Raw genomic sequence first — 81,427 nt, forward strand, 5'->3', positions numbered from 1 at the left:
CTGTTCTTCTTTGTGACTTGCATCACTTCGGAAGAGGCGGTCATTTTAGCGAGATAAAGTTTAGTGTCAACCACTTTTTTCAATCTTTTTTCAAGCATTTCCGCTTGGCTAATTGACCTGCTCACCCGACTCTGTTTCTTTCGAAGCCTTGCCGTGTCAGCGAGGGGGCATTATAGAGATCGCCGTCACGTTGGCAAGCCCTTTTTCGCGTTTTTTTTGATTTTTTTATTGTTTGCGTATTTTCTATGCAAAACTCGTCATTTTCATCATTCTTCATAGTCAAAAATGCCATTCTTACCTCTATATAAGGAGAAATTATGAGTGCTTTGCGCAGCTACAAAGGAATTGCTCCCCAAATAGGCGCCCATGTTTACATCGACTCAAGCTCTGTGTTGGTCGGTGACATTACTATCGGCGACGACAGCAGTATCTGGCCGTTCGTTGCCGCCCGTGGTGACGTTAATCAGATCCGAATTGGCCAACGCACAAATGTTCAGGATGGCAGCGTCCTGCATGTCACGCATAAGAATAGTGAGAACCCAGACGGTTATCCTCTGATCATTGGCAATGATGTCACTATCGGCCATAAAGTTATGTTACACGGTTGTACCATTGCTGACCGGGTATTGGTCGGGATGGGCGCTATCATCCTGGACGGGGTAATAATAGAAGAGGACGTTATGGTCGGGGCCGGAAGTCTGGTGCCTCCGGGAAAGCGTCTGGAGAGTGGCTACCTGTATGTGGGCAGCCCGGTCAAACAAGCACGTCCACTCAGTGATAAGGAACGCGCCTTCTTACAGAAATCCGCCGATAACTATGTACAGAATAAAAATGACTATCTGACTCAAGTCACCGTCATCAACTGATGATCTCGATCTGGCCGAACGGATTGAACTCTTCATCTTCGATCAAAGCTTCGGCCAACTCTTCCAAATCAAAGCGCAGCCCGGTAAACGCGTCAACTGCCTGTTGTGCTCCACAGACAGGCTGACCGGATAACTTGGCCAACTCGCTAGCGGCCACAATGCACTCGATCAACGCGCCCGACTGCTGAGCCGGGAAGACAACCGCCTGGCGCTCTTCGTCCCAGCTCTGTACGTCCGGGAACAAGATTGACTGATTCATTACTGACCTTCCAGGTTCTTTCTTAATTCACGTAAAATTTGCCGGATGCCAGGACGCAAACCGCGCCACAACATAAAGCTTTCTGCTGCTTGCCCCACCAGCATCCCCAGACCATCATAAGCCGCCGCCGCCCCATTATCACTCGCCCATTGATTAAAGGTGGTTTTACCCGCGCCATACATCATATCGTACGCGTAAGTGCTGGGGGTAAAGATGGCCGCCGAAACGGCCGGCAGCTCACCGCTCAGGCTCGCGGAGGTCGAATTGATCACCACATCAAACCCCTGGTCTATCTCTTTCATGGCCACGGCCTTGATCGCACCATAGTGAGAAAACAGCGTGGCCAGCTGTTCGGCTTTGGCAAGGGTACGATTGGTGATGACGATCTCCGCCGGATGTTGGTCAAGCAAAGGCTTGAGCACACCACGTGCCGCACCGCCGGCCCCGATGAGCAAAATACGGGCCCCTTGCAGAGGCACCTGATACTGCAACAAGTCCTGAACCAAGCCTTCGCCATCGGTGTTGTCACCTAAAATGCCGCCATCATCAAGTTTCTTCAGCGTGTTCACGGCACCGGCCAGCTGCGCACGTTCAGTAAGACGAGTAGCAAACTGCACGGCGTCTTCTTTAAATGGCACAGTGACATTACACCCCTTGCCTCCGCTGGCAAAAAACTGACGCGCCGCATCCATAAAGCCATCCACTGGCACTAACTCAGCCGTGTAGGTTAATGGCTGGTTCGTCTGACGGGCAAACAGGGTATGAATAAACGGAGATTTACTGTGTCCGATCGGATTGCCAAATACGGCATAGCGGTCAACTGGTTGAATCATTGTGTTCCTGCCACAAAACGAAAAGGGTCATTGTTACCCAATGACCCTATCACTAACCCTATACAGAAGAAAGTCTTACCAGGCGCGTGGCTTGAGGTAATGCTCATAGAGTTCAGCTTCAGCGCTGCCAGGCTCAACCTGATAACGATATTCCCACCGCGCCAAAGGCGGCATTGACATCAGAATAGACTCGGTCCGGCCCCCACTTTGCAAGCCAAACAGGGTCCCCCGATCGTACACCAGGTTAAATTCCACGTAGCGGCCACGACGATAAAGCTGAAACTCGCGCTCACGTTCACCATATGGTGTGTCTTTGCGCCGCTGCACAATCGGGAGATACGCTTCGGCGTACCCTTCCCCGACAGCTTTGATGTACGCAAAACAGGTCTCAAACGGCCACTGATTCAAATCATCAAAAAACAGACCGCCAATTCCACGGGTCTCATCGCGGTGCGGCAGGAAGAAATAGTTGTCACACCAGGCTTTGTGCTTTGCGTACACCTCATCGCCAAACGGTGCGCACAGTGCTTTGGCCGTGTCGTGCCAGGAGTGGCAGTCTTGTTCGAAGGGATAGAATGGCGTTAAATCGAAGCCACCGCCAAACCACCAGATCGGATCTTCGCCTTCTTTTTCAGCAATAAAGAAACGTACGTTGGCGTGTGAGGTCGGTACATAGGGATTGTTGGGGTGCATCACCAACGACACGCCCATCGCTTCGAACCGGCGCCCCGCCAACTCCGGACGATGGGCGGTTGCCGAAGCCGGCATCTGCTGACCCGCAACGTGGGAAAAGTTAACGCCGCCTTGCTCAAACACCGCACCATTTTTCATCACCCGGGTACGACCACCACCGCCCAGTCGCTCTCCCGGCTCACGATGCCAGGCATCTTCGACAAACACAGCGTCGCCGTCTACCTGCTCTAATTGCTGACAAATCGAATCTTGCAGCTCGATCAGAAACTGCTTCACGGCCTGTTTATCTATGGCTGACATCTTTTTACCTTCCTTTACGACTGCGCAGGGTTAACCCTGTCTTAATATTTGCGATGTTTTTGCGTCACGAATCTCACTCGGTTTGTCACGGCCGCCCGTTTCTCCGTGCAGAATTGCCACCAGTTGCTCGCCCAGTTGTTGCTCAACTTCTTCTGTGGTCATGCACGGCGGCTGACCGCTCAGATTCGCGCTGGTAGAGGTTAACGGTTTTCCAAACGCATCACACATTTTTTGCACCAAAGGATGATCCGTCACACGCACTGCAATTGAATCAAACTGACCCGATACCCAATTCGACACTTTATCGCTGCATGGCATAATCCACGTCACAGGCCCGGGCCATGTGGCATGAACCTTGTCCAGTTGCTCCGCAGTGAGCTGGGATTCATCAATGTACGGCAGTAATTGGTCGTAACTGGCGGCGATCAAAATCAGGCCTTTTTCTACCGGGCGCTGCTTCAGTTTGAGCAATTTGGCAATCGCTTCCGGGTTATCCGGATCACACCCCACACCGAAAACCCCCTCGGTCGGGTAAGCAATCACTTCCCCCTGACGGAGTGCATTCAGTGCTTGTTCAAAGTTATCCACCTTAACTTCCTTTCTCTACTTGCGTTGATTTGCGCTAAGTGTACAAACAATCGCTGGCGCTGACTAAAGCAATTTATTTATAGAATGTATCAATCAGCCGAACCACCTCGGCGCAAACGTTTGCCTGAGAGAAAAATCCCCGTATAATGCGCACGCAACTCGTGGAAACCACGAGAGACATCACCTAGATTTGCAGCACGAAGGAGTTAGAGATGAAAGTCGGTATCATCATGGGGTCTCAGTCAGACTGGCCAACAATGAAACTTGCAGCAGAAATGCTCGATCAGTTCGGCGTGGCGTACGAAACCAAAGTGGTTTCCGCCCACCGCACCCCGCACCTGCTGGCCGACTATGCCACCAGCGCCAAACAACGTGGCCTGAAAGTGATCATCGCAGGGGCCGGTGGCGCAGCTCACCTGCCAGGCATGACGGCCGCCTTTACCAGTTTACCGGTTCTGGGTGTGCCGGTTCAGTCGCGTGCGCTGTCCGGTCTCGACTCCCTCTATTCGATTGTACAGATGCCCAAAGGCATCGCGGTCGGCACATTGGCGATTGGTGAAGCCGGTGCGGCGAACGCTGGCCTGCTAGCGGCCCAGATAATCGGTACCTTTGATGACGCTGTCATGGCCAAAGTGGAAGCGTTCCGCAGCGCGCAGACCGAAACGGTACTGGCGAACCCGAACCCGGCCGGAGAGTAACACCATGCACGTACTGGTACTGGGTGCCGGACAACTGGCACGTATGATGTCACTGGCCGGAGCGCCACTCAACATACAGATCACCGCCTTTGATGTGGTCAGCGAAAACATCGTCCATCCACTGACTCAAACCATACTGGGTCATGGCCTGGGCAACGCCATCGAACAAGCAGATGTGATCACCGCTGAGTTTGAACACATTCCCCATGCGGTGCTGGATGCGTGTGAGCGCAGCGGAAAGTTTCTGCCAACCACGCAAGCGATCAAAGCAGGCGGCGATCGACGCCTGGAAAAGGCGCTACTGGACACCGCTGGCGTACGCAATGCCAAATACGCCGTGATCACCCAACGCGCCGATTTTGATGCAGCGATTGCTGAAGTGGGTGTGCCGATGGTACTCAAAACCGCATTGGGCGGCTACGATGGCAAAGGTCAGTGGCGACTGAAAGATAGGCAGCACGCTGAGGCAGTCTGGGCGGAAATGGCGCAGGCTCTGGCCGCCTCAGACCAGCAAGCCATTGTTGCCGAAGAGTTTGTCGCCTTTGATCGCGAAGTTTCCTTAGTGGGCGCCCGCAGCAAAAATGGAGACATCGCGGTGTACCCGCTGGCGGAAAACGTGCATGTCGATGGCGTATTGAGCCTGTCCACCGCCATTGATGCCCCGGAGCTTCAGGCAGAGGCCAAGCAGATGTTCCGTGCCGTGGCCGACAGTCTAAACTACGTTGGGGTGCTGGCACTGGAGTTCTTTGATGTCGGGGGGGCACTGCTGGTGAATGAAATTGCGCCACGCGTACACAACTCCGGCCACTGGACCCAACAAGGTGCGGAAACCTGTCAGTTTGAAAACCATCTGCGTGCAGTGTGTGGCCTGCCACTTGGCAGCACCAAACTGATCCGCGAAACCGCCATGATTAACATTCTTGGTCAGGATCAGGTTCCAGATGCCCTGCTGGCCATGCCGGGTGTGCACGTACACTGGTACGGTAAAGTGCAACGCGCAGGACGCAAAATGGGCCACATTAATGTGTGTGGTGATTACAGTGGTGAGCTGCAACGCAGTCTGTGTGCGCTGGCGGATGTACTCGCTCCGGAGCACTATCCAGCGGTCCATGCGTTTGCCAACAAACGGCAGTAAAAAAACGGCGCTTTCGGCGCCGTTTTTTATGCTTCATGCTGTAGGTGCTGGCACTTCCGATTGGCACACTGTCGCCGCACACCACTGACCAGTTTCTTCTCAACCAGCAGCGGGTAATGACACACCTCGCAAACTCCCGCCAACGGCGGTTGGTTCACAGCAAATTTGCATTTCGGGTAATGGTCACAGGCGTAGAACAGCTTACCGAAACGAGTTTTGCGCTCCACCAGATGTCCCTTGCCACACTCTGGACAACCAAACTGCGCTGACTCCGCCTGCGGAGGTTTGTCTGGAGATTCAATATGGTGACATTGAGGGTAGGCACTGCAGCCAATGAACATCCCGTAACGTCCCTGCCGCAGAACCAGTTCACTGCCGCACTCAGGACACGGCACACCCAGTTCTTTAACAATGTGCCCATCATTCTGGTGCAACGGACGGAGGTAATCACAAGCCGGGTAATGCGAGCAGCCAAGAAAGGCGCCATGTTTTCCATGGCGCAATTGTAATTTTCCACCACAGACCGGGCACGGCTCGTGCTCCAGTGCATGTTCATGGGCGGAAAACAGTTTGTCGTCGATTTTGTTACTCATAGCCAGGCGAAGAACTCAGTGCAGAATACCCTGCTCTTTGGTGTACAACAGCTCTTCCATTAGCGTATAGGCATTTTCATTCCCCGGTACATTGAACAGCACCATCAGAATGATCCATTTGAGGTCATCCAGCTCAAACTCGTGGGTTTCCAATCCCATCACCCGGTCAATCACCATCTCGCGGGTTTCACTGGTCAACACTTTAATTTGCTCCAGGAACAGAAGAAAACCCCGGCACTCCAGATCCAGACGCTCCATCTCTTTCGGCGTATAAATACGCGACGATGTTGCGGCACTGGTGGCGATCGCAGAATGCGTATCGCTCTGTTGCAACGCGGCCAAATCCTCTAACCATTGGAGAGCCTTATAAATATCTTTCTGGTGAAACCCGGCACGAAGCAGTTCTTCTTCCAGTTCGTCCTGGTCCACCTGTAACTCTGCATCGCTATGGATGTAGGTTTCGAACAAATACATCAGTATGTCCATCATCATAGCTAGCCCCTCCCCTTACGAATATAGCCACCTGTAACTGCAACAACGTGCCCTGAGAGCTCTAGCTCCAGGAGCTGCATCATGACTTCATGCACAGGTATATTGGTCCTGTTTGCAAGAATATCAACTGGTGTCGCCTCATTCCCTACGTTAGCTAACAGCTCGGCAAATGGCAATTCTTCTCTGCTGTCATTTTGCGTAAACAGCGCCGGCTGTGGGTACGGGCTTTGAGACACAGACCAGTTTACCAAGTTCTCTATTTCATCTAAGACGTCTTTTGCACTTTGCACAAGGCAAGCACCGTTTTTTATCAGTTGGTTACCACCGCGACTGGTCGGGCTGTGAATCGATCCCGGCAAGGCAAACACATCCCGGCCCTGCTCGGCCGCATAGCGTGCCGTGATCAAAGAGCCACTTTTTTCTGCGGCTTCCACCACCAGCACCCCAACCGACAAACCGCTAATGATCCGGTTACGGCGCGGAAAATGCTCAGCGCGAGGTTTGGCATCCGGACGAAACTCCGACACCAGCGCACCTTGCTCACGGATACGCTCGGCCAGTTTTCGATGCCGGGCCGGATAAAGGTGTTGTAGACCACTGCCAAGCACCGCCACCGTCTCACCACCGCCCAATAAAGCACCATCGTGCGCATGCCCGTCGATGCCAAGCGCCAGCCCGCTGGTGACAACCAGTCCATGCCGGCTGAACTCCGTCGCAAAGGCTTTGGCGCATGCCAGCCCGTCCACACTGGCATTACGGCTTCCCACCATCGCCAATTGAGGCTCAACCAAACAGGCCAGCCTGCCCGACACAAACAGCTGGGGAGGCGGTGACGGAACCTGTTTCAGCAGCGCCGGATACGCCACGCACTGACTGGTCAAAATATGCCGGTCTGCACTTTGTGCTCGCCACTCCAGGCACGACAGTGCGATCGCCGGTGCCTGGTGGTGTAAAAAGCGGATTTGCTCCGGACTCAGCCCCAGCGCGGCCAGCTCTGCCGAGCAAAGGTTCACCAGTGCCTGCGGACTGGCTCTGGCCAGCAGATGACTCAGGCCACGGCTACCCAGTTTGGGCACCGCGGTCAGAGTCAGCCAAGCCAACAGCTCAGCATCACTCACGGTTACCATGCAACCACCCGTGTCGCCTGACTAACCGGCGCCACACTGTCGGTGATCAGCGCCAAAGCAAAGGGGGATTTGACCTGAGTGACCATCAACTGCCCGATGGCACGTTCGGGCAGCGTCCATGCCAGTTCATCCAATTGGGCCCCTGGTTGAGACAATCCTAGCCGCTGGCCGGCTTGTAAGGTCGTTCCCTCTTGTTGACGAAGTATCAGCCATTGCCCAGCGTCCAGATAACGCCGCCCGTCAAGGCTGCTGACGATCACCACGTCGGGGTTCACCTGCACACTTTGTCCTGGCTGCAAGCGCGATGCGGCACGAAAGGGCAGTGCAATGTCCCCCGCACGCACTTCCTGTTGCTGCCATCCAAGCTGCAGCACACTGAACGCGGTGTGCGACGCCGTCAGTCGCGCGTTGGCTACCTGACGCAGCGCCACGACCTCGGCCTCAGCGAACGCGACACGCTGCATCGGCCGCCAAATCGACCAGTGCAATTCGGTATGCTGCCCTGCCAGCACAATCATATGCGCACTGGTTAAGTAATCACGCGCCTCACTGCCGCCGACCACCAAAGGCGCCGCGGCAAACTGATCCGCACTCAGCAGCCGGGCCGTGCCCCACTCAGGCGGCGCATCGGTCAGTCCATCGCCACGGCTCGCCACCGGAAGCACTCGTACCTGAGGACGGACTGTGACTAGCTGAATAGTATCCGGTGGCGATAACGGCTCGTCCGCCATCACAGGCCAGGTGATACTGGTCAGCCCCAGCCAGATAAGGGAAAAGTAACGAAAAAGTCGCAACATGACCTGATTTCCTTGGTCTTGATAGGAATAGAGGAAGGATTAATCACGCCGGAATGCTGTCATTTGGGTGGTAAAATGTCTAGAATTGAGCCAACGAGGTTTAGCCTGATTCGGCACAGTTCAACAATTCGAGTGTATATGTCTGTATTACAAGTATTAACATTCCCGGATGATCGCCTGCGTACTGTCGCGAAGCCAGTAGAGCAAGTGACTCCTGAGATTCAAAAAATCGTCGATGACATGTTGGAAACCATGTACGACGAAGAAGGTATTGGTCTGGCGGCCACTCAGGTGGACATCCACCAGCGCATCGTCGTGATCGATATTTCAGAGACCCGCGATCAGCCAATGGTGTTGATCAACCCAGAAATTATGGAAAAACGCGGCGAAGACGGCATTGAAGAAGGCTGTCTGTCTGTCCCTGGCGCACGTGCTCTGGTTCCCCGCGCGGCAGAAGTAACGGTCCGAGCCCTGAACCGCGAGGGCGAAGAGTACACCTTTGAGGCGGACGATCTGCTGGCCATTTGTGTTCAGCACGAACTCGACCACCTGATGGGCAAGCTGTTTGTCGACTACCTGTCACCGCTGAAACGCAAACGCATTCAGGACAAGTTGGCCAAAATTAAACGCTTTAACGACAAGCAACAAAACGCTTAATCACACTGACAGGAGCCAGATCTTGAGCAAGCCATTACGAATTGTCTTCGCTGGTACTCCGGACTTCGCCGCCCGTCACTTGGCGGCGTTGTTGTCTTCGGAGCACGACGTCATCGCAGTGTACACCAACCCGGATCGCCCAGCAGGCCGTGGTAAAAAGCTGGCGGCGCCACCGGTCAAACAGCTGGCACTGGAACACAACCTGCCCGTTTACCAACCGGAAAGCCTCAAGTCCGAACAGGCCCAGCAGGAGCTGGCGGCGCTGAACGCGGACATCATGGTGGTGGTCGCCTATGGCATGCTGCTGCCACAAGTGGTGCTCGATACCCCCAAACTGGGCTGCATCAACGTCCACGGCTCCATTTTGCCCCGCTGGCGCGGCGCGGCGCCCATCCAGCGCTCGATCTGGGCCGGCGATGCCGAAACCGGCGTCACCATCATGCAGATGGACATCGGCCTGGACACCGGCGACATGCTGTTGACCGCCACGTTGCCGATCGAAAGTCACGACACCAGTGCTTCCATGTATGACAAGCTGGCCGTGCTCGGCCCGCAAGCACTGACGAACTGCCTGAGCGACATCGCAGCCGGTCGTGCGGTTGCCACCCAACAAGATGAAACGCTGGCCAACTACGCCAAAAAACTCAGCAAAGAAGAAGCGCGTATCAACTGGCATGACAGCGCTGAGCATATTGAACGCTGCGTGCGTGCTTTCAATCCTTGGCCGATGAGCCACTTTGAAGCCGAAGGCAACAGCATCAAAGTATGGCAAAGTCGCGTTGAGCCACAACACAGTGAGCAGCCAGCCGGGACGATTCTTCGCGCCGACAAACACGGCATTCAGGTTGCCACCGGCCAGGGCACACTGGTGCTGGAGCAGTTGCAAATTCCGGGTAAAAAAGCCCTGCCAGTGCAGGACATTCTCAATGCCCGGGCCAACTGGTTTGAAGTCGGCACACGCCTGAGCTCGCCAGAGCAAAACTAACTTTTTATTGATCAGAACTTTTTTGAGGGCAGAGATGCCCTCCTGTTTTTATGGTGACCCTATGAATGTTCGTGCTGCCGCTGCCAACGTCCTGTTTCAGGTAGTTGATAAAGGCCAGTCTCTGTCCACCGCCCTTCCCGCTGCCCAGCAGACCATCAAACCCCGTGACCACGCTTTATTGCAAGAGATCTGTTACGGCGCATTGCGTTACCTGCCTCGATTGGAATCGATCGCGGGTGAGCTGATGGATAAGCCGCTCAAAGGCAAACAACGAGTGTTTCATCACCTGATCCTGGTTGGCATTTACCAACTGAGCTTTATGCGTATCCCGGCACACGCCGCTGTTGGTGAAACCGTCGAAGGGACCAAAGCACTCAAAGGCCCACGCCTGCGTGGCCTGATCAACGCGGTTTTGCGTAACTATCAGCGCAATCAAGAGCAGTTGGATGCGTTGGCGATCAGCCATGATGCGGGCAAATACGGTCACCCGGGCTGGCTGCTTAAACTGTTGCAACACGCCTACCCGCAGCAATGGCAAAACATCGTCGACGCCAACAACAGCAAAGCTCCGATGTGGCTACGGGTCAACCGCCAGCATCACAACCGGGACGAATACCTGACATTGCTGGAGCAAGAACAGATCGAATACACCCTGCACCCACAAGCGCAGGATGCCATCAAACTGGCCGCTCCGCGCGACGTGTTCACTCTGCCTGGTTTTGAACAGGGCTGGGTGTCGGTGCAAGATGCGGCGGCGCAGTTATCGGTGAACTATCTCACCCCAGAGAACGGCGAGCTGATCCTCGACTGCTGTGCAGCTCCGGGCGGCAAAACGGCCCATATTCTCGAACACAGCCAGGCTCAAGTGGTGGCGATTGACTGCGATGACACCCGTCTTAAACGGGTGCACGAGAACCTCAAACGCCTCAAGCTTGAAGCACAGGTTATTTGCGGCGACGCACGAAATCCGCAACAGTGGTGGCAAGGTGAACAGTTTGATCGCATTCTACTCGATGCGCCGTGTTCCGCGACGGGCGTCATTCGTCGTCACCCGGACATCAAATGGTTGCGCCGCGCTGACGATATCGAGGCACTGGCCGCACTGCAAAGTGAGATCCTGGATGCGATGTGGCAGCAGTTGAAACCCGGTGGTACGCTGGTTTACGCCACCTGTTCGATCACTCCACAAGAGAACAGCCAACAGGTGAAAGCGTTTCTTGCCCGTACCGCAGACGCAACATTGCTGGGCTCAGATCCCGAACAGCCCGGACGTCAAATCCTGCCTGGCGAAGAGGACATGGACGGATTTTATTACGCCGTCCTGACCAAGGCGGCGTAACAACAGGACATATTCAGCGGCCCAATGTGGCCGCTATTCAGTGGTAAACAAGAGAAAACCATATGAAAATCATCATTCTTGGTGCAGGTCAGGTCGGTGGTACTCTGGCGGAAAACCTGGTCGGTGAAAACAACGACATCACCATCGTCGACCAAAACAGCGATCGCCTGCGCGAGTTGCAAGACAAATACGATTTACGGGTCGTGAACGGCCACGCCAGCCATCCGGATGTGTTGCGTGAAGCCGGCGCTCAGGATGCCGACATGCTGGTGGCCGTCACCAACACCGATGAGGCCAATATGGCCGCCTGTCAGGTGGCGTTTTCTCTGTTTAACACCCCTAACCGGGTCGCTCGCATCCGCTCCCCCGAATATCTGGCCGAAAAAGAGGCCTTGTTCCAGTCGGGGGCGGTACCGGTCGATCACCTGATTGCCCCTGAAGAGCTGGTGACCAGCTACATTGAACGACTGATCCAGTATCCGGGCGCGCTGCAGGTGGTCAGTTTTGCCGATCAGAAAGTCAGTCTGGTGGCGGTGAAAGCCTATTACGGTGGCCCGCTGGTGGGTAACGCCCTGTCTGCGCTGCGCGAACACATGCCACACATCGATACCCGGGTGGCGGCGATTTTTCGTCAGGGACGGCCTATCCGTCCGCAAGGCACCACCATCATCGAAGCCGATGACGAAGTGTTCTTTGTTGCGGCCAGTAACCACATCCGTTCGGTCATGAGTGAGCTGCAACGGCTGGAAAAACCGTATCGCCGCATCATGATCGTCGGCGGTGGTAACATCGGTGCCAGTTTGTCGCGCCGCCTTGAACAGACGTACAGCATCAAACTGATCGAGCGTAATTATCAGCGCGCGGAGCAGTTGTCTGAAGAGCTGGAGAACACCATTGTTTTTTGTGGCGATGCGGCCGATCAAGAATTACTGACCGAAGAAAACATCGATCAGGTGGATGTCTTTATCGCCCTGACCAACGAAGACGAGACTAACATCATGTCGGCCATGCTGGCCAAGCGCATGGGCGCCAAGAAAGTAATGGTGCTTATCCAGCGTGGTGCTTATGTCGATCTGGTGCAAGGTGGCGTGATTGACGTCGCGATTTCTCCCCAACAGGCGACCATTTCCGCCCTACTGACTCATGTTCGCCGCGCCGACATCGTCAACGTTTCCTCGCTGCGCCGCGGCGCGGCCGAAGCGATCGAAGCCATTGCCCACGGCGATGAAACCACCTCCAAAGTGGTTGGCCGGGCCATCGGCGACATCAAACTCCCTCCCGGCACCACCATCGGAGCAATTGTACGGGGCGATGAAGTGTTGATCGCCCACGACCGGACCGTGATTGAACAAGACGATCATGTGGTGATGTTCCTGGTCGACAAAAAATACGTTCCGGACGTGGAAGCCCTGTTCCAGCCAAGTCCCTTCTTCCTGTAGGTCGGTGGCATGGTCAACTTTCGTCCCGTTCTGTTTGTCATCGGGCTGGTGCTCTCGAAACTGGCCCTGTTTATGTATGTGCCGACACTGGTGGCATTTATCACAGGCACCGACGGTTTTATCGACTTTGGTCAGGCGGTGATCATCACCCACCTGGCGGCGTTTATCTGTCTGTCGGTTGGGCGCACGGCTCAGTTTAAGCTCAGCGTGCGCGACATGTTTCTGATCACCAGTCTGGTGTGGACCATTGCCAGTGCCTTTGCGGCGCTGCCGTTCGTCTTTATCAACCACATCAGCTTTACCGACGCCTATTTTGAAACCATGTCCGGCATCACCACCACCGGTTCGACAGTACTCAGTGGTCTGGACAATATGGCGCCGAGCATTCTGCTGTGGCGCTCGATTCTGCAATGGCTTGGTGGGGTCGGCTTTATCGTTATGGCAGTGGCGATCCTGCCAATGCTGAACGTCGGGGGGATGCGACTGTTCCAGACCGAATCGTCCGACTGGTCCGACAAAAGCAGTCCACGGGCCAAAACCGTGGCAAAAAATATCGTCGCGGTGTACCTGATCCTGACGCTGCTGTGCATGCTGGGGTATCTGCTGACCGGCATGACCCCGTTTGAAGCGATCAATCACGCCTTTACTACGCTCTCAACCGGCGGGTATTCGACCTCCGATGGCTCGATGAACCACTTCTCCAAAGGCGCACACTGGATTGGCACTCTGTTTATGTTCCTGGGAGGATTGCCGTTTCTGCTGTTTGTTGCTGCGCTGCGCAAACGCAAACCTCAGCTGTTGTTCAACGATGCCCAGGTGCGCGGTTTTGCCTATCTGTTTCTTACCGCCAGCCTGATCGTCGCCGCCTGGCTGTGTCTGCGCGATGGTTATACCGTGCTGGATGCGCTGCGCGTCGCCATGTTTAATATCGTATCGGTGCTGACCACCACAGGCTATGGCCTGGGCGACTTTACCGCCTGGGGCGCATTGCCGACCACCATGTTTGCGTTTCTGATGATGGTCGGCGCCTGCTCCGGCTCGACGTCCGGCGGGATCAAAATCTTCCGCTTTCAGATCGCCACCAGCATGCTGCACAAACAGATGATGAAACTGATCCACCCATCGGGCGTATTTGTACAGCGTTACAATCAGCGCCCGGTGAATGAAGATATTATCCGTTCAGTGGTGGCGTTCGGTCTGACGTATTTTATGACCATCATTGTGATTGCCGGCGGATTGAGTGCCATGGGCTTGGATCCGATCACCAGTATTTCCGGCTCGATCACTGCGGTGGCCAATGTCGGCCCGGGTATGGGGCCAGTGATTGGCCCGACTGGCAACTTTGCCCCGCTGCCGGATGCGGCGAAATGGCTACTCAGCCTCGGCATGTTAATGGGACGACTGGAGATTCTCACCTTGCTGGTGCTGTTTTTCCCGGCCTTCTGGAAACGTTAAGGAACCCAATCATGAAACACTGGATTGCTCTGACTGGCCTGATCGCCAGCACTTCAACCCTGGCGGCTCAGGTCGTCACACTCGAGGATGGCCGTCAGGTCCGACTCAACGATGATTTTACCTGGCAGTATATGGTCAAGGACACGGCGCCAACCGACGCCACACCAGTGGTCGCTGCCGTGATCGCCACCTCGGCCAGTGTCGCTGAGGCAACCCCAGCCGCCAACCTGGTGACGGCCAAAGCCATTCCGCTTGCCGACCGTCACGTCGGGACGCTGGTAACCCCTGGCGCAGACAAGCCGACACTGCAGTTGTCCGATTCCGGCGTGAGTGTGCTGCTGGGCGCCGCCCAGTATCAAGACGGGCAGCTGGTGATTCCGACGTCCATCACCAACCAGCAAATCTCGCAGTCGGTGATTTTAATCAATCTCGAGCTGGTGATCGCCGATGCCAACGGGCAGGTATTGACGACCGAGACCCTGCCGGTGTGGCAGTCAATCAAACGCATGGCAGACACCTACCTGCGTCCGAGACAATCGGCTGACGGTCGCCTCATCAAGCTCAAGGTGCCTCAGGCTGAGCAGTATCAAATCAGTGCGAAAATCGTGGAAGTGACGACCCGTTAAATCGGGACAACGTAGAAATAAATGGCCAAAAAGTGACAGGCGCAGCCCGCCAGCACAAACCCATGCCAGATGGCGTGGTTAAACGGGATGCGCTTGGCCACATAAAAAACCACCCCCAGCGAATAGATGATCCCGCCAGCGGCCAGCAAAGTCAGGCCACCCACATCCAGATTAAGCGCCAGTTGATAAATCACCACCAGGGATAACCACCCCATCAGCAGATAGGTAATCAGGGACAAACGTTTAAAGCGATAGACAAACGCCAGCTTCATCACGATCCCTACCAGAGCGATACTCCAGATCACGATCATCAGCCCAATCGCCAGCGGCGTGCGCAGACTGACTAACAGGAACGGGGTATAACTGCCGGCGATCAGCAGATAAATGGCACAGTGATCGAAGGTTTTCAGCGCCCGCTTGGCGCTTTGGTGCGGGATTGCATGATACAGAGTCGACGCCAGAAACAGCACGATCATGCTGCCGCCGTAAATGCTCATGCTGGTGATGGTCAGCGCGTCGGCGTCCATCTCCAGCGATTTAAGCAGCAGCAACACCAGACCGACGATGCCGAGAACCATGCCGATCCCGTGAGTGACGGCATTGGCAATCTCTTCTCGTAGGCTGTACGCCGTGTGGTTGGATGACATTTTAAGCCTTACTCTGGAGTCTAAAAAACATGCTCCAGAGTATGGCACATTAAGCGAACACCTGTAAGCTTAAAGTTTGAAATTACGGTTACGACGTCTGATCAAGAAACGCCAGAACCTGCTTACCCGCTTGATCGGGCTCGGTGCCAGCGGCAATACTCAACTGGCGTTTGAGCTGATTCGAGCCCAGCAAGGATGCCATCAGACCCCGTCCGCCGCTGCGGTTACGATCGATTTCAAACCACAGCTTCAGCTCGTCCTCCTCGCGATAAGCCACAATCTCCAATTCCCGCCAGCGGCCATGATACGGCCCGGTGGTCGGCACAAACTCAAACTCCTGCACAAACGGCAGCGCAAAACCTTTGGCGGCCTCACACTCCACCTGACGAATCCGCAGCCCTTGCGCTTCCAGCTCAGTAAAAATACCGTCGATCAGTGGATCCGGGCGCACGGTTAACATGTCTTTGTCACTCGGGTCGACCGCCATCGCAATATCGAGCCCGGTTTCCAGCCACACTTTGGCATCTCCGATGGTGACGGGTGTGTTCCACGGTACATCCAGCTCGACCTCAAAATCACGTGTCTCACCCGGATGAATGGTAAACGCGTACGGCAGGCTCCAGTGCGCCAATTGGTGCGTGCGTTTGACCCGCTGCATCTGACCGCCGCCGTTTTCCCGGTTGAGCGGCTCCTCGTCGATGTAACGGCAGCACAATTTGAGCTCAATGTTGTCGATCTCCTGTTGTGACGCACCACCATACACATGAATGGTGATGTTGACCGTCTGCCCCGGATACAACACTTCCTGGCGCAGCACCGAGTCGACTTTCGCTGAGCCGATACCAAAACTGGCGAGGGTTTTCTTGAAAAACGACATACACACCTCCTTGAATAAGGCCCATAGTAATCTGTCTTTTCCCTGAAACTCAAATCCGAAAGTGACAGGCTCCCGGATGAGATCACCAACATACACCCGGACGTCGCCCGGGTATATACACCAAATGGATTGATTAAATGTCGATCAATTCAACGGAAGCTGCTAATCTATTCGCGATATGCATGCATATCATTATTCCTGGCTGATTAATTGGATCGGCGAACGCCAGAAAGAGCCAAACTTCAACGTGTTTGAAGCCCAACTCATGGTCAGCCAGGCCATTCATTTGGCAATGGATATGCCTGACAGTTAGGTAAGTTAATGCGCCCAACAACCGTCAGGTTCTCGCAAACAAACCGCAGTGCAATGCGTCGTCGTAGTGGTTTCGCGGCTGCTCCGACTAGCAAAAAAACAGCGCCTGCGATGACTTTAGTTGAGCAGACTGCGCTTGCAGCCCCTGCGCCAAATAAAGTCGTTAAAGCGGCATAAGTCAAAAGCGCAGCTTCCACTGCGCTTTTTTATTGCCCGTCCGTCTCGCTCCTCCCCATAGTTGGTGTTCCTCGCCGGATCTGATACCTTACGACAAAGACCTATAAATTGTGTGGAGAACGTTATGCAATGCCATCGTATCGAAGAACTGGTTGAGCTGTTGCAACCCGAATGGCTCAAGGATCAGGAACTCAATTTGATGCAATTCATCGCCAAACTGGCCGCTGAAGCCGGTTATCAGGGCCCGCTTGAGGCACTGACCGATGACGTGCTCATCTATCACCTGAAAATGCGCAACAGCGGCAAAAACGAGATGATTCCAGGGCTGAAAAAAGACCAGGAAGACGATTTCAAAACCGCGATTTTGCGCGCTCGCGGGATCATCGATTGACCACGAAAACTGATTGACTGACAAGGCGACCTCGGGTCGCCTTGTTGCCATCTGATCGGAGATTTATTGCCAAAACTGTAGCGATCTTTGTTGTTAAAGGTTGATAGCGTTAAAGAAATGAAATTGTTATTGGTTGTATAATCGCCGTCCATAAGAATTTACTAAAATATTTAAAGCCCGGGCTGATTTTAGCGCCGCGGCACTGAAGCCATGTCACCGGAGCGGAATCGGCAGAAATTTCGCCCAGAGCTCAAGAAGGAAGCGTAATGAGTCAGGATAAAATCGACATCAAAGATGTGACGCCCAAAACCTTTAATCCCAAGACCCACAAAGGGAACCAAGACAGGTTTAATCCCGGCAACCGCATCTATGTCCGCGAGAGCAAAGGCACCTATCAGCAATTGCGCCGCTACGGTGGCTGGTTTTTGCTGGTGCTGTTTGCTGCCATTCCCTGGATTCCATACGGCGATCGCCAGGCGATTTTGCTGGATATCGGCAATCAGCAGTTCAACTTTTTCGGTACCACCCTTTACCCGCAGGATCTGACCCTGCTGGCGCTGCTGTTTATGATTGCCGCTTTCGGCCTGTTCTTTATCACCACTTTCCTCGGCCGGGTGTGGTGTGGCTATCTGTGCCCGCAGACGGTGTGGACCTTCATGTACATCTGGTTCGAGGAAAAGCTCGAAGGCAGTGCCAACAAACGCCGTAAACAGGACGCTGGCAAACTCACCGTCAATCTGGCGCTGCGCAAAACCGCCAAACACGCAGCCTGGCTGGGGATCGCTCTCGCCACCGGGTTCACCTTTGTCGGCTACTTCGTGCCAATGCGGGATTTGGTGATCAATTTCTTTACCCTCAGCGCCAGCTTCTGGCCGGTTTTCTGGATCCTGTTTTTTGCCGCTTGTACCTATGGGAACGCCGGCTGGATGCGCTCTATCATGTGCATCCACATGTGTCCTTACGCCCGTTTCCAGTCCGCCATGTTCGACAAAGACACCTTCATCGTCGGTTATGACAACCAACGCGGCGAGCAACGCGGCCCCCGTCCGCGCAAAGCCGATCCCAAAGCGCTCGGACTGGGCGACTGTATTGACTGCGATCTGTGTGTGCAGGTCTGCCCAACCGGGATCGATATCCGCGATGGACTGCAATACGAGTGCATCAACTGTGGTGCCTGTATTGATGCCTGTGACAACACCATGGAGCGGATGGGGTACGCCAAAGGGCTGATCAGCTACACCACCGAACATCGCCTGGGCGGTAAACACACCAAGGTCATGCGGCCAAAACTGCTTGGCTACGGCGCCGTCATGGTGCTGATGATCGGTCTGTTCTTTGCTCAAGTCGCCAGTGTCGATCCAGCGGGCCTGAGCGTACTGCGAGACCGCAACCAGTTGTTCCGCATGAACGGCGCCGGCGAAGTAGAAAACACCTACACGCTGAAAATCATCAATAAGACCCAGCAGTTGCAGGAGTATCAACTCAGCGTGAAAGGGTTAAGTGATGTCTCCTGGTATGGCAAACAAACCGTGCAAGTCCAGCCCGGTGAAGTGTACAACCTGCCAATGAGCCTCGGGGTCAACCCGGACAGCCTGAGCAAACCGATCGCCACCATTCAGTTTGTGCTGTCAGATGAACAGGACTTTACCACCGAAGTGGAAAGCCGCTTTATTAAGAAGCTCTAACCCGCTCGATTAAGGCTCAGCAATGAGCCTTTTTTATTGCCCACCGGAAAGCGGTCAACTCATGCTAGTATTAAGGGAGTTTTATCAATCAAGCATTTATATGACCGAACAAGCCTTTAATTTTGACGCCCTGACTCCGGATTTTATGTGGTATGCCCTCGAAAGCATCGGCATTCGCGCCGAGTCGGGATTTCTGCCGCTCAACAGCTACGAAAACCGCGTCTATCAGTTCAGTGATGAAGACCGGCGCCGTTTTGTGGTCAAGTTCTATCGCCCCGGGCGCTGGAGCCCTGAGCAAATTCAGGAAGAACACGACTTCACCCAGGAGCTGTTGGAAGCCGACATTCCAGTCGCCCCACCCGTACGCTTACACGGCGCCACGTTGCATCACTACCAGGGGTATCTGTTTGCGCTGTTTGCCAGCGTCGGCGGGCGTCAGTTTGAGGTCGACAATCTTGACCAGCTCGAAGGCGTTGGGCGCTTTCTCGGCCGGATCCACAAAGTCGGCAGCCGACAGCCATTCCAGCACCGCCCGACCCTCGGCCTGGACGAATACCTTTATCAGCCACGGGCTCTGCTGCAACAGTCGCCGTTTATTCCGCCGCATCTGCAAACGGCGTTTTTTAACGACCTCGATCTGTTGATCACTGAGCTGGAGCAACACTGGCGTCCGGATGCTCAGCTTATCCGGCTGCACGGTGACTGCCACCCGGGTAACATTCTGTGGCGCGACGGGCCGATGTTTGTCGATCTGGACGACAGCCGCAATGGCCCGGCCGTGCAGGATTTGTGGATGCTGCTCAGTGGCGAGCGCGGTGACAAACTGATGCAGTTGGATGTCATTCTGGACGCGTACCAGGAGTTTTGCGATTTCAATCCGGCCGAATTGAAACTTATCGAGCCATTGCGTGGTCTACGAATGGTGCATTACATGGCATGGCTAGCAAAACGCTGGCAGGATCCCGCATTTCCGATTGCTTTCCCCTGGTTTGATGATCCAAAGTATTGGGAAAGTCAGGTCCTGGCGTTTAAAGAGCAGATCGCCGCTTTAGGCGAAGCGCCGCTGTCTCTGATGCCACACTATTAGCCGTTAGACAAGAAATCATGGAGAACACAATGAAAAAGCTGTTTGCCTTTGCTGCAACACTGATGTTGAGCCTGAGCGCCCACGCGGCTCAGTTTAAAGAAGGCGTCAACTACACCCAGGTCGACAATCTTGAGCCCGCGGCCAAGCCGACCGTGAGCGAGTTTTTCTCGTTTTACTGTCCGCACTGTAACGAGTTTGAGCCTGTCATTCAGCAACTCAAACAGCGTCTGCCTGCGAACGCTACCTTGCAGAAAAATCACGTCTCGTTCATGGGTGGCAACATGGGCGAAACCATGAGCAAAGCCTACGCGACCATGGTGGTTCTCGGCGTGGAAGACAAAATGGTGCCGGTGATGTTCAACCGCATTCACAACCTGCGTAAGCCACCTAAAGACGCCGCAGAACTACGCCAGATCTTCATCGATGAAGGTGTGGATGGCAAGAAGTTCGATGCCGCATTCAACGGCTTTGCCGTCGACTCGATGGTGCGCCGCTCTGACAAACAGTTCCAGGACGCGGGTCTGCGCGGCGTACCGTCCGTGATTGTTAACAACAAGTACCTGGTTCAAACACAGGGACTGCAGTCACTTGACCAATACTTCGAACTGGTTAACTACCTGCTGACACTCAAGTAATTCGCAGACACAAAAAAACCAGCCGCTGTGGCTGGTTTTTTTCACAGCGACCGTTACGGCTGCTGCGTGCACCGCGCTTTCGACAGCAATTCGTCGGGCGCGCGGCGGTAAATCTGCGCCAGCCGGGCGTCTTTGTCCTGCCATAGCTGTCCCAGCCAGTGCTGAAACTGGCGCTTGTAAGGTTTGTCATTGAAATAGTCGCCCTGCACCTGCTCATCCACGGGCAGCACTTTGACATGCACCACCACTTTTCGCATCCGCCCCATGAGCGCATCGCGAAACGGTTTGTCGCGGTTGTCGGGGTACGCCAGCGTGACGTCGATGATCTTATCAAACTGCTCACCCATCGCCGCCAGGGTGTAGGCAATCCCACCGGATTTCGGCGCCAACAGATGCTGATAGCCAGCACGGCTGGCCGCCTGCTTCTCTGCGGTAAAACGGGTGCCCTCGACATAATTCACCACCGTGGTCGGGGTGTGGCGGAATTTGGCGCAGGAGCGACGGGTGGTGAGCAGGTCCTGGCCGCGCTTTTCCGGATGACGCAGCAGATATTCACGCGAATAGCGGCGCATAAACGGCATATCCAGAGCCCAGCAACCCATGCCGATAAAGGGCACATAGAGCAGTTGCTGTTTGAGAAAAAACTTCGGCATCGGCAAGCTATCTTTGAATACGCCACACAGCACGACGATGTCAGTCCAGCTGAGGTGGTTGCTGATCAGCAGATACCAGCCATCTTTTTTCAGCCCATCCAGTCCCTGAACGTCCCACTCAATCTGGTTGGTGAGATTCAGCACTGCATGATTCACGCTCGCCCACAACCACATCACCCGATTGGCCAACTGTGTCCCTTTGGCTTTCAGCGCCGGTGTGGGGAGCAGCAGCTTCAAAATTGCAATCAGACAGATCACCACAGAACACACCGCAGAGTTCAGTGCCACCAGGAAAACATTCAGGATCAGGATAAGATAAGCCAACATGATTGATTAACGCGCCAGAAATGTGAACAATAAAACAGCGTGTAATTATACAAGGCCCAATTCACATTGGAATCGCCAGACCAATGGTCTGATTAGTTTTATTGTGCTCGTGCCTGCACAAATGCAACAGACAGTTGCGACATTTATCATCAAAAACAAGGAGCTTAACGCATGATGCGTGCGATCCCCATCTTTTCACTGAGTGTGCTGGCCTTACCAGTTCACGCAGCGCTGGCCCCACAAGCAGGCCTGAGCGGCGAAATTGCATTCAACGTCGGTTACACCTCAAGCACCTCCAATTTTAATACCGACGGCGACAAAACCATCCGCTCACTCGATCACGAAGCCAGCTCTGAGAGTGGTTTCCTGCTGGCACCACTTGGCAGCGTCGCCTATACCTTCGGCAGCGCCCGCCAGCAACAGATCTACGCCGGTACCTCGCGTGAAGACATCGCGGTCGGGACACTGGCGTTTGAACTGGGGTACAAGTATCAAATGCCCGGTGGCACCATCGTCGACGTATCCGTGTTACCCACTATTCTCTCTGGTGAAGTATGGCGCAATCCGTACGCCACCGACGTGGCGCGTAAAGAGACCGATGTGGACGGCATCGCCTACCGTTTTAAACTCGACAACATCGGCGGCACGCCTCTGACGCTGGACTTTGCCTACGGCCAGAAAGACGTTGACCACGATGACGTCACCGACCGCGACCTGCGACGCGATGGCGACCTCTACTACGCCAAAGCTCAATATCGTCTACCGTTAAGCCGCAGCGTGTTCCTGATGCCGGCCGCGACCTACATCCACTTTGATGCCGACGGCCGCGCCAACAGTTATGACCAATACGGCGCGGAACTCAGCCTGTTCCAATCGTTCGGCGCGCACAATCTGGCTCTGACGGCTGGATACGCCACACGTGATTTTGAGCATGGCGCTGCCACCTTCAACGGCCGCGCGCGCGACGAAGATGAACTAAGCCTGTTTGCCGCTTACGAATATCAGCAACCGTTCGGCTGGCAGAACTGGTCACTGGTGGCCCTTGGCGGCTACAGCGAAACCAGTGCCAACCTCGACTTTTACGACGCGTCGGAATACTTGCTCTCGCTGGGTGTCAACTACACCTTCTGATCCTCACACCGCCTGCGCGGTGAGCTGTTTGAGCAGCCGATCCATTGCCCGGTATCCCAATGCTTCCGCCAAATGGGGCCGGGCAATCTGTTCGGTCCCTTCCAGATCCGCAATGGTGCGCGCCACTTTGATGATGCGGTGATAAGCTCGAATCGACAGCCCCAACCGGTGCAGCGCACTTTCAAGAAACTGCGCATCGGCTTTCGCCAGCGGGCAGTGGCGCTCAATTTCCCGACTGCCAAGCAAAGCATTGGCTTTCCCGCTGCGGCTGAGCATCTGCGTTCTGGCCTGCGCCACCCGACCGCGAACCACCTCCGTCGGCTCACCGCGATCGCCGCCTTCCGCCAACGTGCCCTGTGGCAGGGACGGAATTTCGATCGACATATCAAACCGATCCAGCAGCGGCCCGGACAGACGGCTCAGATAACGCAGGATGATTTGCGGGTTGACCCGTGCCTGATTGCCTTCGTAGTAGCCTGTCGGGCTGGGATTGAGCGCCCCAACCAACTGAAAACGGGCCGGAAAGCGGGTCTTCCCCTGAGCTCGTGAAATGATGATCTCCCCGGATTCCAGCGGCTCACGCAGCGAATCCAACACCTTGCGTTCGAACTCCGGCATCTCGTCGAGAAACAGCAGGCCATTGTGTGCCAGCGAAATTTCCCCCGGACGGGGCACCGAGCCGCCGCCCACCAACGCAGCCATCGAACTGGAATGGTGCGGCGCGCGAAACGGACGCAGTTTCCAGTTGTGCTGATTGATCTCCTGTTGGGTAAGGGAGGCGATCGAAGCTGTCTCCATCGCCTCTTCATCATTCATCTCCGGCAACAGATCGCACAATCGCGACGCCAACATGGTTTTACCGGTTCCGGGCGGACCCAGAAACAGCAGGTTGTGATTACCCGCCGCGGCGATTTCCAGCGCGCGTTTGCCCTGTTGCTGGCCGATAATGTCCTGTAAATCCCGTCCGGATGCACGGCGTTCACCCTGGTCAGGTGACCGATGCAACCCCAGCGCCTGCTGGCCACACAGATCCGCACACACCTCTAGCAGCGCCTGCGCCGATTTATGCGGTGCGGCCCCCACCAGCGCCGCCTGATCGCCATTGTCATGCGGCACGATCAGCGCGCGGCCAATATGCTTGGCCGCCAGGGCTGCTGGCAATACCCCTTTGACCGGCCGGAGCGCGCCGGATAACGCCAGCTCGCCGACAAACTCGCACTCGTTCAGACGAGTGCGCGGCAGCTGCTCTGAGGCGGCCAGTATTCCGAGCGCAATTGGCAAATCAAAACGGCCGCCCTCTTTGGGCAAATCCGCCGGCGCAAGATTGACCGTGATCCGTTTGGCCGGAAACTCGAAACGCGAGTTGATGATCGCGCTACGCACCCGATCTTTGGCTTCTTTGACGGTGGTTTCCGGCAACCCCACTAAGGTGAAACCCGGCATTCCGTTACTGATGTGTACTTCCACCGTCACCGGCGGCGCTTCCACCCCGACACTGGCACGGCTGTGGATAATGGCTAAGCCCATAAACCTTCCTTGTTACTGATTACAAACCATTCATCCCTGTTATCGGCACGAATACGATCGAGCAACCTTGTTATATAGCGCGTACAAATGCTGACGGAATGTGAAAAAAGAATGAGTTTTTGCTTGTCAATTAACAGAAAGGTGTGTTAACACTAGAGACGCAAACCGTTTCGTACCATATTTACGCAACACAACAAGACGAAAAAAATAATGACGATTAACGCCCGCTTCAACGCACTTATTACCCTGATTATCGTGGTCCTGATTGGTACCGCGCGGGGGATTGTGGGCGACAAATAACCACAAATTCAAAAAAACCCCCGCACTGAAAAGTCCGGGGGTTTTTTTACAGCTCAAGAAGCTGCAATGGACACATAACGACAAGTCGAGAATGACAGGAAGAACGGGAGCGCACATGCCGTGCAACACAACACAACAAGGCTACCAGGGTAGTCAGGGAGGCTTACGATGACAGGTGCTCAATTAGTCGTAGCCGCATTAAAACAACAAGGCATCCAAACCGTGTTTGGTTATCCGGGTGGCGCCATCATGCCAATCTACGATGCCTTGTACGACGGCGGGGTAGAACATATCCTCTGCCGTCACGAGCAAGGCGCGGCCATGGCCGCCATCGGAATGGCCCGGGCCACTCAGGATGTGGCAGTCTGTATGGCCACCTCCGGGCCGGGCGCCACCAATCTGGTGACAGGTCTGGCCGATGCTTTTCTCGACTCCATCCCCTTAGTCGCCATCACCGGCCAGGTCGCCAGCTCTCACATCGGGACCGATGCGTTTCAGGAAATGGATGTCATTGGCATGTCACTGGCGTGTACCAAGCACAGTTATTTGGTGACCGACATCGAGGAACTGGCGCCAACGCTGGCCGAAGCGTTCGAAGTGGCCAAAACAGGCCGACCCGGTCCGGTCATTGTCGATATCGCCAAAGATGTCCAGTTGGCCCAGACACCAGTTACGGTACTGCCTCCCTTTACTCCACCTCCCGCCCCCCGAGCCAGCGATGATGCTCTGGTCAAAGCTCAAACCCTGTTATCCCAAAGTACCCGTCCGGTGTTGTACGTCGGCGGCGGGGTCCAACTGGCCAAAGCCACACACGCGGTACGCGAGTTCCTGCGTCTCAATCCGATGCCCACCGTCAGCACGCTCAAGGGCCTTGGCACCATCGAACGCCACGATCCCCACTATCTCGGTATGCTGGGCATGCACGGCACCAAAGCCGCCAACCTGGTGGTACAGGAGTGTGATCTGCTGATTGCCGTCGGTGCACGTTTTGATGACCGGGTGACGGGCAAACTCGATACCTTTGCGCCACACGCCAAAGTCATCCATATCGACATCGACGCTGCCGAAATTCATAAGTTGCGCGAGGCACATGCGCCGCTGCGCGGGGAAATCGTCGATCTGCTGCCAAAACTGGAACTGACCCAGGATATCTCCCCTTGGGTTCACCACAGCGAAAGCCTGCGCAGCGGATTCAAATGGCGCTATGACCATCCGGGCGAACTGATCTATGCCCCACTGCTGCTGAAGCAGCTATCCGACATGATGCCGGACAGCGCCATCGTGTCGACCGATGTCGGCCAGCATCAGATGTGGGCCGCGCAGCACATTCAGCCACGCGAACCGCAGAATTTCATCACTTCTGCCGGTCTGGGCACCATGGGCTTCGGCCTGCCGGCCGCCATGGGCGCCGCGGTCGCAAGACCCGATGATCAGTCTATCCTTATTTCAGGAGACGGCTCATTTATGATGAACGTGCAGGAGCTCGGCACACTCAAACGCCGCCAGATCCCAGTCAAGATGGTATTGCTCAACAACCAGCGTCTCGGCATGGTGCGTCAGTGGCAGTCACTGTTCTTTGACGGTCGCCACAGTGAGACCATTCTCGATGACAACCCGGATTTCGTGATGCTGGCCAAGGCGTTTGATATTCCAGGAAAAACCATCACCCGTAAAGAGGATGTGCTGCCCGCCCTGGAAGAAATGCTGGCGAGTAAAACCGCCTACCTGCTGCACGTGCTGATCGATGAAGAAGAAAATGTCTGGCCGCTGGTTCCGCCGGGCGCTTCAAACAATGACATGCTGGAGAACACCTAACATGGAAAGATACCTGATAGACATCAAAGCGGATGATAAACCCGTGCTGCTGGAACGTGTACTGCGTGTCACCCGCCACCGGGGTTTTGTGATCAAACAGGTCGCCGCGACCCAGAATCACGCCAGCAAAATTGCCAGTGTGGAAATCATTGTCGACAGCGACCGCCCTATCTCATTCCTGACCAATCAGATAGAAAAGTTGTGGGATATTCGCAGCGTTGACGTTACTTTAATCAAGAGTAACGAACTCCCGAACAACAACTTACAACACAAAGTTTGCGCATAAGGAAGGCAATGATGGCAACAAAAACAGCAGAATACATTTGGTTTAACGGCAAGCTGGTCCCTTGGGCAGAAGCGAACGTCCACGTGCTGACCCATGCGATGCACTACGGCACCTCCGTGTTTGAAGGCGTCCGTTGTTACAACACGCCAAACGGACCGATTGTCTTCCGTCATCGTGAACATGCGCAGCGCCTCAAGGATTCCGCCAAGATATACCGCTTCCCGATCCCTTACTCGGTCGATGAACTGATGGAAGCGACCCGCGAAACCCTACGCGAAAACAAACTCGATAGCGCCTACATTCGTCCGCTGGCGTTTGTCGGCAACGTCGGCCTTGGCGTTTGCCCGCCTGCCGACACCGCAATGGACGTGATCATCGCTGCGTTCCCCTGGGGCGCGTATCTGGGGGAAGAAGCGCTGGAAAACGGCGTCGACGCCATGATTTCCAGTTGGAACCGCGCGGCACCCAACACCATTCCGACCTCCGCCAAAGCCGGCGGCAATTACCTGTCATCGCTGCTGGTCGGTGGTGAAGCGCGTCGTCACGGCTACGATGAGGGCATCGCGCTCAGCGTTGACGGTTACCTGTCAGAAGGGGCAGGCGAGAACATCTTCGTGATCAAAAACGGCGTGTTGACCACCCCACCAGCGACCGCCGCCATTCTGCCGGGCATCACCCGCGATTCGATCATGACCATCGCCCGCGACAAAGGCTACGAAGTGCGCGAAGCCAACATTTCGCGCGAAGCCCTTTACCTGGCGGACGAAGTGTTTATGACCGGTACCGCCGCAGAAATTGTGCCGGTGCGCAGCATTGACCGTATCGACATCGGCGCCGGCAAACGCGGCCCGATCACCCAAGATCTACAAGCAGCTTACTTCGGCCTGTTCAACGGCACCACCGAAGACAAGTGGGGCTGGTTAGATTACGTATACCCACAAGCGAAGTAACAAGGACAAGGAAATGCCAAAATACAGATCAGCCACCACCACCCATGGCCGCAACATGGCCGGCGCCCGCGCACTGTGGCGCGCCACCGGCGTCAAAGACGAAGACTTCGGTAAACCGATCATCGCGGTGGTGAACTCCTTCACCCAATTCGTACCGGGGCACGTACACCTCAAAGATCTTGGCCAGCTGGTGGCACGAGAAATCGAAGCCGCCGGCGGGATCGCCAAAGAATTCAACACCATCGCCGTCGACGACGGCATCGCCATGGGCCACGGCGGCATGCTCTACTCACTGCCTTCGCGCGAGCTGATTGCCGATTCTGTCGAATACATGGTCAATGCCCACTGTGCCGATGCCATGGTGTGTATCTCCAACTGTGACAAAATCACCCCAGGGATGCTGATGGCGTCAATGCGCCTGAACATTCCGGTGATCTTCGTCTCCGGCGGCCCCATGGAAGCGGGTAAGACCAAACTGTCAGATCAGATCATCAAACTCGATCTGGTTGATGCAATGATTCAGGGCGCCGACCCGAAAGTCTCTGACCAGCAAAGCGAACAGATTGAACGCTCAGCGTGCCCAACCTGTGGGTCGTGTTCAGGCATGTTTACCGCCAACTCCATGAACTGTCTGACGGAAGCGCTCGGTCTGTCACAGCCAGGTAACGGTTCACTGCTGGCCACCCATGCCGACCGCAAAGAGCTGTTCCTCAGCGCCGGTCGCCGCATCGTCGAGCTGACCCGCCGTTACTATGAACAAGACGACGCCACAGCCCTGCCACGCAACATCGCCACCAAAGCCGCGTTCGAGAACGCTATGGCACTCGATATTGCCATGGGCGGTTCCACCAATACCGTCCTACACCTGTTGGCGGCGGCACAAGAAGGCGACGTCGACTTTGATATGACCGACATCGACCGTATGTCCCGTCAGGTTCCGCACCTGTGTAAAGTGGCCCCGTCGACCCAGAAATACCACATGGAAGACGTGCACCGCGCCGGCGGCGTGATTGGCATTCTGGGTGAGCTGAACCGCGCCGGCCTGCTGCACAACCAGTCCAAAACCGTACTCGGCCTGACCTGGGAAGAACAACTGGCGCAATACGACATCATGCAGACCCAGTCGGAGCAGGTAAAATCCTTCTACCGCGCAGGTCCCGCCGGCATCCGCACCACTCAGGCCTTCTCCCAAGATTGTCGCTGGGACACACTGGATGACGACCGTGAACAGGGCTGTATCCGTACCCAAGAGCACGCGTTCAGTCAGGATGGCGGCTTGGCCGTACTGAAAGGCAATATCGCTCTGGATGGCTGTATCGTGAAAACCGCCGGGGTTGACGAAAGCATTCTGAAATTCACCGGCCCGGCCGTGGTGTTCGAAAGCCAGGAAGACGCCGTGGACGGCATTCTCGGTGGCAAAGTCAAAGCCGGCGATGTGGTGGTGATCCGCTACGAAGGTCCGAAAGGCGGCCCGGGCATGCAGGAAATGCTTTATCCGACCACCTACCTGAAATCAATGGGACTGGGCAAAGAGTGTGCGCTGCTGACCGATGGCCGTTTCTCCGGCGGCACCTCGGGCTTGTCAATTGGCCATGCCTCTCCGGAAGCGGCCAACGGCGGCGCCATTGGTCTGGTGCAAGATGGCGACCAGATTGCGATTGATATTCCAAACCGCACCATCGCTTTGCAAGTACCGGAGCAGGAACTGGCCGAACGTCGCAGCCGTCAGGATCAACTTGGCTGGAAACCGGTGTCGCGTCAGCGTGAGGTGTCTTTTGCACTCAAAGCATACGCCAGCATGGCCACCAGTGCCGACAAAGGTGCGGTCCGTGATAAGTCCAAACTTGAGGACTAGCGGATGACACGAACCCATCAAACTGGCGCAGACTATCTGCGCCAGATCCTGCGGGCACCGGTGTACGAAGTAGCCACGGTCACGCCGCTGCAGGCCATGCCGCGCTTGTCGGCCCGGATCCACAACAGCGTGCAAATCAAACGCGAAGACCGCCAGCCGGTGCATTCATTTAAGCTGCGCGGCGCCTACAACATGGTCGCCAGCCTGACAGACGCGCAGAAAGCCGCTGGCGTGATCGCCGCCTCGGCGGGCAACCACGCTCAGGGACTGGCCCTGTCCGGCACCCGGCTCGGGATCCGCACCACCATCGTCATGCCAAAAACCACACCGGATATCAAAGTGGATGCGGTACGCAGCTTCGGCGGTAACGTGGTACTGCACGGCAACAACTTTGATGAAGCGAAAGCCGAAGCCGAACGCCTGTCGGCCGAACACGGCTATACGTTTGTCCCACCATTTGATCATCCGCTGGTGATCGCCGGTCAGGGCACCATCGGGATGGAAATGCTGCAGCAAAACGGCCATTTGGATTATATTTTTGTCCCCGTTGGCGGCGGCGGTCTGGCCGCCGGAGTCGCGGTGCTGATCAAACAGCTGATGCCGGAAATCAAAGTGATTGCGGTGGAACCGGAAGATTCAGCCTGCCTTAAAGCAGCACTGGATGCCGGAGAGCCCGTGGTGCTGGATCAGGTCAGCATGTTTGCCGACGGCGTGGCCGTCAAACGCATCGGAGAGGAAACCTTTCGTTTGTGTCAGCAGTACATCGATGACCACATTACCGTGTCGAGCGATGAAATTTGTGCGGCGGTCAAGGACATCTTTGAAGATACCCGCGCGATCGCCGAACCTTCCGGGGCGCTGGCACTGGCCGGCCTGAAAAAGTTCACCGAAAAGCATCAGCTCCGGGGCAAACAACTGGGCACCGTGCTGTCGGGCGCCAACACCAACTTCCATGGTCTGCGCTACGTATCGGAACGCTGTGAACTGGGTGAAAAACGCGAAGGCTTGCTGGCCGTCACCATTCCTGAACGTCAGGGGGCCTTTTTTGAGTTCTGTAACCTGATCGGCGGCCGCGCCGTGACGGAGTTTAACTACCGTTACAATGACGACGAGCTGGCCAACATTTTTGTCGGTGTCCGTCTGCAAGGCGGGCAGGAAGAACTGGACCACATCATTCAGGATCTGCGCGACGGCGGCTATCCGGTGGTTGACTTGTCTGACGATGAGATGGCCAAGCTGCACGTGCGTTACATGATCGGTGGTAAACCGTCCAAGCCGCTCAAAGAACGCCTGTACAGTTTTGAGTTTCCCGAGTACCCGGGTGCGCTGCTGAAATTCCTCAGCACACTGGGCACACACTGGAACATCAGCCTGTTCAACTACCGCAATCACGGTGCCGATTACGGTCGCGTACTGTGTGGCTTTGAACTCGATGAGCACGATTTAGCCCGTTTTTCCGCCCATCTGCGTGAGCTGGGTTATCAGTGTAAAGACGAAAGCGACAACCCTGCCTACCGTTTCTTCCTCTCTTGATCCAAAGCCAGTCGCTGTGACTGGCTTTGTACTATTCTCTAGGGACGATTTCGGCCCACCTCTATGCGCTTTGCGCATAAATATAATGCTAAAGTTTCATTTTAGTCATACTCAATGAGCCGCTACACTAACCTCAGTATCAATATTGCTGCACAACTGTGGAGACCCTTATGTTTAATGCGCTGATTCTTAACCAAGAAGACAAACGTACTATCGCTGCCATCGAACAGATCGACGAGGCACAACTGCCTGAAGGCGACGTGCTGATCGACGTCGATTACTCGTCACTCAACTACAAAGATGGCCTGGCAATCACAGGGAAAGGCAAAATCATCCGTAATTTTCCGATGGTGCCGGGCATCGATCTGGCAGGACGTGTGATCAGCTCACAGGACAACCGTTACCAGCCCGGCGATCAGGTGGTCCTGACGGGGTGGGGGGTGGGTGAAAACCACTGGGGTGGCATGGCACAACGTGCATGTCTCAAAGCCGACTGGCTGGTGCCCCTGCCGCAGGGTATCGACAGTAAAAAAGCCATGATGGTGGGTACCGCGGGATTCACCGCCATGCTGTGTGTTCAAGCTCTGCTGGATGCCGGCATCAAACCTGAACACGGCGAAATTCTGGTCACTGGCGCCAGTGGCGGAGTTGGCTCGGTCGCCGTCACCTTGCTGGCGCAGCTGGGCTACCAAGTGGCTGCAGTCACTGGCCGTGTGGCGCAAAACGGCCCGTTGCTGGAGCAACTCGGCGCCAGTCGCATCATCGATCGCAGTGAATTTGACGCGCCGGCTCGTCCGCTGGAAAAACAGCTGTGGGCAGGCGCAGTCGACACTGTGGGCAGTACAATGCTGGCGAAAGTGTTGGCTCAGATGGACTACAACAGCGCCGTCGCTGCCTGTGGCCTGGCAGGCGGTTTCGATCTGCCGACCACCGTCATGCCATTTATCCTGCGCAACGTACGCCTGCAAGGGGTGGACTCCGTGATGTGTCCGATCGACAAGCGCGTCGCTGCGTGGGAAAAACTGGTCGCTCTGCTGCCAGACAGCTTCTTCGAGCAAGCGTGCACCGAAGTACCTCTGGAGCAGGCACCAAAATACGCCGAAGACATCACCAAGGGTCAGGTGACGGGTCGAGTCGTGATCAAACTGTAACGCCCCAGCCAAACAGCAACAGCCGGGCACGGAAATGCCCGGCTGTTGGCGTTTTAAAAGGCCTGTGAACCCAATAAATGCCGATCAACCGGGCTTGGCTTACCGTACCTATCGTTGTGCTGGTGGTACGCTTCGGCCGTTTGGCTGACACTGCCATCAAAACGCGGATCCTGCGGACGCTCTTGACTGTTGATGAACAGTGCCACATCCCAGGCCTGCTGATCAGACAAACTGTAACGCTCACCCAGCGGCATATTGGCTTTGATGAAGTTGGCAGCGATGTTGATCTGATGCATCCCCGCGCCCCAGTTGTAGCTGTCTTTACCCCACAACGGAGGGAAGACATAGCGATTATCGACCTGTTGGCCCTCTCCATTCTTACCATGACACACCGCGCACTCTGAGGCGTACACACGTTGACCGCGGACAAAATCCGGTTCAGCGGGCGCATGGCTCATTTTAGCGTAGCTACGACCCGGCAAATTGTTGTCAACCGTGGCGCCAAACGACAGCCAATAAGAATACGCCGTCAGGTCGAGAATCTCCTGACTGAGTACCCCCGGCGCCTTGCCTTTGCCCGCATTCATCGAATACATAAAACAGCCTTGCAGACGATCTTCAAACGTGTTTACTTTTTTATTCTTGGCGCGGTAGGCCGGATACGACACATACGCGGCCCACATCGGCGCCGCATTGGCCAGTTGTCCGGCACCAAGGTGGCAATTGATGCAATTGAGACCATTATTGACCTGGCCGCTGCGGTGTAATTGCTGCGAATTGGCGAACAGCGAGTAACCGCGCTTGATCGATTCACCGAACTCGCCGTCCGGTAACGCTTTCCAGTCTCGCGGGGTATGATGAACCTCACCCGCTTGCAGTGCCCGGGTTGGCCCGGTTTCAGCCAGATCGGGATAGGTAGACTCCGCCTGCGCCTGAACGAACAGCAGCAGCGCCGGGATCAGCATATATCGTTTCATTGCTTGTCCTCCCCGAGTTGAGCGAAGTATTGCGCTACCGCCTCGATCTCGTCGGCACTGAGCGCTTTGGCAATCGGTACCATGGTGCCAAGCACGCCTGGCGGGCGCTGGTCTTTTTGCCACGCCAGCAGCTGATTTTTCAGATAATCGGCATTTTGCCCGGCCAGACGTGGAAAAGACGGTTTAACTCCTACCCCGCTGGGGCCATGACACGCCACGCACGCAGGCACATCATTCTGCCATTTGCCGTTGTATGCCAGCTGTTCCCCCAACGACATGTCTCCCGGCCACTGTTCTCCGCGCCATTGCAACGTAAACGATTTAGCAGGCGGCAGCGAGGCATAATGGGCCACGGCCGCTTTGAGATCGGCATCACTCATTTCATGAACAATGGGTTGCATAAATGGGCTGGTGCGGGTCTGGCTGCGAAAAGCCTTAACCTGCTCAGCCAGGTACTGCTCCGACTGCCCCCACAGATTGGGAATGGTGTTGTCGCCGGCGGTCCCGTCCACCCGATGGCAATCCGAACAGACTTCGATCACCGACTGCTTAGCAGCAACCGACAGCGAAAATGCCATCGGCAGGCACGCCAAAATGAGACAGCGCCTGACTGACTGTGTACTCATGCTCACTTCCTGTGTTTTTTATAATCATGAGTTAACAGTAGAACAGCCGTACGATTAGGCAAGCCGTCCTGCAGGCTTTTTAGCTCAGTCCCATATCTTCGATTCGCTTTGCAATCAAGCGGCTACACTCTTCTTTGACGATAGAACGCAACCATTCCTGTGCCGGAGAATGCTCACATCTCGAATGCCAAATCATCGAATAATCGAACGGCATAAACTGAAAAGGCAGCGGTTTGACCACCAAATCAAAACGTTCCGCGACCAGGTAGGCCAAGTCGGCCGGTACGGTGATGATCAGCGGCAAGGTATCGATGATCGCCAGCGCCGCTTCCAGATGATAGGCGCGCAGCACCATACGACGCTCAGGCTGATCACTCAGTGCCTGATCAAGCAGCGCTTTCACGCCGTCACTGATGGCAATCATGGCGTGTGGATGAGTCAGGTAATCGTTCAGGGTCAGCGGCAACTCAGCCAAAGGATGATGGCGCGACAACAGGCACAATACACCGACCCGGCCCAGCACTTCGCTGCGCAGCGGATCCAAGGACCCGGTCGGACGACAGATGGCTAAGTCGGCGCCTGCGTGCATCAACTGATCGCTCAACCGATCATGCTGCAACGGCAGAAACTCAAACGATACTCGCGGCGCTTCCTGATAAATTCTGGGGAGCGCAAACGGCAGAATGGTCTGCATGGCGTAATCGGTAGTGGCGATGGTGAAGGTTTGTTCACAGCTGCGCGGTTCAAACTCAACCGGCGACAATAACTGGCGCAGCGATTCAAGCGGCTCACCGAGTGAACGATTAATTTCCAGCGCTTTTTCGGTTGGCACCAAATGCTGTCCCTGGCGAGAAAAGAGCGGGTCGCCGAGTAACTCACGTAAACGGCCGAGCACACGACTCATCGCTGACTGGCTCAGGCTGAGCCGGGCGGCCGCTTTACTGACGCTGCTCTCTTCAATCAATACTCGCAAGGCCACCAGCAAATTCAGATCACGGCGGTAAATGTCTTCCAGTTCCACTCTATTATACCCATGCAGTTATCAGGGACACCGTGGTGATTGTAACCGCAAGTGAGAAAAAATCCCCGCTTTCGATGCCACACGCCTAATCTAAAGAGAGGCTCTATCACTCGCAGTCGGAGGCAAATACATGGACGAACTGATAGCATCATCACTTAACGCCCTGATTAATGCCTATCGTGCGCTGTGTTTCCCTGGAGTGTTTTTCATCCTGGTTGCGCTGTTGATCCACCGTCAAAAGCTATTGACCAACTGGCGACCCGTACTGACGGAAAGCACCACCAATCTGATTCTGATCACCATCAATATCCTGCTCACTGCGCCCATCATTGCCTATCTCGACGTCACACTGCGCGGCATGAATTTGGCGTTGATTGCCGCATCAAGCTGGGAAGCCCTCCCTCCATGGCTGCTGATCGTGGTGGTGGTGTTCGTCGGTGACTTCGTCGGCTACTGGCGTCACCGCTTCGAGCATTCGCTGCTGCTGTGGCCGTCGCACAGCACCCATCACTCCGATACACACATGACCTGGCTGACACTGGAACGCTTTCACCCACTCAACCGGCTCTCCACCTTTTTCATCGACACCAGTTGCCTGCTGCTGCTTGGGTTCCCAGTTTGGGCGGTGCTGGTGAACAACATTGTCAGACACTACTATGGCTACTTTATTCATGCCGACATTCCAATCGATTATGGCCGACTTGCGCCCTGGTTTGTGTCTCCGATGATGCACCGCTGGCACCACGCCAATGACCGCAACGCCTATCAGGCAAACTTTGCCACGGTGTTTGCCCTGTTTGACCGCTGGTTCGGCACCTACTACGTTCCAGCCTATGCCCCGCCCCGGCTTGGTGTGCCGTCTCACAGTGGCGGTGGCAGCTATTTACAACAGCTGCGTTACCCGTTTTTACCCTCGTCTTACCGCAAGATCTGGCAGTGGAAACGGCACAACGGTCCGGGCAACGAGCCGGTCGATTTTCAGGCAAAAAAATCCCGCCTTTCAGCGGGGAAGCCCAAGAAAAATGGGGATAGTGTCGGAATGTAATTGAGCGTAGTACTACAAGTGCGTTAATTGTTTTGCTCTTCAGATGAACCTTGCCAGCGGCGCATCTCGAGCCAAATCCCTAACATGGTGGCACACATGCCGATCAGGGGCATGAATGACGTCTCTGCTGGCGAACGCAGGACAAGTGCGCAGAAAGAAATAAAACACAGAACCGAGTAGATGGTCAGTCTATCTAGGGCTGTTAACATAGGCGCTCCTTATCGTTTGTTACCAACTTGTTAATTAAGTTAAAACAAATTGATCTGTTTGCCAAGGGGTTATTGAATATTTTTTCTCCAGCAGTATTATTTAGCCTCTCCAGACGTATTTAAGAGATGACCATGACATTCAATGCAGAGCAGGCAACCCTAACGTTAGAGGCAGAAGGACTTCGCTGCCCGGAGCCGGTGATGATGGTCAGGAAGACAATTCGTAACATGCAGGACGGGGATGTGTTACTGGTGAAAGCGGACGACCCGTCAACAACCCGTGATATTCCCAGCTTCTGTCGTTTTATGGATCACCAGTTGATGGCCGCGCAAACCGACACCCTGCCCTATCAGTATTTGATCAAGAAAGGGCTCAACTGAGCGCGAGACCAATGTAAAAAAGGCTGCCTCTGGCAGCCTTTTTGTTATTCATCATAATCGATGCGATGTACCTCAGCCTGTAACTGTTGGAGTTGCTGTTTCATCGCTCGCATCTCTTTGTGCATCGGGATGATATGCGCGACCCGAATCCAGGCTTCGACAGTCAAACCGGTCAGGATGATCGCACCGGCCACCATGGGCAACCACATATCGGTTAACGCCATGCCCAACAGCGTTAACACCAGTCCAAAGGTAAACAAATAGCTCTGACTTTTCGGGGTCATCCCCATATAACGTGTCAGCATACTTCTGCCCTCCCGCCACCAAGTACATGATAAAAGTAGCATGACCTTGATGGCCCTGATAGCTCAGCGCTTATGCAAATCCGGCTTTTCTCTCAGAGTATGATCTGGCGCAAACATCGCTGATTTGCTGTGTTTTAACCCCATTTTCGCGTCAGTTAGGAAAAGAACGCCGCACCGATGGCCAGAATAACGAACAGGATCGCGGTGACTTTACGGATCAGATTTAACGGGAGCTTATCGGCCGACAATCTGCCAAGCAGTACCACTGGCACATTCGCCAGCAACATCCCCAACGTGGTGCCCACAATCACCCAGCCCAGAGCATCGGCGTACTGTGCGCCAAGAATCGACGTCGCAATCTGAGTTTTATCGCCGATTTCCGCCACAAAAAACGCGATAAAGCTGGCGATAAACGGTCCGCGACTGGATATCGACTCATCGTCATCGAGTTTATCCGGGATCAACACCCAACCGGCCATAACGAGGAAACTGATCACCAGAACCCACTTGAGGATTTCGGGGGACAGAAAATCGGCGACCACCACACCAAGCCAGGCGGCCAGGGCGTGATTGGCCAGGGTCGCGGCCAAAATCGCAGCAATGATGGGTAACGGTTTACGATAACGGCTTGCCAGCAGTAGAGACAGCAATTGGGTCTTATCGCCAATTTCGGCTAAGGCCACCGTAGTAATTGAAATAGCTAAAACGCTCACGACATGCTCTTTGGGGCAGGGATTATAATTTTAACCGTAGACAAACCTCGCGCCCCACCCCGGTTCACGATGTTTGTCTAAGGTCTTGCTAAACCCATCCAGCGATGAGCCTCGAACGCCATGGTGATTTGGCACCAATTATGTTGACGGACGAACCAGATAACCAAGAATGGTGACCGGGTAAGCTACTCCCCAAAGACGGCGGAATTCTAATCAGGCTAACGCCAGATCTCAAGTAAGAAATCCATCAAAAGTGGCCTTTTTGGCGATTTCCGAACAATAAACACAATAAATTCCACTAAAAGACATTTTTGACTACGAATTAAGCAAGATTAGCCCTACTCCCATGCAGAATATCTCGGTATACTTGATCGTTATTTTATTCAACCGTCATTACTCAACATGGCTGACCAAAGGTGGTGTTCACCACTCGTTATCGGGCGGTCATCATGAGTAACCGAACAATTGCGCGAACCTGACTTATGCAAAAATACGATATCAAAACCTTCCAGGGAATGATCCTCGCGCTGCAGGATTATTGGGCTCAAAATGGTTGTACCATTGTTCAACCACTGGATATGGAAGTGGGTGCGGGTACCTCTCACCCAATGACCTGTCTGCGAGCACTTGGCCCAGAGCCAATGTCGACCGCTTATGTACAACCTTCACGTCGTCCGACCGATGGCCGCTACGGTGAGAACCCGAACCGTCTTCAGCACTACTACCAATTCCAGGTCGCGCTGAAACCATCGCCAGACAATATCCAAGAGTTGTACCTTGGCTCCCTTGAAGTTCTTGGTATCGACCCACTGGTTCACGACATCCGTTTCGTCGAAGACAACTGGGAAAACCCGACACTGGGCGCCTGGGGTCTGGGCTGGGAAGTGTGGCTCAACGGCATGGAAGTCACTCAGTTCACTTACTTCCAGCAAGTTGGCGGCCTGGAATGCAAACCGGTAACCGGTGAGATCACTTACGGTATTGAACGTCTGGCAATGTACATCCAAGAAGTCGACTCGGTTTACGACCTGGTTTGGAATATCGCCCCAGACGGCAGCGCTGTGACTTACGGTGATATCTTCCACCAAAACGAAGTCGAGCAATCAACCTACAACTTCGAACACGCCGATGTCGATTTCCTGTTCAGCTTCTTCGAGCAGTGTGAAAAAGAGTGTAAAAAGTTGCTTGAGCTTGAAAAGCCACTGCCACTACCTGCTTACGAGCGCATCCTGAAAGCAGGTCACGCATTCAACCTACTGGACGCACGCAAAGCGATCTCAGTGACTGAGCGTCAACGTTACATCCTGCGCATCCGCAATCTGACCAAAGCAGTAGCAGAAGCATACTACGCATCGCGTGAAGCACTGGGCTTCCCAATGTGTAAGAAAGAACAAGCGTAAGGGGTAAAGTCACATGGCAAAAGAATTTCTAATCGAGCTGGGTACCGAAGAGCTACCACCAACGCAACTTCGCACTCTGGCGGAAGCATTCGCAGCAAACTTCGAAGCAGAACTCAAAGACGCGGAGCTTGCGCACGAAGGTGTAAAATGGTTCGCGGCGCCTCGTCGTCTGGCACTAAAAGTAGCGGCATTGGCAGAAAGCCAATCAGACAAAGTGGTTGAAAAACGTGGTCCTGCGGTTTCTGCAGCGTTTGACGCGGAAGGCAACCCAACCAAAGCAGCTCAAGGCTGGGCTCGTGGTTGTGGCATTACGGTTGACCAAGCGGATCGCATGGTAACCGACAAAGGTGAATGGCTACTGTTCAAACAAGAAGTGAAAGGTCAGCCAACGTCTGAGATCATCGTTGAACTGGCAGCAAAAGCACTAGCAAACCTGCCGATCGCAAAACCAATGCGCTGGGGTAACAAGACGACTCAATTTATCCGCCCAGTGAAAACGCTAACCATGCTGATGGGCAGCGATCTCATTGAAGGTGAGATCCTCGGCGTAGCGTCAAGCCGCACCATCCGTGGTCACCGCTTCATGGGTGAGCAAGAGTTCACTATCGATTCTGCTGAGCAATACCCTGCGATCCTAGAAGAGCGCGGGAAAGTGATGGCCGATTACGAAGCGCGTAAAGCCATCATCCTCGCGGACGCACAAAAAGCGGCAGCAGAAGTTGGCGGTATCGCGGATCTAGAAGATGACCTAGTAGAAGAAGTTACGTCTCTGGTTGAATGGCCAGTGGTACTAACCGCGAAGTTCGAAGAAGAGTTCCTAAAAGTGCCTTCTGAAGCCCTGGTTTACACCATGAAAGGTGACCAGAAGTACTTCCCTGTTTATGACGAAAACAAGAAGCTACTACCTAACTTCATCTTCGTATCGAACATCGAATCAAAAGAACCTCGTTACGTAATCGAAGGTAACGAGAAAGTGGTTCGTCCTCGTCTTGCTGATGCTGAATTCTTCTTCAACACTGACCGTAAGCGTCCGCTTATCGACCGTCTGCCTGAACTAGAGCAAGCGATCTTCCAAAAGCAACTGGGTACGATCAAAGACAAAACCGACCGCATCACTGAACTTGCTGGCTACATCGCTGAGCAAATCGATGCTGACGTTGAGAAATCGAAGCGCGCTGGCCTGCTAGCTAAGTGTGACCTAATGACCTCAATGGTATTCGAATTTACCGATACTCAAGGTGTCATGGGTATGCACTACGCGCGCCACGACGGTGAAGCGGAAGAAGTGGCCGTCGCACTGAACGAACAGTACATGCCGCGTTTCGCCGGTGATGAGCTGCCATCCAACGGCGTGTCAACGGCCGTCGCAATGGCAGACAAACTGGACACTATCGTCGGTATCTTCGGTATCGGTCAGGCGCCAAAAGGCAGCGACCCATTTGCCCTGCGCCGCGCATCGCTCGGTGTACTGCGTATCATCGTAGAATACGGCTACCACCTAGATCTTGTTGACCTAGTCGCAAAAGCGAAATCACTGTTTGGTGAGCGTCTAACCAACGACAACGTTGAGCAAGACGTGATTGAATTCATGCTGGGTCGTTTCCGTGCCTGGTATCAGGACGAAGGCTTCAGTGTGGATGTGATTCAGGCGGTCCTGGCGCGTCATCCGACCAAACCCGCAGACTTCGACCAACGCGTGAAAGCGGTTTCTCACTTCCGTGAACTGGAAGCGGCGGAGTCTCTCGCAGCAGCAAACAAACGTGTCGGTAACATTCTGGCGAAATTCGACGGCGAACTGGCCGCAGACATCGACCTGGCACTGCTACAGGAAGACGCAGAGAAAGCACTAGCGGAAAGCGTTGAAGTGATGACAGAAGCACTAGAGCCGGCCTTTGCTACGGGTAACTACCAACAAGCGTTGAGCAAGCTCGCTGACCTGCGTGAGCCGGTGGATGCGTTCTTCGACAACGTTATGGTTATGGCCGATGACGAAGCGCTGAAAAAGAACCGTCTGACCCTGCTGAACAACCTGCGTAACCTGTTCCTAAAAATCGCCGACATTTCGCTATTGCAAAAATAACGTGCTGCAATCGACATGAGTTGTCGACATAAAGGCAACGATGTAAGCCCAACTCCTCGGAGTTGGGCTTTGTTTTATCTGTTGCACGGAATTAGTGCTTTTCGTCGCCCAGCCATTCAGGTATGTTCAAGGATTACTCTGTTCGCCAGCCACGCACTGGCGCTTCTACACTGATCAAAGCAATCACAATGAATTAGGTAAAATCAGCAATGCAATTCTCTAAGTTTGGTGAAAAGTTTAATCGATACTCCGGTATTACGCAGTTAATGGATGACTTAAATGATGGCCTGCGCACACCTGGTGCCATCATGCTCGGCGGAGGCAACCCGGCCGCCATCCCGGCCATGCTCGATTACTTTCACCGAGCCTGTGAGGAAATGCTCGAAAATGGCGATCTGGTGGCCGCGCTGGCGAACTACGACGGCCCGCAGGGAAAGAATGTGCTGGTGAAAGCGCTGGCAGCGTTACTGCGCGACACCTATGGCTGGCACATCAGTGAAAAGAACATCAGCCTGACCAACGGCAGCCAAAGCGGCTTCTTCTACCTGTTTAATCTGCTGGCTGGTAAACAGGCCGATGGCTCACATAAAAAAATTCTGTTGCCACTCGCTCCGGAATACATAGGGTACGGTGATGCCGGTGTGGACGAAAACATCTTCGTCTCCTACCACCCGGAAATCGAACTGCTGGATAACCGCCTGTTTAAATACCATGTCGACTTCGAGCAACTGACCATCGACGACTCCGTGGCGGCGATTTGTGCTTCTCGCCCGACCAACCCGACCGGCAACGTCCTGACAGACGAAGAGATCCGCAAACTGGATCGGTTAGCGCGCGCCAATGACATTCCGCTGATCATCGACAATGCCTACGGCCTGCCGTTCCCTAACATCATTTTTGAAGACGTACAGCCATTTTGGAATGAGAACACCATTCTTTGCATGAGCCTGTCCAAACTCGGCCTGCCTGGCGTGCGCTGCGGGATTGTGATTGCCAGTGAAGCCATCACACAAGCGATGACCAACATGAACGGGATCATCAGCCTGGCTCCGGGGAGCGTCGGTCCGGCTTTGGCCCACCATATGATTGAAAAAGGCGATCTGCTGACACTGAGCACTGAAGTGATCAAGCCCTTTTACCAGCAGAAATCCCAACGCGCGGTAGAACTGCTGCAAGCCGCTATCAGTGATGAACGCTTCCGGATCCATAAACCGGAAGGGGCGATGTTCCTGTGGTTGTGGTTTGATGAGTTGCCCATCACCACCATGGAACTGTATCAACGCCTCAAGGCACGTGGGGTGCTGATTGTACCGGGCGAGTATTTCTTTATCGGCCAGGAAGACGAATGGGCGCATGCGCATCAGTGTCTGCGAATGAACTACGTTCAGGACGACGACAAAATGCAGCTAGGGATCGCGGCCATCGCCGAAGAGGTGGAAAAGGCCTACCGGGAAGGGTGAGAGAAACAACCTTCTCCGCACAAAAAAGAGCGCCTATGGCGCTCTTTCTCACTCTATACACTCACTCTTATGCTCAGCGATTTTCCAGCAGTTGATTACCGATAGTAATTTTGCGTGGCTGCATCGCTTCCGGAATTTCACGCACCAGGTCAATGTGCAGCAAGCCGTTTTCCATCGATGCACCCGTCACTTTGACGTAGTCCGCCAACTGGAACTTACGTTCAAAATCACGCTCTGCAATGCCTTGATAAACGTAATTTTTGCCTTCTTCCGCGTTACGTTCACCCTTCACGATCAACATGTTCTCGTTTTGTGTCAGATCGAGCTGTTGCTCAGAAAAACCCGCCACCGCCATGGTGATACGGTAGTTGTGCTCGTCTTTCTGCTCAATATTGTAAGGAGGGTAACCACCAGAGGAGCTTTTGGCGGTGTTCGCTTCCATCAGGTTGAACAGACGATCGAAGCCAATGGCATTACGGTATAGTGGTGAGAAATCTACATTACGCATAAAATCTATCCTCTTAATTTAAGCAATAGTCTTAGCCCAGATGAACTTCATCCCGATGGCGTGTTGATGCAAACAACTTCGCCGAGCTAAGCATTCCAGATCATTCCACAGGCCTTGGTTTGGCGCGGAGACATGATAAGGAATCGTCAGTCAGGTTGTATGCCAAAACGCAGTCTCCTCCACAGAGCGAGCAGGTGTTGGCGATGTCAGAGGGCTGTGCTTCTAGTCTCTAGCAAGCCAGTCATCCCCTTCACTATTAGATATAAGGGCACAAAAATGGCTTTCAAGGGGAAAAATGAAAATTTTAATCAGCCCGCGGATCGTCACGGGCTGATGGGGTAATCCGCTTACTTGCGAGAAGATTTACGCGCTTTTATTACGCTTTGCTCTGCCGCTTTCTCCTGCTTTAGCTTGCGTTTTTCTTTCAGACTTAACTGGGGTTGTTTCTTCTCTTGCTTACTCATGACTTCACCTCTGTTGACTGACATAACCGACAGCCGCACACCGACAACAACGCGGGTGGGCGTGACGAATGCACAATATCGGTAATCACAAAACGGCGCCGCTGATGGAACAGGATCATGTCGAACTCGTCCTGTAAAACCCGCCCCAATAGCTGGGCACCCAAATGAGAATCCACGGCCAGCTGGCCACTCAGAGGCCGGCTTTTATCGGCGTTGACTAACGTGACTCGATAATGATGACGGCGTTCGATATCCATCAGCCCTACCCGATCACCGACAGCAATGCGGGCACCGTTGTGGCAATCGGCCTGTTGATCATAGCGTTCAAACAGCGCCAACAAGCGCAGCGGAGACTGATAGGTTAAAAAGCGACTGGTGAACCACCAGGTACGCAGTGCCGGGGCGTATGCCGACCATCTACGTGCCAACACGATGACTTCCTTCTCAAGACCTTGTTTTAGCGATAATTGCGATACATAGAGCCGGAAGTGCCTCACTTCCGGCTCAGTCCAGGAACCTCGTCACCATGTGTGTTCTCCGCAAGTTGGTGGGTGTTCTAGCACTATAACCAGAGCCCAAAAGAAAGCAAAAGCGCCGCCTCGAACAAAATGGCAAGAAACCGGTAAAACAGACAGAAAATGGCACGCGGGGATCAGAAAGTGGCAGTAAACTCGGAAAAACCACCAGAGCTGGAATAAAGTGGCGATTTGCACCGTCGACAAAAACAAAAAAGCAGCGATGTATCGCTGCTTTTTTCATACGAGATGTTAACGCGAGTTACACGTCTAGGTTAGCGACACGCAAGGCGTTTTCTTCGATGAAGTTACGACGCGGTTCAACCTGATCGCCCATCAGCGTGGTGAACAGTTGATCGGCGCCCACGGCGTCCTCGATAGTCACCTGCATCATACGACGGGTTTCCGGATCCATGGTGGTTTCCCACAACTGCTCCGGGTTCATCTCACCCAGACCTTTGTAACGCTGACGGCTCAGACCACGCTGCGACTCTTTCATCAGCCAATTAAGGGCTTCCACAAAGCTGCCCACCGGCTGAATACGCTCACCGCGTTTGATGTACGCCCCTTCTTCGATCAGACCATCGAGGCTTTCTGACAACTCGGCCAGTCTGGCGTACTCTTTTGAGTTCAGCAGATCCACACTCAGCATGTAATCGTAAGTCACACCATGAGTACGCACTTTGATTTTCGGAATGCTGACACCCAGCTCCTGATGCTGTTCAATTTCATAGCTGTACTGGCTGGCACCCACTTCTTTGGCATTTAGTTGTTCCACCAGTTGTTGGGTCCAGGCCTCGACCTGTGCCACATCCTGGCATTGATCCGCCGTCAAACGTGGTACGTACAGGAACTCATGCAGCAGCGCATACGGGTACCGGCGACTCATGCGCTCCACCAGCTTGATGCCGGCGTTGTATTGCTGAACCAGTTTCTCCAGTGCCGCACCAGCCATGGCTGGTGCATCCGCATTGACGTGCAGCGCCGCGTTGTCTAACGCCAGCGACACCTGATACTGATTCATCGCTTCTTCATCTTTGATGTACTGCTCTTGTTTGCCTTTCTTCACTTTGTAAAGTGGTGGCTGAGCGATGTACACGTAGCCGCGCTCAATAAGCTCTGGCATTTGACGGTAGAAGAAGGTCAGCAGCAGCGTACGGATGTGCGAACCATCAACGTCCGCATCGGTCATGATGATGATGTTGTGGTAACGCAGTTTATCCGGGTTGTACTCGTCTCGACCGATGCCACAGCCCAGTGCCGTGATCAGTGTGGCCACTTCCTGTGAAGAGAGCATCTTGTCGAAACGCGCTTTTTCGACGTTGAGGATCTTACCTTTCAGCGGCAAAATCGCCTGGTTCTTACGGTTACGACCCTGCTTAGCACTCCCGCCCGCAGAGTCCCCCTCCACAATGTACAGTTCAGACAGTGCCGGGTCTTTTTCCTGACAGTCAGCCAGTTTACCCGGCAGACCTGCCAGATCCAGCGCACCTTTACGGCGTGTCATTTCACGCGCTTTACGCGCCGCTTCACGAGCACGCGCCGCGTCGATGATTTTTGAACACACCATCTTGGCTTCGTTCGGGTTCTCGACCAAAAATTCTGACAGCTTCTCACCCATGGCCGACTCAACCGCCGACTTCACTTCAGACGACACCAGCTTGTCTTTGGTTTGGCTGGAGAATTTTGGATCCGGCACTTTCACCGAAACCACCGCCGTCAGACCTTCACGCGCATCGTCACCCGACGTCGCGGTTTTCGCTTTCTTCGAGAAACCTTCTTTGTCCATGAAGGTATTCAGCGTCCGGGTCAATGCCGCGCGGAAACCCGCCAGGTGAGTCCCCCCGTCACGCTGTGGAATGTTGTTGGTGAAACAGAAGATATTCTCCTGGAAACCATCGTTCCACTGCATCGCCACTTCCACCGCAATGCCGTCTTCGCGTTCAAAGTTGAAGTGGAAAATTTTGTCGATGATCGGCGTTTTGTTGGTATTCAGGTGATCAACAAAGGCCTGAATGCCGCCTTCGTACATGAAGTGATCGTGTTTATCCGCTTCGCGCTCATCAATCAGCTTGATCGATACGCCCGAGTTCAAAAACGACAGTTCACGCAGACGCTTCGCCAGGATGTCATAATGGAATTCGGTATTCGAGAAGGTTTCCGCACTTGGCCAGAAACGAATTTGTGTGCCGGTTTTGTCAGTATCACCGACCACTGCTAGAGGTGCTTCAGGTTCACCATGACGGTAAGTTTGCGTATGGATATGACCGCCACGATGAATGGTCAGGACCACTTTTTCAGACAAAGCGTTCACGACCGACACCCCCACACCGTGCAAGCCACCAGAGACTTTGTACGAGTTGTCATCGAACTTGCCGCCCGCGTGCAGGACCGTCATGATCACTTCAGCGGCAGACACTTTCTCTTCCGGGTGCATTTCGGTTGGAATACCACGGCCATCGTCGCTCACGGAAACCGAGTTGTCCTCATGAATTGTCACAACGATGTCTTTACAGTGACCCGCCAACGCTTCATCAATTGAGTTATCGACTACCTCGAACACCATGTGGTGCAAACCGGTGCCATCATCAGTGTCGCCGATGTACATACCCGGACGCTTACGCACCGCGTCCAGACCCTTCAGTACCTTAATACTCGATGAATCGTAATTTTCAGACATGAGTTACTCTCTCACTATTTATCCTTGCTCGATCACACCATGTTCCACATAGAACAATCGGCCAGAATCATCGCGCATGTCGGCAATCTGGCTGTCGGTAATCGAGCTTACAAAAACTTGAGCCCCCGTCGCTTTAAGGCAATCTGCCAGTCGTTTGCGACGTTGGCTGTCTAATTCAGAAGCAAAGTCATCGATCAAATAGATGCATTGCTTACCGGTCTTGTCGGTCAGATGCTGGCCTTGCGCCACACGCAGTGCGCAGACCATCAGTTTCAGTTGACCTCGTGACAGAACATCCTCCACCGGGGTTCCGTTCACTTTAATGCGCAGATCCGCTTTGTTCGGGCCGCTAAAGGTGTAACCCAGCGCTTGATCGCGTTCGAAGTTTTTCTCGAGAATCTCTTGGTAGGGCGTCTCTTTGTCCCACCCACGATAATACTTCAATTGAATATCAAATTCTGGCAAAAATGTCTGGCAAATCGACTCGGCGACCCCTTTCATTTGCTCGACATATTCCGCCCGCCAGGCACTGATCTGCTCGGCCAGCACGGCCATCTGCTGATCCCAGTAACTGAGCTCGCGATATCGGGTGGCCGTTTTCAGCAGTGCATTGCGCTGCTTATTGAGGCGCTTAAACCGCCCCCAGGCATCGTAAAACGCCGCTTCGGTATGAAACACGCCCCAATCGATGAACGCCCGCCGGTGTTTCGGCCCGTCCGTCAGCAAATCAAACCCTTCAGGGTGAATCAGCTGCAAGGGCAAAACCTGAGCTAATTGTGCCAGTTTTTGACCGGTTTGACCGCCTATTTTAACCTCTGTCGAGCCATCACGCTGCTTATTAATGCCAATTGGTAGCTCAAATTGGTCCGAGTTCAAAAAACGACCGTGGACAAACAGTTCATCACACTGGTTTTGGATCACCCGGCCGGTCAGCGAGCTTTTGAAAGAGCGACCGTGACCGAGCAGATACACCGCTTCCAGCACGCTGGTTTTGCCGCTGCCGTTGGGGCCGATAAGAAAATTAAAGCCTGGCGACAGTGCGATGTCGCAGGCTTTAATATTGCGAAATTGCTGAATGATTAAACGGGAAAGAGGCATTCAGTTGGTCTGAGTCACAACGCTTACAGACGGATCGGCATCACCACATACATGGCGCTGTCGTCATCACGGTTTTCAATCAACGCACTGGCGTTTGCGTCCGACATGGACACACGCACCGCCTCACAACGCAAGGTATTGAGCACATCCAGCACATAGCTGACGTTGAAACCAATTTCGATCGCCTCACCGTCAAATGTGACATCCAGCATCTCTTCGGCTTCTTCCTGCTCTGGGTTATTGGCGGTAATGCGCATTTCGCTGTCCGCCAGATTGACCCGCACACCGCGAAACTTTTCGTTCGACAGGATCGCCGCCCGCGAGAACGCCTGACGCAGCTCATCACAGCCCGCTTCCAGTGTTTTGGTAGTATTTTGTGGCAATACGCGGCGATAATCGGGGAAACGGCCGTCAACGAGCTTAGAGGTGAAGACAAAGTTATTCACTTCCGCGCGTACATTGGAACTGCCGATCTGCAACACCACAGGTTGCTCTGGAGCATCCAGCAGCTTCACCAGTTCCTGCACGCCTTTACGCGGCACAATGATCTGCTGCTGGGCAAATTCAGCGCCCAGTTGGGTCTGCGCCACCGCCATCCGGTGACCGTCAGTCGCCACACTGCGCAGGGTGGTGCCTTCAATCTCAAACAGCATACCGTTGAGGTAGTAACGCACATCCTGGTTAGCCATCGAAAACTGGGTTTTCTCAATCAAACCACGCAGGTCAGCCTGAGTGACGGAAATTTCCACCTCACTCTGCCAGTCTTCAATGTTCGGAAAATCGCTTGCTGGCAATGTGGCCAGAGAGAAACGGCTGCGTCCTGAGCGCACCTGAACGCGATCGCCTTCAAGCAGTACCGTGATCACCGATTCATCCGGCAGGCCACGGCAAATATCGAGGAATTTACGTGACGGCACCGTAATGCTGCCCGCCTCACACTCGCCTTCCAGGCTGACCCGGCTGATCAGTTCCACTTCCAGATCGGTGGCGGTCATCGACAGGACATTGTCGTCGACTTTCAGCAGCAGGTTACCGAGGATCGGCAAAGTCGGCCGGCCCCCCAAAGCGCCAGAGACTTGTTGCAGGGGTTTCAGCAGGTGACTACGTTGAATAGTAAATTTCATAGCTAGCTCTTAACGGTGTATGGCATGTGCCGGTTTTTATTATCAGCGATAAGAATAGTGCGATCTCGCCCGATTACGAAGACAGCGTTCGGATCAGGTTCGAATAATCTTCTTTGATGTCGTGGCTCTCTTCACGCAACTGCTCAATCTTACGGCAGGCGTGTAGCACCGTCGTGTGGTCACGGCCGCCAAACGCATCGCCGATTTCCGGCAGACTGTGGTTGGTGAGCTCTTTGGCCAGCGCCATCGCCAGCTGACGCGGGCGGGCAACCGAGCGAGAACGACGCTTCGACAGCAGATCGGCGACTTTAATCTTGTAGTACTCTGCGACCGTCTTCTGAATGTTGTCGATCGTCACCAGCTTTTCCTGCAGCGCCAGCAAATCCCGCAGCGCTTCTCGCACGAAATCAATGGTGATCGGACGGCCGGTAAAGTTGGCGTTAGCGATCACTCGGTTCAGCGCCCCTTCCAGCTCACGCACGTTCGAGCGCAGACGTTTGGCGATGAAAAACGCCACTTCATCGGCCAGATGAATCTGGTGATCTTCGGCTTTTTTCATCAGGATCGCGACGCGAGTTTCCAGCTCTGGCGGCTCAATCGCCACCGTCAGCCCCCAGCCAAAGCGGGATTTCAGGCGATCTTCCACCCCGTTGATCTCTTTCGGATAACGGTCTGAGGTGAGAATGATCTGTTGATTGCCTTCCAGCAGCGCGTTGAAGGTATGGAAAAACTCTTCCTGAGAGCGCTCTTTATTGGCGAAAAACTGAATGTCATCGATCAGCAGCGCATCCACACTGCGGTAGTAACGTTTGAACTCTTCAATCGCGTTATTTTGCAGGGCTTTGACCATGTCCTGCACAAAACGCTCCGAGTGCATGTACACCACTTTGGCGTTCGGATTGTTATCGACGATGGCGTTGCCGACGGCATGCAGCAAGTGGGTTTTACCCAGACCGGTCCCGCCATAGAGGAACAACGGGTTGTACGCTGCACCCGGGTTGTCTGAAACCTGACGGGCCGCGGCCAGACCAAGCTGGTTTGATTTACCTTCCACAAAGTTGTTGAACTTGTGTTTCGGGTTCATGTTGGAACGGTAAGTGATTTCCGGCGCGCTGGCCGCATCGTCGTCCCAGGTTTTGTGGATCGGCTTGCGTGCCTGCAACTGGGCCGGCGCAGACGACTCTGCTGCCACATCGGCGGGCGTGCGGATCGGGGCCGGTTTGGGCGCAACCACCCGGCGGCTGCCAACTTCAAAGCGCAGGCTCGGAATGTCGCTGCCACAGTATTCCTGCAGCAGACGATTAATGTTGTTCAGGTACTTATCCCGAACCCAGTCGAGCACGAACCGGTTCGGAGCGAACAAAGTGAGAGTATTGTCATTGAGCTCTGCTTGTAACGGTCGAACCCACATACTGAATTCTGTAGCTGGTAGCTCTTCTTGAAGCTGTTGCATGCACTGCAACCATAGCGAAGATGACACGATGCCCCCACTCGAAACTTAGATGATCGGAAAAGACGACAATGTTACCTGTTGATAACCAAGATCGCCAGCGATTGATCGACGATCCAGTGAATAAGATCGTACTTATACACAATTATTTACCGCAATTTGGCCGGATCCACACAAACCGTCCCAAAATTACTCACATTTTGATCCACATTTGGCTTTTTTTTCACGGGATCCGGTGATCTTCAATCTGGTGATAACTCTGTGAATCTTTTTCTCCACACCCTGAGCGATCTGGATCATTTTGTGCCTTTGAGCACTGGCTCACATCGGCCTGGCACGAAAATCGCCCAGGATAGACTAGGCTGTGTATAACCTGACCATAACCTTCAACTTATTACACACTGCTCTAGTTTATTGCACTTGGTTATTTATCTAACTAAGCAAAGTAACAGTAGTATTTCCCTCTACAAATATATGGAGTTGTATTATGAAAACCTGGATTAAAGCTGCCGTTGCAGCCGTCGCTCTGTCTGCAGCCACTGTGCAGGCCGCAACCGAAATCAAAGTGGGCATGTCTGGCCGCTACTTCCCGTTCACGTTCGTCAAGCAGGATAAACTGCAGGGCTTTGAAGTGGACGTGTGGGACGAAATCGGTAAACGCAACGACTATAAAGTAGAATACGTCACCGCAAACTTCTCGGGTTTGTTCGGATTACTTGAAACCGGCCGCATCGACACCATTTCAAACCAAATCACTATCACTGATGAGCGCAAGGCCAAGTATCTGTTTGCGGATCCGTACGTCATCGACGGTGCGCAAATCACCGTCCGTAAAGGCAACGACACCATCAAGGGTGTGGATGACCTGGCCGGTAAAACCGTGGCCGTGAATCTGGGTTCGAACTTCGAACAACTGCTGCGCAGCTACGACAAAGACGGTAAAATCAACGTGAAAACGTACGATACCGGTATCGAACACGACGTCGCACTCGGCCGTGCTGATGCCTTCGTGATGGATCGCTTGTCGGCGCTGGAACTGATCAAAAAAACCGGTCTGCCGCTGCAACTGGCGGGTCAACCGTTTGAGACCATCGAGAACGCCTGGCCATTCCTGAACAACGAAAAAGGCCGTCAATTGCAGTCTGAAGTCAATCAGGCTCTGAAATCGATGCGTGAAGATGGTACGCTTGCGCAGATCTCTGAAAAATGGTTCGGTGCCGACATTACCAAATAACCGTCGCACCAGAACAAATCAACTGTATTTTCGAGGGTGGAATGGTCAATTCCACCCTTTCTTTTCTGATGTAAGGTAACTTATGGGTTTTGACTTTAACTACATGCTGGAGTTAATGCCGATACTGCTCAAGTATCTCGGCACCACCATGGAAATGGCGATCTGGGGATTGCTGTTTTCGCTGATTCTGTCCGTTGTGCTGGCCAACATTCGTGTGTTTCGTCTGCCGGTGCTGGATCAGCTCAGCCAGCTTTACATCAGTTTCTTCCGCGGCACGCCGTTGTTGGTTCAGCTGTTCCTGCTTTATTATGGCTTGCCACAAATCTTTCCGGTGATGGTCGGACTGGATGCCTTCTCAGCGGCGGTGATCGGCCTGACGCTCCATTTTGCCGCTTACATGGCAGAAAGCATACGCGCCGCGATCATCGGCATTGACCGCAGCCAGATGGAAGCCAGTTTGTCGGTCGGTATGACCACACCACAAGCGATGCGCCGAATCATCCTGCCACAGGCAACCCGCGTGGCGCTGCCGTCGCTGATGAATTACTTCATCGACATGATCAAATCCACCTCGCTGGCTTTCACTCTCGGCGTGGCAGAAATCATGGCCAAAGCGCAAATGGAAGCCTCATCCAGTTTTCGTTTCTTTGAAGCGTTCCTGGCGGTCGCACTGATTTACTGGGGCGTGGTTTTGGTTCTGACCCGCGTCCAGATCTGGGCGGAAACCAAACTGAATAGGGCATACGTACGATGATCAAACTGACCAATATCCATAAACGCTTTGGCGACAGCGAAGTACTGAAAGGCATCGATCTTGACATCCAGCAAGGCGAGATCATCGTGATTATCGGCTCAAGCGGCACCGGCAAATCGACGCTGCTGCGCTGCGTGAACTTTCTCGAGCAAGCCGATGAGGGCCAGATCACCATTGATGATGTCAGCGTCAATGCTCGCCAGCACAGCAAATCGGATGTTCTGGCGCTGCGACGCAAAACTGGCTTCGTGTTCCAGAATTACGCACTGTTTGCTCACCTGACTGCGCGCCAGAACATTGCCGAGGGCCTGATCACCGTGCGCGGCTGGAAAAAAGACCAGGCACTGACCCGGGCGCAACAAATCCTCGATGACATCGGTCTGGGAGACAAGGGTGATCAATATCCGGCTTCCCTGTCGGGCGGTCAGCAACAACGGGTCGGCATTGGCCGGGCGATGGCGTTGCAACCGGAATTGCTGCTGTTTGATGAACCCACCTCGGCTCTCGATCCGGAATGGGTCGGCGAAGTCCTCGCGCTGATGAAGCGCCTGGCTACGCAGCACCAGACCATGCTGGTGGTGACGCACGAAATGCAGTTTGCCCGTGAAGTGGCTGATCGGGTGATCTTTATGGCCGAGGGGAAGATAGTGGAACAGGGATCTCCACAGGATATCTTCAACAATCCACAGGATCCTCGCCTGCAGAAGTTTCTGCGTCAGGTTGGCGCCGAATAAAGATCGGCCAAAAGATCCCAAGATCCTTGAGATTTTAATCACACTCCGTATAATCGCCCGGCCGGGATTCATACTGCCGCAGTGATTGACAGCTAAGGTGAGTGTGATTACAATTCCGCCTCTTTGTTGAGAGGCGTCGGTGCTTCTCTTTTCTATAGTAAAGAGAGCAATACAACCCACGCCGGGTTAACATTGACCTAAAACTACTGATCAGTAAAGGTAATTATCATGAAACGCACTTTTCAACCTACAGTTCTAAAGCGCAAGCGTACTCACGGCTTCCGTGCTCGCATGGCAACTAAGAACGGTCGTAAAGTAATCAACGCACGTCGTGCAAAAGGCCGTAAGCGCCTGTCAAAATAATCACTAGCTTATTTTGAATACGTACGCGTTCAATCGGGAGTTACGTCTGCTAACTCCCGAGCATTATCAAAATGTCTTCCAGCAAGCGCATCGTGCTGGTTCACCTCATTTCACCATCATTGCTCGCAATAATAACCTTTCTCATCCTCGTTTAGGCTTAGCCGTTCCCAAAAAGCAAATCAAAACTGCCGTTGGCCGTAACCGGTTCAAGCGTCTGGCCAGAGAAAGCTTTCGTAACAAACAACATCAGCTTCCGAACAAAGATTTTGTTGTGATTGCTAAAAAAAGCGCCCAAGATTTAAGCAATGATGAATTGTTCCAATTGTTTGATAAGTTATGGCATCGCCTGTCTCGCCCTTCGCGTGGCTAGGGATCGGACTTGTCCGTCTTTACCAGGGGCTCATTAGTCCGCTCCTGGGGCCAAGGTGTCGATTCACCCCCACCTGCTCAACTTACGCCATAGAAGCCCTGAAAGCTCACGGTTTTGTAAAAGGGTGTTGGTTATCAAGCAAACGTCTATTAAAATGCCACCCTTTGAACGAAGGGGGGTTCGACCCCGTTCCACCCGTCCAGAAACATGACAGAGATAAATAACGATGGATTCTCAACGTAATATCCTGTTAATCGCACTGGCGTTGGTCTCTTTTCTACTTTTCCAGCAGTGGCAAGTAGCAAAGAATCCGGCTCCTCAAGCGGTTGAGCAGGCACAATCAAGCAGTACCTTACCTGCCCCGTCAACCGGTGATGAGTTTGACCCAGCACCATCGGCCCAGCAGGCATCAGCGAAGACGATTACCGTGACGACTGACGTATTGACTCTGTCAATCGACACTCAGGGTGGCGATGTGGTCAACGCGGATCTGAACCAATACTCTGCCGAGCTGGACTCCAAAGACCCGTTCGTGCTGCTGAAAAACACTCAGGGACATCAGTTTATCGCGCAAAGCGGTCTGGTGGGTCCACAGGGGGTTGATCTGAGCAGCAGCAATCGTCCCAACTACAGCGTTGACGCAGACAGCTTCACCCTGCAAGACGGTCAGGACGAACTGCGTATCCCGATGACATACACCGCGAACGGCATCACGTACACCAAAACGTTCACGCTGACGCGTGGCAGTTACGCGATCAATGTCGATTACGACGTCGTGAACAACTCAGGCAACAACGCCACCGTTGGCATGTACGCGCATCTGCGTCAGAACCTGCTGGATTCTGGTGGCAGCATCACGATGCCAACCTACCGTGGTGGTGCGTATTCCACCGAAGATACCCGCTACAAAAAATACAGCTTTGACGACATGCAGGATCGCAACCTGCAGATCAACCTGACTGACGGTCAGGGCTGGGCGGCCATGATTCAGCACTACTTTGCTGCCGCGTGGATCCCACGCAACGAACCTGGCACCAACCTGTACACCCGCGTGATCGGTAATCTGGGCGACATCGGCGTTCGCATGCCGAACAAAACCATCGCCAACGGCGACAGCGCCCACTTCGAAGCTACTCTGTGGGCTGGTCCGAAACTTCAGGACCAAATGGCCGCTACAGCGGACAACCTGGATCTGGTGGTAGACTACGGCTGGCTGTGGTTCATCGCGAAACCACTGCACATGCTGCTGTCGTTCATCCAGGGCTTTGTTAGCAACTGGGGTGTGGCGATCATCTGTCTGACCTTTATCGTCCGTGGTGCGATGTACCCGCTGACCAAAGCGCAGTACACTTCCATGGCGAAAATGCGCATGCTGCAACCTAAACTGCAGGCCATGCGTGAGCGCATCGGTGATGATCGTCAGCGCATGAGTCAGGAAATGATGGAGCTGTACAAGAAAGAGAAAGTGAACCCGCTGGGTGGCTGTCTGCCGATTGTGCTGCAAATGCCTATCTTCATCGCCCTGTACTGGTCACTGATGGAGTCGGTTGAACTGCGCCACTCACCATTCTTCGGTTGGATTCACGACCTGTCTGCACAGGACCCGTACTACATTCTGCCGCTGCTGATGGGTGCGTCGATGTTCATGATCCAGAAAATGAGCCCGACTACAGTCACGGATCCGATGCAACAGAAGATCATGATGTTCATGCCGGTCATGTTCACCTTCTTCTTCCTGTTCTTCCCGTCAGGCCTGGTTCTGTACTGGTTGGTATCGAACGTGGTCACTCTGATCCAGCAAACGCTGATTTACAAAGCACTGGAGAAGAAAGGCTTGCACTCCAAGTAAGCCCGACACACACCGACAAAGGCGACCAAAGGGTCGCCTTTTTGTTTGCTGCTGATTACAATTCAGCTAACTGAATTTTTCGATCGCCCCCGGCGGTCCCAGCTCGAAAGGCTACAATATGACAACAGACACCATAGTCGCTCAGGCAACCGCGCCCGGTCGTGGCGGTGTCGGCATTATCCGTGTGTCCGGCCCTAAGGCGGCACTGGTCGCCGAAACCGTGACAGGCCGTACTCTGAAGCCACGTTATGCCGAATACCTGCCCTTCACCGCCAGTGACGGCAGCCAGTTAGACCAGGGCATTGCCCTGTTCTTTCCTAATCCCCATTCGTTCACCGGTGAAGATGTGCTGGAGCTGCAGGGCCACGGTGGCCCGGTGGTCATGGACATGCTGATCAAACGCATTCTCGACATCGACGGCGTCCGTCCGGCCCGGCCAGGGGAGTTCTCCGAGCGGGCATTCCTGAACGACAAAATGGACCTGACGCAGGCGGAAGCCATTGCCGATCTGATTGACGCCAGCTCGGAAGAAGCCGCCAAGTCCGCGCTGCAATCCCTGCAGGGTCAGTTCTCACGCCGCATCCACACGCTGGTGGAATCGCTGATCCACTTGCGCATCTACGTCGAAGCCGCGATTGATTTTCCCGAAGAGGAGATCGACTTTCTCGCCGACGGCAAAGTGGCCGCCGATTTACAGACCATTATAGATAACCTTGCCGAGGTACGCCGCGAAGCCAACCAGGGTGCGATCATGCGTGAAGGGATGAAAGTGGTCATCGCCGGCCGGCCAAACGCAGGCAAATCCAGCCTGCTCAACGCCTTGTCCGGCAAAGAGTCTGCGATTGTCACCGACATTGCCGGCACCACGCGTGACGTATTGCGTGAGCACATCCACATCGACGGCATGCCTTTGCACATCATCGACACCGCCGGCCTGCGTGATGCGTCTGATGAAGTGGAAAAAATCGGCATCGAGCGCGCCTGGGATGAAATAGCTCAGGCGGATCGGGTATTGTTTATGGTGGACGGCACCACCACCGACGCCACGGACCCGAAAGCGATCTGGCCCGACTTTGTTGATCGTCTGCCCGACAGCATCGGAATGACCGTGATCCGCAATAAAGCCGATCAAACCGATGAAGAGCTGGGGATCTGCCACGTCAATCATCCGACCCTGATCCGCTTGTCGGCCAAAACCGGCGCCGGTGTCGACGCACTGCGTGCCCACCTCAAAGCGTGCATGGGCTTTGCCGGCAACAGCGAGGGAGGCTTTATGGCCCGTCGTCGTCATTTAGACGCTCTGGAGCGTGCCGCCCAGCATCTTGACATCGGTCAGCAGCAACTGGAAGGTTACATGGCCGGGGAAATTCTTGCCGAAGAGCTGCGCATCGCCCAGCAGCACCTCAACGAGATCACCGGAGAGTTCAGCTCGGATGATCTGTTAGGGCGTATCTTCTCATCATTTTGTATCGGCAAATAACACGTCAGGCGTGGCACGGGGCGGCCACGCTGCTCATAAGGGAGTATTTATGATCCACATCATTACCGGAAGCACCTTAGGCGGTGCCGAGTACGTCGGTGATCACCTCAGCGATCTGCTGACAGAAAAAGGCCTGACCACCAAGATCCACAACCAGCCGGATCTGGCAGAGATCCCTAATCGTGGCACCTGGCTGGTGATCACTTCCACCCACGGTGCCGGCGAGTACCCGGATAACATCCAGCCATTCATTCAGGCGCTGCAAGACACCCCACCTAAAATGAGTGACGTGCAATACGCAGTGATCGCCATCGGCGATTCCAGTTACGACACTTTCTGTGCCGCAGGGAAGCACGCGTATGATCTGTTGCTGGACATCGGTGCCACGCCACTGACAGACTGCGTCACTATTGACGTGTTAAGCCACACCGTACCGGAAGATGCCGCCGAGGCCTGGTTGAACGATCACCTCGAATTATTCTGATTGAGAACGGACAATCGGCGGCCTTCGGGCCGCTTTTTTTTGTCCCCGAAAACATCCACAAGCCAAACGGGATGATTCGTTTGCTGATTATTTGACCATTTGAGCTGTGGATAACCTATCAAGTTTCCAGTGATCAAACTATAGTTATCCCAATAACAACTTTAGGTCATGCGATCCCCTGTGTATAACAACCGATTTTGATCCCAGCTAATCCTCGATCAGATCAAATGAAGATCACAGCAAATGATCGTCTCAAGATCCATGATCTTGTTGATCATTTTTTAGTTATCCACAGAAAACGGTTCCACTAATAGTAGATCCAATAAAAGATCTCTATATAGATCTTATATATATTTATTCTTTCCCTGAACGAGGAAAAAAGCGAAAAGCGATTTTATCGATCCCGGAAAGAGGGTAAAATACGGCTCTTTTTCTCTGTCCATCATTTTGTTTGAATACCTGAGGTCGGTTCATGCTTTATCACGAAAATTTTGACGTCATTGTTGTCGGTGGCGGTCATGCAGGAACGGAAGCCGCACTCGCATCAGCTCGCACAGGTCAACGCACTCTGCTGTTGACCCACAATATTGATACATTAGGTCAGATGTCCTGTAACCCAGCGATTGGTGGGATTGGTAAAGGTCATCTGGTCAAAGAAGTCGATGCCATGGGCGGTTTGATGGCCGAGGCCATTGACCATGCGGGTATTCAATTCCGTACACTGAACGCATCAAAAGGTCCGGCGGTTCGAGCTACCCGAGCGCAAGCTGACCGGGCACTGTACAAAGCGTACGTACGCCAGACGCTGGAAAACACCCCTAATCTGACGTTGTTCCAACAGTCGGTGGATGATCTGATCGTCGAAAATCATCAGGCGGTGGGTGTGATCACTCAGATGGGGCTAAAATTCCGTGCCAAAGCCGTGGTCTTGACGGTCGGGACTTTCCTGGGCGGAAAGATCCACATCGGAATGGAGAGTTCATCCGGGGGACGCGCGGGCGATCCTCCGTCGATCGCACTGGCGGATCGTCTGCGTGAACTGCCGTTTCGGGTCGATCGTCTTAAAACCGGCACACCGCCGCGCATTGATGCGCGCAGCGTCGATTTCTCGGTACTGGAAGCGCAACATGGTGACAACCCGACACCGGTGTTTTCGTTCATGGGCCAGCGGGATCAACACCCGCACCAGATCCCGTGTTTTATTACTCACACCAACGAGCAGACGCACGATGTGATCCGCGCCAACTTGGATCGCAGCCCGATGTACGCTGGGGTGATCGAAGGGATCGGGCCACGTTACTGCCCGTCGATCGAAGATAAGGTGATGCGTTTTGCCGACAAAAACAGCCACCAGATCTTCATTGAACCGGAAGGCCTGACGACGCACGAATTATACCCGAACGGCATCTCAACCAGTCTGCCGTTTGACGTTCAGGTGCAAATTGTGCGCTCGATGAAAGGTTTTGAAAACGCGCACATTGTGCGTCCGGGCTACGCGATTGAATACGACTTCTTCGATCCCCGCGATCTGAAGCAGACGTTTGAAACCAAATTTATTCAAGGTTTGTTCTTTGCCGGTCAGATCAATGGCACCACAGGATACGAAGAAGCGGCCGCTCAGGGCCTGATGGCCGGTCTTAATGCCAGCCTGTACAGTCAGGACAAAGACGGCTGGAGTCCGCGCCGTGATGAAGCGTACGTAGGGGTTCTGATTGACGATTTGTCCACCATGGGCACCAAAGAACCGTACCGGATGTTCACTTCCCGTGCGGAATACCGCCTGTTGCTACGTGAAGACAACGCCGATCTGCGTCTGACCGCGAAAGCGCATGAATTGGAGCTGATCAGCGAAGCGCGTTGGGCACGCTTTAACCAGAAAATTGACAACATGGACCGCGAGCGCCAGCGTCTCAAAGAGACCTGGATGAACCCCAATTCTGCTGGCGTAGCATCACTTAACCAGTTGCTGAAAACGCCAATGGTGCGTGAAGCCAGCGGTGAGGATCTGTTGCGTCGTCCGGAAATGACCTACGATCAACTGACTCAACTGGACGCGTTTGCCCCGGCGTTAGCGGATCGTCAGGCGGCCGAACAGGTCGAAATTCAGGTGAAATACGAAGGTTACATCAAGCGTCAGCAGGATGAGATCGAAAAATCACTGCGTCATGAACACACCAAATTGCCGCTGGATCTCGATTACTCCGCGGTCAAAGGGTTATCTAACGAAGTGGTGGCCAAACTGAGTGAGGCTAAACCAGAAAGCATTGGCATTGCATCGCGCATCTCTGGCATCACGCCGGCTGCGATTTCTATCTTGCTGGTGCATCTGAAAAAGCACGGCATGCTGAAAAAAGGCGAGGACGTCGCATGAGCGCACTACGCAGCACACTTGATGCGCTGATCGCGCAAACCGACTTGTTGGTGTCTGAGCGTCAGCGTGAGCAACTGGTAGGGTATGTGACCCTGCTCGACAAGTGGAACAAGGCCTACAATCTGACTTCGGTGCGTGATCCGCAGGAGATGATGGTTAAACACATTCTGGATAGCATCGTTGTCAGCCCGGCGCTGGATGGCGAGCGCTTTATCGATGTTGGAACTGGCCCGGGGCTGCCGGGCATTCCGCTGGCGGTGATGAATCCGGACAAACAATTCGTGCTGCTCGACAGTCTTGGTAAGCGCATTCGTTTCATCAAGCAAGTGTTGCACGAGCTCAGCATCAGCAACGTCACGCCAGTGCAGAGCCGGGTGGAAGAGTATCAGCCTGACGTGCTGTTTGACGGGGTACTCAGCCGCGCGTTTGCCTCCATTACCGACATGGTGGAATGGTGTCACCATCTGCCCAAAACGTCGGGTGGCGTGTTTCTCGCGCTCAAAGGTCAACTCCCGCAGGATGAGATCGACCAGTTGCCGGAGTGGTGTTCTGTGATCGGTATCAAAGCTTTGACAGTTCCTGAATTGGAAGGTGAGCGTCATCTTGTAATCTTATCGCGCAAGGGATAACAGCGAGGCATAACGTGGGAAAAATCGTAGCGATCGCCAACCAGAAAGGTGGTGTTGGTAAAACAACAACGTGTATTAACTTAGCGGCGTCCATGGCGGCCACTAAGCGTAAGGTGCTGGTGATAGATCTCGACCCTCAGGGGAACGCCACTATGGCCAGCGGCATCGACAAATATCAGGTCGAGGCCACCGCCTACGATCTGCTGGTCGAAGAGCTGCCGTTTGAGCAGGTGGTGTGCCAGAAAACCACAGGCTATTACGACCTGATCGCCGCCAACGGTGACGTCACCGCGGCCGAGATCAAACTGATGGAAGTGTTTGCCCGCGAGATCCGGCTGAAAAACGCGCTCGCGTCAGTTCGCGATAACTATGATTTCATCTTTATCGATTGTCCGCCGGCACTTAACCTTCTTACAATCAACGCGATGGCAGCGGCTGACTCTGTGTTGGTGCCGATGCAGTGTGAGTATTTTGCGCTGGAAGGGCTGACCGCATTGATGGATACGATCAGCAAGCTGGCTGCCGTTGTGAATGAAAATCTGAAGATTGAAGGGTTGCTGCGTACCATGTACGACCCGCGTAACCGCCTTTCCAATGAAGTGTCTGATCAGCTGAAAAAGCATTTCGGTAACAAAGTCTACCGAACCGTTATTCCTCGTAATGTTCGTCTGGCCGAAGCGCCGAGTCACGGCAAACCTGCCATGTATTACGATAAGTATTCGGCTGGCGCGAAAGCGTATCTGGCACTGGCCGGCGAAATGCTGCGTCGCGACGAAGTACCCGCATAATTCAACCAATAGGAATTCTTCTGCATGTCTAAACGTGGTTTAGGAAAAGGGCTGGATGCGCTCTTAGCCACCAGCTCATTTGCCCGTGAGAAACAACACATTGCCACCCAGAGCCAGGCGTTGTCCTCCGATGGCGAACTGCGGGATCTGGCGATCACCAGCCTGCAGCCAGGGGTGTATCAACCGCGTAAAGACATGGCACCGGAAGCGCTGGAAGAGCTGGCGGCTTCGATTCAGTCGCAAGGCATCATTCAGCCGATCGTGGTGCGTCAGGTCGCGGACGACAAATTTGAAATTATCGCCGGCGAGCGTCGCTGGCGTGCGGCCCGTCAGGCGGGTTTACGTCAGGTGCCGTGTTTGGTGAAGAACGTCCAGGATCGGGCGGCGATTGCCATGGCGTTGATTGAAAACATTCAGCGTGAAAACCTCAATGTGATCGAGGAGGCGCAGGCACTTGAGCGTCTGCAGGACGAATTTACTCTGACCCATCAACAGGTCGCCGATGTGATCGGTAAATCCCGCACCACGGTCAGCAATCTGCTGCGCCTGAACCAGCTGGATGATCAGGTCAAGCAACTGGTGGCGGAGAAACTGCTCGAAATGGGTCATGCTCGCGCCCTGCTGGCGCTGGAAGGCGAGCAACAATGTGAGATTGCACAGCAGGTTGCCAAAAAGCAACTGACAGTACGTCAGACGGAAAAGTTAGTCAAAAAGTGTCTGGCACCCCAAGCTGACACAAAAAACGTGCCAGAAGACGCTGACGCACAACAAATGTCACATAAACTGAGCGAAATTCTCGATGCTAAAGTGTCGATTGTGCGCTCGAAGGACGGTAAGGCTAAAATGACGATTAGTCTTGATGAGCCTCACAAATTAGAGCAGTTAATTGCCAAGCTCGAGAGCTAAATGAGATAATTGATTTAAATCAATTGTGCAAAAAATGATTTCTTGAACGAAAGTTGTCGGTTTGTAAACAAAATTGTAACTTTTTGCGGCGTTTCAATTGCATTAAGTCCGACTCACCGTATAATTTTCGCCAATTTCCAGAGCCCGGAATCGTCAGGCTGTTGGAGTTAACTAGAGGTACGAATACATGGTAGCTGCGTTGGCTAGACCAGGACGAGAGCTTGCTAAGCAATTGTTAATGATCCAGTCCGGCGCGGTTATGTTTGTGGCAGCAGGGATGGCGGTAGCCGTGAATGCTGAATGGGGACTTTCAGCGCTGGTTGGCGGCGGCATATTTGTCGTGGCCAATGCGGTATTCGCGCTGTGTGCTTTTATGTTTAGTGGAGCTCGCGCTGCAAAGCGAATCACGGCCTCTTTCTACACAGGCGAAGCACTCAAAATCCTCATCACGGTTGCACTTTTCTCCGTTGCCTACATGTATATGCAGGTGGAACTTGTTCCCCTGAAACTAACCTATTTGCTGGCTCTAGGTATTAATATCTGTGCGCCAGTGCTATTCATTAACAACAAAAAATAGGACGAGTTATGGCTGCGCCAGGTGAAGCGCTAACATCGGCCGGATACATTGATCACCACCTTACCAACCTGTCTTTATACAAGCTGGGTCTGGTAGCGGAGGAGACAAGTTTCTGGAACGTACATATCGATAGCCTGTTTTTTTCTTTGTTTACAGGACTGATTTTCCTATGGATTTTCCGTTCAGTGGCGAAGAAGGCAACAGCAGGTGTACCAGGTAAGCTTCAGTGTGCTGTAGAAATGATCGTTGAATTTGTCGCGGATAACGTCAAAGACACGTTCCATGGACGCAACCCACTGATCGCGCCTTTAGCACTGACTATCTTTTGTTGGGTATTTTTGATGAACGTGATGGACCTAGTCCCGATCGACTTCTTACCGTACCCAGCTGAGCATTGGCTCGGTATCCCTTACTTGAAAGTGGTACCTTCTGCTGATGTGAATATCACCATGGCTATGGCTCTGGGCGTTTTTGCTCTGATGATCTACTACAGCATCAAAGTAAAAGGCCTGGGTGGGTTTGCCAAAGAACTGGCTCTACATCCATTTAATCACCCAATCATGATTCCGTTTAACCTGCTGATTGAAGTGGTCTCGCTGCTGGCGAAACCTCTGTCACTCGGTATGCGTCTCTTCGGTAACATGTTCGCGGGTGAGGTTGTATTCATTCTTTGTGCGGCAATGCTACCATGGTGGCTACAATGGATGGGTTCACTACCGTGGGCTATTTTCCATATTCTGGTTATCACGATTCAGGCCTTCGTATTTATGATGTTGACCATCGTTTATCTATCGATGGCACACGAAGATTCTGATCACTAATATTTTTTTAAGCTTTATTTATCGGGCACTCTAAGCCAAAAACTACAAATTGGAGATAGTAATGGAAACTTTACTGAGCTTTTCTGCAATCGCCGTAGGTATTATCGTCGGTCTTGCTTCTCTTGGTACTGCGATTGGTTTCGCACTTCTAGGTGGTAAATTCCTTGAAGGTGCTGCACGTCAACCAGAAATGGCTCCTATGCTGCAAGTTAAGATGTTCATTATCGCTGGTCTACTTGATGCGATCCCTATGATCGGTATCGTAATCGCACTTCTGTTCACTTTCGCGAACCCATTCGTTGGTCAGCTAGGTTAATCACTTTTAACGTAAGGCAAACTGCGGTTTGTCCCTGATTAACACTAAGTCCATTTAGAGGGGTAGCTGTTGTGAATATGAACGCAACTCTGCTAGGTCAAGCAATCTCGTTCGCACTGTTTGTGTGGTTCTGCATGAAGTATGTATGGCCGCCAATCATCAAAGCGATCGAAGAACGTCAGAAGAAAATTGCTGACGGTCTTTCAGCCGCTGAGCGTGCTGCAAAAGACTTGGAACTAGCACAAGCCAACGCTTCTGATCAGATGAAAGAAGCGAAGCGCACAGCAACTGAGGTCATCGAGCAAGCGAACAAGCGCAAAGCTCAAATTCTAGACGAAGCTCGCGAGGAAGCTCAGGCAGAACGCCAGAAAATCCTTGCGCAAGCAGAAGCGGAACTTGAAGCTGAACGTAACCGCGCGCGTGATGAACTGCGCAAACAAGTTGCAACTCTGGCTGTAGCTGGTGCTGAGAAAATCCTTGAGCGTTCCATCGATAAAGATGCGCACAAAGATATTCTCGACAACATTACTGCAAAACTTTAAGTCTGGGGGCGCATATGTCTGATTTGACTACTATCGCACGCCCCTATGCTAAAGCAGCATTCGACTTTGCCGTAGAAAAAGGCCAACTGGACCAATGGGGTCAAATGTTGTCTTTCGCTGCGGAAGTTGCTCAAAACGCCCAGATGCAGGAACTGTTAACCGGTTCCGTTGCTGCCGATAAAATGGCAGACATCTTTGTTGCCGTTTGTGGCGAGCAAGTTGATGCAAATGGCCAGAACCTGTTGAAGGTGATGGCTGAGAATGGCCGACTTCGTGCCCTTCCTGATGTTTATGAGCAGTATTTTGCTCTGAAGCAGGCGCATGAGAAGCAAATTGACGTTGAAGTCACTTCAGCGACTGAGCTTTCTCAGCAGCAACTGGCAGACATCAGCAGCAAACTTGAGCAGCGTCTTGAGCGCAAAGTGAAGCTGAATTGCAGTGTAGATGAGGCCCTACTTGGTGGGGTTATTATTCGAGCCGGAGACTTAGTCATCGATAACTCAGCGCGTGGTCGTTTGAACCGCCTGAGCGATGCATTGCAGTCTTAATGGGGATTGGAGCATGCAACTTAATTCCACGGAAATCAGCGATCTGATCAAACAGCGTATCGAATCTTTCGACGTTGTTAGTGAAGCTCGCAACGAGGGTACTATCGTATCGGTAAGCGATGGTATCATCCGCATCCACGGCCTGGCGGACGTGATGCAAGGTGAAATGATTGAATTACCGGGTGGCCGTTATGCACTGGCACTTAACCTCGAGCGTGACTCGGTTGGTGCGGTTGTAATGGGCCCATATGCTGACCTTAAGGAAGGCATGAAAGTAACAGGTACTGGCCGCATTCTTGAAGTGCCAGTGGGTCCAGAACTGTTAGGTCGCGTAGTGAACACGCTGGGTGAGCCTATCGACGGTAAAGGTCCTATCGAAGCCAAACTGACTTCGCCTGTTGAAGTGATTGCACCAGGTGTAATCGACCGTCAATCGGTTGATCAGCCTGTTCAAACTGGTTACAAGTCAGTTGACTCAATGATCCCAATCGGTCGTGGTCAGCGTGAGCTTGTGATCGGTGACCGTCAGACCGGTAAAACCGCGATGGCGATCGATGCGATCATCAACCAGAAAAACTCTGGTATTTTCTCTATCTACGTCGCGATCGGTCAGAAAGCATCGACCATTGCTAACGTAGTTCGCAAACTGGAAGAGCACGGCGCGCTGGCGAACACCATCGTTGTTGTGGCATCGGCTTCTGAATCTGCAGCGCTGCAATACCTGGCGCCATACGCAGGTTGTGCGATGGGTGAATACTTCCGTGATCGCGGCGAAGACGCACTGATTGTTTACGATGATCTATCGAAACAAGCGGTCGCTTACCGTCAGATCTCTCTACTTCTGAAACGTCCACCTGGCCGTGAGGCTTTCCCGGGTGACGTATTCTACCTTCACTCACGTTTGCTAGAGCGTGCCGCTCGAGTCAACGCGGAGTACGTAGAACGTTTCACTAACGGCGAAGTGAAAGGTAAGACCGGTTCTCTGACGGCTCTGCCTATCATCGAAACGCAAGCTGGTGACGTATCAGCATTCGTACCGACGAACGTAATCTCGATTACCGACGGTCAGATCTTCCTGCAAACTGAACTGTTCAACGCGGGTGTACGCCCAGCGGTTGACCCAGGTATCTCAGTATCTCGTGTAGGTGGTTCTGCTCAGACGAAAATCATCAAGAAGCTGTCTGGTGGTATCCGTACCGCTCTGGCTGCTTACCGTGAACTGGCAGCATTCGCGCAGTTCTCTTCTGATCTGGACGAAGCGACGAAACGTCAGCTGGACCACGGTCAGAAAGTAACGGAACTGATGAAGCAGAAGCAGTACGCTCCGATGTCTGTCTTTGACCAGGCGCTGACTATCTTTGCGGCAGAGCGCGGTTACCTGAATGACGTAGAACTGACTAAAGTTCTGGATTTCGAGGCGGCTCTACTATCGTACGCTCGCGGTCAATACGCTGAACTGGCAGCTGAGATCGACAAGTCTGGTGCTTACAACGATGAAATCGAAGCTCAGTTGAAGAAACTGGTAGACGATTTCAAAGCAACCCAAACTTGGTAACAGGTCGGTGGCAGGCTCTGCCACCAACTAATGGAGAGTAACGATGGCCGGCGCAAAAGAGATACGTAGTAAAATCGGGAGTGTAAAAAGCACTCAGAAGATTACGAAAGCGATGGAAATGGTAGCAGCTTCGAAAATGCGTCGTTCTCAAGATGCAATGGAAGCTTCTCGTCCATACGCGGAAACAATGCGTAAAGTGATCGGTCATGTGGCAAACGCAAATCTGGAGTACCGTCATCCGTACCTGGAAGAGCGTGAAGCCAAACGTGTTGGTTACATCATCGTATCCACAGACCGTGGTCTGTGTGGTGGCTTGAACATTAACGTGTTCAAAAAAGCCGTGACGGATATGCAGGCCTGGAGAGAGAAAGGTGCGGACGTTGAGCTGGCTGTAATTGGCTCAAAAGCAACCGCTTTCTTCAACAACAGCGGCGCGAAAGTCGCTGCTCAGGTCTCTGGTCTGGGCGACAGCCCGGTGCTGGAAGATCTGATTGGTTCTGTCAGCGTGATGCTGAAAAAATACGATGAAGGTGAACTGGACCGTCTGTATGTGGTGTTCAACAAGTTTGTCAACACCATGGTTCAGCAACCAACGATCGATCAATTGCTACCTTTGCCTAAATCGGACAGCGAAGAGATGCAGCGTGAGCATTCATGGGACTACATCTACGAACCTGAACCAAAACCTCTGCTGGATACGCTATTAGTGCGTTACGTAGAGTCTCAGGTTTACCAGGGTGTGGTTGAGAACCTTGCTTGTGAGCAAGCGGCTCGAATGATTGCGATGAAGGCTGCAACCGACAACGCGACTAACCTGATTGACGACTTAGAACTTGTGTACAACAAAGCCCGTCAGGCGGCGATTACACAAGAACTGTCGGAAATCGTTGGTGGTGCGGCAGCGGTTTAAGCTTAGGTAAAACGAAACAGTTTAGAGGATTAACGATGGCTACAGGTAAGATCGTACAGATCATCGGTGCGGTAGTCGACGTAGAGTTCCCACAGAGCGAAGTACCTAGTGTATATGACGCTCTAAACGTTACGGACTCAAAAGAACGTCTGGTTCTTGAGGTTCAGCAACAGCTAGGCGGTGGCGTAGTTCGTTGTATCGTGATGGGTAGCTCTGATGGTTTACGTCGTGGAGTGGAAGTGGTTAACACCGGTGCTCCAATTTCAGTACCAGTAGGTACTAAAACCCTAGGTCGTATCATGAACGTTCTGGGTGACGCGATTGACGAGCGTGGTGAAATCGGCGCGGAAGAGACTTACTCTATCCACCGTGAAGCACCAAGCTACGAAGAGCAGTCAAACGAAACATCGCTTCTTGAGACCGGTGTAAAAGTAATCGACCTGATTTGTCCATTCGCGAAGGGTGGTAAAATTGGTCTGTTCGGTGGTGCAGGTGTAGGTAAGACCGTTAACATGATGGAGCTTATCAACAACATCGCACTGCAACACTCAGGTCTGTCTGTATTCGCCGGTGTAGGTGAGCGTACTCGTGAGGGTAACGACTTCTACTTCGAGATGCAGGAAGCAGGCGTAGTAAACATCGAGAAACCAGAAGAATCTAAGGTTGCGATGGTTTACGGTCAGATGAACGAGCCACCGGGTAACCGTCTGCGTGTTGCCCTGACGGGCCTGACAATGGCAGAGCGTTTCCGTGACGAAGGTCGTGACGTACTGCTGTTTATCGACAACATCTACCGTTACACACTGGCAGGTACTGAGGTATCAGCACTGCTGGGTCGTATGCCATCTGCAGTAGGTTACCAGCCTACACTGGCAGAAGAAATGGGTGTTCTTCAGGAACGTATCACGTCAACTAAGCAAGGTTCTATCACGTCTGTACAGGCAGTATACGTACCTGCGGATGACTTGACCGACCCGTCTCCGGCAACCACGTTCGCGCACTTGGATGCAACGGTGGTACTGAACCGTAACATCGCAGCGATGGGTCTGTACCCAGCGATCGACCCACTGGATTCAACGTCTCGTCAGCTAGACCCACTGGTCGTTGGTCAAGAGCACTACGACATCGCGCGTGGCGTTCAGCAGACACTTCAGCGCTACAAAGAGCTGAAAGACATCATTGCGATCCTAGGTATGGACGAGCTGTCTGAATCAGACAAGCAAGTGGTATCTCGTGCACGTAAGATTGAGCGTTTCCTAACTCAGCCTTACCACGTAGCAGAAGTATTTACCGGCGACCCTGGTATCTACGTACCTCTGAAAGAGACTCTGCGTGGCTTTAAAGGTCTGCTAGCTGGTGACTACGACGACGTTCCAGAGCAAGCGTTTATGTACTGCGGTGCAATCGACGATGCTATCGAGAACGCGAAGAAGCTATAAGGCTAACTAGGAGGCGATATGGCAGCAATAACCTTTCACCTAGACGTCGTCAGTGCAGAGAAAAAGCTTTTCTCTGGACGTGTTGAAACGTTTCAGGTGACCGGTAGCGAAGGTGAGCTTGGTATTTTCCATGGCCACACACCGCTGCTGACCGCTATCAAGCCTGGTATGGTGCGCATTGTGAAACAGCACGGCCACGAAGAGTTCATTTATGTCTCGGGTGGTATTGTTGAAGTTCAGCCTGGCACAGCGACTGTGCTGGCTGATACGGCAATCCGTGGTGAAGACCTTGACGCAGCGAAGGCAGAAGAAGCCAAGCGTCGCGCTGAAGAGAAGATTCAGAATCAGCATGGCGACATGGACTTCGCGCAAGCGGCCAGTGAACTGGCTAAAGCCATTGCTCAGCTACGAGTAATTGAGCTGACAAAGAAACGTCGCTAATCTTTAGCAACGTGCAGTAAAAGGCGGTCATTTGACCGCCTTTTTGCTTATTTTTTAAAGTAAATTTTCCCGCATCGTTTAACTAATCGACGCGAAGCCGCTACAATCTCCTCAAAAATTTTTTCACAATTCCAACAGGTCACTTTATGAAATTCAGTGCGGTTATTCTGGCTGCGGGTAAAGGCACCCGTATGTACTCTAATAAACCTAAGGTTCTGCATACTCTGGCAGGCAAGCCGATGGTCAAACACGTGATCGACACTTGTGCCGGTTTGGGAGCACAGAATATCCATCTGGTGTATGGCCACGGTGGCGATCAGATGCACTCGGAGCTGGCCGACGAACAGGTCAATTGGGTCTTGCAGGCAGAGCAATTGGGGACGGGCCACGCGGTCGATCAGGCCTCCGCGCAATTTGAAGACGATGAAAAAATCCTGGTGTTGTACGGTGATGTGCCTTTGATCTCGGAAGAAACCATCGAGAGCCTGCTGGATGCGCAACCAACTGGCGGGATCGCACTGCTGACTGTTGTCTTGGATAACCCGACCGGCTATGGCCGCATCGTGCGGAAAAATGGCCCGGTTGTGGCGATCGTGGAACAAAAAGACGCGACGGAAGAGCAGAAGCTGATCAAAGAGATCAACACTGGGGTTATGGTCGCCACGGGCGGGGATCTGAAACGCTGGTTGTCCGGACTCAACAACGAAAACGCGCAAGGCGAATATTATCTTACGGACGTGATTGCGGCGGCGCACGATGAAGGACGCGCCGTGGAAGCGGTACACCCGGGCACTCCTATTGAAGTGGAAGGGGTTAACGACCGGGCTCAGCTGGCGCGTCTTGAGCGGGCCTTCCAGTCTATGCAGGCGCAAAAACTGCTTGAGCAGGGGGTGATGTTGCGCGATCCGGCTCGTTTCGATCTGCGCGGTGAGCTGCAGTGTGGCATGGACTGTGAAATCGATACCAATGTGATCATCGAAGGTAACGTCACTTTGGGTGATAACGTGGTGATCGGCAGCGGTTGTGTGCTGAAAGATTGTGAGATTGACGACAACACTGTGGTGCGTCCGTACAGCGTGATCGAAGGGGCCACGGTCGGTGAAGAGTGTACCGTCGGACCGTTTACCCGTCTGCGTCCGGGAGCAGAAATGCGCAACGATTCGCACGTCGGTAATTTTGTCGAAGTGAAAAACACCCGCATTGGCGAAGGCTCAAAAGCCAATCACCTGACGTATCTGGGCGACGCTGAAATCGGTCAGCGTACCAACATCGGAGCTGGTACCATCACCTGCAACTACGACGGCGCCAACAAATTCAAAACCGTGATTGGCAATGATGTGTTTGTCGGCTCCGACAGTCAGCTGGTGGCACCAGTCACTGTGGCGGACGGTGCGACCATCGGTGCGGGGACGACATTGACCAAGGACGTGGCTCAGGGTGAGTTAGTGATCACTCGCGTAAAAGAGCGCACCATTGCGGGCTGGCAGCGTCCGGTAAAGAAAAAGTAATGCGATAGAGCAATCCAACGCCGCTGTATACAGCGGCGTTGTGCTATCTGGGCTAGTGGCCCGGAATGGCAATGCGTTTTTCCAGCCAGCGAACGCTTTGTGATACCAGTAAGATAAGCAGCAAGTACTCCAGAACCAGAAAAGTATAGATCTCCAGCGGTAAGTACTCATTCACCACCAGCTCATTGGCCCGGCGGGTCAGATCACTCAAACCGATCACACTGACCAGCGATGACATCTTCAGAATATAGACAAACTGATTGCCCAGTGGCGGCAGGATGTGACGAAATGCCTGTGGCAGAATGATCAGGCGCATTTTCTGCCCGTAGCTGAGTCCCAGCGATTCCGCTGCTTCGTGCTGGCCACGCGCAATTGCCTGAATCCCGCCTCGAAATACCTCGGCCATAAATGCGCTTTCGGCGACAGTCAGGGCAATCACGCCAGCCCAGAAATGATTCAGTGAGATGTCCAGCAGCGTAGGCATGCCGTAATAGACCCACAACAACAGCACCAGCGCTGGAATGGAGCGGATGACCTCGACATACAAGCGGTTCAGCCATTGTAGGAGGCGCGACTCTGACAACGCCAGCAGTGCCACCAGCAGACCGAGTGTCATCGCCAGCAGCATGCTCAGCAGCGACACCTGAATGGTGTCGTTAAAGCCCGCCAGCAAAAAGCTCAGGTTGGTGCGCCCTTGTTCGGTAGACGGATCGAGCACATACCATCCCCATTGATAATCTGAGCATCCTGTCAGTAGCAGGAGCGAGAGCAGTAATAAATATCGACCCGTCACACTACACCTTGTATTGGCTAAAAAAATCCGTTTGTTGCTGCTATGTTATCAGTGATTTTGCCTCGAACGTAATAACTTTAAGGATAGCGAAAATGAACAAGTTCATACTGGCATTGGGAATGTGTGTTCTGGCCATCGGTCAGGCGTGGGCGGAGACCAGCCGGCTGCAGCAGATCCTCGACAGCGGCGTGCTGCGGGTCGGTACCACCGGAGACTGGAATCCAATGACGATGAAAGATCCGGCCAGCAATGGTTATCGCGGCTTTGATATCGATGTGACCACGGCGCTGGCCAGCGATCTCGGGGTCAAAGTGGAGTATGTTGCCACCGACTGGAAAACGCTGGTCAATGGCATCACCGCCAACAAATACGACATTACCGGCAGCGCCTCTTTGAACATGTCCCGAGCTAAAGTGGCCGGTTACAGTCAGCCGTATTTTTATCTGGCATTTGTGCCTGTGGTGCAGAAAAAAGATCTGGTCAGGTTTTCGGACTGGTCTGACTTTGATCAGCCCAATGTCAAAGTGGCCGCGACGCTTGGTACCGTACAGGAAAAAATGGTCAAAGAGTTTTTCCCGTCAGCGCAGCATATTGTGATTGAAGCACCGGCGCGCGATTTTCAGGAATTGCTGGCCAAACGCGCAGACGTATCGGTCACGTCGAATGTTGAAGCTGCCACCTTAGTGGAAAAGTTCAGCCAACTGGCGATCGTACCCGTAAAAGCCCCGCGTCGTCCGACTCCGATCGCGATGTTGCTCCCTCAGGATGACCAGGTGTGGATCAACTACATCAACCATTGGATCGAATTGAAGAAAACCCAGGGCTTTTTCACACAGACGGCGCAAAAGTGGGGCCTGACCAGCCTGTAGGCTGAGTGAAAAAAGAGCCGCAGTCTGCGGCTCTGATGGTGTGATTACTCTTCGCTGACCACCCGGGCGTTGTCCGGTGTGGTGAAGTGTTGTCTCAGGGCACGATTGGAAATCACGTACCCCAGCCACAACCCTCCCATGCAAATCAGGATAGCGATGCCGGTGACCATTTGCGCCTGGCTGGCCATTGCGGCGACCAGAGCGCTTGCCAGGCTGCTGACACAAATTTGCAGGCTGTTCTGCAAGCCAGCGGCCGTGGCCGGGCTTTGCTTGGCACTCGACAGGGCACGGTTGACCACAATTGGGTACATCGCGCCATTGGCGACAGCCAGCAAACAGAAAGGGGCTAGAATCGGCCAGATCGAGCTCAGTTGCCACTGCGAAGCAATGAACACCAGCAAGCTGGCTACACTGAACAGGCCCAACAGCTGTTTAAGAATTTTCTCGTCACCAAATTTTTTTACGGCGACTTTCCCCAGATAACCACCCGCAATAAAAGCGATGGTTTGTGGGATGAAACTCAGGCCGATGTCTTTCGCGTCATAGCCCAGTTTTGCCATGATTTCCGGCATGCCGGTCAGATACGCAAAAAACGCCGCTGAAGCGGTGGCGTACATCATCACATTGCCCAGGTAAGATTTGGAATGCAGCAGGGCCTTGATGTCGGCCCCCATCGAGGTTTGTTTGACGGCCACCGCCTCTTTTGACTGCGCCAGAGTTGCTGCCGCCAGGACCACACCAACCAACGTCAGGCAGACAAAGATGCTTTGCCAGTTGAACTGGTTGGTTAGGACAACGCCCAGCTGCGGAGCCAGTGCCGGAGACAGAGCCACCAACGGCATAATGGTGGCAAACAACTGCTGGCGGGTGGACGCATCGTAGCGTTTTATCACCATAGCCTGCCAGATTACCGCTGGAGCGCACACGCCGATGGCCTGCACGAAACGCAACGTCAGCAGTTGCCACACCTGATCACAGAAAGCCAGTCCGAGTGAAGCCAGAGTGAACACCAGCATGCCGCTGAACAGTGTGTTGCGGTGGCCAAACTTGTCCGAAGCCAGTCCCCAGAGCAGTTGACCGCTGGCCATACCGACCAGAAACACCGTCAACGACAGCGCTATCTGTTCCGGCCCGGTGGCAAAATCGGTTTCCATTGCTTTGAACGCCGGCAGGTACATATCGGTGGCAACAAACGCCAGCATCGACAGCGCGGCAAGATAGAAAAGTTGTAATTTGGATACTTTCATAACGTTTCCATTCAAAATTATTCATCAGTTACTCTGGTGCGTAATCCACCATTTTTATTCACTTAGTTATTGTATTTTTCGCTTTTAAGAAAATAAAACGTTAATATTTGCAGTTATCAATCAAAAAATTTGAAAGGTGGATCATGAGTCTGTTTTCCAAATCGTCGCTGGAGATGGTCGATACCGTTGCCCGCTTAGAGAGTTTTACCGCCGCGGCTGATGTGTTGCATCGGGTGCCGTCGGCCATCAGCTACAGTGTGCGTCAGTTGGAAAAAGAGCTCGGCGTGATCTTGTTTCGTCGTCTGCCGCGCAAAGTGGAGCTGACCCCGGCCGGAGAACTGTTTCTGGCGGAGGCGCGTCTCATGCTGAGACAGATGGAAGAGATCAAAGCGCAGACCCGCCGCGCTGCGCACGGTTGGCAGAAAACGCTGCGCGTGACACTGGATAACGTGGTGAAACTGGACAAAATGAAACCGTTGGTGGAGGACTTTTATGCCACGTTTCAGCACGCCGAACTGCAGATCAATATGGAAGTGTTCAACGGCTCCTGGGAGTCGATTTCACAGGGGCGGGCGGACATCGTGATTGGGGCCACAGCCGCGGTGCCGGTCGGCGGCGATTTTGAGGTGAAAGACATGGGGGTACTCGATTGGGCGTTTGTGATGTCGCCGAGCCACCCGTGTGTGCGTGAGCAGACCTTGAGTGAAGCGTTTGTCAGTCAGTTTCCGGCCATTTGCCTCGATGACACATCGAACGTGTTGCCCAAGCGGCATACCGTGCATTATCCCGGGCAGCGACGTTTGCTGCTGCCGAACTGGTACAGTGCGATTGAGTGCCTGAGAAACGGGGTCGGGGTCGGTTACATGCCGCGCCATATTGCCCAGCCGTTGATCGCGGAGGGCTTGCTGGTGGAAAAAATCCTCGCCGAAGAGCGACCGCTCAGCCATTGTTGTCTGGTATGGCGTAAAGATGAGAATCATAAAATGATCGAGTGGATGGTGGATTATCTTGGCTCCAGCCAACAGCTCTATCAGGATTGGCTACAGGCCCATTAGCATCCGGACAATAAAAAACGCCGGTGGGGAGCCGGCGTTGTTTTGGTGGTCATCTGGAGTTATGGGCGTTCAAACACCGTCGCGATCCCCTGACCCAGACCGATACACATGGTGGCCAGGCCGTATTTTGCGCCTTTGGCTTCCATCAAGTTGATCAGCGTGGTGGAAATGCGCGCGCCGGAGCACCCCAGTGGGTGACCGAGTGCGATCGCACCGCCGTTGAGGTTCACTTTCTCGTCGACCACATCCAGCAGGCCAAGATCTTTGGCACACGGCAGTGACTGCGCGGCGAACGCTTCGTTAAGCTCAATCACGTCCATGTCGTCAATGCTCAGTCCGGCGCGTTTAAGCGCTTTTTGCGTCGCGGGGACAGGGCCGTAACCCATGATGGACGGATCGCAGCCGGCAATAGCCATGGCCCGCACTTTTGCACGGATGGTTAGACCGAGCTCGTTGGCTTTGTCTTCACTCATGATCAGCATCGCGGCCGCGCCGTCAGACAGAGCAGAAGACGAACCAGCAGTGACGGTGCCGTGTGCCGGGTCAAACACCGGACGCAGCTGAGACAGACCTTCGACCGTGGTTTCCGGGCGGATCACCTCGTCAAAGTCGAGGGTGAACAGTGTGCCGTCCGGGCCGTGTCCTTCCGTGGGCAGGATTTCGTTTTTGAACCGGCCTTCCAGTGTCGCGGCGTGTGCTCGGGCGTGAGAGCGGGCGGCAAATTCGTCCTGCTGCTCACGGCTGATGCCATGCAACTTGCCCAGCATTTCTGCTGTCAGGCCCATCATGCCGGCGGCTTTGGCGACGTTCTTGGACATTTTCGGGTGGAAATCGACGCCGTGTGTCATTGGTACGTGACCCATATGTTCCACACCACCAATCAGACAGATGTCCGCATCACCGACCATAATCGCGCGCGTACCGTCATGCAGAGCCTGCATGGACGAACCACACAACCGGTTGACGGTGACCGCACCGATTTCGATCGGCAGGCCTGCCAGTAGCGCGGCATTTCGAGCAACGTTGAAGCCTTGCTCGAGAGTCTGCTGTACACAGCCCCAGTAGATATCTTCGATGTCACCTGGATTCACCTGAGGGTTACGTTCCAGCAGGCCTTTCATCAGGTGCGCCGACAAATCTTCGGCGCGTGTGTGACGGAACGCACCGCCTTTGGAGCGACCCATAGGTGTGCGCAGACAATCAACAACTACTACGTTTTTCATTTGGTATCCCTCCTAGATAGAACCGGCTTGTTGCGTACCGTAAAAGCTCTGGTTGTTGGCTGCCATATCCAGCAGTAGCTGAGGCACCTGATACATCGCACCCAGCGAGGCGTATTGCTTCGCCATCTCGATGTAGTTGCTGATCCCCAGGCTGTCGAGGTAACGACACACCCCGCCGCGGAATGGAGGGAAGCCCAAACCGTAGACCAGTGCCATATCCGCTTCTTGCGCAGAGGCAATGATGTTTTCCTGCAGGCACAACACCACTTCGTTGATCATCGGGATCATCATACGTTCGATCAGCGTTTGATCATCGAACTCCGCCGGTGCAGCACACACGTCGGCCAGCAGCGGAACGATCTCATCGGTGAAAGTTTTCTTCGGTTTGCCTTTGCGATCCGTGGAGTAGCTGTAGAAACCGTGGCCATTCTTTTGACCGTAACGGTTGGCTTCATACAAAGCATCAATGGCATCGCGGCCTTGCTTGGCCATACGCTCAGGGAAACCTTGTGCCATAACGGCTTGCGCGTGGTGTGCTGTGTCGATGCCGACCACATCCAGCAGATACGCCGGACCCATAGGCCAACCGAACTGGCGTTCCATGACTTTATCAATCCGGGTGAAATCTGCGCCATCACGCAACAGCATGCTGAAACCACCGAAATACGGGAACAGCACCCGGTTGACGAAAAAGCCCGGGCAGTCGTTGACCACGATTGGGGATTTGCCCATCTTAGCCGCGTATGCCACCACGCGATTGATGGTATCTTGTGAGGTTTTCTCACCGCGGATAATCTCCACCAGCGGCATGCGATGAACCGGGTTGAAGAAGTGCATACCACAGAAGTTTTCCGGACGTTGCAGCGATTTTGCCAGCAGGTCAATCGGAATGGTGGAAGTGTTGGAGGTCAGCACGGTGTCTTCACCAACGTTTTGCTCTACTTCGCTCAGAACCGCGGCTTTTACTTTCGGGTTTTCGACCACGGCTTCCACCACGATATCGGCTTGTTCAATACCGGCATAGTGCAGGCTCGGAGTGATCGAAGCCAGAATACCGGACATCTTGAAGCCGTCGATACGACCGCGCTCCAACTGCTTGTTCAGCAGCTTCGCGGCTTCGGTCATACCGAGATCCAATGACGGCTGAGCGATGTCCTTCATCAAAACCGGCACCCCCTTCAGCGCCGATTGGTAGGCGATGCCGCCTCCCATGATCCCGGCGCCAAGGACGGCGGCCCGTTGGGTGTCTTTATCGGCGGCTTTACCCGCTTTTTTGGCCAGACTCTTGATGTACTGATCGTTGAGGAACAACCCCACCAGAGACTTGGCTTCTTCGGACTTGGCCAGCTTGATGAAGTATTGACGTTCAATCGCCAGCGCGGCATCACGCTCGCTGCGAGCGCCTGCTTCGATGGTCATGACCGCGGCCATTGGCGCCGGGTAGTGCGGGCCGGCTTTTTGCGCCACCAGACCTTTCGCCATGGTGAAACTCATCGTGGCTTCCAATTTGCTCAGCGTCAGCGCGGAGGTTTTTTCACGGCGGCGGCGTTGCCAGTCCAGTTGTTCATTGATCGCTTGTTGGAGGGTCGTCAGTGCGGATTCGCGCAAGGTCTCGCTGTCAACCACCGCATCCAGCAGACCCACCTTGAGTGCTTCGTCAGCGCGGCAGGCTTTACCCTGGGTGATGATTTCCATTGCGCTGTCAGCGCCGATCACGCGTGGCAGGCGTACACAGCCACCAAAACCCGGCATGATGCCCAGTTTGGTTTCCGGCAGGCCGATGCTGGCGGTTTTATCACCAATGCGCATGTCAGTAGCGAGTACACACTCACAACCGCCGCCCAGAGTATGACCTTTGACCACCGACACGGTAGGAACCGGCAGATCTTCCAGTTTATTAAAGATGCTGTTGGCAAACTGCAGCCATTGATCCAGTTCTTGCTCTGGCTTGGCGAACAAACCCAGAAACTCGGTGATATCAGCCCCAACGATAAAGCTGTCCTTGTCAGACGTCAGCAACAGGCCTTTTAGGCCGGGATGGGCGTTCAGTGCGTCGAGCGCTTTATCGAGTGATTCCAGTGTTGCCAGATCCAGCTTGTTGACTGAATTGGGAGAGCAAAAGCTGAGCTCGGCAATACCGTCTTGTAATTCCTTTACCTGTAGGGTGTTGGCTTGGTAAATCATTGTCTATCTCCATGACCTACAATCTGCGATTGTGTGTAGAGGTAAGTCGTTATACTTTTTGTTCTGGTTAGACCAGTGATGATTAGTGTGGACCTGTGATTGTTGAATTTCAATACATTTTTTAAACAAGTGTTTAACATTGTGCGATTGAGCAGATCCTCCCTCCCTTTCATAGGGCCTCGTGATACACTGGGCGTGAATGCATCAACCCCAGTGAAACAATGAACGATCTGCCGTATCTGATCCCTGCCGCGCCAGCGGTGTTTGAAGAAGAAATCAAAAAGAGCCTTTTTATTACGCATTTGGCCCATACCCCCTGCGTGGAAGCGGCAAAAGGGTTCGTAGAGCAGATCAAAGCCAAACATTCTGATGCCAGGCACAACTGCTGGGGGTTTGTGGCTGGTCGGCCTGAAGACTCCATGTTGTGGGGATTCAGTGACGATGGCGAACCGTCCGGTACGGCGGGTAAACCGATTCTGGCGCAGTTATCGGGATCCGGGGTGGGAGAGCTGACCGCGGTGGTGACGCGCTATTCTGGTGGCATCAAGCTTGGTACGGGCGGGTTAGTCAAGGCGTATGGGGGCGGAGTGCAGCAAGCACTTAAGCGGCTTCAAACTATCGAGAAAAAAATCACCACTCATTTGAGACTCCAGTTAGACTATGCTTTCATGCCGATAGCTCAGTCGTTGTTGGTTCAGTTTGGTGCCAGGGAAGTGGACGCCAGCTACAGCGACATGGTCGAGTTAATCGTCGAGGTCGAGCGACGGCAGGTAGACGGATTAACTCAGAGTATTATCAATAAAAGTGGCGCTAAAGCCGTGGTGTTCCCGTTAACCGGGACTTAAAAGGAAGTCAGAAGCCAATCGCTTCACGCATCAGAAAGCAATGCAATTTCGATCTATTATCCGAATCGTCGGGCTGCTGCTCGCCTTGTTTAGTGTTTCCATGCTGATGCCAGCACTGGTGGCACTGATTTATCGCGACGGAGCTGGCGTGTCATTTGTAACCACATTTTTTGTTCTGCTATTTTGCGGGGCAGTTTGTTGGTTCCCAAACCGGCGTCACAAGCACGAACTGAAAGCCCGCGATGGTTTTTTGATTGTGGTGTTATTCTGGACGGTTATCGGCAGTGCCGGAGCATTGCCGTTTCTGATCTCAGACAATCCGAATGTCTCGGTCACGGACGCGTTTTTTGAGTCGTTTTCGGCGTTAACCACAACTGGTGCCACCGTGATTGTCGGATTGGATGAATTGCCCAAAGCGATCCTGTTTTATCGCCAGTTCCTGCAATGGTTTGGCGGCATGGGGATTATCGTGTTGGCGGTCGCCATTCTGCCGGTACTGGGGATCGGTGGTATGCAGTTATATCGGGCGGAAATCCCGGGCCCGGTGAAAGACAAGAAGATGACTCCCCGTATTGCCGAAACCGCTAAGGCGCTGTGGTACATCTATCTCAGCCTGACAATTGCATGCGCCACGGCATTCTGGTTGGCGGGTATGACACCGTTTGATGCCATCGGCCACAGTTTCTCGACCATCGCGATTGGGGGATTTTCCACCCACGATGCGAGCATCGGTTACTTCGACAGCTACGCCATCAATATGATTACGGTGTTTTTCTTGCTGGTGTCTGCGTGTAACTTCACTTTACATTATGCGGCGTTTGCGTCGGGGGGCGTTCATCCTAAGTATTATTGGCGCGATCCTGAGTTCCGTGCGTTTATTCTGATTCAGGTGATACTGTTTACCATCTGTTTTCTAATGCTGCTCAGCCACCACTCCTATAACTCATTTTATGACGCGTTTGATCAGGCGTTATTCCAAACGGTCTCCATTTCGACCACCGCAGGCTTCACCACCACCGGGTTCGCGGACTGGCCGCTGTTTTTACCGGTACTGCTGTTGTTCTCTTCTTTTATTGGCGGCTGTGCGGGGTCAACCGGTGGCGGGATGAAAGTGATACGGGTGTTATTACTGACGCTACAGGGTGCGCGTGAACTTAAGCGGTTGGTGCACCCTCGGGCGGTTTATACCATTAAAGTGGGTGGCAGCGCGCTGCCGCAGCGGGTGGTGGACGCCGTCTGGGGATTTTTCTCGGCTTATGCTCTGGTGTTTGTAGTGTGCATGCTCGGATTGATTGCGACTGGCATGGATGAACTGAGTGCGTTTTCAGCCGTCGCTGCGACCTTGAACAACCTGGGGCCCGGATTAGGGGAGGTCGCGCTGCATTTTGGTGACGTGAATGACAAAGCCAAGTGGGTATTGATTGTTTCGATGCTGTTTGGCCGACTGGAAATCTTTACTTTATTAATACTGCTAACCCCAACATTCTGGCGCAGTTAAGGAGATATTGTGGCGAAAGCTCTGTTTCTGTATTCAACCCGCGAAGGGCAGACCAAAAAAATCCTCCATCATATCGCTGCGCAATTGCCTCATCATGACATTGAAATGGTGAATTTACTCGATGTTGGCCAGTTGGATTTATCCCAGTACGAGCGGGTATTGATTGGCGCCTCGATCCGTTATGGCAAACTGCACAGTAAACTGTATCAGTTTATTGATGCGCATCAGGCGCAACTGACTCAGCACAAAGCCGCGTTTATCTGCGTCAACTTGACTGCGCGTAAAGAAGAACTGGGTAAGGACACACCGGAAGGCAGTGCGTATATCCAAACCTTTCTGAAAAAGTCCCCATGGCACCCTTCCTTAATAGGTGTGTTTGCTGGGGCGCTGTATTACCCGCGTTACCGTTGGTTTGACCGCATGATGATTCGCCTGATCATGACGTTAACTGGTGGAGAGACCGATACCAGTAAAGAAGTCGAATATACCAACTGGAAAAAAGTCGATCTTTTTGCGGTTGAGTTTAAGAATCTGTAGAGATAAAGGTGCATTTTAGAGCATCTCGATGAATTACTAACCGAACGACGGAAAATATGGAAAAAATTCAAAAAAAGGGGTTGCCAATAAAATCCCGATCTCTATAATGCCCCCTCGCTGACACGGGAACGCTTCGAAAGAAACGCAGTCGGGTTGGCAGGCCAGTTAGCCAAGCGGAAACGCTTGAAAAAGTTTTGAAAAAAGTGGTTGACACTAAAACTTAAATCGCTAAAATGGCCGTCCGTTTTGAGTCAGGCTAAGCCTGAAGTTAAAACAAAAG

81 protein-coding genes are annotated in these 81,427 nt (G+C 53.6%); 53 read left to right on the top strand and 28 right to left on the bottom strand.

The genetic code is table 11. The annotated features are described in order from the left end of the window. The first annotated feature begins 317 nt into the window (after positions 1–317). Positions 318–866 carry a gamma carbonic anhydrase family protein gene (locus tag VPR01S_RS18895; protein ID WP_021706977.1) on the top strand — a complete coding sequence of 183 codons (549 nt, stop codon included), beginning with the start codon at positions 318–320 and terminating at the stop codon, positions 864–866. Here VPR01S_RS18895 and VPR01S_RS18900 read toward each other — a convergent pair. The 4 genes from VPR01S_RS18900 to tsaC form a co-directional block, all read right to left on the bottom strand. Further along, positions 859–1,125, bottom strand: coding sequence for a DUF1488 family protein (locus VPR01S_RS18900; RefSeq protein ID WP_021706978.1), 267 nt, complete (start codon positions 1,123–1,125; stop codon positions 859–861). The genes VPR01S_RS18895 and VPR01S_RS18900 overlap by 8 nt on opposite strands. Next, entirely contained in the window at positions 1,125–1,958 is an 834-nt protein-coding gene (aroE, locus tag VPR01S_RS18905; protein ID WP_021706979.1) for a shikimate dehydrogenase, read from the bottom strand. The genes VPR01S_RS18900 and aroE overlap by 1 nt, the downstream gene beginning before the upstream one ends. 75 nt (positions 1,959–2,033) lie before the next feature. Beyond that, on the bottom strand, positions 2,034–2,951 hold the full coding sequence (gene hemF / locus VPR01S_RS18910; protein WP_021706980.1) for an oxygen-dependent coproporphyrinogen oxidase: 918 nt from the start codon (positions 2,949–2,951) through the stop codon (positions 2,034–2,036). Positions 2,952–2,981: 30 nt separating this feature from the next. After that, entirely contained in the window at positions 2,982–3,539 is a 558-nt protein-coding gene (gene tsaC, locus VPR01S_RS18915) for an L-threonylcarbamoyladenylate synthase type 1 TsaC (protein ID WP_021706981.1), read from the bottom strand. A gap of 212 nt (positions 3,540–3,751) precedes the next feature. On the opposite strand from tsaC, the gene purE reads away from it, so the two are divergent. Beyond that, positions 3,752–4,237, top strand: coding sequence for a 5-(carboxyamino)imidazole ribonucleotide mutase (gene purE / locus VPR01S_RS18920; protein ID WP_021706982.1), 486 nt, complete (start codon positions 3,752–3,754; stop codon positions 4,235–4,237). 4 nt (positions 4,238–4,241) lie between these two features. Then, positions 4,242–5,372: a 5-(carboxyamino)imidazole ribonucleotide synthase gene (locus tag VPR01S_RS18925; RefSeq protein ID WP_021706983.1), complete on the top strand. Its 1,131-nt coding sequence runs from the start codon at positions 4,242–4,244 to the stop codon at positions 5,370–5,372. Positions 5,373–5,398: 26 nt separating this feature from the next. Here the strand turns inward: VPR01S_RS18925 and VPR01S_RS18930 are convergent, their stop codons facing one another. The 4 genes from VPR01S_RS18930 to VPR01S_RS18945 are packed head-to-tail and all read right to left on the bottom strand — an operon-like array spanning position 5,399 to position 8,381. Next, positions 5,399–5,965, bottom strand: coding sequence for a DNA topoisomerase family protein (locus tag VPR01S_RS18930; protein WP_021706984.1), 567 nt, complete (start codon positions 5,963–5,965; stop codon positions 5,399–5,401). Between the two features lie 15 nt (positions 5,966–5,980). Beyond that, positions 5,981–6,457, bottom strand: a complete 477-nt coding sequence (locus VPR01S_RS18935; protein WP_021706985.1) for a DUF494 family protein — start codon at positions 6,455–6,457, stop codon at positions 5,981–5,983. Positions 6,458–6,459: 2 nt separating this feature from the next. Beyond that, on the bottom strand, positions 6,460–7,575 hold the full coding sequence (gene dprA, locus VPR01S_RS18940) for a DNA-processing protein DprA (RefSeq protein WP_040903149.1): 1,116 nt from the start codon (positions 7,573–7,575) through the stop codon (positions 6,460–6,462). 2 nt (positions 7,576–7,577) lie between these two features. Continuing rightward, positions 7,578–8,381 carry a hypothetical protein gene (locus VPR01S_RS18945; protein WP_021706987.1) on the bottom strand — a complete coding sequence of 268 codons (804 nt, stop codon included), beginning with the start codon at positions 8,379–8,381 and terminating at the stop codon, positions 7,578–7,580. A gap of 138 nt (positions 8,382–8,519) precedes the next feature. Between VPR01S_RS18945 and def the strand changes: the two genes are divergently transcribed. From def to VPR01S_RS18975, 6 genes are all read left to right on the top strand, one after another. Continuing rightward, on the top strand, positions 8,520–9,038 hold the full coding sequence (def, locus tag VPR01S_RS18950; RefSeq protein ID WP_021706988.1) for a peptide deformylase: 519 nt from the start codon (positions 8,520–8,522) through the stop codon (positions 9,036–9,038). Between the two features lie 22 nt (positions 9,039–9,060). Beyond that, on the top strand, positions 9,061–10,023 hold the full coding sequence (gene fmt, locus VPR01S_RS18955; protein WP_021706989.1) for a methionyl-tRNA formyltransferase: 963 nt from the start codon (positions 9,061–9,063) through the stop codon (positions 10,021–10,023). Between the two features lie 61 nt (positions 10,024–10,084). Further along, positions 10,085–11,362, top strand: a complete 1,278-nt coding sequence (gene rsmB, locus VPR01S_RS18960; RefSeq protein ID WP_040903141.1) for a 16S rRNA (cytosine(967)-C(5))-methyltransferase RsmB — start codon at positions 10,085–10,087, stop codon at positions 11,360–11,362. 62 nt (positions 11,363–11,424) lie between these two features. Further along, complete coding sequence (gene trkA, locus VPR01S_RS18965) at positions 11,425–12,801, top strand: Trk system potassium transporter TrkA (protein ID WP_021706991.1); 1,377 nt, start codon at positions 11,425–11,427, stop codon at positions 12,799–12,801. A gap of 9 nt (positions 12,802–12,810) precedes the next feature. Continuing rightward, positions 12,811–14,256, top strand: a complete 1,446-nt coding sequence (locus VPR01S_RS18970; RefSeq protein ID WP_021706992.1) for a TrkH family potassium uptake protein — start codon at positions 12,811–12,813, stop codon at positions 14,254–14,256. A gap of 11 nt (positions 14,257–14,267) precedes the next feature. Next, complete coding sequence (locus VPR01S_RS18975; RefSeq protein ID WP_021706993.1) at positions 14,268–14,882, top strand: DUF3157 family protein; 615 nt, start codon at positions 14,268–14,270, stop codon at positions 14,880–14,882. On the opposite strand, the gene trhA is transcribed toward VPR01S_RS18975, so the two are convergent. Both trhA and VPR01S_RS18985 read right to left on the bottom strand, forming a co-directional pair. Then, on the bottom strand, positions 14,879–15,529 hold the full coding sequence (gene trhA, locus VPR01S_RS18980; protein WP_021706994.1) for a PAQR family membrane homeostasis protein TrhA: 651 nt from the start codon (positions 15,527–15,529) through the stop codon (positions 14,879–14,881). The two genes, VPR01S_RS18975 and trhA, sit on opposite strands and share 4 nt — an antisense overlap. 88 nt (positions 15,530–15,617) lie before the next feature. After that, the gene (locus VPR01S_RS18985; RefSeq protein ID WP_021706995.1) at positions 15,618–16,406 is read right to left on the bottom strand and encodes a sporulation protein; all 789 of its coding nucleotides are present in this window, start codon (positions 16,404–16,406) and stop codon (positions 15,618–15,620) included. Between the two features lie 613 nt (positions 16,407–17,019). Between VPR01S_RS18985 and VPR01S_RS18990 the strand changes: the two genes are divergently transcribed. The 4 genes from VPR01S_RS18990 (at position 17,020) to VPR01S_RS19005 (ending at position 20,693) form a co-directional block, all read left to right on the top strand. Next, positions 17,020–17,286 (top strand): YihD family protein, encoded by a 267-nt coding sequence (locus VPR01S_RS18990; protein ID WP_021706996.1) that lies wholly within the window; start codon positions 17,020–17,022, stop codon positions 17,284–17,286. A 266-nt stretch (positions 17,287–17,552) separates the two neighbouring features. Next, entirely contained in the window at positions 17,553–18,971 is a 1,419-nt protein-coding gene (gene ccoG, locus VPR01S_RS18995) for a cytochrome c oxidase accessory protein CcoG (RefSeq protein ID WP_021706997.1), read from the top strand. Between the two features lie 100 nt (positions 18,972–19,071). Then, positions 19,072–20,058, top strand: a complete 987-nt coding sequence (locus VPR01S_RS19000) for a serine/threonine protein kinase (RefSeq protein WP_040903143.1) — start codon at positions 19,072–19,074, stop codon at positions 20,056–20,058. A 29-nt stretch (positions 20,059–20,087) separates the two neighbouring features. Then, positions 20,088–20,693 (top strand): thiol:disulfide interchange protein DsbA/DsbL, encoded by a 606-nt coding sequence (locus VPR01S_RS19005; RefSeq protein ID WP_021706999.1) that lies wholly within the window; start codon positions 20,088–20,090, stop codon positions 20,691–20,693. A gap of 53 nt (positions 20,694–20,746) precedes the next feature. On the opposite strand, the gene yihG is transcribed toward VPR01S_RS19005, so the two are convergent. Next, positions 20,747–21,673 (bottom strand): 1-acylglycerol-3-phosphate O-acyltransferase, YihG family, encoded by a 927-nt coding sequence (gene yihG, locus VPR01S_RS19010; RefSeq protein ID WP_021707000.1) that lies wholly within the window; start codon positions 21,671–21,673, stop codon positions 20,747–20,749. Between the two features lie 171 nt (positions 21,674–21,844). Between yihG and VPR01S_RS19015 the strand changes: the two genes are divergently transcribed. After that, positions 21,845–22,804, top strand: coding sequence for a DUF2860 domain-containing protein (locus tag VPR01S_RS19015; protein WP_021707001.1), 960 nt, complete (start codon positions 21,845–21,847; stop codon positions 22,802–22,804). A gap of 3 nt (positions 22,805–22,807) precedes the next feature. Here the strand turns inward: VPR01S_RS19015 and VPR01S_RS19020 are convergent, their stop codons facing one another. Continuing rightward, on the bottom strand, positions 22,808–24,331 hold the full coding sequence (locus VPR01S_RS19020; RefSeq protein ID WP_021707002.1) for a YifB family Mg chelatase-like AAA ATPase: 1,524 nt from the start codon (positions 24,329–24,331) through the stop codon (positions 22,808–22,810). A gap of 468 nt (positions 24,332–24,799) precedes the next feature. Here VPR01S_RS19020 and ilvG point away from each other — a divergent pair, with 468 nt between their 5' ends. The 6 genes from ilvG (at position 24,800) to acuI (ending at position 32,221) form a co-directional block, all read left to right on the top strand. Further along, complete coding sequence (gene ilvG / locus VPR01S_RS19025; protein ID WP_021707003.1) at positions 24,800–26,446, top strand: acetolactate synthase 2 catalytic subunit; 1,647 nt, start codon at positions 24,800–24,802, stop codon at positions 26,444–26,446. A 1-nt stretch (position 26,447) separates the two neighbouring features. Next, a complete protein-coding gene (ilvM, locus tag VPR01S_RS19030; RefSeq protein ID WP_021707004.1) occupies positions 26,448–26,732 on the top strand; it encodes an acetolactate synthase 2 small subunit in 285 nt (94 codons plus the stop codon). 11 nt (positions 26,733–26,743) lie between these two features. Continuing rightward, a complete protein-coding gene (gene ilvE, locus VPR01S_RS19035; RefSeq protein ID WP_021707005.1) occupies positions 26,744–27,682 on the top strand; it encodes a branched-chain-amino-acid transaminase in 939 nt (312 codons plus the stop codon). A 13-nt stretch (positions 27,683–27,695) separates the two neighbouring features. Then, entirely contained in the window at positions 27,696–29,537 is a 1,842-nt protein-coding gene (gene ilvD / locus VPR01S_RS19040) for a dihydroxy-acid dehydratase (RefSeq protein WP_021707006.1), read from the top strand. 3 nt (positions 29,538–29,540) lie between these two features. Continuing rightward, positions 29,541–31,070 (top strand): threonine ammonia-lyase, biosynthetic, encoded by a 1,530-nt coding sequence (ilvA, locus tag VPR01S_RS19045; protein ID WP_021707007.1) that lies wholly within the window; start codon positions 29,541–29,543, stop codon positions 31,068–31,070. A 170-nt stretch (positions 31,071–31,240) separates the two neighbouring features. Then, positions 31,241–32,221 (top strand): acrylyl-CoA reductase (NADPH), encoded by a 981-nt coding sequence (gene acuI / locus VPR01S_RS19050; protein ID WP_021707008.1) that lies wholly within the window; start codon positions 31,241–31,243, stop codon positions 32,219–32,221. 53 nt (positions 32,222–32,274) lie between these two features. On the opposite strand, the gene VPR01S_RS19055 is transcribed toward acuI, so the two are convergent. The 3 genes from VPR01S_RS19055 to VPR01S_RS19065 all read right to left on the bottom strand — a co-directional run bounded on the left by VPR01S_RS19055 (position 32,275) and on the right by VPR01S_RS19065 (position 34,845). Next, complete coding sequence (locus VPR01S_RS19055) at positions 32,275–33,198, bottom strand: c-type cytochrome (RefSeq protein ID WP_021707009.1); 924 nt, start codon at positions 33,196–33,198, stop codon at positions 32,275–32,277. Then, positions 33,195–33,824: a c-type cytochrome gene (locus VPR01S_RS19060; RefSeq protein ID WP_052035782.1), complete on the bottom strand. Its 630-nt coding sequence runs from the start codon at positions 33,822–33,824 to the stop codon at positions 33,195–33,197. Before VPR01S_RS19060 ends, VPR01S_RS19055 begins: the two co-directional genes overlap by 4 nt. 79 nt (positions 33,825–33,903) lie before the next feature. After that, on the bottom strand, positions 33,904–34,845 hold the full coding sequence (locus VPR01S_RS19065) for a LysR family transcriptional regulator (RefSeq protein ID WP_021707011.1): 942 nt from the start codon (positions 34,843–34,845) through the stop codon (positions 33,904–33,906). A gap of 130 nt (positions 34,846–34,975) precedes the next feature. Between VPR01S_RS19065 and VPR01S_RS19070 the strand changes: the two genes are divergently transcribed. Further along, the gene (locus VPR01S_RS19070; RefSeq protein WP_021707012.1) at positions 34,976–35,890 is read left to right on the top strand and encodes a sterol desaturase family protein; all 915 of its coding nucleotides are present in this window, start codon (positions 34,976–34,978) and stop codon (positions 35,888–35,890) included. Positions 35,891–35,913: 23 nt separating this feature from the next. Here VPR01S_RS19070 and VPR01S_RS19075 read toward each other — a convergent pair whose 3' ends face one another. Then, positions 35,914–36,099, bottom strand: coding sequence for a hypothetical protein (locus VPR01S_RS19075; protein ID WP_021707013.1), 186 nt, complete (start codon positions 36,097–36,099; stop codon positions 35,914–35,916). Positions 36,100–36,231: 132 nt separating this feature from the next. On the opposite strand from VPR01S_RS19075, the gene tusA reads away from it, so the two are divergent. After that, positions 36,232–36,480 carry a sulfurtransferase TusA gene (gene tusA, locus VPR01S_RS19080; RefSeq protein WP_021707014.1) on the top strand — a complete coding sequence of 83 codons (249 nt, stop codon included), beginning with the start codon at positions 36,232–36,234 and terminating at the stop codon, positions 36,478–36,480. A gap of 44 nt (positions 36,481–36,524) precedes the next feature. Here the strand turns inward: tusA and VPR01S_RS19085 are convergent, their stop codons facing one another. Together VPR01S_RS19085 and VPR01S_RS19090 are read right to left on the bottom strand one after the other, a co-directional pair. Further along, positions 36,525–36,785 carry a hypothetical protein gene (locus VPR01S_RS19085; RefSeq protein ID WP_021707015.1) on the bottom strand — a complete coding sequence of 87 codons (261 nt, stop codon included), beginning with the start codon at positions 36,783–36,785 and terminating at the stop codon, positions 36,525–36,527. A gap of 155 nt (positions 36,786–36,940) precedes the next feature. Next, the gene (locus VPR01S_RS19090; RefSeq protein ID WP_021707016.1) at positions 36,941–37,498 is read right to left on the bottom strand and encodes a TMEM165/GDT1 family protein; all 558 of its coding nucleotides are present in this window, start codon (positions 37,496–37,498) and stop codon (positions 36,941–36,943) included. A gap of 482 nt (positions 37,499–37,980) precedes the next feature. On the opposite strand from VPR01S_RS19090, the gene glyQ reads away from it, so the two are divergent. From glyQ to VPR01S_RS19105, 3 genes are all read left to right on the top strand, one after another. Beyond that, a complete protein-coding gene (gene glyQ, locus VPR01S_RS19095) occupies positions 37,981–38,898 on the top strand; it encodes a glycine--tRNA ligase subunit alpha (protein ID WP_021707017.1) in 918 nt (305 codons plus the stop codon). Positions 38,899–38,911: 13 nt separating this feature from the next. Next, entirely contained in the window at positions 38,912–40,978 is a 2,067-nt protein-coding gene (gene glyS / locus VPR01S_RS19100) for a glycine--tRNA ligase subunit beta (RefSeq protein WP_021707018.1), read from the top strand. Positions 40,979–41,187: 209 nt separating this feature from the next. After that, on the top strand, positions 41,188–42,438 hold the full coding sequence (locus VPR01S_RS19105) for a valine--pyruvate transaminase (protein ID WP_021707019.1): 1,251 nt from the start codon (positions 41,188–41,190) through the stop codon (positions 42,436–42,438). Positions 42,439–42,511: 73 nt separating this feature from the next. On the opposite strand, the gene VPR01S_RS19110 is transcribed toward VPR01S_RS19105, so the two are convergent. The 6 genes from VPR01S_RS19110 to dnaA form a co-directional block, all read right to left on the bottom strand. Further along, positions 42,512–42,946 (bottom strand): Hsp20 family protein, encoded by a 435-nt coding sequence (locus tag VPR01S_RS19110; RefSeq protein ID WP_021707020.1) that lies wholly within the window; start codon positions 42,944–42,946, stop codon positions 42,512–42,514. Positions 42,947–43,406: 460 nt separating this feature from the next. Further along, positions 43,407–43,841 (bottom strand): GreA/GreB family elongation factor, encoded by a 435-nt coding sequence (locus VPR01S_RS19115; RefSeq protein ID WP_021707021.1) that lies wholly within the window; start codon positions 43,839–43,841, stop codon positions 43,407–43,409. Between the two features lie 346 nt (positions 43,842–44,187). Next, a complete protein-coding gene (gyrB, locus tag VPR01S_RS19120; RefSeq protein ID WP_021707022.1) occupies positions 44,188–46,605 on the bottom strand; it encodes a DNA topoisomerase (ATP-hydrolyzing) subunit B in 2,418 nt (805 codons plus the stop codon). An 18-nt stretch (positions 46,606–46,623) separates the two neighbouring features. Beyond that, on the bottom strand, positions 46,624–47,703 hold the full coding sequence (gene recF, locus VPR01S_RS19125; RefSeq protein ID WP_021707023.1) for a DNA replication/repair protein RecF: 1,080 nt from the start codon (positions 47,701–47,703) through the stop codon (positions 46,624–46,626). Between the two features lie 23 nt (positions 47,704–47,726). Next, positions 47,727–48,827 carry a DNA polymerase III subunit beta gene (gene dnaN, locus VPR01S_RS19130; RefSeq protein ID WP_021707024.1) on the bottom strand — a complete coding sequence of 367 codons (1,101 nt, stop codon included), beginning with the start codon at positions 48,825–48,827 and terminating at the stop codon, positions 47,727–47,729. A gap of 73 nt (positions 48,828–48,900) precedes the next feature. Next, positions 48,901–50,307: a chromosomal replication initiator protein DnaA gene (gene dnaA / locus VPR01S_RS19135; RefSeq protein WP_040903145.1), complete on the bottom strand. Its 1,407-nt coding sequence runs from the start codon at positions 50,305–50,307 to the stop codon at positions 48,901–48,903. Between the two features lie 457 nt (positions 50,308–50,764). Between dnaA and VPR01S_RS19140 the strand changes: the two genes are divergently transcribed. The 23 genes from VPR01S_RS19140 to glmU all read left to right on the top strand — a co-directional run bounded on the left by VPR01S_RS19140 (position 50,765) and on the right by glmU (position 70,896). Then, the gene (locus VPR01S_RS19140) at positions 50,765–51,511 is read left to right on the top strand and encodes an amino acid ABC transporter substrate-binding protein (RefSeq protein ID WP_021707026.1); all 747 of its coding nucleotides are present in this window, start codon (positions 50,765–50,767) and stop codon (positions 51,509–51,511) included. An 82-nt stretch (positions 51,512–51,593) separates the two neighbouring features. Next, positions 51,594–52,265 (top strand): amino acid ABC transporter permease, encoded by a 672-nt coding sequence (locus VPR01S_RS19145; RefSeq protein WP_021707027.1) that lies wholly within the window; start codon positions 51,594–51,596, stop codon positions 52,263–52,265. Continuing rightward, positions 52,262–52,999, top strand: coding sequence for an amino acid ABC transporter ATP-binding protein (locus tag VPR01S_RS19150; protein ID WP_021707028.1), 738 nt, complete (start codon positions 52,262–52,264; stop codon positions 52,997–52,999). The genes VPR01S_RS19145 and VPR01S_RS19150 overlap by 4 nt, the downstream gene beginning before the upstream one ends. A gap of 228 nt (positions 53,000–53,227) precedes the next feature. Next, positions 53,228–53,362: a 50S ribosomal protein L34 gene (gene rpmH, locus VPR01S_RS19155; protein WP_021707029.1), complete on the top strand. Its 135-nt coding sequence runs from the start codon at positions 53,228–53,230 to the stop codon at positions 53,360–53,362. A 46-nt stretch (positions 53,363–53,408) separates the two neighbouring features. Then, positions 53,409–53,732 (top strand): ribonuclease P protein component, encoded by a 324-nt coding sequence (gene rnpA, locus VPR01S_RS19160; protein ID WP_237668249.1) that lies wholly within the window; start codon positions 53,409–53,411, stop codon positions 53,730–53,732. Beyond that, positions 53,699–53,956: a membrane protein insertion efficiency factor YidD gene (gene yidD / locus VPR01S_RS22430; RefSeq protein WP_021707031.1), complete on the top strand. Its 258-nt coding sequence runs from the start codon at positions 53,699–53,701 to the stop codon at positions 53,954–53,956. Before rnpA ends, yidD begins: the two co-directional genes overlap by 34 nt. Before the next feature lie 2 nt (positions 53,957–53,958). Then, a complete protein-coding gene (gene yidC, locus VPR01S_RS19165; protein WP_021707032.1) occupies positions 53,959–55,581 on the top strand; it encodes a membrane protein insertase YidC in 1,623 nt (540 codons plus the stop codon). Positions 55,582–55,699: 118 nt separating this feature from the next. After that, positions 55,700–57,061 carry a tRNA uridine-5-carboxymethylaminomethyl(34) synthesis GTPase MnmE gene (mnmE, locus tag VPR01S_RS19170; RefSeq protein ID WP_021707033.1) on the top strand — a complete coding sequence of 454 codons (1,362 nt, stop codon included), beginning with the start codon at positions 55,700–55,702 and terminating at the stop codon, positions 57,059–57,061. Positions 57,062–57,110: 49 nt separating this feature from the next. Next, on the top strand, positions 57,111–57,545 hold the full coding sequence (gene mioC, locus VPR01S_RS19175) for an FMN-binding protein MioC (RefSeq protein WP_021707034.1): 435 nt from the start codon (positions 57,111–57,113) through the stop codon (positions 57,543–57,545). Positions 57,546–58,017: 472 nt separating this feature from the next. Then, positions 58,018–59,916, top strand: coding sequence for a tRNA uridine-5-carboxymethylaminomethyl(34) synthesis enzyme MnmG (mnmG, locus tag VPR01S_RS19180; protein ID WP_021707035.1), 1,899 nt, complete (start codon positions 58,018–58,020; stop codon positions 59,914–59,916). Next, entirely contained in the window at positions 59,913–60,545 is a 633-nt protein-coding gene (gene rsmG, locus VPR01S_RS19185; RefSeq protein WP_021707036.1) for a 16S rRNA (guanine(527)-N(7))-methyltransferase RsmG, read from the top strand. Before mnmG ends, rsmG begins: the two co-directional genes overlap by 4 nt. A 14-nt stretch (positions 60,546–60,559) precedes the next feature. Then, a complete protein-coding gene (locus VPR01S_RS19190; protein ID WP_021707037.1) occupies positions 60,560–61,333 on the top strand; it encodes a ParA family protein in 774 nt (257 codons plus the stop codon). A 24-nt stretch (positions 61,334–61,357) separates the two neighbouring features. Continuing rightward, positions 61,358–62,239: a ParB/RepB/Spo0J family partition protein gene (locus VPR01S_RS19195; RefSeq protein ID WP_021707038.1), complete on the top strand. Its 882-nt coding sequence runs from the start codon at positions 61,358–61,360 to the stop codon at positions 62,237–62,239. Between the two features lie 187 nt (positions 62,240–62,426). After that, the gene (locus VPR01S_RS19200) at positions 62,427–62,816 is read left to right on the top strand and encodes a F0F1 ATP synthase subunit I (RefSeq protein WP_021707039.1); all 390 of its coding nucleotides are present in this window, start codon (positions 62,427–62,429) and stop codon (positions 62,814–62,816) included. A gap of 8 nt (positions 62,817–62,824) precedes the next feature. Beyond that, a complete protein-coding gene (gene atpB, locus VPR01S_RS19205; RefSeq protein ID WP_021707040.1) occupies positions 62,825–63,637 on the top strand; it encodes a F0F1 ATP synthase subunit A in 813 nt (270 codons plus the stop codon). 61 nt (positions 63,638–63,698) lie between these two features. Beyond that, positions 63,699–63,953: a F0F1 ATP synthase subunit C gene (gene atpE, locus VPR01S_RS19210; RefSeq protein WP_021707041.1), complete on the top strand. Its 255-nt coding sequence runs from the start codon at positions 63,699–63,701 to the stop codon at positions 63,951–63,953. A 71-nt stretch (positions 63,954–64,024) separates the two neighbouring features. Further along, positions 64,025–64,495 carry a F0F1 ATP synthase subunit B gene (gene atpF, locus VPR01S_RS19215; RefSeq protein ID WP_021707042.1) on the top strand — a complete coding sequence of 157 codons (471 nt, stop codon included), beginning with the start codon at positions 64,025–64,027 and terminating at the stop codon, positions 64,493–64,495. Between the two features lie 14 nt (positions 64,496–64,509). Further along, positions 64,510–65,043, top strand: coding sequence for a F0F1 ATP synthase subunit delta (gene atpH / locus VPR01S_RS19220; protein WP_021707043.1), 534 nt, complete (start codon positions 64,510–64,512; stop codon positions 65,041–65,043). 13 nt (positions 65,044–65,056) lie between these two features. Then, positions 65,057–66,598: a F0F1 ATP synthase subunit alpha gene (atpA, locus tag VPR01S_RS19225; protein ID WP_021707044.1), complete on the top strand. Its 1,542-nt coding sequence runs from the start codon at positions 65,057–65,059 to the stop codon at positions 66,596–66,598. Positions 66,599–66,641: 43 nt separating this feature from the next. Next, positions 66,642–67,508, top strand: coding sequence for a F0F1 ATP synthase subunit gamma (gene atpG / locus VPR01S_RS19230; protein WP_021707045.1), 867 nt, complete (start codon positions 66,642–66,644; stop codon positions 67,506–67,508). Between the two features lie 35 nt (positions 67,509–67,543). Beyond that, positions 67,544–68,947 (top strand): F0F1 ATP synthase subunit beta, encoded by a 1,404-nt coding sequence (gene atpD / locus VPR01S_RS19235; RefSeq protein WP_021707046.1) that lies wholly within the window; start codon positions 67,544–67,546, stop codon positions 68,945–68,947. 18 nt (positions 68,948–68,965) lie between these two features. Further along, positions 68,966–69,388: a F0F1 ATP synthase subunit epsilon gene (locus VPR01S_RS19240; RefSeq protein ID WP_021707047.1), complete on the top strand. Its 423-nt coding sequence runs from the start codon at positions 68,966–68,968 to the stop codon at positions 69,386–69,388. A 146-nt stretch (positions 69,389–69,534) separates the two neighbouring features. Further along, positions 69,535–70,896, top strand: a complete 1,362-nt coding sequence (gene glmU / locus VPR01S_RS19245) for a bifunctional UDP-N-acetylglucosamine diphosphorylase/glucosamine-1-phosphate N-acetyltransferase GlmU (protein ID WP_021707048.1) — start codon at positions 69,535–69,537, stop codon at positions 70,894–70,896. A gap of 52 nt (positions 70,897–70,948) precedes the next feature. Here glmU and VPR01S_RS19250 read toward each other — a convergent pair whose 3' ends face one another. Continuing rightward, on the bottom strand, positions 70,949–71,689 hold the full coding sequence (locus tag VPR01S_RS19250) for an amino acid ABC transporter permease (RefSeq protein WP_040903148.1): 741 nt from the start codon (positions 71,687–71,689) through the stop codon (positions 70,949–70,951). A gap of 92 nt (positions 71,690–71,781) precedes the next feature. Here VPR01S_RS19250 and VPR01S_RS19255 point away from each other — a divergent pair, with 92 nt between their 5' ends. Further along, positions 71,782–72,558 carry a transporter substrate-binding domain-containing protein gene (locus VPR01S_RS19255; RefSeq protein ID WP_021707050.1) on the top strand — a complete coding sequence of 259 codons (777 nt, stop codon included), beginning with the start codon at positions 71,782–71,784 and terminating at the stop codon, positions 72,556–72,558. Positions 72,559–72,602: 44 nt separating this feature from the next. Here VPR01S_RS19255 and punC read toward each other — a convergent pair whose 3' ends face one another. After that, positions 72,603–73,805: a purine nucleoside transporter PunC gene (punC, locus tag VPR01S_RS19260; RefSeq protein WP_021707051.1), complete on the bottom strand. Its 1,203-nt coding sequence runs from the start codon at positions 73,803–73,805 to the stop codon at positions 72,603–72,605. Between the two features lie 149 nt (positions 73,806–73,954). Here punC and punR point away from each other — a divergent pair, with 149 nt between their 5' ends. Further along, positions 73,955–74,860 carry a DNA-binding transcriptional activator PunR gene (gene punR / locus VPR01S_RS19265; protein ID WP_040903156.1) on the top strand — a complete coding sequence of 302 codons (906 nt, stop codon included), beginning with the start codon at positions 73,955–73,957 and terminating at the stop codon, positions 74,858–74,860. Positions 74,861–74,919: 59 nt separating this feature from the next. On the opposite strand, the gene fadA is transcribed toward punR, so the two are convergent. Next, positions 74,920–76,083 (bottom strand): acetyl-CoA C-acyltransferase FadA, encoded by a 1,164-nt coding sequence (gene fadA, locus VPR01S_RS19270; protein ID WP_021707053.1) that lies wholly within the window; start codon positions 76,081–76,083, stop codon positions 74,920–74,922. A gap of 12 nt (positions 76,084–76,095) precedes the next feature. Continuing rightward, complete coding sequence (gene fadB / locus VPR01S_RS19275; protein WP_021707054.1) at positions 76,096–78,267, bottom strand: fatty acid oxidation complex subunit alpha FadB; 2,172 nt, start codon at positions 78,265–78,267, stop codon at positions 76,096–76,098. Positions 78,268–78,488: 221 nt separating this feature from the next. Between fadB and VPR01S_RS19280 the strand changes: the two genes are divergently transcribed. The 3 genes from VPR01S_RS19280 to hemG are packed head-to-tail and all read left to right on the top strand — an operon-like array spanning position 78,489 to position 81,147. Continuing rightward, a complete protein-coding gene (locus VPR01S_RS19280) occupies positions 78,489–79,112 on the top strand; it encodes a YigZ family protein (RefSeq protein WP_021707055.1) in 624 nt (207 codons plus the stop codon). Between the two features lie 40 nt (positions 79,113–79,152). Continuing rightward, a complete protein-coding gene (locus VPR01S_RS19285) occupies positions 79,153–80,610 on the top strand; it encodes a TrkH family potassium uptake protein (RefSeq protein ID WP_021707056.1) in 1,458 nt (485 codons plus the stop codon). A gap of 9 nt (positions 80,611–80,619) precedes the next feature. After that, the gene (gene hemG / locus VPR01S_RS19290) at positions 80,620–81,147 is read left to right on the top strand and encodes a menaquinone-dependent protoporphyrinogen IX dehydrogenase (RefSeq protein WP_021707057.1); all 528 of its coding nucleotides are present in this window, start codon (positions 80,620–80,622) and stop codon (positions 81,145–81,147) included. Positions 81,148–81,427 lie beyond the last annotated feature (280 nt).

This window comes from Vibrio proteolyticus NBRC 13287 (genome assembly GCF_000467125.1).
Lineage (GTDB): Bacteria > Pseudomonadota > Gammaproteobacteria > Enterobacterales > Vibrionaceae > Vibrio > Vibrio proteolyticus.

Excerpts from the sequence above, each read along its gene's own strand:
- atpG (WP_021707045.1), top strand. The coding sequence starts at position 66,642 with ATGGCCGGCGCAAAAGAGATACGTAGTAAAATCGGGAGTGTAAAAAGC.
- hemF (WP_021706980.1), bottom strand. The coding sequence starts at position 2,951 with ATGTCAGCCATAGATAAACAGGCCGTGAAGCAGTTTCTGATCGAGCTG.
- dnaN (WP_021707024.1), bottom strand. The coding sequence starts at position 48,827 with ATGAAATTTACTATTCAACGTAGTCACCTGCTGAAACCCCTGCAACAA.
- aroE (WP_021706979.1), bottom strand. The coding sequence starts at position 1,958 with ATGATTCAACCAGTTGACCGCTATGCCGTATTTGGCAATCCGATCGGA.
- recF (WP_021707023.1), bottom strand. The coding sequence starts at position 47,703 with ATGCCTCTTTCCCGTTTAATCATTCAGCAATTTCGCAATATTAAAGCC.
- mioC (WP_021707034.1), top strand. The coding sequence starts at position 57,111 with ATGATCCACATCATTACCGGAAGCACCTTAGGCGGTGCCGAGTACGTC.
- VPR01S_RS19150 (WP_021707028.1), top strand. The coding sequence starts at position 52,262 with ATGATCAAACTGACCAATATCCATAAACGCTTTGGCGACAGCGAAGTA.
- VPR01S_RS18930 (WP_021706984.1), bottom strand. The coding sequence starts at position 5,965 with ATGAGTAACAAAATCGACGACAAACTGTTTTCCGCCCATGAACATGCA.
- atpE (WP_021707041.1), top strand. The coding sequence starts at position 63,699 with ATGGAAACTTTACTGAGCTTTTCTGCAATCGCCGTAGGTATTATCGTC.
- gyrB (WP_021707022.1), bottom strand. The coding sequence starts at position 46,605 with ATGTCTGAAAATTACGATTCATCGAGTATTAAGGTACTGAAGGGTCTG.
- glmU (WP_021707048.1), top strand. The coding sequence starts at position 69,535 with ATGAAATTCAGTGCGGTTATTCTGGCTGCGGGTAAAGGCACCCGTATG.
- ilvD (WP_021707006.1), top strand. The coding sequence starts at position 27,696 with ATGCCAAAATACAGATCAGCCACCACCACCCATGGCCGCAACATGGCC.
- glyS (WP_021707018.1), top strand. The coding sequence starts at position 38,912 with ATGGCAAAAGAATTTCTAATCGAGCTGGGTACCGAAGAGCTACCACCA.
- yidC (WP_021707032.1), top strand. The coding sequence starts at position 53,959 with ATGGATTCTCAACGTAATATCCTGTTAATCGCACTGGCGTTGGTCTCT.
- VPR01S_RS19285 (WP_021707056.1), top strand. The coding sequence starts at position 79,153 with ATGCAATTTCGATCTATTATCCGAATCGTCGGGCTGCTGCTCGCCTTG.
- VPR01S_RS19085 (WP_021707015.1), bottom strand. The coding sequence starts at position 36,785 with ATGCTGACACGTTATATGGGGATGACCCCGAAAAGTCAGAGCTATTTG.
- acuI (WP_021707008.1), top strand. The coding sequence starts at position 31,241 with ATGTTTAATGCGCTGATTCTTAACCAAGAAGACAAACGTACTATCGCT.
- VPR01S_RS19020 (WP_021707002.1), bottom strand. The coding sequence starts at position 24,331 with ATGGGCTTAGCCATTATCCACAGCCGTGCCAGTGTCGGGGTGGAAGCG.
- VPR01S_RS19145 (WP_021707027.1), top strand. The coding sequence starts at position 51,594 with ATGGGTTTTGACTTTAACTACATGCTGGAGTTAATGCCGATACTGCTC.
- VPR01S_RS19200 (WP_021707039.1), top strand. The coding sequence starts at position 62,427 with ATGGTAGCTGCGTTGGCTAGACCAGGACGAGAGCTTGCTAAGCAATTG.
- VPR01S_RS18990 (WP_021706996.1), top strand. The coding sequence starts at position 17,020 with ATGCAATGCCATCGTATCGAAGAACTGGTTGAGCTGTTGCAACCCGAA.
- punC (WP_021707051.1), bottom strand. The coding sequence starts at position 73,805 with ATGAAAGTATCCAAATTACAACTTTTCTATCTTGCCGCGCTGTCGATG.
- VPR01S_RS18945 (WP_021706987.1), bottom strand. The coding sequence starts at position 8,381 with ATGTTGCGACTTTTTCGTTACTTTTCCCTTATCTGGCTGGGGCTGACC.
- ilvE (WP_021707005.1), top strand. The coding sequence starts at position 26,744 with ATGGCAACAAAAACAGCAGAATACATTTGGTTTAACGGCAAGCTGGTC.
- atpA (WP_021707044.1), top strand. The coding sequence starts at position 65,057 with ATGCAACTTAATTCCACGGAAATCAGCGATCTGATCAAACAGCGTATC.
- VPR01S_RS19240 (WP_021707047.1), top strand. The coding sequence starts at position 68,966 with ATGGCAGCAATAACCTTTCACCTAGACGTCGTCAGTGCAGAGAAAAAG.
- VPR01S_RS18935 (WP_021706985.1), bottom strand. The coding sequence starts at position 6,457 with ATGATGATGGACATACTGATGTATTTGTTCGAAACCTACATCCATAGC.
- yihG (WP_021707000.1), bottom strand. The coding sequence starts at position 21,673 with ATGTTGGCTTATCTTATCCTGATCCTGAATGTTTTCCTGGTGGCACTG.
- rsmG (WP_021707036.1), top strand. The coding sequence starts at position 59,913 with ATGAGCGCACTACGCAGCACACTTGATGCGCTGATCGCGCAAACCGAC.
- VPR01S_RS18925 (WP_021706983.1), top strand. The coding sequence starts at position 4,242 with ATGCACGTACTGGTACTGGGTGCCGGACAACTGGCACGTATGATGTCA.
- tusA (WP_021707014.1), top strand. The coding sequence starts at position 36,232 with ATGACATTCAATGCAGAGCAGGCAACCCTAACGTTAGAGGCAGAAGGA.
- atpB (WP_021707040.1), top strand. The coding sequence starts at position 62,825 with ATGGCTGCGCCAGGTGAAGCGCTAACATCGGCCGGATACATTGATCAC.
- fadB (WP_021707054.1), bottom strand. The coding sequence starts at position 78,267 with ATGATTTACCAAGCCAACACCCTACAGGTAAAGGAATTACAAGACGGT.
- fadA (WP_021707053.1), bottom strand. The coding sequence starts at position 76,083 with ATGAAAAACGTAGTAGTTGTTGATTGTCTGCGCACACCTATGGGTCGC.
- VPR01S_RS19140 (WP_021707026.1), top strand. The coding sequence starts at position 50,765 with ATGAAAACCTGGATTAAAGCTGCCGTTGCAGCCGTCGCTCTGTCTGCA.
- glyQ (WP_021707017.1), top strand. The coding sequence starts at position 37,981 with ATGCAAAAATACGATATCAAAACCTTCCAGGGAATGATCCTCGCGCTG.
- def (WP_021706988.1), top strand. The coding sequence starts at position 8,520 with ATGTCTGTATTACAAGTATTAACATTCCCGGATGATCGCCTGCGTACT.
- rpmH (WP_021707029.1), top strand. The coding sequence starts at position 53,228 with ATGAAACGCACTTTTCAACCTACAGTTCTAAAGCGCAAGCGTACTCAC.
- VPR01S_RS19280 (WP_021707055.1), top strand. The coding sequence starts at position 78,489 with ATGAACGATCTGCCGTATCTGATCCCTGCCGCGCCAGCGGTGTTTGAA.
- atpH (WP_021707043.1), top strand. The coding sequence starts at position 64,510 with ATGTCTGATTTGACTACTATCGCACGCCCCTATGCTAAAGCAGCATTC.
- trkA (WP_021706991.1), top strand. The coding sequence starts at position 11,425 with ATGAAAATCATCATTCTTGGTGCAGGTCAGGTCGGTGGTACTCTGGCG.
- rsmB (WP_040903141.1), top strand. The coding sequence starts at position 10,085 with ATGAATGTTCGTGCTGCCGCTGCCAACGTCCTGTTTCAGGTAGTTGAT.
- VPR01S_RS19105 (WP_021707019.1), top strand. The coding sequence starts at position 41,188 with ATGCAATTCTCTAAGTTTGGTGAAAAGTTTAATCGATACTCCGGTATT.
- VPR01S_RS18970 (WP_021706992.1), top strand. The coding sequence starts at position 12,811 with ATGGTCAACTTTCGTCCCGTTCTGTTTGTCATCGGGCTGGTGCTCTCG.
- VPR01S_RS19060 (WP_052035782.1), bottom strand. The coding sequence starts at position 33,824 with ATGAGTACACAGTCAGTCAGGCGCTGTCTCATTTTGGCGTGCCTGCCG.
- VPR01S_RS19110 (WP_021707020.1), bottom strand. The coding sequence starts at position 42,946 with ATGCGTAATGTAGATTTCTCACCACTATACCGTAATGCCATTGGCTTC.
- trhA (WP_021706994.1), bottom strand. The coding sequence starts at position 15,529 with ATGTCATCCAACCACACGGCGTACAGCCTACGAGAAGAGATTGCCAAT.
- VPR01S_RS18985 (WP_021706995.1), bottom strand. The coding sequence starts at position 16,406 with ATGTCGTTTTTCAAGAAAACCCTCGCCAGTTTTGGTATCGGCTCAGCG.
- VPR01S_RS19075 (WP_021707013.1), bottom strand. The coding sequence starts at position 36,099 with ATGTTAACAGCCCTAGATAGACTGACCATCTACTCGGTTCTGTGTTTT.
- purE (WP_021706982.1), top strand. The coding sequence starts at position 3,752 with ATGAAAGTCGGTATCATCATGGGGTCTCAGTCAGACTGGCCAACAATG.
- VPR01S_RS19000 (WP_040903143.1), top strand. The coding sequence starts at position 19,072 with ATGACCGAACAAGCCTTTAATTTTGACGCCCTGACTCCGGATTTTATG.
- VPR01S_RS19005 (WP_021706999.1), top strand. The coding sequence starts at position 20,088 with ATGAAAAAGCTGTTTGCCTTTGCTGCAACACTGATGTTGAGCCTGAGC.
- VPR01S_RS19195 (WP_021707038.1), top strand. The coding sequence starts at position 61,358 with ATGTCTAAACGTGGTTTAGGAAAAGGGCTGGATGCGCTCTTAGCCACC.
- VPR01S_RS18900 (WP_021706978.1), bottom strand. The coding sequence starts at position 1,125 with ATGAATCAGTCAATCTTGTTCCCGGACGTACAGAGCTGGGACGAAGAG.
- VPR01S_RS18975 (WP_021706993.1), top strand. The coding sequence starts at position 14,268 with ATGAAACACTGGATTGCTCTGACTGGCCTGATCGCCAGCACTTCAACC.
- ilvA (WP_021707007.1), top strand. The coding sequence starts at position 29,541 with ATGACACGAACCCATCAAACTGGCGCAGACTATCTGCGCCAGATCCTG.
- VPR01S_RS19015 (WP_021707001.1), top strand. The coding sequence starts at position 21,845 with ATGATGCGTGCGATCCCCATCTTTTCACTGAGTGTGCTGGCCTTACCA.
- VPR01S_RS19070 (WP_021707012.1), top strand. The coding sequence starts at position 34,976 with ATGGACGAACTGATAGCATCATCACTTAACGCCCTGATTAATGCCTAT.
- ilvM (WP_021707004.1), top strand. The coding sequence starts at position 26,448 with ATGGAAAGATACCTGATAGACATCAAAGCGGATGATAAACCCGTGCTG.
- atpD (WP_021707046.1), top strand. The coding sequence starts at position 67,544 with ATGGCTACAGGTAAGATCGTACAGATCATCGGTGCGGTAGTCGACGTA.
- ilvG (WP_021707003.1), top strand. The coding sequence starts at position 24,800 with ATGACAGGTGCTCAATTAGTCGTAGCCGCATTAAAACAACAAGGCATC.
- ccoG (WP_021706997.1), top strand. The coding sequence starts at position 17,553 with ATGAGTCAGGATAAAATCGACATCAAAGATGTGACGCCCAAAACCTTT.
- mnmE (WP_021707033.1), top strand. The coding sequence starts at position 55,700 with ATGACAACAGACACCATAGTCGCTCAGGCAACCGCGCCCGGTCGTGGC.
- yidD (WP_021707031.1), top strand. The coding sequence starts at position 53,699 with ATGGCATCGCCTGTCTCGCCCTTCGCGTGGCTAGGGATCGGACTTGTC.
- mnmG (WP_021707035.1), top strand. The coding sequence starts at position 58,018 with ATGCTTTATCACGAAAATTTTGACGTCATTGTTGTCGGTGGCGGTCAT.
- VPR01S_RS19055 (WP_021707009.1), bottom strand. The coding sequence starts at position 33,198 with ATGAAACGATATATGCTGATCCCGGCGCTGCTGCTGTTCGTTCAGGCG.
- VPR01S_RS19255 (WP_021707050.1), top strand. The coding sequence starts at position 71,782 with ATGAACAAGTTCATACTGGCATTGGGAATGTGTGTTCTGGCCATCGGT.
- VPR01S_RS18895 (WP_021706977.1), top strand. The coding sequence starts at position 318 with ATGAGTGCTTTGCGCAGCTACAAAGGAATTGCTCCCCAAATAGGCGCC.